The sequence below is a fragment of the Candidatus Vicinibacter proximus genome, from assembly GCA_016713905.1.
Classification (GTDB): Bacteria; Bacteroidota; Bacteroidia; order Chitinophagales; family Saprospiraceae; genus Vicinibacter; species Vicinibacter proximus.
The window spans coordinates 860,344-975,686 of the sequence record JADJOE010000001.1; the positions used below are offsets into that span (position 1 = coordinate 860,344).

The following is a 115,343-nucleotide window of genomic DNA, read 5'->3' on the forward strand; positions in this document are numbered from 1 at the left end:
TAAAGGTATGGATTATTTGGAAAAGTGCATTTTTGATTTGTATAAAAGGAGATGAGTTATCTGATGGGATAGAGGTCAAATTGGATTGCCAGCTACTTGAAGTCTGTGTACGAGCGGAGCGAGATCGCTTGTAATATTTTTTTATGTTCTGTACCTCAGGCATGATAATAGAACTATATTTATTCTGGCTTAGCTTTTCAAACGACCAAAATGAAAGACCGGATTGAATCCATTGACGTACTCAGGGGACTTGCCATGGCCATCATGGCACTGGATCATGTGCGAGACTATTTTCACCTTACTGCCAACACGGATGATCCCCTGAATCTGAATACGACGACGGTGGCACTTTTTTTCACCCGATGGATCACCCATTTTTGTGCACCGGTATTTGTATTTCTCTCCGGAACTTCCATTTATTTACAATCACTCCGGAAGACGAAAAAGGAATTGAGTTTGTTTCTTATTAAAAGAGGTTTGTGGTTGATTTTTCTGGAGGTTGTGGTCGTCAGTTTTGGTTGGTCATTTAACCCCGCCTATCATGGTATATTTTTGCAGGTAATCTGGGCAATTGGAATCAGTATGGTTGTGCTGGGTCTGCTGATTAATTTACCATTTAATGCAATTTTTGTCTTAGGAGCATTGATTGTGCTTGGACACAATGGATTGGATTATTTAGAGTCCGCAGAAGGCTTTCAGGCCGGATTTTTTTGGAACCTATTTCATCACGGATTTTTTACCCCCTATTTTCTTGATGGAGATCATTATGTTTTAATCATCTATGCTTTTGTTCCCTGGACAGGATTGATGATGCTGGGCTATTGTTTTGGGAAATATTTCAGTTCCTTTTCGGAACCATCCATCCGGCGGAAGAAAATATTTGGTCTGGGTATTTTGTTGATTGGATTATTTGTATTGCTTCGTGGGATCAATCAATATGGAGATCCTCATCCATGGTCCTACCAGGATGATGAAGTTAAAAGTTTTTTGTCTTTTATCAATGTCAACAAATATCCTGCATCTCTGATGTTCATGAGTCTGATGATCGGATTGGGGATGATGGTACTGGCCTGGGTGGAGTCGGTAAAAAATATATTTACCGATTTTCTCAAGACAATTGGGCGTGTATCATTATTCTATTATTTGGTGCACATTTATCTCATTCACCTATTATCCACGATTAGTTTTTTTATGCGCGGCCATACGTTTGCGGAAGGCTATAATAAAGAATCTCACTTTCCATTTTATTTTTTGGTGCAGGGCGAAGGATATGGTTTGCCGGTGGTATATGGAGTGTGGATATTGGTATTGATCCTACTTTATCCGTTGTGCAAATGGTACGATCGGTATAAGACCGCACACAAAGAAAAATGGTGGTTGAGTTATTTGTAGTGACTTTTATCTGCAGTAATATCAAGTTGATTTCCGATTTGAATTTGAATTAAATTTTGAGGATGAATGTACAATCAAATTTTTTAGGCTTATTTTTTCTTCTGCTTATAGCGCAATTTGTGAATGCACAGAACTGGAGCACCTATGGAGGAGGCAGCAACAGAAATGCGCTCAGCAGCATGACAGGTCCCAGTGAGATAGGTACAACATTATGGAATGTGGCCAGTGGAAATCAAACCACTCTTGCGCAAGCCATTTATTCATTTGGCGATCGGTTTGTTACCAGCCGCATTAAATTCAGTCCGTATTCCGGACTCATCGAATGCAGAAGAATTTCAAATGGGGTGTTGTTGTGGACATCTCCTAATATTAGAAGTACTTCTATCCTTTATGCCATAGGTTTCACAGAAGATGCGGTATATGCTCATGACTACAACAACGACAGTCTTTATGCACTCAGTCCGGAAAATGGATTGATTAAATGGAGAGGAAAGGTGAAGTCACAAACCTTTGGTGCGTATCCGGGTGTAGTGTATAGTTGTGATGGAGATTTAATACTGAATGCACCGGTTGCTTCAGGTAATTTTACCATGAGGGTGGATAAGCATAATGGTCAAGTAAAATGGTTTAACAAAGAATTGATTGCCATTGGACCTGCAGTTGGATTGGCTGCTTCCAGAACAACGGTGTATAGGATCACAGGAGGAATTACCATTCCCATACGACTCACTGCCATAGATATTGAAACCGGTAAAACAAAGTATTCATCCGCGCCTATACCCGGCGACGGAGATCAGGAAAATCCTATCATGATCGGAAGTGATGGTACGATTTATTTTTGGCGCGATGGCGGATCATTTTATGCTTATGAAGATACCGGAAGTGATTTTGTAAAGAAGTGGGAGTACATGCCACAGGTCACTACCGGTGTAGCACTTAGCGGAAATATGGCAGAGGCCATGGATGGAAATATTTATATTTTTGACAATGGTTATTTAAAAAAAATCAGTCATTCATCCGGAGAAGTTTTGGAGGTCAGTGTGGTGGATCTTCCAAAAGGAAGCATTTGTGTAGGGGTGGATTCAAGCGTTTATGTAAATGATCAGGAAGGAAAATATTATGCGCTCACCGAAGATCTACAAATCGTTAAATGGAATTTAAATTTATCGGGGAATCATTATTGTGCACCTGCCATATTGCAGGAGGGAGTGATGGTTTTAGCAGGTGGTGGATTTAATATCCGTGCCTATCAGACGGCAAAAGCGCTCAGTCCTGTGGCAGATTTTCGCGCCTCTGTCAGAAGAATCAGGGCGGGAGAATCCATTGACTTTTATGATCAATCATCGTATGTACCTGAAAAATGGAATTGGGAATTTGAAGGTGCGGAAATTGTGTTTTCAGATTTGCAAAATCCAGATGGAATTCGTTATCTCAAACCAGGAATATATAAAGTAAGTCTGCAAACAGAAAACAGTTTAGGAAGTCACATGATTGCAAAAGATTGTTACGTAGAAGTTTTGCCAGCAACAACTGTAGCTGATGTTGACAAGAAAATGACCATTCGTTTATTTCCAAATCCAAGTCATGATGTCATTTACTTTGACCCACCTATCCAAGATGAAAGTTGCCGGATATTTTCGATGGATGGAAGAATAATCAATGAGATGCGCATTCAACAAAACTACATGAATGTATCCATGCTTGATGCCGGCATTTATTACCTTGACTTAAAAGATTCAAGAAGTAGAATCCGATTCGTTAAATTCTGATGTTAAAAATGAGGTATGTATATTCAGGACACATCTCAAATATTTGAGACAAGGAAACTCATAATTGAATAACTAAAACAATATGTTGGGGAGTATCCTTACTCCCCAACATTTTAAACGATCAAAGAATGAAAGTAATATTTATAATTTTAAGTTTGACCATTGCATCTTGTACGAGCTCAGCTCAAGATCGATCATTCTTTAATCTGACCCCAGACATTGGAGCAGTCCAAGGGCAGTGTGTATTTGGCTCCATAGAATGCGATTCTCAATATATTTATATAGTAGGTGATCAAGTCGTCAGTCAGGATACGACAGGAGGTTATAAGAAAGTCAAGCCAAATCTCACAAAATTTGATTACCAGGGTAATCTTATTCATTCTAAGCTAATAACGGAAGATGATTTCACAAAACCCTATGTTCGGCAAAATTACCCACTCTTCAAAAGAAATGATTCTATTTATTATTATAACATGTACAACTGGGATGATACAACACTTCAGTATCTAAAAAACTATATAGTTGCCATCAATATGAGGTCAGGAAAGATTGTGAAGAAAGTTAAAGTGGAGCAACCAGTCAGTGGTGATATTATTTTTAGTACTCATTCTGAAATGGATTACCGTTCAAATGAGTTAATTTATGTATTCAGACATATATATCCCAGACAATATACTACAGACCAATATATTTATACTTACAATGACAGCCTGGAACAATTATCCAGAATGAAAGTAAAGAATATTCAAAGACGAATAACGATAAGATACATCTCATTCGAAGCAGGATTCTATCATCTCATTGGAGATGAATTTGAAGTTAAAAATAATGAATTGACACACAAAGGATGGCTCATCTACCTTAAAGTGGATACATTAGGTAATGTAATAAGAGAGAATAAACTTATTACTCCCGGTAATATTTATACAAATGGAGGGTTTGCTTATACAATAATTAAAGACGAAAAAGACAGCGGCTATTATATCGGCACCAACGATAATATTGATGTTGTAAATGACAAGTTAATACCTTATATTTTTCATGTCTCTTCGGAACTTGATACCGTCTATTGGAGGACAAGATTCCAACACCCAATGTACCTAAAAGAAGGGAATGCTTCATTTATCTATAGAATGGCTATGCTTAATGATGAATCTGGTATGGTCATTTGTGGATCCGTTTTCACTCAAGAAGTAAATGAACCAGACTATGGTATTATATTTAAGAGTAACTTAAATGGAGATAGTCTGTGGACTCGAGATATTCAACCCTTGGGCTGGGACAGTACCAGGGCCTGGTGGATGAAAATGGAGAGTATCAGAACAACACCTTATAATACACTTATAATATGCGGAAGAGTGTCGGATGGGAGGGAAGAAGTGATTAAGGGATGGCTGCTACATCTTGACTCAGAAGGCTGTCTTGTTCCGGGTTGTGATAAAGTTGTGAATAATACAGACATTCAATCTGGCAAAGAAAAAGCTTTTGCCATATACCCTAATCCATCAGTATCAAACCATTTGTATTTACTCTCAAGAATTGGAGATCACTCAATAGTCACTCTAGAATTAATTGACCTTTCTGGTAAAGTATTACATACCTCTCATTTTAATCCACAACAGGGGATCCAATATTTTATGGAAATACCAACCGACCTTCCTAATGGTGAATATATATTTAAAATTCAAGGGAAAGAGTTTCAACAAGCCGAGAAAATTGTCATTATAAGGTAAGGTGTTTAAATGATCTTTAGGCCAATTAGCAATAACTGGATAAACACTTAGAAGAAGAAATAGAAAGAAACTGGAATTAACACAGTATTGACGATCATGCCACCAAAAAACTTACTTTTCATGATTGGCATAACGGTATAAAGTTTTCACACTTGGCTTCATCATGATGGTGGCACGTCGTCAATACTCAACCGTTACGTAGAAGTTTTGCAAACAACAAGTGTAACTGATTTTGAAATGAAAATGAACATTCGTTTATTTCCAAATCCAAGTCATGATTTCATTTACTTCGACCCACCTATCCAAAATGAAAGTTGCCAGATTTTTTCGATGGATAGAAAAATGATCAGTGAGATGCGTATTCAACAAAACTACCTGAATGTATACATGCTTGATGTAGGTATTTATTACCTTGACTTAAAATATTCAGTAATAGAATCCGATTCGTTAAATTCTGATGTTAAAAATGAGGTATGTATATTCAGGCTATTTTTGCTATTGAAAATCAGCCTGTAAGATTTCGAGTGTAAGCCAATGAAAATCGCCTTCCTTTAATTTCCAGTTGATGTGACAGAGTGAGGGTATTCTGAAGGTGCCAAAATGTTTTTGTTCGATCACCTTCACTTCCCATTTTTCTTTTTGTGCTTCCTTTCCACCGCCATAAAATCTGTCTGCGGTAAATGAATTCAAATCACCCTTCAAATCAAATACAAAAATCCCTTCCACCTGGCCATTCGGAAATTCCAGGATGGCTTTAGCAGAATTTGAATCCATGGCAGTCCAATGAATATTTTTATTGAGTGCAGCAGGAGGGAACCAACAAATTTCGGCCAAATATCTGATGGCAGATCCGGTATTTATTTTTGGATTGTCTTTATCATCCACGACGTTTAGGAGTCCAAGTATTTGAATCTTCATTTCACCTTTACCATCCATGAGTTTATCTCGGCCATTCATAAACAAAAAAGACATCCAGTCCACTTTTACTTTCCATATAAAGGACGGCGAGGTCAGGGATGAAAATTGTTCCGACTCGAAATTCATCCATTTTCCGTTTGGAGCACTTCTCATTTGTCCTTTTTGGAGCGCATGAAAAATAAGATGAGCCTCGTTACCGGTAACGCCAGACCGGATCAACCATTTCTGAACTACGGGAGGCAAATCTGAAATAGACTGATGGTTGACAAGGGATGAGTTAGTCTCTTTGAAATTTTGAATTTCTATTTCCGTATTCTTTAAGAAGGATTGATATCGATAGGCCGGCAACGCACAGATCAAAATGATGACGTTGACAACGGTTCCGAAACGTGCATCGGTCCAACTTGTGAAAATCAAAAATTGAGAAAGGAGAATACCCAAAAGTGCAACACCTGTCCACACGGGTTTATTGAGCATAAAAAGTATCGCTGCCAGTAGTAATAATATGGAAGTCAACAACCAAATCCATCCCAGGGGTTTGGAAATTTCTTTGGTCAGTTGTGGAACTGCGGATGGATAAATGGATTTGACGAAACCCAAAAGATGAATTAGACCGTGAAACAGGATTAGGAAAAAGAAAATATATTTCATTGGTAGTAAAATTGAATTATGATCATTTGGGCCTTGTGTTATGATAAAGGACCCAAGAATAAACCATGATTTTAATTCCAAACAGCAGGAAAATCAACTGGATCAAAGAGTGATATCCCACCATCCAAATCTGCACCACCATCCAGATAAATAAAATCAGGCCTTGTGCAGCTACCAGAATGGGTGAGATGTTAGAAGTTAAAATGATGGTTATAAAAATACAGGATGAAAAAAGCCCGATGCATACAAACAGGATCAATCCCGGATAAAAAAAATCAACAAACGGGGCGTCTTTCAAAAGACTGATGGGCATTTCCAAAATGGATCCATCGGGGGCTATCATCAAAGACAATCCACCGGCAATGGCTCCCAAAGCAAGGACCAGTGCGCTGAGCATAATTAACCGCAATAATAATTTTGTTTCCAACATTTTTCATTTGATTGATTGTAAAATTAATAAATTAAATATTGCAAAGTTGTGAGCATGATCATTGAATGACCTGATTTTGGTCTAAAATACGCTCAGTATATGGCAATTTTATAAATAAAAGTAGATTGCCATATTTGTGGTTAAAAATCAATCTTTTACGATTAATCCACCAGATATGGCGACTGAATAGAAAGGTGGTGCCATCCTGGAAATTTTAAAAGGTGAACTCGAATATTTGAATTTTAGCAGACTTAAAATCATGGCCCTGATGATAGAGACCATTATTAAAAGACAAACGATATGTTTAGGACGATTATGTGAAGTTATTCAGATTGAAGCCCATGTTCTGAACGATAATAGGAGATTGCAACGGTTTATCTCAGTGGTAGTTTTTGATATTTCAGTACTGTATATTTCTATCACTTAGATGTCTACTATTTTTTCCTGGGATACTTAAATTGTTAACTACCCTGCCTTATCTGATTATTACAATCTTCTCTGTTTTCACCGCTACTCCTCTCTCATAAAGTACCACCGAGTAAAGTCCTGCCGGTAACTGCTCCGTATCGATCACATTACTACCTTGATATACGCGCTCGCTGAGGACGGTCTGTCCTTGTGAATTGATTAGATGTATGTACATACTTTCGGGCAGATAGTCATGAATATTTAGCACAAAGTGATCAGATGCAGGATTAGGAAAAATGTCAGTTTTAATCACAATTTTTCCCTTGTCATTAGTTGCTAAAGTTCCAACATTCAGCGTCCTACATAAAGTATCTGCCCCGTACTTATTCTTAACAATCAGGCAGACTTCATATATGCCATCCTTCTCAAAACAGTGAATTGGAGAAGTATCTCGACTTTGTCTACCATCACCAAAATCCCAATACCACTCAGGTTCAGATTCATCCGGAGTATATGCACTTAAATCCACAAACTCAAAGCATCGGTATCTCGTGGTATCCTGATCATAGCGCCACCAAGCCCATGGGATGTTGTCTATACCGAGCGTATCGCAATCACTACCATCGATGGGGCCGAGACGGTAATTGGGGAAGTTAGGCATGTTATATTTAATAGCTGGAAGACGGATACTATGTTGTGCAAAATCACAATTCTTACCCATTTTGTTTGGATAATTAATTACATGCAGTTCTCTTGTATCAAAATATGAACTATTTCCATAAATTCTACCATCAGGAGCCAATTGTAATTCAGATATAAAAGTTGGTCTTGTGATGTTATTAAATAAATGGGATCTAAAGCCATCGTAAACATCTATGAGCAATTTTTCACTTATAGTGCCAGCTTCAGAGATAGAATATTGCATTATCGAGTCGTTTTCACATACATACAGCACTTTATTATCTGGCGAGAAAGCGCCACTGCTAATAACAATTGGTTCGTTTCCAGAATTTGGAATATATCCTCGATCAGCAAATATTTTACGCTGGTGATTGGATAATAATCCTGTGCAACGATCAAAATGGTAAAAGTCCAAAAAAGAAATAGGATAATCTCCATCTCGATTTGTATAGACATTACAGTAATACTCTCCATTTGGTGAAAAAAAAGCAATTCCTAAACCATAAATTCTATCTAATTGGTTTGTAATTTGTTCACCGTAAGAAATGATTTCATTGGGAGTCAAAAGTAATTTATAATATGAGTTAATAAAGGGCATTGGAATTATTATCCACCAGTCTCTTCCATTGGCATGTTTGCATCCAATTATTTTTTGAGCTTCAAAAGTATCTTTTTTAATTACTTGAGCAAATCTGTCCACGATAATATGATCGGTATTTTGAACCAATATTTTTGAGTAGCTGATATTTCCACCAACCAATTCAGGAATGGAATTGTAGACTATGTCGTAATCGTGTATATTAATGATATAAAATTCATTGAGACTACCCGGTGCTGGTATTATCAAACTTTGCTGCAGAAAAGCATAACAATCACCAAGCCAATAGCATATACTGTCTGAAATAGGTACTTTTTTTCCTTTTGTGTCTTGTAGTTCAAAACCATTAAATGAAAAAAGATAATTGCCTTGAAAGTCTGAGATGCAAGGAGTGTTTCCAGTCAGCAGATCAATATTCTTTGATTTATCAAATCTAATTTCCGGATTTCCAGATTGAGTATTAAAAGTCATCATAGAATGTCCAAAAACAGAATCCCTTTTTGGTCCATCAAGATATCCAAATAACCAATTAAAATCATGTTTTTGAGCAGATATTGATGTAATTATTGAGATATAGATTATAGATATTTTATAAAATGAATTCATAAAAATTATTTACAATATTATTCAAAGCAGCAGGGCTATGCCCTGCTGCGAGGATTAAAGTTTAACGATTAATTAAAATTCTTGATGTAAATAAATTCTTTCCCGATGTTGAGTTTTCGACAGATAATATAAAAACACCTGACATAAAATTACGAGTTGAAATTTCTTTTACACAAGTTGAAGACCATCGTTCTGCTAAAATATTTTTTCCATTCAGATCACGGATGTGTATTAATTTATCCATTCTTTGATTACACATTCTATCGGTAATGATCAAATTCTCACTAACTGGATTAGGAGTAATTTGATAGGAATATCCAATATTTTCATCACCGGTTGAATTTATGATTGGACTTGGGGGAAGGCATAATAATGAATCATTATATCCATTTAATCCAGATAAGTCTTTTAGAATTCTTGCTAAGTAGACTGCATTTCCGTATTCAAGTGGACAAAGCTCCGCAATTGCGGATAGATCTGATGACTGAGTAGAATTCAATTCAAATATACCAGCCGCCACAGATTCCATATAGATATGGTTAACTTCTTGTAGGAAGGTTTGAATATCGTCTTCTGCCTCTATTAAATCATTGGCTGTAAGAACACCCTCAAGAAAAGTATCTCTTTGCTCAATCCAGCTATCCCATAAAGTATTTAAATCTGAAGTAGCTTCATTAGCGTCACTAAATAGATCTACCAAGAATTCATGGTAATAGCTACTGTCGGTAGAGTTGGCCGCATTGTACAAAGAATCTGCATACAATTTAATTGCTGTCATCTTAGCGTTAATGAGGATGAGTTCATCTTCCATATTTTCCAGTTCGCCTTCAGAAAATGATAATGCATCGTTTAGTAAACTATCCACGTTATAGTATTCATGAAGTACTCCAGAAGTATTGGAGTTGTAAAATGAATCAACCTCTGCATCTACTCCAAGTAAATCATTATCTTGTCGTAGATCGCGGTATAAAATTCTAGATCCTTCCCAGTTGTGCATGTCTCCAAATTCTTCCGAGATAAAATTTCCAGTTGCGACATCTATAGACCAATCATCAATCTCAGGTACTACAGCAAAAAATTGGGCACATGGGCCATCGTAAATACAAGTTGAACTGGCAGTTTCAGTGGTTCTAAACCAATTGGTTGCATTGTCATCACAACTTTGCGCTGGACTAATATACGTAGGCCATTCAGGCAGGCTACACTCATATGCACGAATTTGAGATTTAAGTTTAAAAAATGTCCCATTTCTATTAATTGCATTAACTCCGTTAATATTACCCTGCTGAAAAGTAATCCATTCATTCCCCGAAGGGACTGATTGCATTTGTTGTCCAAAGTAAGCACCATTGTTCAAAAGTAATCCTCGAAAACATCTGTTGATGTAGTTATTCCGCCAGATAGAGTTAGGACTGGCATTATCAAATAGAAAACCTGTATAAACATCGGAGATTTCATTACAACAATACCTTGTTCGTTCAGATGTCCTAACAAGTATTCCAATTTGCGGTAATGCACCTGAAGAACCGATGTTATTATTGAAAACATGACTAAAACGAGTTAGTGTTAGTTGCATCCCAGCTCCATATCCTTCACCGGTGATTTCATTGCTAATAATTCCAGTTTGTTCAACGTAATTTGTTCTAATTCCTACTGCTTTGATACCCTCAATATATATTTCATTCACATTTATTTCTGGATGGAATGTGAAGGTGCCAAATGCACCAGACAAATCTATCGCAACAGAAGAATCAGTAGTTTGAGTATTATTGAGTATATTGTAATAAATAGAAGGAAAGGTACTACGTGTGGGGAAACTCACTTTTATTCCAAATCGCCTATATGAAATAGTATTGGTATGAACTCTTGTGAGATTTCGGCCGTAGGTATCTTCTATCCCTAGCTCAACTGCATCCATGTTATTATCTTCTACTTTTAATAAAGCAGAAGCATGAGATCTGATACCGATGCGACAATCGTAAAATGTATTGTCTGACACATTGACAAGGTTAGAGCCCACAGAATTTATTCCAATTCCATCTATGTATTGCAATGTAAATATACTTTGAACCCATGGTATTATGGAAGTAAATGAGTTGTTTACAGCAGTGAAAGATGCATTAGACGTTACAATTCCATTTCTTAATTTAGTGAATGTATTGGGAGCAATAATTCCAGCTGTAAATGTAGTTCCGATTGCCTCAATACCAGCATATGGAAGATAATCTGGCTCAGGGTCTTGTCCAGTAAATCCAGTGATTAAGCCAGTTTGACCATCAAAAGTATTATCATAAATATCGTTTGAAACTCTAGCCCCTGATTGTAAACCTACGCCAATATTGTTCCTTAGAAAGGAATTACCAGAGACATTATAAGCATGTCCACCCGACTCAACTAGAAGACCATAATTGGCATCTTCAATCGTGTTGCCATAAAGCAACACTGTACCACCATTTTCCACTACAATGCCTTGATACATTTGATCTCCGCATGCATACATATCACATTCAGAAGCGATTAGACCGTATCCATTTTTAACATGAATTGATGAGCCTTCAGCAATCCAAAAATCGCAATCAAAAAAATAATTAAATCTATTGATGTTTAAAATACCAAATATGCAAATAGTAATCCCGTTTGCAAATTGTGGTATGGTAGTTGAGGTAATATTTGTACTGCTATTGAGATCATTACCTACCACAATCGAACCACCAGGACATCCGCAGGTTGATGTTGTAGTTATAGGGTATTTTTGAATAAATTCATCAGGCAAGAAAAACTTAGTTGATTTTCGAACCTGATCAGCTTGTTTTGAAATAGAAAGCTGGGAATATTTTAAAAGGGTAGGAGAACTAGTCCCTGTAAGCACCCCGCTGGCCATGACAAGGGCTAGGATGAGTAAGAATCTGACCGCTTTACAGGTGCTGTAACCGGTTACAGATTTGAAATTTGAAATTTGAAGTAGCGAATTGTTCATCGGGACAGTAATTTTACTGTTTACCCGGAAGATTTCAACTCGTTTCATTATTAAGTATTTATTTGAAACACCATTGTTCCCATCCTTTTTTTTGCCAACCTCATTTTACGAATAAAATGAAATCAACTCTTTGACTCACTGAAATTGACAGCTATTTTGATATGTTCGAATGGAATTTCCAAGATTCAAATTAATCCGATCAGCTAAATCGAGTTAATTATGTTCCTGTGTCAAATATACATTCTTTAGTTTAAAGAAGTTCCAACTATTTTGAAAAAATTAAAAATTCAGGGAAAAGCCTTAGGAAATAATTTATTAAAATTCAGGGAAAACCCTGATAAATTATCTATTTATCTTAATATTTTAATAAACATATCACAGTATATGGCAATTTTCTTTTATTTATAAAATTGTCATTTACTGAGAGCCACAATAATAATTTTATTTCCAACATTTACCAAGGATTCGTTAACAAAAGTAGGAAATGGGATACTATTCATTGGTGAGAAAAATCAATTGTTTAATTGATCTTAAACCAAACAGGTAACAAAAGCTGAATTCAATTCATTAATGCAACGGTTTATCTCAGTGGTAGTTTTTGATATTTCAGTACTGTATATTTCTATCGCTTAGATGTCTACTATTTTTTCATGGGATACTTAAATTGTTAACTAAACTGCCTTATCTGATTATTACAATCTTCTCCGTTTTCATTACCACTCCTCTTTCATAAAGTACCACCGAGTAAAGTCCTGCCGGTAACTGCTCCGTATCGATCACATTACTACCTTGATATACGCGCTCGCTGAGGACGGTCTGTCCTTGTGAATTGATTAGATGTATGTACATACTTTCGGGCAGATAGTCATGAATATTTAGCACAAAGTGATCAGATGCAGGATTAGGAAAAATGTCAGTTTTAATCACAATTTTTCCCTTGTCATTAGTCGCTAAAGTTCCAACATTCAGCGTCCTACATAAAGTATCTGCCCCATACTTATTCTTAATAATTAAACAGACCTCATAGATTCCATCTTTCTCAAAACAGTGAATCGGAGAAGTATCTCGACTTTGTGTACCATCACCAAGATCCCAATACCACTCAGGTTCAGATTCATCCGGAATATATGCACTTAAATCCACAAACTCAAAACATCTGTATCTCGTGGTATCCTGATCATAGCGCCACCAGGCCCATGGGATGTTGTCTATACCGAGCGTGTCACAATCGCTACCATCGATAGGGCCGAGACGGTAATTAGGGAAATTGGGTATTTGAAATTTTCTTGAAGGGAGTTTTATGTGGTGTTGTTTAAAATTACAATCTTTTCCTGATCTGTTGGGAGAGTTTATTACATGAAGCTCTCTTGTAGGTAAGTAGTTAGTTGTACCATAAATCCTTCCATCTGGCGCAAGTTGTAATTGATTGAAATAAGTAGGATATGAACTAGTTGTTGATATCCTTGACCTATAATTATCATATACATCAATAAGTATTTTTTCACCTAAAATCCCATTTTTAGAAACAGAATATTGCATGATGGAATCGTTTTCACAAACATACAGGACTTTATTATCAGGTGAAAAAGCACCACTACTATAAACAAAAGGTTCGTTTTCCGAATTTGGAATGTAACCTCGGTCTGAAAAAATCTTTCGTTGGTGATTGGATAATATTCCTGTGCAACGGTTAAAAAGGTAAAAGTCTAAAAATGAAATAGGATAATCTCCATCTCTGTTTGTATATACATTGCAATAATATTCTCCATTTGGTGAAAAAAAGGCAATTCCTAAACCATAAATTCTATCTAATTGGTTTGTTATTTGTTCACCGTAAGAAATGATTCCATTGGGAGTCAAAAGTAATTTATAATATGAGTTAATAAAGGGCATTGGAATTAATATCCACCAATCTCTTCCATTGGCATGTTTGCATCCAATTATTTTTTGAGCTTCAAAAGTATCTTTTTTAATTACTTGAGCAAATCTGTCCACGATAATATGATCGGGATTTTGAATCAATATTTTTGAGTAGCTGATATTTCCTCCAACCAATTCAGGAATGGAATTGTAGACTATGTCGTAATCGTGTATATTAATAATATAAAATTCATTGTGTCTGCCCGGTGTTGGTAATATCAAACTTTGCTGCAGAAAAGCATAACAATCACCGAGCAAATAACAAATGCTGTCAGATAAGGGTACTTTTTGTCCATTTGCATCCTCTATTTCAAAACCATTGAATGAAAATTGAAATACACCATTTTGGCTAGAAATACAAACTGAGTTTCCACTTACTAAATTAATATTTTTTAATTTATCAAATCTAAATTCTGGATTTCCAGAGGCAGAATTAAATTGGGTGATACTATGTCCTATCACAGAATCTCTTTTAGGTAATATTAAGTACCCGGATATCCAATTAAAATCATATTGCTGGCAGATACTTGAAAATGTAAATGAGAAGTAAGTTACTATTATTAAAATAATTTTGTTATTAGACATTGCTTTTACTAAATTTAAGATTATTCAGCAGGGCCATGCCCTGCTGAATAAGATAAAAATTAACGATTAATTAAAATTCTTGACGAAAACAATTTATTACCCGATTTAGAATTATCAACAGACAAAATATATAATCCCGTAATTATATTATGAGTTGAAATTAGTTTAATACAAGAAGCATCTGTAGACCATCGTTCTGCCAAAATAATTTTTCCATTCAAATCCCGAATATGTATTAATTTATCTATTTTTTGATTACACATTCTATCGGTAATGATCAAATTCTCACTAACTGGATTAGGAGTAATTTGATAGGAATATCCAATATTTTCATCACCGGTTGAATTTATGATTGGACTTGGGGGAAGGCAAAATAATGAATCATTATATCCATTTAAACCAGATAAGTCTTTTAGAATTCTTGCTAAGTAGACTGCATTTCCGTATTCAAGTGGACAAAGCTCCGCAATTGCGGATAGATCTGATGACTGAGTAGAATTCAATTCAAATGTACCAGCCGCCACAGATTCCATATAAACATGGTTAACTTCTTGTAGGAATGTTTGAATATCATCTTCTGGATCTATTAAATCATTGGCAGCAAGAACATCCTCAAGAAAAGTATCTCTCTGCTCAAGCCAGTTATCCCATAAAGTATTTAAATCCGAAGTAGCTTCATTAGCGTCAATAAATAGATCTACCAAGAATTCATGGTAATAGCTGCTGTCGGTAGAGTTGGCCGCATTGTACAAAGAATCTGCATACAATTTAATTGCTGTCATCTTAGCGTTAATGAGGATGAGTTCATCTTCCATATCTTCAAGTTCAGCTTCAGTAAATGATTGTCCATTATTTAAAAGACTATCTACAATATAGAATTCATGGAGCACACCAGTAATATTTGAGTTGTAAAATGAGTCTACCTGTGAATCAATTCCCAATAAATCACTATCACGTCGTAGATCGCGGTATAAAATTCGAGTACCTTCCCAGTGGTGCATGTCTCCAAATTCTTCAGGGATAAAATTTCCAGTTGCGACATCTATAGACCAATCATTAATCTCAGGTACTACAGCAAAAAATTGGGCACAAGGCCCATCATAAAGACAAGATGAACTTACTTCTTCTGGTTCTGAAATAAACCAGTTTGCTGCATTGTCATCACAACTTTGAGCTGGACTAATATACGTAGGCCATTCTGGTAGGCTACACTCATATGCACGAATTTGAGATTTAAGTTTAAAAAATGTCCCATTTCTATTAATTGCATTAACTCCGTTAATATTACCCTGCTGAAAAGTAATCCATTCATTCCCCGAAGGGACTGATTGCATTTGTTGTCCAAAGTAAGCACCATTGTTCAAAAGTATTCCTCGAAAACATCTGTTGATGTAGTTATTCCGCCAGATAGAGTTAGGACTGGCATTATCAAATAGAAAACCTGTATAGACATCGGAGATTTCATTACAACAATACCTTGTCCGTTCAGAAGTCCTAACGAGTATTCCAATTTGCGGTAATGCACCTGAAGAACTGATGTTATTGTTGAACACATGACTGAAACGAGTTAGTGTTAGTTGTATCCCAGCTCCATATCCTTCACCGGTGATTTCATTGCTAATAATACCAGTTTGTTCAACGTAATTTGTTCTAATTCCTAATGCTTTAATACCCTCAATATATATTTCATTCACATTTATTTCTGGATGGAATGTGAAGGTGCCAAATGCACCAGACAAATCTATCGCAACTGAAGAATCGGTAGTTTGAGTATTATTGAGTATATTGTAATAAATAGAAGGAAAGGTACTACGTGTGGGGAAACTCACTTTTATTCCAAATCGCCTGTATGAAATAGTATTGCTATGAACTCTTGTGAGATTTCGGCCGTAGGTATCTTCTATCCCTAGCTCAACTGCATCCATGTTATTATCTTCTACTTTTAATAGAGCTGAAGCATGAGATCTTATACCTATACGACAATCGTAAAATGTATTGTCTGACACATTGACAAGGTTAGAGCCCACAGAATTTATTCCAATTCCATCTATGTATTGCAATGTAAATATACTTTGAACCCATGGTATTATGGAAGTAAATGAGTTGTTTACAGCAGTGAAAGATGTATTAGACGTTACAATTCCATTTCTTAATTTAGTGAATGTATTGGGAGCAATAATTCCAGCTGTAAATGTAGTTCCGATTGCCTCAATGCCTGCATATGGAAGATAATCTGGCTCAGGGTTTTGTCCAGTAAATCCAGTGATTAAGCCAGTTTGACCATCAAATGTATTATCATAAAGATCGTTTGAAACACTAGCCCCTGATTGTAAACCTACGCCAATATTGTTCCTTAGAAAGGAATTACCAGAGACATTATAAGCATGTCCACCTGACTCAACTAGAAGACCATAATTGGCATCTTCAATCGTGTTGCCATAAAGCAACACTGTACCACCATTTTCCACTACAATGCCTTGATACATTTGATCTGTACATGGCATCAAATCACATTCAGAAATAATTAGGCCATATCCGTTTTTGACATGAATAGATGATCCTTCTGCAATGTAAAAATCACAATCAAAAAAATAATTAAATCTATTGATGTTTAAAATACCAAATATGCAAATAGTAATCCCGTTTGCAAATTGTGGTATGGTAGTTGAGGTAATATTTGTACTGCTATTGAGATCATTACCTACCACAACCGAACCACCAGGACATCCGCAGGTTGATGTCGTAGCTACAGGGTATGTTTGAATAAATTCATCAGGCAAGAAAAACTTAGTTGATTTTCGAACCTGATCAGCTTGTTTTAAAATAGAAAGCTGGGAATATTTTAAAAGGGCAGGAGAACCAGTCCCTGTAAGCACCCCGCTGGCCATGACAAGGGCTAGGATGAGTAAGAATCTGACCGCTTTACAGGTGCTGTAACCGGTTACAGATTTGAAATTTGAAGTTTGAAGTAGCGAATTGTTCATCGGGACAGTAATTTTACTGTTTACCCGGAAGATTTCAACTCGTTTCATTATTAAGTATTTATTTGAAACACCATTGTTTCCATCCTTTTTTTGCCAACCTCATTTTACGAATAAAATGAAATCAACTCTTTGACTCACTGAAATTGACAGCTATTTTGATATGTTCGAATGGAATTTCCGAGATTCAAATTAATCCGATCAGCTAAATCGAGTTAATTATGTTCCTGTGTCAAATATACATTCTTTAGTTTAAAGAAGTTCCAACTATTTTGAAAAAAATTAAAAATTCAGGGAAAAGCCTTAGGAAATAATTTATTAAAATTCAGGGAAAACCCTGATAAATTATCTATTTATCTTAATATTTTAATAAATATATCACAGTATATGGCAATTTTCTTTTATTTATAAAATTGTCATTTACTGAGAGCCACAATAATAATTTTGTTTCCAACATTTACCAAGGATTCAATAACAAAAGTAGGAGATGGGATACTATTCATTGGTGAGAAAAATCAATTGTTTAATTGATCTTATCCAAACAGGTAACAAAAGCTGGATTCAATTCATTAATGCAACGGTTTATCTCAGTGGTAGTTTTTGATATTTCAGTACTGTATATTTCTATCACTTAGATGTCTACTATTTTTTCCTGGGATACTTAAATTGTTAACTACCCTGCCTTATCTGATTATTACAATCTTCTCCGTTTTCATTACCACTCCTCTTTCATAAAGTACCACCGAGTAAAGTCCTGCCGGCAACTGCTCCGTATCGATCACATTACTACCTTGATATACGCGCTCGCTGAGGACGGTCTGTCCTTGTGAATTGATTAGATGTATGTACATACTTTCTGGCAGATAGTCATGAATATTTAGCACAAAGTGATCAGATGCAGGATTAGGAAAAATGTCAGTTTTAATCACAATTTTTCCCTTGTCATTAGTCGCTAAAGTTCCAACATTCAGCGTCCTACATAAAGTATCTGCCCCGTACTTATTCTTAACAATCAGGCAGACTTCATATATGCCATCCTTCTCAAAACAGTGAATTGGAGAAGTATCTCTACTTTGTGTACCATCACCAAAATCCCAATACCACTCAGGTTCAGATTCATCCGGAGTATATGCACTTAAATCCACAAACTCAAAGCATCGGTATCTTGCAGTATCCTGGTCATATCGCCACCAGGCCCAGGGGACGTTGTCGATGCCGAGCGTATCGCAATCACTACCATCGATGGAACCCAAGCGGTAGTTTGGGAACACCGGCATGGCAGCTTTTATTGCTGGAAGCCGCAAACTGTGTTGTCTGAAATCACAATTTTTTGAATATTGATTTGGCCTGTGCATTATGTGCAGTTCTCTTGTCTGTGTATAATAAGGGTCACCATAAATTCTACCATCAGGACCAAGTTGGAGCAATGATATATAAGTAGGACGTGTTATATTACCAAATAGATGAGATTTAAATCCATCATAAATATCAATCAATAATTTTTCACCAATTGTACCATCCAAGAAAATGGGAAACTGAAAGATAGAATCGTTTTCACAGGTATACAAGTACCGGCTATTGTGTGAAAAAGCGCCACTACTTAAAACGAAAGGTTTGTTCTCAGGATCAGGTTCATATCCACGATTTGCGAATAATATTTGTTTATGATTAGAAAATTTTCCATTGCATCGATCAAATTCCAGATAATCTAAAAATGATTTTGGATAGTATCCATTTCTATAACTATAAACTGATAAATAGTACTTACCATTAGGGGAAAACTGACTAATTCCAGGACCATAGTGTTTATAAGTAGACTCAAAAGTCTGTTCTCCATAATCAAATATATTGGATGGTGTTAATAGAAAAATGCGAAAGGAAATTTCAAATGGTTTTGGAATAATTACCCACCAATCTCTTCCATTGGCATGTTTGCAAGCTGTTAATTTTTCAATTTCAAAGGTATCTTGTGCTATTATTTTTGAAAAATTAATTAGAGCTGGAGTGTTATTTTGGTTCACAGTAATTATGGAAATGCTAATTATGCCTCCAACTAATTCGGGCATAGAATTATAAATTATATTTTTGTCATGGACTGAAATTAAATAGAATTGATTTTTAAAAGATGTTGATGGAAGAATTAATGTCTGTTGGAGATTTGCCCAACAATCGCCTAGATTGTAACAAATACTGTCTGAGTTTTTGACTTTGTTTCCTTTAGAATCTTCAATATAGAAACCATTGAAAGAAAACAAAAAATTACCTTCTTCGTCTGAAATGCAAGGTGTATTTCCAACTAAGAGATTAATGTTTTTAGTTTTATCAAAATAGACTTCTGGATTTCCAGATTGAGTATTAAAAGTCATCATAGAGTGTCCAAAAACAGAATCTCTTTTTGGTCCATCAAGATATCCAAATAACCAATTAAAATCATACTTTTGCGCAGATATTGATGTTATTATTGAGAAAAATATGAAAGAAAATTTAAAAAGTGAATTCATAAAAAATATTTGCAATTATATTAAAAAGCAGCAGGGATATGCCCTGCTGCGCAGATAAAATTTAACGATTGATTAGAATTCTGGAAGAAAATAGATTCTTACCTGATTTCTGACTGTCGATAGATATAATATATATACCCTGCACTATATTATGAGTTGAAATTACTTTCAAGCAAGAAGATGCAGAAGGCCATTGTTCTCTTAAAAGTGTTTTGCCATTTAAATCCCGAATGTGTATTAATTTATCCATTCTTTGATTACACATTCTATCGGTAATGATCAAATTCTCACTAACTGGATTAGGAGTAATTTGATAGGAATATCCAATATTTTCATCACCGGTTGAATTTATGATTGGACTTGGTGGAAGGCACAATAATGAATCATTATATCCATTTAAAACAGACATGTCTTTTAGAATTCTAGCTAGGTTGACTGCATTTCCGTATTCAAGTGGACAAAGCTCCGCAATTGCGGATAGATCTGATGACTGAGTAGAATTCAATTCAAATATACCAGCCGCCACAGATTCCATATAAATATGGTTAACTTCTTGTAGGAAGGTTTGAATATCGTCTTCTGCCTCTATTAAATCATTGGCAGCAAGAACATCCTCAAGAAAAGTATCTCTCTGCTCAAGCCAACTATCCCATAAAGTATTTAAATCTGAAGTAGCTTCATTAGCGTCACTAAATAGATCTACCAAGAATTCATGGTAATAGCTACTGTCGGTAGAGTTGGCCGCATTGTACAAAGAATCTGCATACAATTTAATTGCTGTCATCTTAGCGTTAATGAGGATGAGTTCATCTTCCATATCTTCAAGTTCTGATAAATTATCTATTTATCTTAATATTTTAATAAATATATCTCAGTAAATGGTAATATACTTAGAACTGTATTAATAATTTTGTTTCCAACATTTTTGTGATGACTGATAATGAAATTAAATATTTAAGTACTGTAGGATTGTGAGTATGATCATGGGCGGCTTTGATTTTGATACAATATACTAACAAAAGTTATATTCTTGATATTTTTTAATGAATCAAATTTGCTTTATATTATCTTTTTAAAAAAAAACTTAGGAAAAAATTAGTGAGTGTTAGCTCGAATAGTTATTTTCACAAGGCTTTAAGCCCAGGGTATTTCGAAGCACCAGGGCTATCAAAAAGTATTTGACCCGGCGCTCGGTCACAAGACGATTGCATTTTCATTTATTTGCGTGGTGGTAGACTCAATGCATGGTTGTTGAGTGGTCATTTGTTTGTTAAAAAATTAGTTATGACAGATCCAGAGAATCCAAAATCGTTATTTAGAATAATTATAGAAAAATGCAATAAAGTTTATTACTCTATTACAGAGAACTTTATTTATCTCATCATGGCCTTTGCGGCTCCTTTGTTTCTGTATTATATAAGTCAGGGCAAGGAAGTGGTGTTGTACTTGTTGGATCCGCATGAATGGATGAATATTGCCATGATACTGGTCAGCTTTATTGTATTGTTTTATGTTATTTGGGTAATTCCTGTGTGGAGCATTGAGCTCTTAAAAATATTATCCGACAGAAATATGATGACCCGGAAAATGGAAGATAAGGAGGGAGGAGTTTCGCCACCACAATTGTTTTGCATTTTGGCGAACCGGTATAACAGTGAATTCAATCACAAAAGGGTTTATCCAATTCGAATTTTTGCTAATATTCCTATCTTGGTTTTTGTATTCACCATTGCTGGAACACAGTGGGATGAATTATTTAGTCCGTTTATTTTTTTAACATTCCTTTTGATTTCATTGGTCATCAAGGATATGGTAAAAGAGTTTGTGGTAGAGAAAATTATGAAGAATAATTTTTTTTTAACGCGACCTTTTCTGGGTTATTTTGGCCATACAGCAATCATTATAATGGCTTCGCTTTTATGGGCTTGTGGATGTTATCTCTGCGGTGCGTTTGTGATTTGGCTATTGTATTTTTATAATGACTGGTTCCATTATTTTATAGAAAAGATTTCCGAATATTGGAAGCAAGATCCAACAGGCAAGCCATGTCCACCCGGTGATCTGCAGGAGTGTCTTTACAAAAAATCAAAAAAAGTCTTTTCTGTTTATGTGATAATCATTCTGCTTTTTATAATCATGTTTTGGGTTGGGGAAAGATATGAGTTCATGCATAAAATATCGCCTGTGCTGATCATGAACATTTGTTTTTCATTTATTATTTGTTTGATAGATACCGCCTTTAAGACACCTAAGGATGCGCTTGAAGTTTTGGTCGTCATGGATCAAGTCCCTGATGATCACAGTAATTGTTTAAAAGAAATTCCGAAATCGGACTGTTTGCTTGAAAAATCAACTGATAGGGAAGTGAAGGAAGATCCGTCGCCTCAGGGTAATATTGAGAAGGGACTTTACCTGTTTTTTAGTTTTGCGAATATTGTATTCCTGCTGGTTAGTTTGAATTTAATTTTTATCAAATCAATCAATGGTCACAGAATCCGAAAAGAGAGGATTGGCAAAGAGTTGTACGATCAATTGGGTAACAGGCATAGCCTATTAAATTATTATAAAGTCTGGAGAGAAAAGAATGATAATCCAAAGACAGTCGTTCTTATTGCCGGCTCAGGAGGAGGTTCCCGCGCAGGATACTGGACAGGAATAAACCTTGATCACATTTATGCTACTCTTGGAGACACTGCCAAAATATTTGCTATTTCTACTATTTCGGGCAGTACTTCCGGAGCGAATATGTTTTTAACCCGACTGGCAGCTGATCCGAAAAGTTTATCGGTGCAAGAGAGAAAATCATTTTGGGATACCATTTATTCACGCAACTATTTAAGTGGTGGAATCTGGGGCGTATTGCTTGGAGATGGAATAGGAGGCTTTTCCAAGGGCAAGACAGATTATGACAAGGACAGAAATTATTATCACGAGCAGGGGGAGCTCAGCGCAATACAGTCTTACTTTCCACTCAATGATCGGGATCAGATAAGAAATCTGATGTTGGGCGATTATATGTCCAAATGGACTGATACCACCATGAAATTTAGAATTCCTTTGCATTTTGTCAACTCTGCAACTACCCAGGCAGGCAAGAGAGTGCTTGTTTCTCCTGTGGTAGTGGACAGCACCCTGCATCCGGATGTAGTAGATCTGTACAAGGAATTCAGGATGAACACCCAGAATAGTTGCAATCAATTTTCTTTACCTATGTCCACTGCTGTTAAGATCAGTCAGTCCTTTCCGGTGGTGAGTTCTTACTATTATTTGAAGGGAGTTGGAAATCTTATAGATGGTGGATTGTATGAGAGTTCGGGATGCAATACGCTATACGAAGTATATACAAAATTGCGAGAGACTGAGGAAGACACCAGTGTGCATTTTAAGATCATAGTTATTTTAAACGGGGATAGTGATAATTGCAACACAGAACCAGTCAACAGTTTGTTTTTAAATACACTTGGATCTGCAAGCGCTACTCCTTTTTCAGGTCATGCGGTCTACTGGCAGGAAAGAATAAGATGCTTGAGAAGCGACAGTACCAGGACAGCTGTAGAGTTTGTAGAGTTGAAGGACAGTTTGGGTAATTGGAAGGAATTTCCGTTGGGTGTAATGTACAGTCAACAATCCTTGAACCAAATATGGGAACATTATAAAGGTAAATGATATGAAAAAGAAATTATTTGTGATTGCACTCTTATTATTTCTTGGATCGAAGAATTACATGGATCGTAATTTTGCTCTGGAGAATCTTGGATTTTCAGAAGAAAATTTCAGTAAAATAAGAAAGGATTCTTCCGGTCTGGCTGCGTTTTACTCAGATACCCTGCGATATAAATGTGAAGTATTGAATTGCACAACCTCGCGAACCTATACTATTCAAAAATTTAAGGAAAGCATGCTTCGATACTACAGGGCGGATTACGTATTTGCATTTTCTTACACGGCCATGTTTATCCTTATTTCACTTAGTTTGTCTTATCACAGGAGATGGAACAAGAGCACATTATATTTTTTTGTTGGGAGTGCCATTTTATTGTTTATCGCGGATGTATCGGAGAATATGATGATGATTGAATTCATTAATTCTAACTATGCAACATACCATCATCTTATTCCATGGGTTAATGGATTGAAGACTGTTCTTTTTGTTGTTTTGTGCTTGTGCCTGTTCTTCTTAAGGATACCTTTTTTAGTAGGCAGGTTAAGATCCTGGATGCAGGAAGATAAATAATTGATTTAAAATGTACACATGAAAAAGATCTTTATTTTATTATCACTTTGGTTTTTAAGTATTGTCTTACACGCACAGGGATTTAGTTTTGATTTTTTAAATCCGGTGGAATTTAGGTCTCAGGAAAGTATTATTTTTAAATTAACTGGATGGTTTTGATATCATTTGAATTGTAAGTAATAAAGGATGCAAATAATATCTGTGCTGATAACCCTAAGTAGGTAAAAATATAAAAGAATTTTAGGGAAATTTATTGACGATGAAAAATTGAAAGAAGTATGTTAGAAGATTTGAAAAAATTTACGGAGATATTCTCGTGGGAAGTTGTGGTGCTAATTCTTGCAGTAAGCTTTAGGAAGCAATTTGCAGGGGTCATTGAAATTTTAAAGACCAGGATGAGCACAGCAGATAACATTGAAATCACAAAAGATGGAATCAAGATCAAGCAAAAATTGCAACAACTGGAAGATGCGGTGGCAGGGGCCATCAATTCAGGGCAATTGGGTTTGCCTTCCAGGGAGACTCGTCAAAGCCTTGTGGAGCAAATTCACTCAGATGCAGATTTGGATCCTTTGAAGAGCAGTTGGCAAGGAAGTTTAAAAGATAGAAACAGGAGTATTTTTGCACAGGTTCATCCGCTGGAAGGAACCAACTATTACCAATTGAGAATAGTAGTCCATAGTACGGATCCGATCAGAGAACCACTAAAAGGTAGCGTGCAGTTTCATCTTCATCCCAGCTTTCCGAATCCAAATCCCATCATTGAAGTTAAGAATGGTGAAGCAATTTTAAACCTGTTGTCTTATGGATCATTTACGCTGGGCGCGGAAACCGAAGATGGGGCTAAATTAAAAATTGACCTGGCACAAGATGTGCCCGGTGTTTCAGAACAATTTAAAAACTCATAGTTATGGATTTGAATATGGTCATTTGTCCGACGACACTTTTTTGGTATGTATTTTTTTCAATTTTGTCTACCTTGATTGGAGCCTGGGGAGCACTCTATATAAAAATTTCAACTGAAACTAATGAAGTAGCATGTCAAAAACTCAATGATCATTTAATGAGTGAATGGCGCAAAAGATTTGTTTTAGCATTAATAGCATCTCTGGCAACCCCTTTGTTTTTGTTTATATCTGAAGAGAAGGATGTTCTGGATAGTTTATCCACATTGAAGATTGGGATGTTGGTTTATTTTGGTTATTCTTTATTGCTGGCCACCTTTGCGGAGCAGATACTTCAGCTGCTTTTTGAGATAATTAAGAAGACGGGTACTGCGGTCGAGAGTCTGATGGGAAAACCTAACTAAAGTTATAAGGTGGGTTTGGAAAAGATGAATGAATTTTGTTAAAAAAATATTATGAAGTATTATTTTATTTTATTGATTTTATTGTTCGAAGTAATCAGTGGATTTTCTCAAAGCACCTATTCTTTGAATGCCATAAATATCGGAATGATCAGGAATTCAGACAGCGGTGATATCAGAACTGATGGACAAGTATATTTTAGATTAAAGCGAGGAACCAATTACAAGTATTTTGTGGAAGGAGTGGATTTCACAAAATATTCTTTGATAGTGAATAATAAAGATACAGTACTGCTGGGAAAAAATTCAAATAATTTTACTTTTCCTGCTTTGCCAGGATTTACTGCACAGGATCTTGCGACTTTGATTAAGGAATTTGGCTTGAAAATTGTTAGTCCTGTGGATAATAGAGAATCATCAACAAGGGAATCCCTAGCTCTAATTGAAAAAGAGGTACCTAATCCCTGTAAACCCAGTAAATGTGATGATAAAGTTGGGAGGAAGATAGATACATTTTTAAGTCTTTATGGAAGAGTCAGAGGTAGTACATTAGAAGACTTGGCAGAATTAAATATGAAAATGATCAGTTGGATGGAGCAGGTTACGAAGGCTAAATATTTGTTAAATTCAAGTAGTGAGCTGAGTTCCAGAGTAGATAGTATTTTCTATAATTTTATAACTAAAGTACGACAAAGAAGGCTGGATTTATATGGTCTATTAGATTCGGTAAATTTATACAAATGTCAACCTTGTATTGTGTCGGAATGTGTTAAGGGTAAGGACACACTCTTGAGATCCAATATAAATGTACTCGCGAAGCAATTGGACGAATTGGGTAAATTTGTGAATTTAGATAGTTTGGCCAAGTATATGGACATGGAACAATTGGCCAGAAATAGCCGACCGGAATCTTATTACAGCCTACCTCAATATTTTAATGGAGAAGCTAAAGAGATTCATATTGACTTGGTGCCGAGAGAACCCTTCTATGGTCCAAAATATTCTACGTTGATTAGGATTGAAGAAAAGGGTAAACCCTATTTTGGCTACAGTTCGGGGTTATTTAAGTCACTTTTGGAGAATCATAATTTCACTTCTATTCAAGACACGATACAAAAGATGACCTACTTAACCCAGGAAGGAAATTCATCTTTATTCGGTATTAATGCATTGGTTCATATCGGGTGGTATATTAACCAATCGGATGTAAGTTTTCATTTGGGTTTGGGTCCTACACTCAGCTTGGCCAAACCCATTAATCCCGGACTTTTTATTGGTGGAGGTTTGGGTATTGGTCGCAAAGATAAATTAATGATTAATTTAGGTTTACATACCTCCATTATTCGACAAAAATCCAATATATTTGAATTTGATCCTGTTATAAACAAATATAAATTTGACGGGATTACAGAGGAGGTATATGTTAGTAAGGTTCGGACGAATCTAGCTTTTAGTATAGGGTATTTATTTTATTAATCTAATTTTAAATATTTAAAAATCAAACGAATGGAACAATTTCAATTTTATGGCAAACCAGCTTTAGAGATAAGGTACTTTGATCTTTATCCAAGTGATTGTACCCAATATCAGACTGGGACATATGATCCAGCACATTTTATGGAGATGCAAAGTCAAGGTGCAGTGTCCACTAAAAGTGTGTTGGCTAAATATAAACAAAATGGAATATGTACACATATTTATATTGGTGTGGACCAATCTGGTGCTGATATGACAAACTCTACCAATAAAGTTGCAGCACCTTGTCCGCCCTACTGCCCTCCTGGTGAAGTTATCGAAACGACTAATTAGTTTTCTTAAAAGTATGGAAAAATGATTGCAATTAGTATTAATGAACTCAAAAGTGAATTACCATATTTTGAAATTGATTCTAGCAACTTTCCTTCGTATCAGAATGGTAATGTTTACTTTAATGTGCTAAGATTTATAGAAGAAAATGAATATCTATTTCTAGAAGATGGAAAACTTAACTATAACTATTTCATTTTTCTTTCCTTGATGTTCGGTCTATTGGAAAATTTTGAGGCAGCAAAAATATTTTTAAGGATTGCAAAAAAGGGAATTAGCGCTTCAGAATTTATTCATCCTTTCAATTATTTTATGGAAGAGTTAAGTTATTATCAAGATTTAACAAGGGAGAATTATTTGATTGGCAGTAAAAGAAATTGTAGAGTATTTTATTATTCTGCTTCAGATCTTCAAGTAGACAAGTTATGGTTATATACCAATTATATTAATTATTCTAATGAAAAAGTGAGTATTAATTTTGAATTTATTTCAGCAATTGGAGTTTTTAAAAATATACCTATTTCTCGTTTCAGTGAAGTATTTGTTATCTTATATGCGCATTCAGCTTCTAAAGTGGATGGTGAATTGTTATACTTAAAAGTTAATGGAAAGAATATCCCAATTGATGAGGTGGTATCTGAGTTAACTGTAAACGTAAATGGAAAATACAAATGTGTTATGCTTTACAATTGTGGATCGAATGAAAGTAAGATCTATAATTTATTTAAAAATCATTTTGAATATGTAGTTACTTCAGCAGATCTATTTGAAGTTGAAAATCTAATGCTTTATAATTATTTGTTTTTTTCCTATTATCGATTGAATGGATGTGTAAAAAAATCTAATGAGATAGCTATGTTCTATACTAATTCACTCTTTTCAGTAAAGTCGATTTTTGACATGAAGATCTCATATAAAAATGGGATTGTTTCAACTAGTGAGAACAAAGGACTTTTGAGATTAATTTTAAAATGATTTTATCTTATGTTGTAGTTTGAAGTTCATTTAATAAGTTAATGAGATCTATTCCAATTTTATTAATGGTATTGAGCTTTAATGTGATAATATTTTGTCAAATCCCTGTGCAGTCTACAAATTTATTCATTTATAAATGCGAGAGTAGTAGGATATTCGTTTCTTCATTGAATGGAATATTTATTAAGCTTGGAAATTTAGATTTGACTTCTGATCATAAAATTTTAATCTTCTAGGATCGAATATACAATCTACATTTTTTCCGGATGAATTGCATCGCGTCTGGTTCTCGACCTATCAGGCCCTGCATGTGTACATTCCGGAGCTTGATGATTTTGAATATGAGCAGGTGACATCATGGAACGGAGATACCATTAAAAGTGATTACAAAGTAATTGCACTGGAGGGAGTGGATTTATATTTCAAAGCAGGTGATGAATTTTTCTTGTACGATGTTTGTTTGAGGCAGGTGATTAGGAGGTGGTCAGCTTCTGTAAGGGATGGTCATGATGCCATTTTGCAAAATGTAGAGCAGGGTAAACGATTGTATTATTCTATTGCTGACACCTTGTATTGGATGGATTTAAATTCGGGTGATGGTCAAATTAAGTATGCACCCCTTGAAAGCAGGGTTGGATTTATTTTAGGAAGTAGTGATTCGACGGTTTATTTGGGGATGAATGATGGAAAACTTATTCAGTGGAATACAACATTGAATCGAAAGGTGGCGGAACGAAAAATAACCGATCAGAATATAGGAGGGATGTGTAAGTGGGGAGATCACCAGATCATTATTTCAGACAGAGTTCAATTGATTTATTATGATGTTTTATTGGACAGCATCATGAACAAGCATTATGTGTATGGTTCATTGAACAAGGAGAAGGCTTTGGAAAATTTGCTCTTACCTTATGTTGACCCAGATTCCATTCTTTGGATTGGTTCCGATGGGTATGGGGTGATTTCTCATAGTCTTAAACCACCGAAGTTTAAATGGATCAATCGGGGAAATGAACGATTTAATGTAGTTGGAATTTTTGATCATGGTAGGGATGAAATTTTATCTGTAAGCAGAAATGCAGAGGTAGGCATTTATTCTCTTCAAACTGAATCATGGAAATCTTATTATAAACCAAAGGATCCTGCGTTGACATCCAGCTTTATTAAAGCTTCGCTGGCCTTATCAAAAGATCGGATACTTATGGCCGATTGGGATTATTTAATTTCGTTTGATGTTGAGACAAAAAAATATCTTAGACTGACCTGTTCTTCCGATCAAAGCTTGAATGGATTTATTGTATTAAAATACGGTCCTGACCATAGAATATTTACCCTTGCATCCAATGTTGGTTTAGTCGAATTATTTATTAATGGCTCCAAATATTCCTGGAAGCCTGTGGATGGTATAACAATGGGTTCTAAGCCATTTACCTATTTTGATCTAGACAGTTTCGGAAATATTTATCTGGGCCATAACGATGAATCCATTTTATTTTATAAATACAACGGAGGGGGTAAGTACCACTTGCAGCATGAGTTTCCCATTCCCGGAGGGGTTAAAGATGTAGTAGAATCTACTCAGAACGGACACATTTGGCTTGTGAATGACCAGGGACTTTATGATTTGGATGTCAGAAATAATTTATTTGCGGCCATGCAAGATCAAAGTAAATCCTTGCATCAGGTACTTTATTGTGTGATGCCGGATACTGCAGGTTATCTGTGGATGAGCAGCAATTCCGGAATTTTAAGATTTTCACTTTTGGATAGCAGTTTGCATTATTTTAAAGAAAAGGATGGGATCCAAAATTTTGAATACAATTCTTTCTCTTATCTGAAATCCGGTTCCGGTAAATATTTTATGGGTGGCATTAGTGGAATAAATTTTTTTGATCCATATGCAGTTAGGCTTTCTACAAAAAAGGCAGTTGTTGATATTTACAGTTTTAAGATTAATGACGAGGAAACAAAGAAGTACGGAGCTTCCAATGTATTGCAGAAGCTGAAATTGCCGTATTCAGAGAATACGATTTCCTTTGAGTTTTTGGCCATTGATTACGATGATCCTCAAGCCACTCGTGTCAAGTACAAAATGGATGGTGTGGACGATGATTTTATTTTGGCAACCGACGTGAAGGGTTTTGCCAGGTATGCGAATTTGAAGCCGGGACCATACAAGTTTCAAATTATAGGCAGTAATGCAGATCAGGTTTGGAATAACGAAGCCAGGGTGATAGAACTTGAAATAGTTCCTCCTTTTTGGATGACCTGGTGGTTTAGGTATGGAATGATTTTTAGTATTTTGGGGATCAGCTTTTTGTTGATCCGGTTTTACTATCAAAGGCAAATTGAGAAGAGAGATCAGATATTACGCGAGCAAAGACTGATTATAGAAAAGCAGGAGGCTGTCGAAAATGAGCGCAACCGAATTGCCTCCGAGATGCATGATGATTTGGGATCAGGGTTGACGACCATCAGGTATCTTTCTGACCGTGCTTTGCGCAATGTGTCCAATGTAGATGAGCGTTCACACATCAAAAAAATTGCCGACCAAAGCAATTCCCTGGTTCGCAACATGAGTGAAATCATCTGGGCCATGAACAGTAGATTTGATACTTTAGAAAATCTCATGGCTTATATAAGAAGATATGCTTCAGAGTATCTGGAAGAATACAAAATCAAACTAGCTTGGCAGCAGGAGATGGATGAAGTCGCTGTGCGTATAAGTGGTGAAAAAAGAAGGAATGTGTTTTTGGTCATTAAGGAAGCCTTGCATAATGTTGTAAAGCATGCTTCTGCTAACCATGTGCATATTTCAATAACTGCCTACACAGATAAGGTGGAGATAGTCATCCAGGATGATGGCATTGGATTTAATACTGGATTAGTGAATGATCATGGAAATGGTCTGCACAACATGCAAAAGAGAATGAAGCAGATTGGTGGAGATTGCAGGTTCTTAAAGGAAGAAAAAGGAACAGGTATTGTTTTTACTTTTTATCCTGACCAGGGCATATCGTAAGCATCCGTTTTTAGCTAACAAAGGTTATATAATTTTAGTCTCGGAAATGGAGGACTTTTGTGGTCATCAATAAATTAGGTCACATGAAATTTACAACCATTTATCTTGACGGAAATTGTATAGAAGTTTACAATACACTCTTGGGGAAAGAGATCATAAAAGTAAATCAAAAGGTAGTAAGTGCCAGGTATAGTATCTTTGGTGGCTTACATAAATTTGAAGTGGATGGAGTTTCCTATGAAATGAGTTTTCATTTTACCGTTCATGGAATTGCTTTTGATTTGATAAGGAACGGTAAAGCGATTGTAGAATCAAATAAAGGAGGTTGTTTTGTAATTATAGGTTTGATTGTAATCAGTGTGCTGGTATTTAAACTTATCTTTGGTTAGAAAAAGTGCAGTTAATAATACCATGACAAAATGAAGATAGCCATTTTAGAAGATTTGCGGGAAGTAGCAGAAATGTTGAAAGAGGTATTTTCTGAGCAGGAAGATATGTCTTGCAAGCAGGTCTATTTTAATGCCGAAGATGCCATGCAGTTTTTGACAAAGAATCCGGTAGACATCCTAATCGTGGATATTGGATTGCCGAAGGCCAGTGGAATTGACGCCATCAATTATTTAAGTCAGTATTGTCCCGGGATGCAGTTTTGCATGTTTACCGTTTATGAAGATGACGAGAAAATATTTCGTTCCCTTCAGGCAGGGGCGAAGGGTTACATTTTGAAGGGTTCAGCTCCGGAGAAAATAATAGATGCCGTGAGGGAATTATACAAAGGTGGTTCTCCCATGAGTCCGAGTATCGCGAGGAGAATTCTGGATGTATTTCAGAAGCTGCCCATTACTCCAGTCCCTCAGAATTTACCGATCACAACCCGTGAAAAAGAATTGTTAGAGCATCTGGCCAAGGGATTGTTGTATAAGGAGATTGCCGATATTATGGGTATTACCACCGGCACAGTCAAGCAGCATATTCACAAGATCTATGAAAAGTTGCAGGTAAGCAACCGGACAGAGGCCATAAATAAATTGAATCAGCGATAATATTTATTTTATGAAATATATGATTAGAAAGTTCATTAGTGTTGTAAGCATTGGGTTTATTTTTTTGTTTTCCCATTCCATCCAGAGTCAGGAAATATTTTGGCAGAAAAGATACGGTGGCTCGGGCTTAGATAATGTAAATAAAATTATTCCAACAAAGGACAAAGGATATCTGGTCTTATCTTATTCTAATTCTGGAATATCCGGCGATAAGACTGAACCTTGTTTTGGAGATTATGACATTTGGTTGTTAAAATTTAATCAGCAAGATACACTGGAGTGGCAGAAGACAATTGGCGGGAACAAATCTGATAGTCCCGTTGGCGCATTTCAAATGGCGGATGAAGGATATTTGATATTGGCAAATTCTTCCTCCGGAATTTCCGGAAATAAGACAGTTGCAAGTAAAGGGGGAGATGATTTTTGGTTGATCAGAATAGACCGGACCGGAAATATAAGCTGGCAAAAATCAATTGGTGCAGACAGCACGGACAGTCCTAATATTTTTGTACGAACTAAAGATGGAAATTTTATTGCTTGTGGTACAAGTGCTTCCGGAATCTCGGGAGACAAAACAGAAAAATCAAGAGGAAGGTATGATTATTGGGTGGTAAAAATAGATCAGAACGCCAAAATTATATGGGAGAAGACTTTGGGAGGGAATCATGATGATACGGTAGATGGCGCGCTGGCATTATCTGATGGGTCATTCACCATTTCCGGAACTTCACTGTCACAAGTCAATGGTGATAAGACTGTACCACTCATTGGTAATGATGACATCTGGGTTTTGAATATAAGTTCTGGGGGCAAAATAAATTATCAGTTGGCCCTGGGGACTTCTATTGCGGACAGAGCCTCACGCGCTATGTTTGAAATTGGCGATGAACATTGGGTCTCCGGAAATATTGGCGTGAATTCAGGATCCAAACCTCAATTTGATGCATCAATTTACTTAGTGGATCAGAAAGGTAAGGGAAAAGATACGATCATTTTTCGAGCAAACAGGGACGATGCAATATCGTGGATGTCTTCCACTTATAATGGTGGAACAATGTCCGCAATTGTGAGTCTCTCCGATAAAGGTGGAATGAAAACAGACACCTCAAGAGGAGGTCGAGATATTTGGTTAGTGCGATTAGATAAAAATGGGAAGTTGGTTTGGGATAAAACATTTGGAGGAAATTTAGATGAATCTGCTGCATCATTTATTGAATATGAACCTGGACATTATTTAATAGCCTGCACCAGTTCTTCGCGCATTTCCGGAGATATTACGGTTGCCGGAAAAGGAGCAAATGATGTATTGATTATTAAAATCAAGGATCACACCGTTCCCAAATGTTGCTTATTAAGATGGTGGAACAAGATCTTTAATGGTTAAAATATTTTAGAGAACATTTTTATAGAAGCCCAGGAGGCCGGTATATCCGGCCTTTTTTATTTTATCTGGTTTATTGTTATGTTCAAGACTAACTAAAGTTATATTTTTTTGGTAATGATGGTGGATAATTTTGTGTGGTTATCAGTTATTAACCGTTAAAAAATTTATTCATGAAACATTTTTTACTTTTCGTTTTATTTTTATTAAATAGTTTAATTACTTCCTTTTTAGTTGCACAGGTAAGTCCTGAAGTGAATTGGGTGAAAGCTCTATATGGTTCAAAACGAGATAATGTATTTCAAGTTTTGCCGGCAACTGATGGAGGGAGTTACATATTAGGAAATTCAGATTCCTATGATGGAGATTTTAATTTTTGTACAAGTTGTAAAAAGGATGTACAAGGAATTGTAATAAAATTGGATGAAGAAGGAAAAATAAAATGGTCAAAATCTCCCATTATTTCTGATCTCTATGATGGATTTTGGTCTGCCGCAGTGGAGGTTAATGATGGACTTATAATAGCTGGATACAGTCGTGAACATTTTCCAGGAGTGGGTTCAACTGATTATTCGGTAGTTAAGTTAAACAAATTTGATGGTTCTTTGATTTGGCGAAAAAGTATTAAGGATTTTCCAAGTGACAATTTAAATGGAGCTGCTATTGTTAATACATCAGAGGGTTTTATACTTTTAGGATACAAATGGAGTGAATTGTTTCTCATCAGGTTGAGTCAGCAAGGTGATGAAATTGCACGCAGGGTTATTTCAAATTCTTATATGAATGATAACTTCACCGGGCGGCCTAATGTGCATAATTTTATACAGAAGACAAGTGATAATAATTTCCTCATACTGGGTTGCACACCCATGGACGAAAAGGGTTGCTTTTGGGGTGAAGGAACAGACAAGTTCAATGTTAAGTTGACAAAAATTGGTCTGAATCTGAACACCATTTGGGAAAAAAATTATGGAGGCCCCACATCTGATTCTCCAAGAGATATGGTTTTAACTCCAAATGGGGAAATTATTATTTTAGGTTCATCCTGTGGTGAGGATGGAGAGCAAAAAGGTCCCTTTGGAGTAAATCATTATAAATGGTTACTCAAATTGAATTCCAGTGGAAATTTTATTGCAGTTGAAAAAATAGATAAATATTCATTTACAGGAGCCACCACCACTTTTGGAATTGGATTGAGTTGTGATAATAAGCTGCTATTATCTGGAAATGCCTGGTCGTCTATTGTCTTTTATCCATTTGTAGAGAAAAGAGAGCTGGACATGAAAAGTTTTCTTTGGTTTAGTACTGTTGATCTTGATTTTAGTGATTTTCCAATGAATGATGTGACCAGTGATTTTGCCGGAAATACGATTGCGTGGGGAAGTGGTTCAAGTCTTTATGAAGAGGATAACGATATTCATGTTGTCAAGTTAAAAAGTGAATGTGGATCCAGCGGTAGATGTCAAAATGCCATTCCTATCCAATGTGGTCAAACATTGTCCGGAACAACAGTAGGCGTGGCTTCTACTTTCAGTAAAACTGATTATACTTCTTGTCATAATACTAATTCTCCATTCGATGGAGGAGATGTCGTGTATGAATTTGAAATGAATAATGGAACGGGAAATCTGGATATCAGTTTGATCAGCAACACTGACCTTGATGTGTTTCTATATAACCGATGTGATGCCACAGGATTGAATTGCATTGCCAAGAGTATTTATCCAACCAGACCTTCAGGTGGAAATGCAGAATTAATCAGGTATTATGATTTACCCAATGGCACTTACTACATAGTCGTGGATGGAGCCAGAACAAGTAATAATGGAATTTTTGAAATTACACTGACCTGTGGCGTATTAAATTGCCTGAATGCTAAAGCATTGACTTGTAATCAAGCGCTGAATGAAAGTAATTCTGATGGAATTAATAATGCAAGCTCTTACTGTGGTATAAAAAATACTGCGGGATCTTTGAATGGTTTTGCAGGAAGAGGAAAAGAAAAAGTTTATCAATTCACCATCAATCAGGCACAAACTGTAAAGGTAGATTTGACCGGAATGTCCTCCGGTTCTGATTTTGATTTGTATGTACTTTCAGATTGCGATCCGGATAAATGTGTGGCCTCCAGTTTCAATTCAGGTACCCAAAATGAAACAGTCAGTCCTATGCTGGGTCCGGGAGTATATTATGCAGTGGTTGAATCGTATTATGATAAAGTAGGTAGTTATACCATCAAGGCCAGTTGCACGACGGGTGGTGGTACCATTCCGCGTCCGCGAATTGTTTTACCAATGGGTTTGGTGGGAGAGACTGGTCAGGAATTAAAATATCCGATTACTGCAAGTAATTTTAGAAATATGGCGGCAATGGAATTTTCAGTATTGGTGGACGACCCCAGTATTTTAAATATAATTGGTGTCGAAGGCAAGGCCATTACACCGGCTTATAATTTAGTATCCAGTTCAAACATTGGTTTAAGTTGGTTTTCTTCCAATATGCCCACTGTCACTGTGCCGGATGGAGAAGTATTATTTAATTTAATTTTAAAAATCAAAGCTACTTCCGGCAGCACTGTGATTTCCATTACCGATAAGCCAACGGTCCCATATGGGCTGGCGAATAATAATGGGGTCTTACAAACGGTTAGCCTGGAAATAGGAGATGGACTTGTGACAGTGAATGAAAGCTTGGTACAATTATGCGGAGAGGTAACCAAAGAAGATGGCAGTGCAATTACCGGTGTTACTCTGGACTTGTCAGGATCAAAAATTGAAAGTGGGGTAAATCAAGTTTCCGGAAATTATTGTTTTGCCAGTTTGCCAAAAGGAGGTTCGTTTTCTATCAAACCTAAGAAGAATACCAATTATAGAAATGGATTGAATGGCAGGGATCTTTACTTAATGCAGAGACATATTTTGGGTGAAAAAATAATTTCTCCTTATCGTATTATCGCAGGAGATTATAACGGTGACAATCTGATCAATGGTCGTGATTTGTATCTGACGCAAAGATTAATATTAGGTGATTCCACCACTTTGCCAATCGGTTCCTGGAGATTTATTCCGAAGTCCTATAAATTTACGGATTACACCAATCCATTTCTTGGAAATCTGAGTGAAAAGATTGATTTAAACAACCTTGGGCAATCGGCCATAGGGCAAGACTTTATTGGGGTTAAAGTAGGTGATGTGGACAATACATCTACGTTCAGTCAAGATGAATTAAACAGTCGCAGTGGAGCTCCTTTAAAATTAAGTCTTTCAAAGCACAAGGCCCAGCCAAATTCGTTGGTCACTTTAAGTCTGAGCGCATCCGGCTTTCAAAATATTACATCCATGGATTATTCCTTGCAATGGGATACCACTGTAATCAAGTTTCTTAATTTTGAAGCTCCGGCCAATAATCCTTTGGGATTGAGTGCAGGAAATTTTGAAGCGACTACCAGTCCCGGAAAATTGATTTCTACGTGGTTTGATCTGGGTACCGGAAAGAGCGTTAATGATGGGACAGTCATTGCAAAATTTGTATTTCAAGTGAAGGGAAATATCGGACGGAGTACACCCATTCAATTTGTAAATTCTCCGGTACCATTGTTGGTTTATGACCGGTCAGGTAAAATACAGGTTGATACAGCTACAGGTAGAGTAGAAATTGCAAATGTAAATTCCACTGATTCAAAAGTTGCAGATCAGGTAAACATTTACCCAAATCCTGTACAAGATGAAATTATAATAGATTTTATAGACGGTTATGTTCATACCCAAGCAGTTAAGATGTATGATTTGAATGGAAGGGAGGTCAACGTTCATGTTAAAAAGGAAGGAAGAAAAATAGTTGTGGATGTCCGAGATATTTGCAATGGAATGTATCTTCTTAGATTAGAACAAAATGGCAGGAACATTCTGAAGAAAGTATTTATTCAGCATTAAAATTGTTTTGATATAGATTTTTAATCAGGTAGTGTATGAACCATGCTGCCTGAATTTTTATTTGTTCAATTGGGAAAATAAAATTTTACCGGTACTATTTTTAAGAATATTTGTACAGTGATTTAAAATTTATTTGTTTATATATTTTAAATACATAATTGGATAATGGAAGTTGGTGTGTATTTGAGAATTGAATTCATTGCTGAATTTGACTTCAATAATTTTTTTAATTTAAAGATAAAAGGTAAGGAACGGAATTTCGTTAGATAAAAATTTTTCATGTCTGAAATAAATATTGGATAGATTTCCTCTGAATTATAAATTAAATTTCCTATTTTTCAAATTACACAACTGGAAGACAGGTCCTTAACCAAAGTTATATTTACATTGATTTAGATTGATTTCATATTTGTGTAAAAATCAACTTATGAAAAATCTTTACTTTTATTTTATTCTTTTATTTTGTTTTCATTTTTTTGCAGCCGGACAAACAACTATTTTGCATCCGGTCAGTGGATCAGTTTCTTTAACTTTGAATCCAGGCACTTATCTTTATTATGATAATGGAGGATCGGGAGGAAATTATGCAAATAATATAAACAATTCAGAAATTTTATTGAATCCCAGGGCAGGATCAAGAATATTTTATTCATTTGAAGATTACAAAGTGGAGGCAGATGGCAATCCATGTTTTGATTATTTAACTATTTCTTACATCCCGTGTGGAGGGTTTTCATTTACCGAAGATTTGTGTAGTCCAAATTTGGGTTGGGCCGGAACACTTTGCTCAGGGGAATCTTTAAGATTTAGATTTTTTTCAGATCCCAGTATTGTTGAAAGAGGTTGGCGCGTAAGAATAACTGTAGAAGAAAAGACACCTGCAAGAGTTATTTGTGATCAAGGAGGAGAAGTAGGAGGTCCTTGCAGCAGAGATGCAAGTTCGACATTTGATTGTAATTTACAAAATTCACAATTTGTCAATTTCGCTTGTCCTGGGCCATGTTCAGCCGGCACTATTGATATTTATCCTGGATGTTCAGGAACCGTATTTTCAGGAACTGAATTGATTTGGGAAGTAGAGGTAAATGATGAAAGTGATTTAACATTTAATACACCATGTGCAGATCATATGTTTTTAATTGCTCCAGGATGTGGATGTCTTTCCAAAGCCACTAAACTGGGAAATGATTTTAAATTTACAAGGGTTCAACCAGGTGTTTATTATGTGGTTGTGGAATATGATTGCTTGAAGTCCTGTGCATCTTTGGTTCAATTAAAATGTAAAAAGTATTGTCCGGTAGTTTATGAAGATTGTGATATAGCTGGTCCGATAAGTTTTGATTATACTGGAAATGGTATATCACTCACTTATAGGTTTACCACTACATATACTATTGCGCCCGGGGAACAATGGATGGTGAGAGATTTAACAGGCAGAGTAATCACCAATACAGGTGGGTCAAGTTCGCAGTTTAACTATACCTTTCCTGGGGCCGGAGATTATGAAGTATGTTTTCCATATTTGGATGGAAATGGATGTGTGGTTTTTTGTTGTTTCAGAATTTGTGTAGTCATGCCATTTTTCTGTACTTATATTCAACCAAGATATGATCCTGCCGGAAATTATTTCTCTTTTACGCTGCCGGAAGATGTAGGAGGTTCCAATATTGAAGAGTGGAGAATTGGAGACAATCTAAGCAATACCAAAGTATTTGACAAAAAGAAGTATCCTTTGCCACCAAATTGGAATTGCAGAGACCAGGTTATCTGCTGTAAATTTTATGACCCACACCGGAGATGCTGGGTATTCTGTTGCAGGAAATTGTGGTTTTGCAATCCATTTCTGTGCGGTGATATTATTTACAGGTATGATCCGATCCAACGAAAATTTGATTTTTCATTAAAGGATGCGCAGGCAAAGAATTACAGTTCTTTTGAATGGGTGATAGATTCTACACAAGAACTTTCATTGGGAAAAACTTCTTCGGTACAATGGTATCCACCTCTGGGATTTGACTGTAGGTATTATACCATTTCAGTAAGGTATTTTGATCCAGCTTGTGGATGTTGGCGAATTTGTTGTCGGCGCGTTTATTTATGTGACCCCTTTCAATGCAATGGTATAATTGTTGGGCTTATGCCTAGTTCTGATAAATTCAAATTTGATTTTGTTGGAAATATGGATGCTTCAATTCCTGTGCAATGGAGTATAGATGAAACCGGTGAGGAGATTGGTACCACTAAAAGTATTGTTTATGCTCCGCCGGTAAATATTTTTTGCAGGGTATATACCATTAGTTTTAGATATTGGGATGGCTTTGGTTGGAGATTGTGCTGCACGCGGGTTTATTTGTGTGATCATCGAAGGTGTGCGAATTTAATCAATACCAGCTACAGCGGAAACAAACTTACTTTGAGTACGGATGTGAATTTTCAACAAGTAAGCTGGTATTTTAATAAAAGTAATACCCCAACTCCGGCTGTTCTGCAAGTTAGCCCGGGGACTTACACTTTTGATTTGTTGTATTTTGATCCATCTGATATTGCATGGCATCGTTGCAGGAAAGATAATTCCCCGGTCGCTGTAGCAGATCAATATAAATCTAATTATTTGGTTTATCCTAACCCTGCAAAAGATGAATTAATCGTAAGTTTTCCGGAAGGAATTAAAGATTTGATGAATGTACAAATTCTTGATCTGGGTGGAAAAGAGCATATTGTGAAGAAGACAAGGAATGAGGATAAGTTTGTTTTGGATGTTAAGGATATTCCTAATGGTATATATTTAGTAAAGATTGTTAGTGGAGGCAGCTCGAAAGTATTCAAGCAAATGATCCAACATGAATAAATAATTTGTTTGAATAAAATTTTCTTCTCAAGGCAATGAATTTAATTCATTGCCTTATTTTATTATATAAAATTTATCCTATGCAATTTTACAGATGTAATCAGTTTAAATAGGGTTAAGTCTTAATTTGAGAATTATTGCAAGGTCTTGTATGGTTTGTTTAGGTATATAATAATTTGGTTCAAAATTATTTGGAACATTTAGGAGTACATGAAGGCGAAAAATAAATTGATCGATACAGCATGTTTTATTCACTTCTTAAAGAGAACTTAAAATTTTTAATTGGTTAGACTTTTATAACTATACAATCCATCGGCAGTTATTCCGGACCCAATCATTTAATTCGTACAGTTCATCAGCTAATTGCGTGTATTCGTAAAAAATATGTAGCTACCCTGTCATGGCCAAATACCTTTGATCCCGGTTAAGGACTATTTCTATTTTAATAATCAAATTCAATTAAATTCTCATGAAAAGAAATTTACTCAAATTTTTTATTCTGATCCCATTGCTCGCATGTTTCAAGCTGATGGGACAAGGATGTGTTGCCATCCGCAGTACGGGTTCTAGTTGTGGATTGCAATCAAACAGTACGCAACCTAATGATGGATGGCAGTTTAATGCCTCCTATAGGAATTTCAAATCTTTCCGTCATTTCAGAGGAAAAGAGGAAGAGGAAGAAAGGGTTGCCAATGGTTCAGATGTAAGAAATTACACCAACAATTTTGATCTCTCTTTAACTAAGTTTTTAGGAGATCGATGGTCGATAAGTATGTTTTTGCCATTTCAGTCCACTTCCAGATCATCACTTTATGAGCATGATGGGAAGACCAGACATTTTACTTCTGCAACCGGAATGGGAGATGTAAGATTTACAGTGGGCGCATGGTTATTTAAGCCATCCAGCAAAGGCAATCTCCAGGTAGGTCTCGGTTTAAAATTACCTACCGGTGATTACAATTATCAGGACTATTTCTACAAGAATGACACTACCTATTCTTTTGGACCGGTAGATCAATCTATCCAGTTGGGTGATGGAGGAACAGGAGTTTCATTTGAGCTCAATGGATTTTTTAACATTGTCAGATCACTTGGGGTGTATGGTAATTTTTATTACTTGTCTAATCCACGTGAACAAAACGGCGTATCTACAACAAGAGGAGGAACAGCAAGTGCCACTGCCATTAAATACAAAACTAATACGATGAGTGTTGCAGATCAATATTTGATCCGTGGTGGAGTGAATTACAACCTTAAGAATTTTGCAATTACAGCAGGCGTAAGAATGGAATGTGTTCCAAGTGAAGACCTGATTGGTGGAAGCAATGGTTTCAGAAGACCCGGATATGTCATCGCTGCAGAACCTACGATATCTTATCAGATCAAATCATTGAATATTTTTGCTGCAGTGCCATTTGCTTTAGAGCGCAACAGAGTACAAAGTTATTCCGACAAATTAAGATCGGCTGACACCGGAACAAAAGTGGTTGGAGACGCAGCATTTGCAGATTATTCTGTGAGTGTAGGAATATCTTACCGATTCGGTAATAAAATGCACGTTAGCATGTAATCATAATTTAAGATACGTTTTGCATTTTAAGGATTTTAAAAATGGGTTAATACCAGACTTACTTACTAAATGCCAGCCTTAGTCCCTCATCCGGGCTAAGGCTTTTTTTATTTAATCATAAAATTGTCATTAGAATTCTATTTCAAGCCAAAATAGCTTTAAATGCAAGCCTCTTCTCGAAATTCGTGCTCAATGAAATATGACTTCAACTCCGCGCGAATTTCTTGCGAGGAGTCTTGCCTTTGTTGCTCTTTTGACTCTCACTACGAACTCTAATGACAAATTTGGGTTAATTTCATCTCGATAAAAGTTTTCTACATGATGAAATTTGCATTCTAAATTTTATAAATTTGGTATTCAACTTTATTTCTTAAAATAACAAATTTATCAGTTCCATTGCATGTGAAATGGACAATCAACCCATTTGCACATTCCAGAATGCTCTAAGCTAATTGCTTATAAGCTTAAACTTAATTTCCTGGCAATTTTATATCTCGGTGTGTATGGGTATATTGTTCTGTAAATTTTCTTCAAATGCGTAGAATTTGTTTGGTACTGCTTTTAATCACCGTAATGTTATGAGCTGAGAAGCATGACCGAACGATCTCTGCTTCAGCTGAGTATCGTGCGACAGCACGATAAGTAAGGGAACCGCGAAAGCGGTTGTACGTAGACTTTGATTGGTACTACTATTAATCATAGTAATGTTATGAGCTATGAAGTATCAAACAACCTTGTCCATTAATTTTAATAAAATAATATTATTAACTATAAACAAAAATAATTAGCTTTGAATTAAGTTGAAACACCATATAGTGAAATGTTCAAATAGCTTTGCCGACATATACATATTGTTTTTGAGAGCGGTTATCGATGAAAAGGCACAAGTAACTAAAATTATTAAAATTCATTAGTAATGAAAAGAGTGTATATATTATTAACCATTATTTCGATTTTATCTTGCGAAAAAAACAGCATTTTTGATAACGATGGCTTCTATGGAGAGGGAAAGGCAAGGCTTGATGAGGTAGAATGGAAAGGCAGTACCGGTATTTTTAAAGCAAAAAAATATTGCTTTCCAGATACCTGTGTGGCTATCTTAGTCGAGGGTTACAATAAAGCTAGATCAGTGCGCAGCAAAATTTTAATTGATCAAGTTTTCTTGAAAACTGGGAAATTCTATTTTAATCCTATTTATCCAACATACCTCGATACTTTGTACAATTTTTCATATCAAGAATTCAAAGGTGATGCTGTTTTAGAGAATTATAGTATTATTGAGGCTGATTCGAACAATTATGTTGAAATCAAAGAACTTAATATGAAAACCGGCGATGTCAGGGGAAGTTTTCAAGCCAGAGTGATTTCAAATTCAGGGTGGCCTTCAAATGGATCTATTCCTGATACCATTGACATTACAAACGGAAGTTTTTATGGAAAAATTAATTGGAAGTAATTGTTTTTACATTAATTGATGATAACTAAGAATCTACGGAGATAGATGCCATCTAAATGTTCTTAACTATGGATTCTTACCAAAGGTAATTTTTAAGATCTGATCTTTTGGTTTGTTCAATTGCAGTTGCTTCGCAGATACTATTTCGTTTCCGGTAAAGGTAAATTCAGACTATTTTAATGAATATAAATTCTATTAAAAGAAAGATCTAAGGAATTTCATAAGTGATAGAGGTAACAATTTATGGAAAAGAGAATTCTCTAAATACACCAAATATGATTAACTCCTTCCCTATTGGTCAGCCATCATAAAGCTTAATTGTTATGAGCGATTAACTGGCAATAGAGTGAAACTATTTTCTAACACAATTTAAATAAAACTTAAATTAATTGTAGTTTTCAAAGGAACCCAAGGAGAATTATTTATTTAAGGCATTGCTTGCAAGGAAAGTACTTGAGCCAATTAGAAATATAATATAAAAGTTGAATTTGGAAGTTATGTAAACATGGTAAATCTAACTTGAAAGGTAAAGGTTAATCGACAAATTTCAAGATAGAAACACCAAAAGTATACATAGACTTTGTTTGTTACTTCTTTTAATCAACGTAATGTTTGAAGCTGGGATGCATGACTGAACGATCTGTGCTTAGGCAGGGTATCGTACGACAGCACGATAAGTGAGGGACTTGTTCGCCTTCAGGAGGAACCTTTCCTGACTGCGTCGGCAGGCAGGCGCGAAAGCGACTAAAGGATTTATTAGACAATGAGAAATGACTATTGGATACAAAGTAAGGACCTGAGTTAATACTTGCGTTTTAATAGGTACTGCTTTTAATCACCGTACGGGCTAAGGCTTTTTCATTTAATTTCATCTTGATAAAAATTTTTTACATGATGATATTTGTGTTCCAATTTTTATAAAATTGGTATTCTATTTTATTTCTTAACATAACAAATTTATCAGTTCCATTGCATGTGAAATGGACAATCATCCCATTTGGCCATTCCAGAATGCTCTAAGCTAATTGCTTATAAGTTTAAACTTAATTTCCTGGCAATTTTATACCTTAGCGCCGATGTGAATATTGTTCCATAAATTAGATCTACATTTTAAAGAAATATAATCGTGCACGCAGGAAATTCATATAAATTTAAAGAATTTATTCTTTGGACCCGAAGGAACATTTACAGTTTGTTGGTGATCGGTATCATTCCAACATTTTTGTATCAGTACATGGGTTTTAAGTGGGTAGCCATTCCATGGACGGTGGTGGCTTTGTTGGGAACAGCCACTGCATTTATTGTGGGGTTTAAGAATACACAGACTTACAGCAGGACCTGGGAGGCAAGACAGATATGGGGTTCGATTTTAAATTCCAGCAGATCCTGGGGCCTTTGGTGCAGGGATTTTATTGAAGACGATAAGACCAGCAGCAAATTGTTGATTTATCGTCATTTTGCCTGGTTGACGGCTTTGCGTTATCAGATGAGGGACAGCAGGATTTGGGAAACTACAACCAAACCATACAATGCGGAATTTATGAATTTTTATTCCATTCCGGAAAGAACCATTCCATTGGAAGATGAATTAAAAAAATATTTAGATGAGCATGAATTAAAATATATTCTCAACACCAAAAATAGGGCTGTGCAAATTATTGGTTTGCAGTCTGCAACGCTGAAAGAATTATATGAATTGAAGAAGATTGACCAATTACAATTTGTAGAAATGGAAAAATTGCTCAAGGAATTTTATGATCATCAGGGACGGAGTGAGAGAATAAAGAATTTTCCCTATCCAAGACAATTTGCTACCATCAATGCATTCTTTGTTAAATTATTTTGCTTGTTGTTGCCTTTTGGAATGCTCATTGAGTTTGATAAATTAAATCTTGCCATGGAGGGCATGATGAAAGGTCATATGGTTTGGTTGGTTATTCCGTTCAGTGTTTTGATTTCCTGGGTGTACACCTCGCTTGAACAGGTAGGAGAGAGTACAGAGAATCCATTTGAAGGCAGTGCAAACGATGTCCCCATTTCACAAATGAGTCGTACTATTGAAATAGATTTAAGAGAAATGCTGGGAGAAACTGATTTGCCTCCGGCAATGACTGCAACCAATAATATTATTTTATAATTTAAGTACATGAAGAAACGAGAGAAATTAGCCATCATTCGTAAGATTTACCCTCACGCCATGACCACCATTGACAGCGTGAATATGCTCATTGATTTTGTTGAAAATGAATTGGATCTGGAGCCCAGACAAATCATGATTGCAGACAGCATTTGCAGCGATGATGTCAACAGCATACAATATCCGGCAAGGACGCAAGAATTTTTAGGACCGTTTAAAATGGGAGGCCTCGATGGATTTCCATTTACTGGACTTACCGGGATGGCAGCATTTGCCGGTCATGTACCGGACGAGGGCGGTGTTTTTATTTATTATGGACCGCATATAGGTATCACCAAAAGTGGAGCGATCGGTGAGATTCACCGCTTTGGCCAGACAAATAATACCGGCTGTTGTGGTGCTGCAAAAGGGGCTTTGAGAAAATTGATGAATCAAGAAATTACGCCTGATAAAGTTACAGAAATGGATTATCAAATGAATACCATTGAACAAATTTTATTTCAGAAAAAGGAGAGGATTTTAACCTCAGAGATTCCATTGTACGAAGCCACGGAAGTTATATATGAAGCCATTGATCAACGTATCAACGAGTTGGTTGCTGCCACCAAATACAATTGTAAATACGTTATTTTGATGGGTGCTATTCTGATTAACAGCGACAGCGACATGGGATCTTTTACTACAGCCAAGAGATTTGATGTAATCAATTTGGATACAGGAGAAAGAAAGAATTTATTGGATCATTTTTTAATTCAGTAAATTTTAAAGAAAATTAAAATTCAGATCCAATCTATTCCTGATTGATTAAATTATTTTATTTCATCTGTGCTGCATTTTTCCATGAGCGAGTTGAATTCCGGTAACTCATGTATGCTTTTAAAATCTTCATCTTCCGAAATGGAATTCATGTCTTCGAATTTCTTTTTGCAGGCTAGCTGAAGTTGTTGAATAGCGTCTTGGTTGTGACCTGTCAATGCATAGATTCTGGCTATTTCAAAGTGTGGATCAGGATATTCCGGGTCTAATTTAATCACTTGTTTGAAACAATAGATCGCCTGTGCATCTAGGCCTTCCACCATGGAGTACAGAAAACCAAGGTCTTCCCAGGTAAAGTCATCTTCCGGATCTAGTCTGAGGATATTAAGATAGTATTCTTCTGCTTTTGGATAATTATCGATTTCAAAATAAATGGATGCCAGTTCGTACATGGCATCTGTATGATCGGGATCTTTCAGGATTACCTCCTCTAAAACTTTAATGGCCTCTTTGGTATACCCTTGTTGGTGTAATGCGAGTCCATAGCCGAATGCTGCGTCCAGGTCTTGCTGAGAATATTTTTCAAATTGTTTGGTTGCCTGTTCTAAATTACCGGATTTCAATTCCACAAAAGCTTCTGCTACTTCATTATTTTCTATTTTTTCTGTCATGTCCCTGGACCCCAATCCCATCCTTTTGTCCTTAGGTCTGGTAGTGGTTTTCTGCATGGAATTGATTTTTGGTTTGAGCGGTTTAGAACTGCTTTGCGCGTTCAGTGCAGAGGTGAAAAATAGGAAGGTCAGAAAAAGCGAAAAAAATATTTTCATTTTTGGTAATTGAATTTTGAAAAATTTGTTTTCAAATTTTGATTTAATTATTAAGTGTGCGAATATAAGATTTTATATTTGGGTGAGATGGGTTATCCGGCAATGTAGGTAAAGATTTTATTATTTTTTGTCGGAAATCTGTATTCAGATATTTTTTGAAATCGACAGTAAGTACATTAATAAATTCTTCCAAATCATTTTTTTTAACTGCATCAAATAAATCCTCCATACTTAAATCAAAATTTTCCTCAGCACTTTCCTGATCATAACCAAGTTCGTCCATCCATTTTAAATAAATATTTAGAGTCCTATCTTCTTCTTCATTGGATATGTTTTCATCGTCTATCCATGCAGTGTATAACATCAGGATGGGTAATTCTTCTAATGCCAATTCAACACCTTCGTCAATGTCGTATTGCGTTTCCCAAGTCGAATTGTATTCATTGGTTGCGATATCATCCACAGGGACTTGTTCATAATTGCTGCCACCCACATCCGGAACGCTGATGTTTAGTTTGGCATAGGTGCATTCATTCTGATATTTACCACTTCCTTCTGAATACATTTTCTCTGAATTTTTTACAATCAGGAATTGAGGCTTTTGATCAGATTTTTTTTCCTTCACCTCATTGCTGGCTTTTCTTAATATACTGGCCCAGGAGGTAGGCTGGTTAGAATTTCTAAATCCAAAATTCATCACATCAATCAATTCATTGATGTAGTAACTGCCTTCTTCGTCATTGGTATAGGCGAATTGGCCGGGCAATGAAGCTGAGGTCAGAATATGTCCCCTAAACTTAGTCAATAATTCAAGATTTCTAAGATCATTATGATCCGGAGTGGATTGTTCTTTTTTATCTAATCCTTCGTGTTTGTTTTTTGATTCTTGTTGCCCAAATTCCGTATTGCAGCTGTTGCCGATGGTAATGGACATCCTGGGATTTATGGCGATGAGGGCATGATGAATCCAGTCGAGTGGCACACCACAAGTTGCAAGTGCTGAGCCGGACCCTGAAAGATCTGCATGGCAATAATATAGGAAGGGCCACAATACATTGTCGTCTTCCTTGCGGAATCCGTGTCCGGAATAAATAAATACGACGGCATCGTCTGATCCGCAGCTGAATTGTTGGAAAAATGAAAAAACGGAGTTTTTGTCAAAATTCAACTGGTGAAGTTGGAATTCCATGCCTGCATATTCGGCAATATCCTTAAAAAATTCAGTGGTATGATCATAATCTTTTTGACAGCCCGGAAGTATATCCTGGTTTATATTGTCGAAACTCTGTATGAGGTGGAGGTTTTTTTGGCTAAAAATGTGGGTGGGAAATACATTAACGATCAGTGCAACAAGTATAGGAAAAAACAATCTTGACATAAACGGTCTTTGAGGTAAAGTTAAATGATTATTCCGGTTCACAATCTCAGCAATAGTTATTTCGAGCCTCCCGTCTTGAAATTTATAGATTGTTTAACAAGTACCAGTTTTGAACCACTTTTAGGACTGTCCTAATGCAGGGCGTTTTTTGAATGATTGAAATATCAGGCCAAATTAAAAATGCTATGATCTTATGCCATCGCAGTTTAAAACTGCGGCGAACAATGGGGACAACCCTGCTTATTACGAGCTTCTTAACTTGAAATTTACGCAGACTTTTTTTGGTACTGCTTTTAATCACCGTAATGTTTGACGCTGGGAAGCATGACTGAACGATCTCTGCTTCAGCAGAGTATCGTGCGACAGCACGATAAGAGAAGGAACCGCGAAAGCGGCTAACGTACACTATATTAGATTCTGCTTTTAATCACCGTAATGTTTGACGCTGGGAAGCATGACTGAACGATCTCTGCTTCAGCAGAGTATCGTGCGACAGCACGATAAGAGAAGGAACCGCGAAAGCGGCTAACGTACACTATATTAGATTCTGGTTTTAATCACCGTAATGTTTGACGCTGGGAAGTATGACTGAACGATCTCTGCTTCAGCAGAGTATCGTGCGACAGCACGATAAGAGAAGGAACCGCGAAAGCGGCTAACGTAGACGAACAATTGGGAACAATTTTCAAATTTTCAAATTTTCAAATTTTCAAATTCTCTAATTTCCCCTAGCATTGTTTAGAACTGCGACGAACAATAGGGGACGATTGTTATTCCGGAAAATACTTTTTATACAATTCCTTATAGCGTGTTGTATTTAAAAGTTCACCGAGTTTATCTTCTGATCGGATCATATCCATCAGGTATGGTGATTTGGATAGTTTTATTTTTTTAAAACAGAGCGTAAAATGCTCCAGGGCCTTTGGTTTATTTCCTATCATGTGGTAGTATAACCCAAAAAGATATTGCGCATCGGCACTGGTCGGATATAAATTGAAGTAAGTCTGAAATAATTGCAGAACTTGTTGGTGCTCATTCTCCTCTAGAAGTTCTAATCCGCGGTTGCGGACTAGTTCCGTTTTTATCTTCTGGGGTAAGGGTGATCGTTTAAGAAGAGTTGAAATTTTTTTCCATTGCTGCTGATAAAGAAAAATCAATCCCGCATAGGCACTTTGATTTAATGAATCAGCCCTTATGGCATATTTCATATTTTCTTCTGCACCGATAAGATTTCCACGACTGTAATAGTGAATACCCAGATTTGTATAAGCTGCGGAATAATCAATTTTGAATTTGATCGCTTGTTTGTAATTTAACTCAGCGGAATCCGGTTCTTGGATAAGATCGTAGAGGTTGGCTAATTCAAAATATGCTTCCGGATATCCGGCATCTATTTTCAAAGATTGCCGATATTGATTTTCGGCTTCTCTAAATCTGCTGGTGTCTGTTTCAGTAAGCAATAATCCAAGATAAAGATGGTAGTCCTTATAATTTGTGTTCAGTTCCAAAGCTCTGCGATAAGAAAATTCAGCAGAGTCGATTTGATTTAATTCTTTGTAGAGATTGCCAAGATTCATATAGGCTGAGGAGAAATCAGGTTTATAGTGGATGGCCATTTGATATAATCTCACAGCTGTTGTAAGGCTATCTTCATTAGCATAAATTTCTCTTGTTGCAGATGCCAGATTATTGTATGGTATAGCCCATGTGGGGGACCATTCGATCGCCTTTTTTAAATGTGTCAAAGCTTTTTGGTAATCTTGTAATTCCAAAGACAGAAGACCTAATTCATTATGAATGTATGCGGCTTTATCTTCCAACGCCAATGCAGAGTCTTGTTTGCTTCTTGATTTTTCCAATAGTTTTTTGGAATTTACTTGTTGGCCTTTCATTCTGAGCACCAATCCATCAAAATACAATTGTTTGGCTTTAGTTTGCCTGTAACGAGAATCTCCCGGCCCCATTATCTCCATTGCCTTACTTAGATATTCCGCAAGATGCACATATTTGTCATCGGCATTTTCTCTAAGTTCTAATTCTTTGGGATCGGTATTCAGATAGGATACAATGGCTTGCTGAACAGGATCTGTTAAAGCAACGATCATCTTTTCATTTAAGATTCCACGAACTCCATAGAATGCACTATCTGAATAAATAGACTTATACCATTTTAAGGCACAATTGTCTACCGGTTTGATAAGATGGGAATTCTCAATGGATTCTATAAATTTTTGATAATTGTTGCGCCCCTCTGAGGTAGCAAGATGTACAAGCACGGAATTGATGATGCCTTTATTTAATTCTTCAAATACCTCTGGATTTTTTCCGGTAGTATTTATTACTGCAGCCGGGAAAAGAGATTCTTGTTTTTTTCCACCGAAAATATCCGGGTGTTGCGCCTTTCCTGAAGCCAGATGCACTTTTTCCTGGAGGTAGCTTTCCAGTTCGTAGAGATCCACTTCTCTGATGGTATCCTTATTCGCCTCACCCTCCAGGCCTTTGAGCAGGTAATACGAAAAGAGACCTCTTCCATTTCCCCATCGTTGATGTTCCAATGAACTTTCATATGGTTGGCAGGACATAATTTTTACCTCACTGGAGAATCTTTTCATCAGTTCCATGGCTGTAGCTTCTTTGCCACCGATACGATCACCGGCAAGCGCACCCGAATGGCAGGCATCCAGGATAACAACCACCTTAACCTGGGATCGGGTCAATCGACCTATAATGGAATCGTTCAGATAGTCAATGTCCAGTCCATTCAGGGTATAATTATTTTTTGGGGTGTCGTGTGCGAGCAAGTAACCTTTTTCACGATTGCTTTTTGTCTCTACATCTCCATGACCGGAAAAGTAAATAATGGCCTTGTCATCCTTTTGACAGCTTGTGATGAGCCAGTTCAGAATGGACTGAATGCCTGCAAGGGTGGCATTAGAATCGACAATGACTTTAAGTTGGTCATTACCCAGTCCGCCCCCCCGAGGATCTTGCAGGAACTCGGCAAAAATATTAGCATCTCTGTGTGCATACCTAAGGTCCAGAATTCCCGGGTCCATGTAGTTAGAGACGCCAACTATTGCTGCATAGGTCTTTCCTGATGGGGAATTTTTCAATTCTTCCTCCACGGGTACGGCGCCCTTGGTCATGGGGGCTTGAATCTGTGCCGACAAGTTCAGACCATTGCAGAGCAATAACAGGGACAGATAAAGTCGCCAGTGCAATGGAATAGTTAGAAAATATGAAAAATACAAGATTGTTGATTACCCAGGATATGACCTGATGAGTTTGGGACAAAAATAAGGCCAATTGTTTTAACAGCTTACATACATCCACGAGTAAAGGATTAAGTTTGCTGCAGAATCAAAGTTGTGATTTTGATACAGATTTAAAAATTCGGTTATTAGCAAAGAATGAAAGCCCAATTAACAAATTTAATATTTCAGATTAAGCGGTTCGATTTACTACATAAACGATAGATTTTTTATAACTTACCTCCCGGGGTCTGCAGCTTTTTGAGTAAATTTAATGTAAAACCAAGAGTCATGAAAAACAACAGAATAGCGGGTATTAAAAGTTTGGTTGGCAATACACCACTTTTGACCATCCGCTTAAACTTTAAAGGGGAGGAAAGGATTGTATATGCCAAAGCTGAGAGTCTTAACATGACAGGTAGTGTAAAGGACAGGATGGCTTTTCACATTCTGGGAAAAGCTTATGAAAAAGGCACCCTCGTTCCCGGTATGCAAATTTATGAAGCTACCAGTGGCAATACCGGAATTTCCGTTGCAGCCATCGGCAGGGCATTGGGTCATCAGGTCAATATATTTATGCCCGACTGGATGAGTATGGAGCGAATCAACCTGATCAAAAGCATGGGGGCCCGAATTAACTTGGTGAGTAAAGAGGAAGGTGGATTTTTGGGGAGCATAGAAATGGCAAAAAATGCAGCTGCCAGTTCACATGGTTTCGTTTCCAGTCAGTTTTCCAATGAGGATAATGCAGAAGCACATTATCTTACTACAGGACCGGAGATTTGGTGGCAGCTTAAGGCAATGGACCTAAGTCCTGATGCATTTGTCGCTGGTGTAGGATCCGGCGGCACTGTCATGGGTGTAGGAAAATTCCTTCGGGAGCAAAATTCAGCCATCAAAGTTTACCCACTCGAACCGGCAAATTCTCCCACCCTCAGCACCGGATACAAAGTAGGAAAACATAGAATACAGGGAATCTCAGATGAGTTCATTCCCGCCATTCTTCATTTGGAAGATTTGGATGAAGTAATTGCTGTGGATGATGGAGATGCCATCATCATGGCACAAAAATTAGCTGCAGAACTGGGTTTGGCCGTAGGTATTTCTTCAGGTGCTAATCTCCTTGGTGCTTTGATGGTCCAAGATAGGATTGGTAAGGATAAAATAGTGGTGACTATACTTTGCGACAGCAACAAAAAATATCTGAGTACAGATTTGTTGAAAGAGGAACCAGTTAAGCCGGGGTTCATCTCAACGGATGTAGAGTTGTTGAGTTTTAGTGCCCAGAAGAGAGTATGCAGGGTTTGTTTTGATCCGGAAGAAGCACGGTTGGAATATTTGAAAACTGTTTAGTTTTGCATGGTACTCTGAACAGTTTGATTCTATTTATAAAGGATTTAAAAAGCTTTTGAGCACCACAATTGCCATATAGAATGATGCATTTAAGATTAAGGATGAAATTTCAAGTTTGCAAACCATACTGCGTTGCGGTATTTCTAATGTTTTATTTATTTCATCCACATTCCGACTAACAACAAAATGGTAAGATGGTATTCAGCAGTTTGTTGTTTTTAACTGTATTTTTTCCCTTGTTTGTGGTGGGATATTTTCTTGTACCGAAGAAAATAAATCTCAAGCATTTGTATATTTTAGTAGCCAGCTTTATTTTTTATGCCTGGGGTGAGCCAAAATTTGTGTGGATCATTTTCTTTACCACTTTAGTCGATTATTTTTTGGTGAAGAAAATGAATTCCTATGATGATCCATTCAAGCGAAAATTATTTTTGGTATTTCCAATTCTACTGAATGTGGGCTTGCTGGGGTATTTTAAGTATTTTAATTTTTTTATGGATTCTTTCCATCAGATTGGGGCAGCCTTTAATCTTCCACTGATTCAGATAAGTCAAATTATTTTACCCATTGGAATCTCATTTTTTACATTTGAAAGCATCACTTATTCTGTGGATGTTTACAGAAGGGTTCACAAGCCTTTGGATAAATTTTGGGAATATCAGATGTACATTATTTTTTTTCCAAAGTTGATTGCCGGGCCAATTGTACGATACCATGAAATCTCAGACCAGATAAACGATCATATTCACCACGATCATTTTCATAACCGGATGAATGGATTTGTCCGATTTGCCATTGGTCTGGGAAAGAAAGTTTTAATTGCAAATGTAGTGGGCCGACAAGCAGATGTGATATTTGATTTAGGTGTGGAGCAATTGACCACACCACTTGCATGGTTGGGGGCATTGGCCTATACGATGCAGATTTATTTTGATTTTTCGGGATATTCCGATATGGCCATTGGGATATCCCGCATGCTGGGGTTTAAACTACCGGAGAATTTTAATCATCCTTATGTTTCCAGAAGTGTGACTGAATTTTGGAAGCGCTGGCATATAACCTTAGGAAACTGGATGAGAAATTATTTGTACATCCCATTAGGTGGTAACCGTGCTACCCAGGGAAGAGTGTTGTTTAATTTATTTCTCGTTTTTGTTCTATCCGGTCTCTGGCATGGCGCAGGTTGGAATTTTATCGTATGGGGAATTTATTATGGAATTTTTCTTGTAGGAGAAAGGTTGCTGCTTAAAAAAAGAAACATAGAGGTCGAAGGGTGCAGGAGCTATTTTGGAATGATGTACACTTTTTTGGTTGTGGTGATTGGTTGGGTTTTTTTTAGATTGGAAGATCTTACCCTGGCTTTGGATTATGTGCATAAAATGTTTTCTCTGGACTTTAGTCATAACTATGTATTTGTTTTCCAGGAAGATTTCTTTTTTATTTTGATCACAGGTTTGTTATTTTCTTTTTGTGTATTGATACCATGGATGAATTCATTTCAGTTAAAATTATTTGGTGAAGGTTTGTACCGCTCCCAATTATACATGTTTGTTTGTCTTGGAATTTTGACATACGGTGTTTGTTTGATATCGTTGAGTGGGGGATTATTTAATCCATTTATTTATTTTAAATTTTAGATGGTGAGAACAATACAGACCGGCAATCCATCTAATCCAGAAAAAAATACATTATTATGGCAATATAGAATGGAGGAAAAGGGTAGTATGGATAAATATTTCTGGTATCTTATCCTGATTTTTCTGTTGGGTATTTTTATAGTTATATTCAGAAATAAAAGTGGGCGTACACAGTCAGAAATAAACTTTGGGAATGTGTTTTCGGGGTTGTTTCAAATTCAGACAGAGAACAGATTATTGGAAAAACCATTTATCCTTAAGTTAAAGAAATTAAAAGATAAATGGGAATATTTCCTTTTTAAAAAAGTCAATATTGATGATTCCTTTTCCGGAAAGGAGGGTTATGTTTTTGGTGAAGACATGACCAAGTCAATTTTTGGGGATGATTATTGTGGTGAGGCGTTCATTTATGATCAGGTTTACAAAGCAGCATTTGTGCAGAAAAAATTGAAAGAATCTGGGGTTGAACTTCTTTTTCTGTTTGCACCCGGAAAAGCTTCTGTGTATCCTGAAAAGTTACCTGATTATTTAAGGAAGACAAAACATAAGAAGACCAATTATGAAACCTATATTACAGAAGGAAAAAATTTTAATTTAAATATGATTGACTTTGTTCAGTATTTCAAAACACTGAAAAGTCAGACTCCTTATCCACTTTTTCCCAAGTACGGTTCGCACTGGAGTTTTTACGCCGAGTGCATAGTAGTAGATTCGACGATCAGAAGATTGGAACAAATGACCAATGTTAATTTACCCAATTTTAATTATACGAATGTAAGGCTATTGGACACAGTGAAGTTTAGAGATGCAGATATTTTTCAAAAAATGAATCTAGAAGTGCCGAAAGGTAATTTATTGGCTTATCCGGATAAATTTACATTTGAACACGGTGAAGACGTTCATGCCCAAAAGGTGTTGGGGATAGGGGATAGTTATTATCAATGTTTTCAATATACAGGCGCCATGCATGAGGCATTTGGTGACGGCAAGCAATGGTATTATTACAACAGTATTTTGCCAAAGGATGAAAAGAATCCCGAAGTTTGGGAGTTGGATCTGAAGAGTGAGCTGCTTGGTCATAAAGCAATACTGGTGCTTTGTAATGAATTGAATCTAACCTTATTTGGCAGTGGTTTTATCAATGAGGCGTATGAATTGTTCAGCAATCCCGAACAATATTATGATTACAAAAAAGACAGAGATAGGGTAAATTATTTTAGAAAGGAAATACATCGCAATAAAGATTCTTTGGATCTGGTGGCTTCAGAATCACAACGAAGGCGGATCTCGGTGGATTCATTAATTACAGAAATTAGTTTAAAGAAGCTTGCACAGGAGAAATTAAAAAAAATTGAATCGGTAGATTAGCTTTAATGGGGATCGATAAAATATAAAATGTAAAGAAAATATTTTTTACAAATATTAAATGGATGATTATGAAAAGCATGGGCATATATCAATTATTAGCTTCTGTTTTTTTTGGAGGAATGATCCTTCATTTTGCAGGACCATTTTTAATTCCATTGGCTTATGCATTTTTAATTGCAGTCGTACTTTTTCCGATTTGTGCTTATTTTGAATCCAGGGGATTTGGGAAAGTTCTATCCATTGTGTTGCCGTTAATCATATTGTTTATTTTCTTTTCCGTTTTGGTACTTTTTCTGAGTTATGAATTAGTCATTCTCAGTGAGAAATGGCCAATGATACAAGCAAAGCTAGATCCAATGCTAAATCAAATTCAGCAGCAACTTGAGATTGAATTTGGCTGGACTGCAGAAAAGCAATTAAACTGGATCAAAGGATATTTAGTTCAGATAAGTCAAAATACCGGAGCCTATTTGAAAGAAACTGCGAATGCCATTTTCTCAGCTTTATTTAATCTGATCATCATTCCCATTTATGTTTCCCTGATTTTGGTATACAGGAGAAGCCTGGTGAGATTTGTCATTGACATTTCAGCGGAACATTATCGTGTAAAGATGAAAGAAGTTATAATGGAAACTGTAAAAGTGTTTTCAGGTTTTATCCGTGGGATGGTAACAGTTTATATTGTGGTTGGTATATTGAATTCTTTTGGTTTGTGGGTCATTGGTGTGGAAAACCCCATTTTATATGGAATGGTTACTGCCATCATGACCATTATTCCAGTCTTTGGGATACTTATCAGTGCACTCTTGCCGATCACCATCGCGTGGTTGGAAACAGGAGCTTTGTGGCAACCAATAGGTATTGCAGCAGTTTTTACCATTGTGCAATACCTGGAGGCAAATTTAATCTTTCCTTATGTGGTCGGACGATTTGTTAATCTAAACACTCTGGTAGCCATTGTTTCTATTTTTCTTGGCGGACTTTTTTGGGGATTCTCAGGTATGATATTGTTTCTTCCATTTGTAGCAGTATTTCGCTTGTTTGCCGATCATTTTCCGGAATTGAAGCCCTGGAGTAAATTGTTGAGCAGGTAAATATTTAATTCTTTCTCTATCCGTGGGATGCTACAAATTTTCTTTTTTTTTAGCCACCCAGATTAATGAATTAAGTACTTTTCAAGAAATTGGTCCAGGAGGATAAAAAATAATGCTAAAAAAAATCTTCGAAAGGATAAATAATTTTATATTTGAACCGCGAGCGTAGGAGAATATGTGCAGACTGATGTATTTGTTTTGAAATGTATTTAGTTTTTGTGCAGATGGTTTCCCAAAACCAATCATCCTGATTTCCGGTACTACCTTAAGTAATCAATCTATTTATTGACTTTAAATTCTTTCCGTTATGATGAAAGTATTGAAATGGATATTTATCCTTGTTTTGGGGGTAGTAGTGCTGACCCTGCTTGCCTCCTGGATTCTCGCAAAAAAATTCAACAGCGAGTTTGAAAAAACTTATTCTTTAACTCCTGCTCAAATTACTATTCCGTCTGATTCAGCTTCCATTGAACGAGGAAGATTGCTATCAGTCGGATGTCGTACTTGTCATGATGTCGATTTGGCGGGCAAAGTTTTTTTTGATGATCCAAATATTGGTTCATTGCCTTCTTCCAATCTAACCCGTGCGAAAGGGTCAGAGACAGAGGGATATACTAATGAAGACTTTGTAAGAGCCCTCAGGCATGGTTTAAATAAGTCAGGTCACGCGCTCATGGTAATGCCCTCGAAAAGTATAGGAAAATTAAGTGATCAGGATTTGGGATGTTTGGTCGCTTTCTTAAACTCGCTGCAACCCATAGAACGAACTTTTGCCAAACGTCAGTTTACTTATATGTCTCAGGCAATGGCCGGCGCAGGGATGTTTGGGAATTTGTTTGATTACAAAGTGATCGATCACGATAAAGTAAAAAATGTAAATGCACCGCCTATAAGTAACAGTAAAGAATATGGTGCTTATGTGGTAGGTTATGAAGGATGTATGGAATGTCACGGAAATAATTTTGGCGGGGGTGTTTCACCGGATCCAGTTTCCCCTCCTGTTCCGGATATTTCAAAAAGTGGCAAGGCAGGTAAATGGACTTTGCAACAGTTTACACAAACATTCAGAAGCGGAACAACCCCAGAGGGAAAATCTTTGGATGGGCAATTTATGCCATTTGCCGGACTGGGTGCTTTGAGCGATATGGAAATCGAAGCTGTGTACAATTACATCCAGTCCTTTCCGCCAGCCAATAAATGAAATAGATTTTCGCTAAAAATTATTGCAATCATCCCATAACTGCAAAAGAGTCAAATAATTTATTTTAACCAACTAAACATTTAATTATGGAAAAGAAAATCATTTTTGGGGCTTTGGGTGGAACTGTGGCGGGGATGATTGTGGCGAGTGCAATTTTTATGGGATTGCTTGGTGGGATGGCTGAACAATGGATGAAAGACAATCAGGCATGTCTGGTTGAGATGAACCCAATGTTTTGGATTATTGCCAGTGTAGTGCAATCTGTTTTTATTACCATTCTCTTCGTAAAATTAAATATTGATAATTTCAGAAGTGGTGCAATTGCAGGAGCCTGGATGACTTTTTTTATGATTTTGTGGTATGGCTTGTTTAACGTATCCACTTTTAAAGCATATACCTGGGGGTGGTTGCCTTATGATCTTGTAGGGAATACCATCACCGGAGCAATTGCTGGCGGAGTAATCGGATTAATACTTGGAAAAATGAAATGATATTTTTCGAAAAAATTTAGTTATTAAAAGAGTGTTAAAAACAGTCAGCGAGGATTTCCTCGCTGACTGTTTTATTTTTAAAGTCTGTGGCGTTTGAAAAACTTAAAAATGTCATCATTGATTCTCTCTTTATAACCTGGAATTGGAGCGATCTGATCATAGATGGTGTGACCTATTCCTTCCAGTTCGTAATGTAGTGTTTCTTTTTTACATTTCTTACAGGTGACCGGAAGGACCGGCGTAACAGGTGGACTGCACCAGCTTGTCTTGTTGATCACGTATGTATCGATGAGGAAGGATGTTCCGATGCCTGTTGCTGTACAAAGATTATGTGTAGCCCAATCCTGGCATGCTTCATAGGCATCCACAAAATCTAAGCAGAATAACGTTCCGCCATGGTATGGAATGGTTCCATCCAGCGACCCATGAATCTGGAAGTAAGGCAGGACTGGAACTTCGTCTAAAGGATATACTTCCCACGGATATGCTGCCAGCGTCGTAATGGCTGCAAGCCAATTGACTTGTGTGGATAGATCTAATGTTAGTCCACCGCCGTTACTGGTCCCCATCGCATAAATTCTGGAAGCGTCAATGTGATAAAAGCTTTCCATGTTGGTTTTAATGTTTTCTACATAACAGATGTCGTCAATTTCCTCCAGACATGCACCATGCACATACCAAAAGGAATCCAGATAGGCTCTTCCATACACGCCAATAAATTTATTTTCATCTACCCATTCTCCGATTCGTTCCTTCCATGCACAGGCTTTATTTTTATGGCCGGAACCCTTTCCATGAAATGCAAATACTAAAGGATATGTTGAATCCGGATGAAACCCTACAGGTAACTGAATATAGAATTTTCTTTCCACACCACAAGCAGTGATTGTTTTTTCTATCAGCCCGTCTGTTGCACAGTTGTCGGCTGCTGTAGCCAAAGCGCTAATTGGTTTGTCTTGATTAAATATATCGTTAGAAATATTTTCTTTGTTACAAGCAGTAAAAAGTAACAGATTGAGCGAGAACATGTAAGCAAGTAATTTTTTCATTTTGTTTGTTTTATTTTGAATTTAATTTTGTATTTCAAAAACGAAAGAGAATAATTTCATTTTTGTAATCATGAAAATTCAAAAAAATTTCAGAATGTAAATTTTAATTCTGTTGATCAGTACAAAAAGTAAATTCAATACTTCTTTATAGTTGAGTCATTTGATTTTGTCCATGTGGTAAAATATTTTATTCATCCCGTAGCGCTCTTTTCAATTTAAAATGAATTTTAGAATCTCCGGGGTATTTCCCAGTGAGGAATTAATTTCTTAACACGTATTTAATGTAATCGTAATATGTAAATTTGTGTGAGGTAATCTCTTGAATTTAATTTTGCAGCAGGATGCACATACCATCTATTAAGCAAATTTACCAATGAGAAAGCTGCATTTTGTAATACTTGTTATCTTCTTTATTCCTTTATTTTTAATTGCCGGTCAAAGAAAAGTTTTGCTTATAGGTGTGGATGGTATTCGATCTGATGTAATTAAATATTGCAGAACTCCCAATATTGATTTTATTTCAAAAAATGGATTTGGAAGTTTTCAATCCATGCATCAGGATATTACCATGTCCGGTCCTTCCTGGTCCAGTATATTGTGTGGTGTATATCATCAAAAGCATGGTGTAGAAAACAATACTTTTAAAAATAGTCGTTACGATCAATTCCCAATGTTATGCAGTCCTGCGAAGAACATCAACCCGCAACTCAAATTTGGTGCATACATTGAATGGAGTTCACTATATAATGTTTGTGTTCCGATGAAATGGGACACCCTCATCAAAGGAAATATGGGGCATACCAGAGAGACAAAAACCAAAACGAGTTCATGGATAGGAAATTCAGATTTGGATTTTTACTTTGTTTATTTTGGTGAAGCAGATCATATGGGGCATCATTTTGGTTTCAGTCGATTTAATCCATTTTACAAACGTGCCCTGGGACGTATTGATGAATCCATCGGTGCGCTGATAAATGCAATACGGTCCAGAGACAGTTACCTCGATGAAGACTGGCTTATTTTGTTGACTACCGATCATGGGGGCAAAGGATTTGGTCATGGCGGATATTCACCTGAAGAAAGGCAGATCATGTGGTGGGCGTACAACGAGGGGATTGTAGCAAGGAATTTTGATGCTACGGAACATGGCAACCTGAATATGGATTGTTTTCCCTATTGCAATGTGGAAGAACGATCGGCACCTGTTCAGGCCGATATTGCAATTACTGCACTGCATCACTTATTATACAAGGATTGCCCTACTTTTGAGCAGGACTGTGAGATTGGATTTGACGGTAGATCGTGGCTGGCAGAAATGGGGCTCACGCAATCTCGATCCCAGCAGGTTACACTGCGATGAAAATTTAAACAGTTTTTGTTTTAAGCTTTTCAAAGTAATTGACTCCTACATGCAATACGATATTATTGCATGAAATAAACTCGCTGCTATAACTTTATTTTATCTCCTTTTTGAAGTCGCCATTTTTTAAATCGCTCAAATCATTTTTCCGGAAAAATTTGTTTTTTTATTTTTCAACAAAATGGAAGTTTCGGAAAATTAATTCTATTGCATCATGGCATCCACAATGGCAGTTCTAAAATCAAAAAATACCTGTTGTAATTTACTTTCCGCATCTGTACCATAATTGATCATGAAAGAAAGTGTCATGTCCTGATTTGGAAAATAAAAAACATCCGCTGTGTAGCCAAGATCTCTGCCGGAATGGCCATAAGCAAATTGATCGGGAGCTCGTTCGGTAAAACTTTTCATTACGCCCAATCCCAGAAGTCTGTCTTTGTTTTCCTCTTTGTGTCCGAAGGTGAGCATCGCATTCAAAGATTGCGTTTTTAAAATTACTTTATCTCTGAAAAGGAGTTCAACAAAATGCAACAAATCAATGGAGGTGCTGTAAAGCCCACCATAACCATTACCACTGCCGGTATTGTAATTGGTCAGGTTAACAATTGTGCCATTGTTGTAGAGATCAAAATAACCTTGTGCAACGGTATGAGATGGAGGTATGTCATGCCAGTAGTAATACGTATCCTCCAGATGATTTGGTTTAATGAGTCTTTCTTTAATAAGTTCAGCATGTTGTTTTCCGGTAGCTGCTTCAATGACCATGCCTACCAGCAAAGTATTGGTATTGGAATATTTGACAGAATCTCCGGGTGAAAAAACCTCTTCATCCCCTCTTACAAAATCCAGAAGTTCTTCTTCTTCCCAAAATTTGTCGGGTTGGTTTAGGACAGCCAGATAAAATGCCTGATCTTTTATCACATCTGCGATTCCGGTGGTATGACCAAGGCAAGTTCTGATGGTAGCTTCTTTTGCATTTTTTATATCTTTCAGTTGTTTGTCGGTGAGCCATTTGCTAATGGGGTCATCCAAATTCAACACACCATCTTCGACAAGCAAGTGCGTTAAAGTTCCTACAAACATTTTTGTAATGCTCGCAGCTTTTGAAATGTGACAAGGCTCAAGAAGTATGCTTTTATTAATATCCGCCATTCCTGACCCTCCCAGCCAAAGACCATTTTTATCTCTTATCGCCACAGAAATTCCGGGCATACCCTTTTTGACGTATTCGTCCATTACAGACTGGTACACATTTGCCTTAGGATGGATGGATGAACTATCCCCTGAAGGAAGATTACAATTGGCAGTGTAAGGAATTTTATCCTCCTTTTGGCAGGCCGTCCATAGGCTTGCACAAAACAGGCACATCAAAATGTAAGATATGTTGGTACGCATAGATTATTTTTTGAAATAAGTCAGGAAATTCGAAGCTACCCCTAGGTGGAACAAATTATATGGTAGAATGGTGACATAGTTCTTCACAAAGGGTGTCTGAACCATAAACTGGTATTCGACAAAAATCCTCAGCGGATGTTCACCAAATGGGCTGAAAGTATAAGAAGGACTGATGCTTAAAGCCAACATGGCCTGTGGTCTTCCGATACCTTTGCAGTCCTTATAATTTCCATTGTCGTTTATTTTAAAAACCTGCAGGTCCGGAATGGAATGGAGGTAACCAACAGCCAGTCTGGATTCAACGCCAAGATGTTTTGCGGCCATCCATCGTCTGTAACCGAGTTCGCCGAACAACTGAATTGCATATTGGGAATTGCGGTGATAGAAATAGCCTAGCTTGGCATTGTACAAAAGCTGGTTATTTCCTTTGTTTTTCCAGAGGAATTCTGCCCCAAGATTAAATCCGGGATGGAGTATTGAGGATGTAAGAAATAAATCTCCTCCCCCTGGAAGCATGGTGTTGGCATTCAGTACTGAAAAAACTATGGTGGGTAGACGGTTAGAAGATTGTGCTTTAGTACTTATAAAAATGCAAATACATAAAATCGTGCAAATAATTCTACCTACCGTTTTATTTAATTTTTCATTGGGACAACTTTATTCCCAAATGTATTTTAAAATTGGCATTTTTTCTAGGAAATATTTAACATGTATTATTAAATAGATGGAAACCATTTTCTATTTTAGGTCACTAAAGTGCAGTGGAATTTTTGAAAGTTAGTAACTGTTCATACTCGATGACGCATTTAAATATAAAATCTGTCTTCAAATCTAATCATTTGGATGATTTAGTAATAAAAATCCCTGTCAATCAAATCTTACATATAAAATGCAAAAATAATGACAGGGATTTTTACCACATTTTATGATTTAATTCCAACCGCCACCAAGAGCTTTATACATATTTATTTTTGCCATCAATTGTTTCAATTTTATCTCAGTAAGATCAATGGTTGATTCCAGAGCTTCGCGTTGAGTAAGCAATACTTCAATATAATCTGCTCTTGCAGAGCGGAACAAACTGTTGGAAATGCCAACAGAATTATTTAGAATATCCACTTCCTTTAATTTTGTTTCATAGCTTTTGGTAAAATTTTCTATTGCGTTTAACTGATTCACTACTTCAATAAAAGCATTTAATACAGATCGTTCATAATTGTATACAGCCTGTACCTTTTGGGCATTGGCATTCAGGTAATTTGCCTTGATGGCATTTTTGTTGATCAGCGGAGCCATCAAATCTCCTCCAAGGTTATAAAGAAAGGATTCCGGATGGATGAGATGTGTAGGATTAAAAGCTTGCAAACCTAAACCTGCGGTTATTTTAAACGAAGGATAAAAATTGGTTTTAGCGGATAGTACGTCCAATTTAGCAGCGGCCAATTGCTGTTCCGCTTTTTTGATATCCGGTCTGTTGGCCAGCAATTGGGAAGGAATGCCTTCGTTTACTTCCTCAAAACTTGTTTTTAAAAATAAGCCAGAATTTCTATTAATCCTTTGAGGAAAACGTCCTGCAAGAAAATTGATTTTGTTTTCAGTTTCTACAATCCGCTGGCGTATACTGTACTGCAAATTTTTTGTGTACAATAATTGAGCCTCAAATCGGTTGACAGCCAACTGTGTTACTTTTGCCGCATCTTTTTCAAGTTTAATTACTTCCAGCGCGTTCGTTTGAAGATCAATGTTCTTTTCAACAATATCCAATAAATTATCCAATGCTATTAACTCATAATATGAACTGGCCATTTCTGATATCATGTTCGTAATGAGAAAATTTTTTCCTTCTACAGTGGATAGATATTTCAATACTGCGGATTTCCTTGCATTCCTCAGTTTTTTCCAAACATCAAGTTCCCAGGAAAAGTAAGTACCAATCAAGAAGTCGCCAATGTATTTGGGTCCTCTGTCTGGATCTTGTTTCAAGTCTTCTTCGGAAAACCCATTCCATGTATACTTGCCTGCCCTGTCTGCAACAGCTCCTGATCGAAGGTTCACAAAAGGTAGGTATTCACCTTTTCTTATGCTTATCTCATTTTTGCTGATTTCGATTTCCTGCAATACCATATTCAATTCCTGGTTATTCTTTAATGCTGTATCAATCAGCGCAATCAAGATGGGGTCATTAAAATAATTTCTCCATTGAATGGATGCACTGTTGAGTGTATCCTGCGCGTTGCTGTACCTGGAAGGAACTGATTTATTTTCCTCCCGGCTTACATAGGAGGGTACTTTGCAGGCACCTAAATACAGAGCTACCAATATGAGTAAAGAATAATTAGTTTTCATTTTTGTCATCATTTTCAACTTTATTTCCGAATCGTTTAATAAATTTTTGGAAACGTTTACTAAAAGCTCTTTCATTACTGCTTTCAACAAAATGTTCAGTTAACGGATTTTCATCTTCATCTCTGATGAGGTGTTTTCCTTCTTGCATTTTTCCGAAGATGTAATAAAGTCCGGGTACTAATACAACACCGAAGACGGTACCAAACAACATGCCTCCCAATGCAGATGCACCAATCGTATGGTTACCCACAGCACCTGCTCCTTTTGCTATGACCAGTGGTATTAATCCTGCAATAAATGCAAAGGATGTCATCAAGATGGGGCGGAAACGCGCTTTGGAGCCTTCCACGGCGGCTTGCAGGACACTCATTCCCTGATTGTGTTTTTTGTACTGCAAATTCAACAATCAATACTGCATTTTTTCCAAGCAATCCAACCAACATAATTAATCCTACCTGCGCATATACATCATTAGAAAGTCCCATGGCTTTTAACATGAAATAAGTACCAAAGATGCCAGGAGGAATGGACAGTAAAACTGCAAAAGGCAAAAGAAAACTTTCATACTGTGCCGCCAGAATCAGATAAACAAAAAATAGGACAACCAGTAAAATATAAATGGCTTCGTTACCTCTTCTGGCTTCATCATACGAAAGTCCTTCCCAAGCAATATCATAGCCTCGAGGCAAAGATTGTGCCGCCACTTCTTTAATCGCATTAATTGCATCACCGGATGAATATCCTTTAGATGGTGAACCATTAATGAGTGATGATATATACAGATTGTAACGAGCTATTTCATTAGGTCCCTGCGTTTTAGTGATTTTCATAAAAGCAGAATATGGCACCATTTCATCATGATCGTTTTTTATGTACATATTGAGAAGGTCTGATGGTTGTTTTCGAAACTCAGGTCCTGCCTGTGTATACACTTTGTAATAATTGTTGAAGCGAATAAAGCCTTGCTCATAGGTACTGCCAATCATAATGTTTAGATTTTCCATAGCCGCACCAATCGAAACACCTTTTTGCATAGCCAATGCATTGTCCACGGTTATTTCATATTGCGGATACTTGGCAGAGTAAAAAGCAAACAAACCAGTTAACTCTTTTCTTTTTTCAATGCTTCTAAAAATTCTGCATTCACTTTGTCAAATTCCTGATAATCCACATCACTGTGCTTGTCTAACAAACGCAGAGAGAAACCATCTGAAGTTCCATATCCGGGCACTGCGGGTGGTTCGAAGTATTCAATATTTGCAGGCAGGTCTCTTGATTTTTCTTCCAGCTCTTCAATAATTTCCTTAACCGTTTGATCCCGTTCAGACCAATCTTTTAAATTAATTAAACATGTACCTGCATTTGAGCCCCTTCCTTCAGTGAGTATTTCAAAACCCGCCAATGAAGTAACGGAGGCTACTCCTTCAACCTCTCTGCACAGGTGCTGGAGTTTTCTTGATATTTCATTTGTGCGTTCCAGCGTGGTGCCCGGTGGTGTTTGAATGATTGCATAGATCTGTCCCTGATCTTCACTCGGAATAAATCCGGCCGGGAGAACTTTGTTTACACCAAAAATTCCAAATGCAAACAGGAGCAACATGCCATAAGTAATAATTTTTCGATCCACAATCAGGGTTAAGAATTTAGTGTATTTACCTGTTAGCTTTTCAAAGGTGTTGTTAAACCAATCCAAAAAAATACTGACAGGGGATTTTGATTTCGGCTTATCGTGTGTATTCTTTAATAGTATGGCACATAATACAGGAGTGAGCGTAAGTGCCACAAAACCTGAAATAACAATTGCAAACGCCATAGTGAGTGAAAATTGACGATACAGCACACCAACGGGTCCTGTCATAAATGCAATGGGTACAAAAACAGAGGTCATGACCAGTGTAATGGCAATAATGGCGCCGCTGATTTCTCCAATTACCTTTTTAACAGCTGCAAAAGGAGAAATATTTTCTTCCGCCATCTTAACGTGAACAGCTTCCACTACTACAATAGCATTGTCTACCACAATACCTATTGCCAGTACTAATGCAAATAAAGTAATGAGGTTGATGCTCAAGCCAAATGCCTGCATGAATACAAATGAACCAATCAAGGATACAGGTACTGCGAGAATAGGAATTATAGTAGAGCGAAAATCACCAAGGAATAGATAAACCACAAAAGCAACCAGCAAAAATGCTTCTAAAAGTGTGTGCATTACTTTGTCAATTGACGCATCCACAAATTTTGAAACATCATAATTGATTTCGTAGTCAACACCAGGTGGAAAATCCTTTTTCATTTCCTGCAGTTTGGCTTTCACCTCATCAATTACCGTACTTGCGTTACTGCCCGGGTTTTGTTTTAAAACCAGTGATGCAGAAGGGTTGCCATCTTTATTAGAATAGATATCCACAAACTCACTTCCTACTTCTACCTCAGCAATGTCTTTTAATTTAATGTTTTCCCCATCGGGATTTGCTTTCACGATAATATTCTGATATTGCTCGGGTGTATTGTACCAACCTTTATAAGTAAAAACATACTCCTGAGATTGTGCTTTTTTGCCTGAGCTTAGACCCACTCTTCCCGGTCGCGCCAATACACTTTGTTCATCAATGGATTTTAAAACTTCCTCAGCAGAAATTTTGTAAGCCCTCATTCTGTCCGGGTTCAACCAAACCCTTATGGCAAATGAACGACTGCCTATGGCTTGTGCAAAACCCATCCCTTTAATACGTTGCAGCTCTGGCAGTATATAGGTATTGGCATAATTAAACAGAAACTTTTCATCCACTTTGTTATCCTTGCTGTACAAGTTTAGATACATGAGCATACTCGGCTGTAACGGAGTTATAATTACCCCTTCCCGTTGAACAAGTGGTGGTAAATTGGTCATTACCTGATCTACTCTGGATTTAACCCTTACCGCTGCAAGTGTGGGGTCTGTGCCCGGTTCAAATACAACATCAATAGTGGCTTCACCTGCACTGGTTGCATCGGATAAAATATATTGCATGCCTTGCACACCATTTATGGCACGCTCCAAAATGGTCACCGTTGATTTGATCAATACATCCGCATTGGAGCCTGGAAATTCAATAAAAATGGATACTCTCGGCGGAGCAATATCAGGAAACTGCGCTACCGGTGAAGTTTTAATTGCCAATAAACCCAAAAAAACAAGGGCTACGGATAAAGCAATTGCAAGAACCGGCCTTTTTATAAACTTATTAAACATGGTTCAATTTTTGTTTGGTTTATGCTTTATTCCGCATGTAAATTATTTAGCTCAGCAAGTTCTTTTTCAAACGAAACAATTTTGTATTGAATCTTTTCGTCGTTCTTGACTTTGCCTAATCCTTCGGCAAGTATTTTATCTTTAGTGGTTAAACCCGAGGCCACAACATAAACATGCGGCATTTCTTGTCCAATGATGATTTGTGTGGCTTTGAGCGAATTGTCCTCTCCAACAATATAAACATATTTTTTATCCAGTACATCAAATGTGGCTTTTTGCGGAATGATAATCGCATCTTTAAGTGAAACTGGCATCAGGATATTTCCGGTTTCGCCATGGCGTAGAATTCCCTTTGGGTTAGGAAATGTTGCTCTAAATGCAATGTTTCCGGTTTCATTATTAAAATCGGCTTCAATGGTCTCTACTTTTCCGGAATAGTCAAAGAGATCATTGTTTGCCATTTTTAATTTTACCTTAAGCGTACTGTCTGATTTTACTTTTTTCACGTAGTCCAGATATTCTGATTCTGGTACATTGAAATATACCCACATTTTGCTGTTGTCTGAAAGAGTAGTAAGCAGTTCACCTTCATCCACAAGACTGCCTAGTCGCACATTAAATCTTCCCATGATGCCATCGAACGGAGCGCGGATATTTGTAAAATCCAAATGCGTTTGCGCCAATGCCAGATCCGCTTTGACTTTGTCCAGATGTGCTTTGGCCAATGCGAGTTCATTGGGTGAAACTATGTTACTGTCTGCAAGATTTTTTGTGTTTTTATATTCAATTTCTGAAAAATTATATTCTGCCTGTGCTTTTGTAATTCTGCCTGATAAAGTAAGGGCATGATTTGAAACATCAGCTGACCCTTTTTTCCAGACTGTCCCTCATCTACATAAATATTCTGGAGATAGCCCCTTTCCTGCGATCTTAATTCAATGTGATTGATGGATTGTATCTGCGCGACATATTCACGATACAAAATGGTGTCCATTTCTATTGGAGAAGTGACTAAAAAATTCGTTTCCAGTTCCTTTTCATGTTTTTCGTGACGACAACCGGAATGGATAAAAATGCTTGTGAGGTAAAGGAGAATTACTATTCTCTTCATAACTGTTTTGTTTTAAATTTATAATAAGAAAAATTTGCTCTGACGAAGGAGTGAGCGATAAAAATTCATGGGATACAAGCATCAAAGTGCTTATATCCGATAATTTTAAACAGCAGGATTTATATAAGGAAACTCTTCCAGGACTGGTAGAGAATAATTAGCGAAACCGTAGATCGGTTAACAAAGGATTGATTGAGTTGGAAAAAGTAACAGGCTAAGGAGAAATTAAATTTATTTAAGCATGTTGTGGAATCATGCCAAATAAATGGATTCCATTGGTCTTCCGAACGTTCATCTTCTTCATTCTCATTTGAGGAGTCTTCTTCATTCGGAGAATAAGAACATTGGAATGGAATGGATGAAGGGTAATGATTAGGAAGATAGTTATCCTCCGATAAGTAAGATGTTTTGTCTTTGGAGGATAAGTTTTTTTCTATTCGAATGCCAGCATATACTGAGTTTTGTCCCCAGACAAGGAAGACCCCAATCGTCAACAAAAAACAGTAATTCAGAATTGACTTCAACACTGGATTATTTTTTTAGATAGTCAATTTAAATTTATTTTTACTAAACATGCCGGGAAAACAAAATTTCAAATAAACTAATACAACTTTAAATGTAATCTGGTTTCAAATTGCGAAATTATAAAGGATACCATTAAAAAAAGTTAAAAAATGATTCATGACCATTTGACTTGTTACTTTAACAATTAATTTAGAAGCAGTTTGCAATAAATTGAAGGCTGATCAAATTTGGTTATGATCTTAGAGGTAAAGTGGATAAATGACATTCAAAAAAAAATAGGAACCAACAAGGTAATTACATCAAGAGCATTCACTTGGATATTACTCCGATCAGATTATATTCTTGTAGGTAAGATTTTATTTTCCTGAAAGACGATCATAAAAAATAAGAGCGAAGTTCAAGATACTTATCTAAAAATAGAATTCATTCAGGATAATCTATCCATGAACTACTTTGAGTACCAATTTTTTATGCATCATGTATCTTAGGATCATGGTAAAAATAATTACAAAGAGAATCCCAACAACGGCTTCAATAATGAGCATGTATTTGCTGTTAAATTTATCATGCGCCCATCCGTTTATTGCCGTCATGTAGACAACAGGTAAATTCCCTAGAGACGCAAGCAATGAAAATTTTGTGGCAATGTGTTTTTACCTATGGCATACAGGATCACATAAGTAAAAGCTGCATAAATCATTCCCATGGTAAATGCATAAATCAGGACACCACCGACATAAACCGCAGGCACCATAGGGAGTACGGCCATAATAAAAGTTGTAATAGCGCATAATGCTCCACTCCCCAGGTAGGACATCCATACACCCCATTTGTCTGCGATAATTCCACCCACCACACAGCCCAATGCACTCACCAAACCACTTAAAATACCCGTTACCAGCACTACAGTATCTGCATCCGTTTTCCAGTCTTCAGCAATAGCTGACCATAGGTTAGCCGCTGCTCCTGTACCAATTGGCATTAAGATTAAAATAATTACAAAAAGTGCTATGGGTATTTTGATCATCTCGAGAATACCTTTACCCATTTCTTTGATTTCGTGTACAATGGATTTTTCCTTATTGTGCGGAATGTCCTTAATTTTTAAGATGATCATCCCAAATAAAAGACAAGTTACGCTCAATACTATTCCCGATATCCCTACATTAAAATGTGTAGCAAGCCACAAACCGAGTCCGCCACCAAATCCGGTTCCTGCTAAACTTCCTGCCTGATACCATCCTGAGGCCTTGCCTTTATCTTTTTCTTCAATGGACTTTGCCATGAAACCATTTATAGGTAACAGAATCAGTGTTGCCGCCACTTGTGAAATAAATACAATAAGGGTAAGTAATGGTGCGCCCTTTGTGGTAAACGGGGTAAAACAAAGCAATAGCAGGGTGGTGACGGTAAAGAACAGTCCAATGTAAAACCATTTTCTCAAACTAAAGGAAATGTCCACCACCGGACCCCATAAAAATCTCCAGAGATTTGCTGAAGTGCCTATGGCCACAATACCTGCAGTTAGTGCAACGGGGAAGTCATTTTTAGTCAATAGGAACGGAAGTACCACTGTTACAAATCCGCTACTGATGCCGGATGGAAGCATCAGAAAAAATATGTAAATAGGTTTTATATAAGACTGGGTTTGTATTTCCATTTTTATTGATTACACGATGATTGTTTTTTATTTTTCATTCCTATTAAGTGGGCATTCCAATTTATAGTATTCCTTAGAGTCATCTCAAAAAAAATTAACTGCATGAAAAATAATATCCTTTTTTAGCACAGGAGAAAATACAATTCCTTATTCAATGGGAATACATTAATCCATGGGTAGACTGTCTGTTATTTCCAATACCACATTGCCTGTTTTTTGTCCGCTTTCCACATATTTATAGGCATCTACTATCTGTTCTAATTTATAGTGTCTGTCTATTACAGGTTTGAATTCATTATTTTCCACAAGTTCTTTTAGAAATATTACATCATTTTTGGTGATGGTGGGGATTGGAAACAGGACTTTTTTACCCCCTGATAGTGGTGTAGTGAGTGCAAGAAAAACGTTTTCTGCATTTTTTCCTAATTCCGTGGAAATGTAAATTCCTTTATCTGTGAGCAGGGGTTTGCATTGTCCAAAGGATGATTTACCAACTGCATCAAAGATGAAATGAAATTTTTGTTCTGTTTTGGTGAAATCCTGTGTTTGATAATCTATCACTTCATCAGCGCCAAGTGACTTCACCAAGGCTACATTTTTTGTGTTGCATACAGCAGTTACCCTTGTGCCAAAGTGTTTAAGGAGTTGAACAGCCGCGGAACCTATGGCACCTGTTGCACCATAAACTAAAGCGTTTTGTCCTTTTACAATTTTAGATGCACGGATATTGTTCAATGCATAATGAGCTCCTTCTGTGATGGGCGCTCCTTCCGCAAAACTCAAATTCCCGGGCAAAAATGTGATGGCATCATTTTCTCCAATCGTCAAAAATTCTCCGTGTCCTCCCCAGGTTTTGTCATTGTAACCAAAAACTTTATCGCCTTTTTTGAACATCGTTACATTTTTTCCAACTTCCTCAACCACACCTGCAAATTCACAGCCTAAAATTGGTTGATTTGGCCGAAAGAGTCCACTCCAAAAACGCGAAATAAAATATTCTGCACTGCGAAAACCGGCATCTGTCCGAGTGACTGTGGAGGCAAATACTTTAACCAAAACTTCCTGGTCATTTGGCAATGGTTTAGAAACTTCCCTTATGCTTACTACTTCAGGGGGACCGTAAACGGTATGAACTGCTGCTTTCATAAAGAAATTATTTTAAGATTCATGGATGGTAACAAGATTAGAACGATAATTTGCTGACTTCCTCATAAAAGTGGACAGAAAGTTAAGTTAAAAACCAGAATCCAAAGAAATTAATTAGGTATTCATTGGACACAATGAACATGCAATATACAGAGGATTAAATTGCGAAGTATTCTTTAGAGGAAAAGACATAAAATAGATGAAAAATAATGGTTAAAATATTTTTAATTTTGAATGGGATTGCCATATATGGTTCAGTTATTTTGGTAATTCTTAATAAATTTACTACCTTATCAAAGTAACATCCCCCTTAATTAAAAATCTTTGCCCTGCCGCATTTTCCCAATTAATTAAATAAATATATACATTAGGTAGACATGGATGGTTATTGACCATCCCATCCCACCATTACAATTGGATCCCATACCATTAGGATGTGATTTACAGGAGTAGACTTGTTGACCCCATCTCTCGAACAATTGTATAGAAATTATTTTACTTCTGGAATCTGAGAATGTTATATTCCAAGTGTCATTTTTGGAATCTGCATTCGGTGAGAAAATATTTGGAATATATATTTCGGAAGTTTGATTCTTGACACGAATAAATATAGAATCTATTGCTGTACACCCATTACCATCACTTACTTCAAGATAGTAGGTTCCATCATGAATAGCCGTTATTTCTGGATTTTGACATTCAGTGCAAGATAAATATTCTGATGGGAACCATCTGAATCTATTCACATTCATAGCATGTAAACCACTTAATGTATGAGTGCCTCCATAAATTAGTTCTAATGTATCATCAAGGTCTACATAAATATCTTCGTATGGAATGACTTTATAATGGATTAATGAATCGCATGAATGTATATTCGATTTATGAACAGTGAATTCGCTTGCTGTATTATACCATAATTGCTCAATCTGGACCGAGTCTCCAATACAGTAATAGAATGTAATCGTTGTGGGTTCAGGAATAGGATAGAGGTGTATTTCTGTCATATGGAATGAATCACAACCATATTGATTATTGAAATGAGTTATTATGATGGTTGAGTCATGATACCAAATATTATCAATCTGCATAGAATCCCCATTACAGATGTTATGTATAGTACGTGAAGCTGGAGAGATAGGATAATTAATGATGTTAATACTTACAATAGAATCGCAACCATTTTGACCTAACCGCTTAAATTGTAAAATAGTATCTTTTTTATACCAAATACCATTTACATAAATTGAATCTCCATAACAAATTGAAATTTCTTGTTTTGTCTCCTTAATAGGTAAAACCTTAATAGAAACTTGAATAGAGGTATCACAATTCTCAGGTCCAAAAAAATTCATTTTTAAAATAGTATCCCTTATAACAGCTGATAAAAGTATTGTGGAATCATTTGCACCTGAACTAGAAATCCAACTACCAGAATCATATATTAAAGTAGCTGACTCCCCCTGACAAACTAAAGTATCAATTTGAAGCCATCGGAAATCCGAAGGACAATGACATCTCCCAACATTAACGTGCATTGTATCGGATTTGTATCCGCAAGGTATTTCATAGGAAACAATAATTCGATAGATTCCCTCATGTTCAAAATTAGCCTTAAGTGTATCTCCATTTTCTAAAATGTTTCCACCATCAGGTAATGTCCACACAAGTTTTTCATGAGGACAAGGATCTGTCAAGTACCATTTTGATGTATCAGAGCGGCAAATCGAATTAGGTCCTCGCATATATGCTTTATAAGGCCACATTAACCCTGAAGGGTATTGAGGAGCTGCTAAGCCTGTTTGACTTCCCACATTAATATATCGAGGAATGAAACCACAATCAGGGTAAGGTTTATTAGGCTCTGGTATCAAATGAATATAATTTTGCCAAAAGCTAGTCATATACATCCTACCATCAGGTCCTAATACTGGGCTTCCTCGATTACCTAATTTAAAGGAGGAAAAATCAAATACCTTAAGGCTATTCATCATCGACACAGAATCTATCACGCTCAAATCAAATTGCCATAGAGAATTTGTTTTAACATATAAATACCGGTTATCAGGACTATACTCGCATGAATACACTGTATTTGTTAGCATACCACCAGGTAAAACAATAGTTATTTGGGTCAGAAAACTCACCTGCCCTGTAGCCGGATCAAAATTGTGAATTTCAATAAATTGAGGTTGGTCAGGATGACTAGATGTAATTTCAGTTAAAAGCCTCCCATCATGGCTAGGTTTTAGATAGCCAGCATTTGCCCAATAAGGAATACTTGCAGAATTAAAAAGATGTTCGAATCCTGATTTGCTAATCACAGGTGAGGGAGCAAGACCTAAATCGGTTAATAGCCAGGCATAGAAGGCATTTCCAGTTCCTTTCATGCCGATCACCCACCAGTCCTTTCCATTGCAATGCCTAATTGCAGTGATCTTTTCGGATGTGGTATCTAATAGAGTTACTCTTTGAACCAAACTCTTTGTTTTAATATTGTAAACTGAGTAATATAGATTTTCTGGGTCATTAAAAGATTTCAGAGCAGCATCCATATGAAAAACATAATACAAGCTGTCCTGCCCAGGCTTTGCCAATATCAGACTCATCGTTGTGGAAGTGTTACTTAACAATTCGGCAGCAGTAAACCTGATAGAATTACCTTGTCCATTATACACATGATGCCCTTCAGTATAAATTGCTAAGCTACCGTCAGGTTTACAATAGCTCGTATGTCCTTCATAAATATCCGCATTAAGACCGCCAATAATATTGGGTGTCCCATTAGACCAATCAATTCCATGTTTATCTCCTATTAGCCAGATATTCATTTCCTTACCTGTAGGGCAAGTATCAGAGCTGATAATTATTTGATTGTTGAAAACTAATGGTGTGGGTGTTAATTCATATTTAAATCCATATACCTTAAATGGAAAAATTAGCAAAATGATTAGCGTGGCTAAGTTTTGTAATGCTAAAAAGCTCAATTTCATAAAGTAGACTTCCTCATAAAAGTGGACAGAAAGTTAAGTTAAAAACCAGAATCCAAAGAAATTAATTAGGTATTCATTGGACACAATGAACATGCAATATACAGAGGATTAAATTGCGAAGTATTCTTTAGAGGAAAAGACATAAAATAGATGAAAAATAATGGTTAAAATAATTTTAATTTTGAATGGGATTACCATATATGGTTCAGTTATTTTGGTAATTCTTAATAAATTTACTACCTTATCAAAGTAACATCCCCCTTAATTAAAAATCTTTGCCCTGCCGCATTTTCCCAATTAATTAAATAAATATATACATTAGGTAGACATGGATGGTTATTGACCATCCCATCCCACCCATTACAATTGGATCCCATACCATTAGGATGTGATTTACAGGAGTAGACTTGTTGACCCCATCTCTCGAACAATTGTATAGAAATTATTTTACTTCTGGAATCTGAGAATGTTATATTCCAAGTGTCATTTTTGGAATCTGCATTCGGTGAGAAAATATTTGGAATATATATTTCGGAAGTTTGATTCTTGACACGAATAAATATAGAATCTATTGCTGTACACCCATTACCATCACTTACTTCAAGAGAGTATGTTCCATCATGAATAGCCGTTATTTCTGGATTTTGACATTCAGTGCAAGATAAATATTCTGATGGGAACCATCTGAATCTATTCACATTCATAGCATGTAAACCACTTAATGTATGAGTGCCTCCATAAATTAGTTCTAATGTATCATCAAGGTCTACATAAATATCTTCGTATGGAATGACTTTATAATGGATTAATGAATCGCATGAATGTATATTCGATTTATGAACAGTGAATTCGCTTGCTGTAGTATACCATAATTGCTCAATCTGGACCGAGTCTCCAATACAGTAATAGAATGTAATCGTTGTGGGTTCAGGAATAGGATAGAGGTGTATTTCTGTCATATGGAATGAATCACAACCATATTGATTATTGAAATGAGTTATTATGATGGTTGAGTCATGATACCAAATATTATCAATCTGAATAGAATCCCCATTACAGATGTTATGTATAGTACGTGAAGCTGGAGAGATAGGATAATTAATGATGTTAATACTTACAATAGAATCACAACCATATTGACTCGAATATTTGCTCAGAAATGAAGTATCATGCAAATAATAAGTTCCTTGGTAGAATACCGAATCCTTGATACACTTGTTTAAGTTTAAGGTCTCATGAAATGATGGAAATACGGCTACATTATAAACATAAATAGAATCACATCCTTCTTGGTTATTCCAAATAATAGTATCACTTTCATTTGAAGTTATCCATTTTCCTCCATTTGGATTGAATATCCATACTGAATCTCCTTCACAGATCTTAAGGTTTGTTGTAAATGATTCAGACTGTTTAGTTTTTAATGAAATTAATACAACAGAATCACATCCTAGTTTATTAGATAATAATATTCTTAGTTCATCATCTTGGTGGTACCATTGGTTCTGGATGTATACAGAGTCACCTTGGCAGAATTCCAGTACTGTGTGACTACTGTCGATAGGAATCACACGAATTTTGACATTGATTAAAGTATCACAAGCGTCTGGATAAGTCAGATAGATCTTTAACAATGTATCTTTCTGAAGGTCAGGTATCGTTACTAATGGATTAGGCAGAAGAATACCATTTATAAGATAGGAACTTGCATTCGTCTTAAATGATATCGTGGATGTATTACCCACACACACCAGTGTATCAGCTTGTGTCAGACTAAATTGGTGGGCGCAATGACAGCGATTAACCTGTACTCTATGGGTATCAGATTTAAAACCACAACGAATCGGATATGCTGCTATGACTCTATACATGCCAGTGTCAAGAAACATCACAGCTAGGCTATCTCCTGACTTGTTTACAATATTTCCACCATCAGGCAGCATCCATTCTGTCACATGAGGACAAGCCTCTTTCACAAGGAAATGAGCCAGACTATCCTTACATATTATTTTCTTTCCTTGAACTACAGCCCTATAAGGTCTTTCTAAACCTACTGCAAAATTTGGTGCACTTAGACCTGACTTACCTCCCAGATAGAAGTCATTAAGCTTAAGTTCACAAGCCTGACCATACTCATTGGGCTGATGTATGACATGTAGTGTCTTAAAAAACTTCATGAATGTGGTAATATAGATTCTATCATCTCTGCCTAGAACGGGTCCTCCCACACCAAAACCCAATTGGTGAATTATTCTGTTAATTCGTTTTCTCACAACAGATGAATCAGGATCCAGAAGGTCCACTTGAAATATTACATCAAATGTATCTGCACTAGTAAGATAAACTTTGGAGTCATCGGCTGAAAATGCAGCACCTGTAAGTTCTTTTCTATTTTTAGCTGTTGTAATTGTATCAAATAAATCATACCCGTTTGAGATTATGCCTGTACTTGGATCGAATTGATGCAATTCTACCTGACTTGGATGTCCCAAAGTACATTCAATAAGGTATTCACCAGAATTGGATATGGCTAATTCACCTGTTTTGTACTGTTCATTTGATATATTATGTATATTCCCAGATATAGATGTTACTATTTGATTGAATTGAATACCGCTGGTGTCTAATAGGAATGAATAAAAGACCTCTGTTACTGCATTCTGACATATAATCCACCAATCACGTCCATTACAATGTTTAACTGCCAGCACTTGTTCGGAACTGGAATCTATGAGTACCTGTTCTGGAGTCACTACTGCGCCAAGTCCACTATCCTGACTCATATCTATCTGGACATATCTCAATTTATAAGGTGGTGCACCAAGGGTGGGATAATTATCTGGTGAGAAGAAATAATATAAGGAATCACTACCGGGCTGAGGCACGATAGCGCACATGACTGAAGATGGATTAGAGAATCGAGGACACCCCGCCATGATCTGATGATTCCGATTATAGATGTAATCATTATCTGAATAGAAGAGTAGATTGCCCTGTTTATCACAGATGCTCGAATGCCCTTCTCCAATACCTAAGGCACTGTAGAAGAATGAATCTGGCTGAGGTGTTCCAGAACGCCAATCTATCCCATGAGTACCCATATACCAGATCGACGTCTCTAATCCAGTAGGACAAGTATCAGAGCTGATAATTATTTGATTGTTGAAAACTAATGGTGTGGGTGTTAATTCATATTTAAATCCATATACCTTAAATGGAAAAATTAGCAAAATGATTAGCGTGGCTAAGTTTTGTAATGCTAAAAAGCTCAATTTCATAAAGTAGACTTCCTCATAAAAGTGGACAGAAAGTTAAGTTAAAAACCAGAATCCAAAGAAATTAATTAGGTATTCATTGGACACAATGAACATGCAATATACAGAGGAATAAATTGCGAAGTATTCTTTAGAGGAAAAGATATAAAATAGATGAAAAATAATGGTTAAAATATTTTTATTTTGAATGGGATTACCATATATGGTTCAGTTAGTTTGGTAATTCTTAATAAATTTACTACCTTATCAAAGTAACATCCCCCTTAATTAAAAATCTTTGCCCTGCCGCATTTTCCCAATGAATTAAATAAATATATACATTAGGTAGACATGGATGGTTATTGACCATCCCATCCCAACCATTACAATTGGATCCCATACCATTAGGATATGATTTACAGGAGTAGACTTGTTGACCCCATCTCTCGAACAATTGTATAGAAATTATTTTACTTCTGGAATCTGAGAATGTTATATTCCAAGTGTCATTTTTGGAATCTGCATTCGGTGAGAAAATATTTGGAATATATATTTCGGAAGTTTGATTCTTGACACGAATAAATATAGAATCTATTGCTGTACACCCATTACCATCACTTACTTCAAGATAGTAGGTTCCATCATGAATAGCCGATATTTCTGGATTTTGACATTCAGTGCAAGATAAATATTCTGATGGGAACCATCTGAATCTATTCACATTCATAGCATGTAAACCACTTAATGTATGAGTGCCTCCATAAATTAGTTCTAATGTATCATCAAGGTCTACATAAATATCTTCGTATGGAATGACTTTATAATGGATTAATGAATCGCATGAATGTATATTCGATTTATGAACAGTGAATTCGCTTGCTGTATTATACCATAATTGCTCAATCTGGACCGAGTCTCCAATACAGTAATAGAATGTAATCGTTGTGGGTTCAGGAATAGGATAGAGGTGTATTTCTGTCATATGGAATGAATCACAACCATATTGATTATTGAAATGAGTTATTATGATGGTTGAGTCATGATACCAAATATTATCAATCTGAATAGAATCCCCATTACAGATGTTATGTATAGTACGTGAAGCTGGAGAGATAGGATAATTAATGATGTTAATACTTACAATAGAATCACAACCATATTGACTCGAATATTTGCTCAGAAATGAAGTATCATGCAAATAATAAGTTCCTTGGTAGAATACCGAATCCTTGATACACTTGTTTAAGTTTAAGGTCTCATGAAATGATGGAAATACGGCTACATTATAAACATAAATAGAATCACATCCTTCTTGGTTATTCCAAATAATAGTATCACTTTCATTTGAAGTTATCCATTTTTCTCCATTTGGAGTGAATATCCATACTGAATCTCCTTCACAGATCTTAAGGTTTGTTGTAAATGATTCAGACCGTTTAGTTTTTAATGAAATTAATGCAACAGAATCACATCCTAGTTGATTAGATGATAATATTCTTAGTTCATCATCTTGGTGGTACCATTGGTTCTGGATGTATACAGAGTCACCTTGGCAGAATTCCAGTACTGTGTAACTACTGTCGATAGGAATCACACGAATTTTGACATTGATTAAAGTATCACAAGCGTCTGGATAAGTCAGATAGATCTTTAACAATGTATCTTTCTTAAGGTCTGTTATCGTTACTAATGGATTAGGAAGTACAATACCATCTATAAGATAGGAACTTGCATTCGTGTTAAATGATATCGTGGATGTACTCCCCACACACACCAAAGTATCAGCTTGTGTAAGACTAAATTGGTGGGCGCAATGACATCGATTAACCTGAACCCTATGGGTATCAGACTTAAATCCACAACGAATCGGATATGCTGCTATGACTCTATACATGCCAGTGTCAAGAAACATCACAGCTAGGCTATCTCCTGACTTGTTTACAATATTTCCACCATCAGGCAGCATCCATTCTGTCACATGAGGACAAGCCTCTTTCACAAGGAAATGAGCCAGACTATCCTTACATATTATTTTCTTTCCTTGAACTACAGCCCTATAAGGTCTTTCTAAACCTACTGCAAAATTTGGTGCACTTAGACCTGACTTACCTCCCAGATAGAAGTCATTAAGCTTAAGTTCACAGGCCTGACCATACTCATTGGGCTGATGGATTACATGCAGTGTCTTAAAAAATTTCATGAATGTGGTTATATAGATTCTATCATCTCTGCCTAGAACGGGTCCTCCCACACCAAAACCCAATTGGTGAATTATTCTGTTAATTCGTTTTCTCACAACAGATGAATCAGGATCCAGAAGGTCCACTTGAAATATTACATCAAATGTATCTGCACTAGTAAGATAAACTTTGGAGTCATCGGCTGAAAAGGCAGCACCTGTAAGTTCTTTTCTATTTTTAGCTGTTGTAATCGTATCAAACAGGTCATACCCATTTGAAATAATTCCTGTACTAGGATCAAACTGATGTAATTCTACTTGGCTAGGAAGAACTGAACCTAATGTACATTCTATAATATATTCACTGGAATTAGAAACACTTAATTGTCCACTTTTTGTCAAATTATGATCAATGTTGTGTATCTTCCCTGAGATAGATGTAACTTTTTGATTGAGTTGAATACCACTGGTGTCTAATAAGAATGAATAAAAGACTTCTGATGCTGCATTCTGACATATAATCCACCAATCACGTCCATTACAATGTTTAACTACCAGCACTTGTTCTGAACTGGAATCTATGAGTACCTGTTCAGGGGTCACTACTTCGCCAAATCCATTATCCTGACTCATATCTATCTGGACATATCTTAATTTATAAGGAGGGGCACTTGTAGTTGGGTCTTGATCTGGGGTGAGAAGAAATAATATAAGGAATCACTACCGGGCTGAGGGACAATAGCGCACATGACTGAAGATGGATTTGAGAATCTGGGACACCCCGCCATGATCTGATGATTCCGATTATAGATGTAATCATTATCTGAATAGAAGAGTAGATTGCCCTGCTTATCACAAATGCTGGAATGCCCTTCTCCTATACCTAACGCACTATAGAAAAATGAATCCGGCTGAGGTGTTCCAGAACGCCAATCTATCCCATGAGTACCCATATACCAGATCGAAGTCTCTAATCCAGTAGGACAAGTATCAGAGCTGATAATTATTTGATTGTTGAAAACTAATGGTGTGGGTGTTAATTCATATTTAAATCCATATACCTTAAATGGAAAAATTAGCAAAATGATTAGCGTGGCTAAGTTTTGTAATGCTAAAAAGCTCAATTTCATAAAGTAGACTTCCTCATAAAAGTGGACAGAAAGTTAAGTTAAAAACCAGAATCCAAAGAAATTAATTAGGTATTCATTGGACACAATGAACATGCAATATACAGAGGAATAAATTGCGAAGTATTCTTTAGAGGAAAAGATATAAAATAGATGAAAAATAATGGTTAAAATATTTTGTCAATTCAAAATAGATCCCGTTTAACCAAATCAATCCATAGGTAAGGCTTAGAGATATTTTAAGCCACATAAACGATCATCCCATTAATCGTACCTCGGAATTGCTACCTCAAAATTGAAAGCCGGAAATCACATAGGTGTTTATGGGGCGGATACAAAGGATTTACATTCCATTTGTAAGAGGAATGCAAAAGGCATATTTACTAAGCTGTGCAGATTATTTAGACTTATGGTTTATGCTTGATAAATTTTCTGACAAAATGATTGTCATTAATCCAAACATCTGCGACATACACACCATCAGGAAATGCCGCCAGCGATGGAATTGGAAGACTGTGCGTTCCTACGGCTAGATTTTCGATATCTAGTACAGATCCAAAATGTTGGCCATGAACATTTGTTAACGATACAGTTACTTTAGAATTTTCCGTCAGCGTAAAAACAATATTTGCGTTTTCACTAAATGGATTTGGATAAAGGTAAAAACCTGCAGAAGATAAAACTGGTTCATGGTTACCTGTTGTAACAGCTGAAAACTTCAAAATTCTTGAAGAAAATTTATGTTCACCTATCCAGAGTTGATTGTTCTGATAGAGTAATGAACCGGGCATAAACAAACGGTTCGTACCTATTGCAGGCTTGTTGTTAGATGAATTAGAAGTTTGTCCTAAAATGATCATTTTTGATGTAATGGGCGCTTGGTTGATGTCATCCCAGATCAGTACATCATTAAAACTTTGATTTGCAATAGCTAAAGTTCCATGGTAAGTGATGGCCTCGGACGGCAGATTGAGTAAGCCTTGTTGGATGATTGTTTTCCAGGGAGAAAGGTTCCCATTTTCCAAATCCGATTTTTTGTAAATGAAAATTGTTGCAGGTGATTGTTGGGTGACACAGAAGTAAGTTCCGTCTGAGGATAAACGGTTGAGCTGAACATTTCCAAAGTTTAAAGTGTACACCGGGTTTGTAGAATTATTATCGGGAATTCCTTTCCAGATATAAACCATTCCAGCTTTATCCGCCAAATAAAAAAATTTATCATCCAGGGCGACTCCTTTTAAATCGTTAAAAGATGCGCTGCCTATTTTTCCATTGTACATGGTGGATGGATTGAGATCCAGTTTATTTGCATCATTCCAGATACAAACTGTATTTCTGCCTGCTGCAACAAATGTATTGTTGTGTAATGCGTTGTCCCAGGCAGCAAGATTATACTTTGCTGTAGAAATGATCTGATCTGCTTTTTCTCCGGATATTTTTGGGAATTTATTAAAAATGTAAATCCGTTTGTAGTAGTCTGATGTAATGATGAGTCGGGTTCCATCGCTTGACATGGCAGGATTCTGGATGTATCCGATGGAATCCAGGGTGTTGTTGTGGTAATCATGTACACCTACAGCGAACAATGGGTTGGTGTGGATCTGATCTGGTGGTGAATCATAAACCAAAATGTTGTTGCCATTGTAATTACAAATATAAATATTCCCATTAGCTTCCACCACATCTACGCCATCACCATTATCATAAAAAGTTGGCGAAGCAATTAAATCCGGATTTTGTGATGCGCTGGTGGGTATGCTGTTCCAGGTATAAATTCTGCTCAATCCGGAAGCGATTAATTTTCCATCCGATAGTTTAGTTCCTTTGATCCATTCGTCTCTGTAGAAATCATATTTTTGATTGGACGAAATTGGGTATGAGTTCCAAAAGAAAGTTCCCGGATTTCCATGGACTCTGGCATTGTGGTCTCCAACAAAGAAATATTGAGCGCCATCTGTGGATATATTTCTGGGCGTACCAAAATCAGGGTTGGTAATGGTGTAATCTGGTTTTTGGTTATCTGTGATGGGGAAAGTATTCCAAAACAAAATGGTTGCTCCCTGAGTGGCCACAGCAGCGAGGCGGATGCCATCTGTCCAGATCCCCCAGGGCCATTCCCATTTTTGTGGGGTGTTACCAGGCCATATGGAAGGTAGGTGGATGGAGATATCGGCAGGTTGACCATTTTGAATGGGAAAATTATTCCACAACAGAAGACTGTCATTGTTTGAATCGGCGATCGCTAATTTGCCGGATGGAGATACCGATACATTTCCGGGCCAATTTAAACTGCTCTTTGTGATGCCGGGATTATTGTCTGTAAAATTTTGTTGCCCAAGGACCAGATCAGGTGGCGCATCCCATGAAGTAGGGGCCTTGAGCCAAATGAGAATGCGGTTGTTAAAGCGATCACACATCAATAAATTACTTCCGTTACTGGCCAGGCCATTGGGATGATTGAAGGAAAAAGCACCGCCGGTATGGTTAAAGTCTATTCCGGAAATCATGAGGTCTGCATTCTGGTCTGTCGTAAATCCAGATTGTGTCAGGCCGAGAGTCCAATGCATTACGCAAAGAATTGCTGTAAAAAATGATTTGGCCATGTTTTTAAAATACATAAATCAATTATATCTGAAATTTGCAATGAGTTTATTTAAGAATTCTATATAAAATTAATCGTTTAGTTCCTTGATGAATTTATCCATGGATTGCAGCCCAACATATTTTTACATTTAGAGATAAAAGTATTTATTTTAGATCTTGTACTTGATTTGTAGGTATAAAATTAAGTTCTGGAGAGAAATATTAAAATGTGATGTTACAGTAAGTAACCCAAAACACTTCTACAGTGGAAGAAATGTTTTTCCCACAACAATTATAAAACTTCAATCATCCAGTGGAGAAAGTCAAGCTCACAAAAATTTAAGCCATAGTTTTGGGCATGGCCCCTATTACCCATGTGCCGCCCACGTAAGCCAGGCATAAAAATTTAAGCTTAATCAAATTTTCATTTGAACTTTAGATTGCATTATAATAAAGGGTAAACAGCTAACCTTGGAATAATAAATTAGTGCCATTTGTTTATGCAAGAGACTCAAATTGATTTCTTCAATTTTACTTACTTCAATTTCCGTTTCAAGAGTATTCCAAGTCCTAAATTAAACAAATAAGTTAGTTGTCCAAGAACAAATATCCATGTTAAGATTTGTATAAGGACACCTATGGATTCATGCCTTTCGTTGCTGAAGGTGGAAGGATGGATGCCTATGTATAAAATGGGCAATATCAGCAAAATGGTGATCACGGTTGTGATAACGTGTATCCGCGTATAGGTGATTGAGTATAGGAAATTCCTTGATGCTAGATACAAGAGCCATGAAAAGATCAGAAAAAATGGAAGGGCCCAGATCATATTTTCCAAAGGCCGGCCAAACATTTGCATATCCTGAAAATTCATATTAGATAAGGGTTTTATTGCAAATGTCAGCAATAGAATAATTGTAGTAAACAACAATAGATGGAATGGATTTTCTTTAAAATTAAGAGAGATATTCATAACTTAAATTTTTAGATTTTGGTAAAGATTAATTTTACCGGTTTGACCCTCTCAGGTAATTTGAACGGCATAGGACTTATTCATTAAAGTAAACCGAAGGAATTTGATTAGCGTGCTAAAATATGAAATATTTTATAAAACGCTTCTAACATTGATTTTATTTTAAATCTCTAAGGATGTTGATGGGGTTATACCACTGTTCATTGTATCTAATGGCCAATGGCATATTTGGATTATAAATAATCATCATCTGAGAATTATATTTTCTTTATCCATCGGGTTTGAACATTTAAATTAGGACCACAAATTATTATGGAAAGTATGTCTTTTAAAAGAGAATAATTTCTAAAACTTGAGTTTTGCAAGGTGTAAACCTTTACCTGAGTAAGCACAAGTAATTCCTTTCTTTTCAGAAGGAAATAAGCCAAATAATAAATTTATATTTTCTTGTGGATTTATTTTTTACAGGACAATTATAAATTCCTTTGAGTCGATTTAAAAGGTTAAACCTTTTTTGTATTCCTGCTTGCACTACAGCTGCAAAGCAAGTCCCACCTTTATAAATATTTCTTGTTTCAACCAGGAAGCTGGTGAGTGATTTATTAGTAATTATTGGTGAAAATAAAATTACTATTTGAAATCATCCGCATTGAATTAATTTTCTTATAATATGAATTTATTTTCCAATTCCACAATTCAAGGGATGTTGTTCAATTATTAAATTTTTTGGGTTTATCTATTTTTTATATTTTAGCGTTGCCAATTATTTCCTTAATAAAAAATTGCATTGGCCAATTAAATGAATATTCAAAGCCAGAAAAAATTTAACCATGCCTAAAAAGACTTTGTCGGCTAAGGAATCTCAAGATTTATTTGCCACCCTCAAGTCCCGATTTGAAAAAAATAGTTCACGACATAAGGGACTAATCTGGTCAGAGGTCCAGACCAGACTGGAAGCAGCTGGACAAAAATTATGGTCACTCAACGAGATGGAGAGAACAGGTGGCGAACCTGATGTAGTTGGTCAGGATAAAAAGACCGGTGAATTCATTTTTTACGATTGTTCCCCGGAGAGTCCAAAGGGCAGAAGAAGTTTGTGTTATGATACAGAAGCCTTGTTGGCCAGAAAAGAATTTCCTCCGGAAAACAGTGCCCTCGGTATGGCAGAGGAAATGGGTATAGAAATACTGACAGAAGAACAATACCGAAATTTACAAAAGCTGGGTCATTTTGATGCAAAGACCTCGTCCTGGTTGCTTACCCCTGCGGACATTAGAAAGCATGGTGGAGCGATATTTGGCGATTACCGCTATGGGAATGTATTTGTGTACCACAACGGAGTTCAATCTTACTATGCAGCAAGAGGGTTTAGAGGTGTCATTAAAATTTGAGGCTTGGAAGGATATTTATTATTTTAACTTAAATATTATTGATATAAAATTAGAAGCAAACTATTGACGTATGAAAAGTAAAATTTTAAACCTGTTGTTGATCCTGACCTCATTTGTAGGATATTTGGAATGGGGTGGACACAATCAAATTTTATTGTTTCAGGCAGAAGGGGAGATTATATCCAAACTTTTTAGTGATCCTGCCTCCGTTATGCATCCGTTCACATTATTGCCCATGATCGGGCAGATCATTTTATTGGTCACCCTTTTTCAAGATAAACCTAATAAAATCATGACCTATATCGGCATATCTTGTCTGGGATTATTATTGGGTTTTATGTTGGTGATCGGCTTGATGAGCTTTAATTATAAAATTATTTTATCCACACTTCCTTTTCTTATTGTGGCCATGATTACCATATTGCATTACAAAAATTTAAAAAATCAGAGCAAGCTGTTATAAAGCTAATTTAAATTTTAGCAAGCTAATTTTTTTTTATTAATTAAATTGAACTTTTTGCATTTATGAATTTATGTCCATTTTAATTTCTCATTTGACCATTTAGAAATGATCAAATTTTTAAAAATGTCCTCTGGTTTGAATACACAATCAACGGCTAACCATACCAATTAATATGATTCACAATAATCCGGCTTTTGATTACGATAGTTTTGGACATCATTATTCCGGACATCGACGGACAGACCCAAGAATTGCCGCTTATGTAGATAAAGCGCTTGAGGATGTGGATACTGTTTTGAATGTTGGCGCAGGTGCAGGATCTTATGAACCTGAGGATAAATATGTAGTAGCCGTAGAGCCTTCGGAGGTCATGCGAGCCCAAAGGAATCTAAATGGAAAGGTCCCTGCGATAAATGCCAAGGCAGACCATTTGCCATTTGATGATCATTCATTTGATGCTGTAATGGCCATGGTTACCGTGCACCACTGGCCGGATGTGCAAAAGGGCTTAAGAGAATTACGCAGGGTTTCCAAAAAAAAGTAGTCATCATGACTTTTGACCCGGATGAATTGGACCAATTTTGGAACGCACATTATTTTCCGGAACTTATAGCGGTGGAAAAAGCACGCTATCCGGCGATTGATTTTATTCAGAACTCCTTAGGAGGAAGAGTTGAAGTAATTCCAATTCCTATACCGTTGGATTGCGAAGATGGATTTCAGGAAGCATTTTATGGACGACCTGAGGCGTTTTTGGATAAGGAGGTTAGATTGTCACAATCTGCCTGGGGATTCTTGCCCCAGGGACTGGAAGAGAAATTAGTAGCGCGGTTAAAAAGTGATTTGGATTCAGGGGAATGGGACAGGAAATTTGGCTCTTTTCGCAGCCAGTCAACATTTACCTGCGCCTTGCGTTTAATGGTTTTCTACCAACAGTTTTGAATAAAATGACTTTTAAAGTAAGCATAAAAACCACTTATAATTGTTCTCTGGAGAGGGCATTTAAAACCCCGATGTTATGTGATGTTTCTAAAGTGCACACGGGTTATGGATTCATGCCTAAGGTTACCCATTGTACTGAGGATGACAGTTGGGGAAAACCAGGTGGCAATAAAAAAGTATTTGCCGCTAAATCACTCGGCTTCAAGGGAGGAGAGGCCTCCATGGACAGGGTGCTGGAAAGAATAGAGAATCAATACTGGAAAATTGAGGTAAGCAACTTTAAATCATGGATGCTGGGCTTTTATAAGTTTGAAGGAGAATGGAAGACAACGCCCATATCTGAAGCAGAAATTCTGGTGGAATATACCTACACTTTATTTGCCGATCAGGTATTTTTGTATCCATTCAACTGGTTGTTTGCACAACTTTTTTGGCGCACCTACATGAAAAGAGTGTTGGAGAATGTACGTAAGATGATTGATAACAATGAGCCCTATTTATATCAATAGATAGCTCATTGGTTTTTTACAATCATGACGCTGGTGCTATACTTGCAGGATAAGAGTTAGGAAGATGATTTAGCACAAAATTAATGCATCTATAAGATTATTTCTGCTCATGAATTAATTAAAACTATTTTATCAAGTGAAAAAGGAATATCATTTTATAATATTAAATTTGCCATATGAGTAAAATTGGAAACATAACTAATGATCAAAGGAACTTGATTTTAGAGCTAATTAAAACACATGTTAAGCAAGAAAAAACTGCAGAGTTGGATGGGCCGTAAAAGAAATAATTGGAGAGGATGTGGAATATCATTTATTAGACAAGTTATCTTCAGATTTAATTGAAAGCACACGTTATACAAGAGACAAAGCAAATCCAAATTTTGAATATGATTGGAATATAAGAAAAAACCCAGACTTTTATTTATCAAGAATAAATTTAATTGCGTCAGTAATAAGTGTATTAGCAGCCATCGTTTCAGCTTACTATGCCTATAAAAATTAATTATAAAATAATTTATAAGCAAAATAGCATTTGTAATTCCAAAATAAATAAAATCTCAACACTCCCATAAATCCCAGAAATCCCAGTTCAGACGAGATCAATCAGCAAGTCGCAGACTTGCGCCAGCAAGGGGTTTTATTAATGATCGGGGGTTTCCAATAAAAGGGTCTTATTAATAATCGTGGCACAAGTCGGAGACTTGCGCCAACAAGAGGAATATCATTTTATAATATTAAATTTGCCATATGAGTAAAATTGGAAACATAACTAATGATCAAAGGAACTTGATTTTAGAGCTAATTAAAACACATGTTAAGCAAGAAAAAAACTGCAGAGTTGGATGGGCCGTAAAAGAAATAATTGGAGAGGATGTGGAATATCATTTATTAGACAAGTTATCTTCAGATTTAATTGAAAGCACACGTTATACAAGAGACAAAGCAAATCCAAATTTTGAATATGATTGGAATATAAGAAAAAACCCAGACTTTTATTTATCAAGAATAAATTTAATTGCGTCAGTAATAAGTGTATTAGCAGCCATCGTTTCAGCTTACTATGCCTATAAAAATTAATTATAAAATAATTTATAAGCAAAATAGCATTTGTAATTCCAAAATAAATAAAATCTCAACACTCCCATAAATCCCAGAAATCCCAGTTCAGACGAGATCAATCATGGCACAAGTCGCAGACTTGCGCCAGCAAGGGGTTTTATTAATGATCGGGGGTTTCCAATAAAAGGGTCTTATTAATAATCGTGGCACAAGTCGGAGACTTGCGCCAACAAGAGGTTCGTTAGATAAAATTTTGTCGATATGATTTTCATCAAAATGTAAAACTACCGAACCATTCACACCAGTAGTTGCCTGTAACAATAATTTAGTATTATCCGCACAAGTAAATAAAATTAATTCATCTGTCTGTCTTAAATATTCAAGCTCTTTACATTTATGGGATTTTACAAATTTTCTAACGATATCAAAACTATTTAAATCATCAAATATATCAGATGACACATCACAAAATATATCGATTTTAACTATTTTATTTTCCCATATGTGCATACCGCTGCCATCACTAAAATCATTTTTACATTCTGTAATTTTCAAAATAGGGATTTCACTTTCGATAGCATCTAATTCATTTTTTGAAATAAAATCAACACCTCCTATTTGTTCCTTTGGGTTCTGATTGATCAATGTTAAATTGCCTGGAAAGTATACCTCAAAACTTGAAATGGAACGGTCAAATGAAATGTATTGTGATTGATCGAGATATAATCTACTATAACTTGAATTAATCATTTGTTGCAATATAGAAATCGCCTCATTAGAAATTAAATGTTTAGTTGATATTACTTTCATTGCAATCGAACTTTAAATTTATGACCTCCTGGTAAAACAATTAAGATTGCTGGACCGTTAAATGAAGCATCTATATAGTGTGAAATCGCAACTCCATTACCCATATCTATACATAAAGCTGGCGGACATGGCATCCATGTCTTACCAAGTTTCAATGCCAAAAGATCAAAAAATTCATCTACTGATTTACCGCCTAAAAATACAGCAAACTGGCCAATATTACTGCTTCCCTTTTTTTTCCATTCCAAAACATCTGTCAAATTAAGCTCATCAATAGTTTCAAAAATAGTGCTAAATATGGTATTATGTAATATTCCCCATTGGCTTTACAAAAAGTTCATAAAGTTAATAATCCCTATTGAATTAAGTCCTAAGGAGTGTTAGCGCTTTTTATGACTTGATTGTACAGAATTAAAAAAATTCAAGAATTTGTACAAGCTTCCTTAGTTAATAATAATCACACTCTACTTCGCCCTCACAGAGCACTTTATATGTTTCAATTAAGTTTTCCTTAAAATAGATTACCAATATATCCAGATCTATATGGAATCCTGGTCTATTTCCTAAAATATAAGTCCAAATATCCTTACTTGCTCTGGTATCAGGTTCTCCCAAAATTTTCAATGTTTCCTCTTTGCTCAATCGATTTAATTTCTTTGTATATATTAGTGAATGAGTTTGTTTAAATCTAATATATGGTTCTGTTCTCCATCTTGTCATATCAAAACCTTTGTTTGGATACCAACTTATAATCAGAATCCATATGAAAAATGAAATTTTCTTAAGAAATTGGAACATCATGATAGATATAAAAAGGCTATAAAATGAGCATTTATCTTTGTTCTGAATGCTTTCCATAATTTAAAGATAATAAAATAAGAATTTAATGTAAGAACAATTAGGCTGAATGTAAATATTGGTTCTGAATACATAATTTATGCTATTTACAAATACATCCTGTACTAAATATTAAATGCTCTGATGGCAAATGAGGGTCCGCCATAATTTTAAAATCTCCTGAGTTTATGTAATTGCATAGCAAATTTGCTAATTCCGCTTCACTTAAACCTGGATTGTTTTCTGCAATTGAAATACCTAAATCGTTATTGAATAAATCCATAATTTTATCATTGGCACCATCTGGCAAATCACATTCATGTGCAACCCCAAATGCTCTTGCAACTGTTCCACCACAAACTGTGACCCTAGATATTTATGCCATCCAATAGGCATGCCTAAATGCATCACTGGAATCTTTAACAGAACTTTGGCCCCATTTATAAATTGTCATAATTGTAGCTTTCTCTATAGCTTTGTAAACCTCAATTGCACATTCCGGAAAATTGATTAATAAATCTAGCTCACAAATATTTAACCTATATATTGGATTTTTGTCTATATTAAATCCATTTTCAAGTATCTCCTTGAATTCCTCCCATTCCTCCTCCGTTAATCGATACATTTTTCTAATTGCATCTTCAAAGCAATTGTTAAAATCCTTAATTCCCGTATCAAAATAATCTTCACACACCTGTCTTAAACACCCCTCATCCACATACCAGGACACATGATTGTTCGGGATCTGAAGATCAGGGTAGTTTGTATTAAAATAACTTACAAAGGCTTCTTCAATTTCTTCACGTTTAAATATGCACTTGGTGTCAGCGCTTCCATTTGTATTTCCTCCTCCATAGGAAGGATTGTTGGGAGGGGGACCTCCTTTTCCTCCCCAATTAAATGTACCTCGATCACTCCAAATAGTTATTACAATCGTACCACTGCTCGATCCTCCACCGCCGGTACCGCCACCTCCGGAATTCCCGTCGTCATCTCTTTTCGCACAATTGATGCGGGGATGCCGACATGGGGTACAATTATTAGGACAAGGTTCTTCTCTACATATTGGGGTAGTGAGAGGAACAATCTTAATACATCCCGAGGATTCAAAATTACTTGAAGAGCCTCCGCCACTTCCATCAAAATCATCATCCTCTTCTGTTTCTATGCTCAGCACTTCAGGAAAATCCTGGTTCTCATCAATTTCATCTGCAATGTTTGACTCCGTGCCAATTAGAAAATACCCAAACTCATCTCCGTACCTGATTGCCTGAAAATAGTGTAATACCTGACCATCATTCCTGGCTATCGGAATTTTTATACAGATAACATGGTCGTTTTCATTTTTTAAAACACTTATGTAATGGATTAGAGGAAATCCATATTGATTGTAAAAAATAGTTTAAGTCGCCTTGTTGATTTTGACTGTTTACCTTTCTTATGTGATATAAACAAGTTTGAACAAATTCACTTATCTCAGTTTGACCAGTTGATGCTAATCCCTCTAACATCTGATTAGCATGATCAATTGTTTGTTCCTTTTGACAACTATAGAAAGAAACGTTTAAAAAGAAAAATAATAATAATACCCTGAATAGAGTGTCTGATTTTTTCATAATGTTAGGTGTTTACAATTAACTAAAAAAAACAGATTGCACAGTTGTGTTCCTTCACGTGCAACCTGATTACAAAAATACCTATCCTCTTTGTTTATACAATACCATAAAATTGGTATTTTACCTATTACAAAAATATACATACTTTATTTTGTAGAAATAAATCAAGACATGTCTTGAAATACAAATAATGATAGGGTAAATTTTTCAGACTTCTTAGAAGAATGAATCTTGAAATAATAGTCTCAGAATTATAGGACTTAAAGGAATTAGTCAGGATATTTATAGAAATATTTAAAAAGTAAATTATATCTCAACACTCCCATAAATCCCAGAAATCCCAGTTCAGACGAGATCAATCATGGCACAAGTCGCAGACTTGCGCCAGCAAGGGTATATCCTTTTTCTTTTTATGATTTTTGATTAGACAAAACCCATTTAAGCGTTTATCACAATAATTAAGGAAAATGGTTTGTTTTTTATGAATATTTGTATATTTGCTTTATGGATGATATAAATAAATATATTCAGATTGACGGCTTAATTCGCTTTGGAAAACCTTGTATCATCGGTACAAGGATTTCAATTGATGATATCCTAAAGTGGTTGTCCTCAGGTATGAGTTATGAAGAAATTGAAAGAGATTTCCCACAACTTAAAAGAGAGCATATTTTAGCAGCTTTAAGCTTTGCTGCAAACCGAGAAGCATCTCTCTGCTTGATGCATATATGAAAATATTATTGGATGCAAATATATCTTGGAGGATCAAAGAAAATTTGAAGGAATGGTTTGAGGATTGCATACATGTAGATAATTGTGGACTCAATGCTCCGGTTACAGATCAACAGATTTAGAATTTTGCTAAAGCAAATCAATTGGTTATTTTTATCAACGATTTAGATTTTATTAACTTAGGAAATTTATATGGCTTTCCTCCAAAATGTGTAATCCTTAGAACCGGTAACCAATCAACTTTATTTTTAGAAAGAGTAATTATATCGAAATTAAAAGAGATTAATGATTTTTATTCAAACGAAAGTGAAGGAGCATTAGAAATATATTAAATTCCTATAAAATTAAATCTCCCTGTTTTACAAATGTGTATTTTAATAGTCTGCGGCAATGTGTACCTATGATTCAATTATTGTCATTTACTTAGGTTATTAAAACTACTAGGCACAAGTCGGAGACTTTTGTCAACAAGGTTTTTTTTTAATAATCCTGATGCAAGGTGTAGATTTGCGCCAACAGGGCTATTCTCCTGATGCTTCATCCATACTGATCCGCCAATAATGCCTACCAGAATAAATATCTTTTTAAAATTCATCCAGTTGTAATACCCTCTGTCGGACCAATTTTCTATTTGATAAAAATATATAAAAACATATACCAGCAGAACAAAACTAAAAATACCAATGAATAACCAACAAAGCTTTGACATCAGTTAAGATAAGCCTGAAGACATTTTATGATTTTTTATTCAATAGACAAAGGGTTATTTCGGCTCTTAAAATTAAGAATCGATTAATAAAGTTTAGGATTTAATTACTTTTGGAGATTTGTTTTTTTAAACCTTGTTTGCAAATATAAATTAATTTTACTACTTGAATCTAAGTTACGAATACATACTTATTAAGTTTTTGTAATGACCAAAGAACAAATAATCCACTGGCTGCTTGAAGGCGATGTATCGATCCAATATCAGACCTATAGAGATCTTTTAGATCAGGACAAACCCAGGCTAAGAAATAAAATCAATTCTGAAGGATGGGGATTGAAATTTCTTTCCAAACGACACGAAAATGCATACTGGGGACAAAGTTTCTACCAACCCAAATGGATAAGCACACATTATACCTTATTGGATTTAAAAAATCTAAATATCTCCTCAACCAACAAGTTGATAAAAGAATCTGTTCAAAAAATATTTAATACAGAAAAAGGACCTGATGGAGGAATACGCCCTATCGGACAAAATCAAAAGTGCGATGTTTGCATCAATGGCATGGTATTGAATTATTCCACCTATTTTGGAATTAAAGAAGAACTTCTTTGTTCGGTGATAGATTTTCTATTAAATGAAAAAATGAAGGATGGTGGATTCAACTGTCGTTCCAATTCCACCGGTGCAATCCACAGCTCGTTGCATACTACGCTGTCCGTTCTGGAAGGCATTTTTGAATACCACAAGAATGGTTATACCTATAGACTTAATGAACTTTTAGAAGTGCAGCAGGAAGCGCACGAATTCATACTGATGCATAAATTATTCCGCTCAGACAAATCCGGAGAAATCATCAACCCCAACTTCCTGAAATTATATTACCCTAGTCGTTGGTATTATGACGTATTAAAGGCTTTGGATTACTTTCAGTATGCAAAAATTAAATACGACCACCGTATGGACGATGCCATTGAGTTTTTACAAAACAAAAAAACCAAAGAAGGTGTATGGAAACTTCCTTCAAAGCATCCGGGTCAGACTCATTTTGAAATGGAACAGGCCGGCAAGCCAAGCCGATGGAATACTTTAAGGGCATTGAGGGTATTGAAACATTTCAACATCCCAGATGTCTAAAATTTAATCTACACGCCATGCACAAATTCGGAATTCCGTTGGTAACACAATTTTGAATTTTAATTGAACCCTTACCAAAATTCTTCACAGATATTATTTCATTTCTGATGGTATTTTCCGCAGTCGCTGCAACTTAAAAGACTTCACTTTGCCAATCAAAATTAGGAAGCCTGAATTTTCGGATAAAACTTAACTTTGAAAAATATTTTCTCACGAACTTTCTCTTGACATGGAACAGAATGTGTATAAAAATTGCCAAAGTTGTGGCATGCCGCTTAAAAAATCACCTAATGGAGGTGGGACCAATTCAGATGGCTCCATCAGCCAAATGTATTGTGCCTATTGCTATGAAAACGGTCAGTTTAAACAACCGGACTGGACTGCAGCACAAATGCAGGAATTTTCCAAAGGAAAATTAAAAGAAATGGGCTTTCCGGGATTCCTTGCCGGATTCTTCACCATGGGAATTCCGAAATTGGCTCGTTGGAAAAAATAATGTCTTGAATGACCCTAGTTGATTTATTTCAGGACAAAGACAAGAAGACTAAAGAGAAGACGGAGACCATCAGCAAATGGTTATTGGATGGATCTTTAGCGACAGATGAGCTTTGCGTTTTTGCAGAAAATTCGAAGGATTCAGTAAAGGCTACTTGCATTGAAGCATTAGAATACGCCACTAAAATCAATCCCAATATCGCAGACGAAAATGTATTTTCTTTTGTTTCCAAAACCCTGACAGACACGGCACCCAGAGTGAAATGGGAAAGTGCGAAGGTCATTGGAAATACAGCGCACTTATTTCCTAAAAATTTAGCTATTGCCATTAAGAATCTTTTGATCAACTCCGGACACGATGGCACAGTTGTGCGATGGAGCGCGGCATTTGCCATTGGTGAAATATTAAAACTAAAAACAAAACATCAGTTGATGCTTCTTAAGGAAGTTGAAAAAATGGTCCACGAGGAGGAAAAGAACAGCATCCGTACGGTATACCTGGAGGCTATGAAAAAATGAACAAGTAAAAAATTCAGGGATAAGATTTTATATCCCATTTTATTACATTCTAATCTAATGAAAGGGTTTAACCCATCGAAAAAAAAGGTGGTCCTAAAAAGAACCACCTTTGTAATTTATAAAATCTTCTGAGGATCGTAAGAAACTAAGCCAGATCAAATCGATCAAGATTCATCACCTTATTCCATGCAGCAACAAAATCTTTCACGAATTTTTCCTGTCCATCCGCACATCCATACACCTCTGCAAGCGCTCTTAATTCTGAATTAGAACCGAAGATGAGGTCAACACGTGTTCCGGTCCATTTTACTTCACCGGTTGAGCGATCGCGTCCTTCAAAAACATCATGAGTTCCGGCTGCAGCCTTCCAGGAAGTATTAAAATCCAGTAGATTTACAAAGAAGTCATTCGTAAGTGTCTCCGGACGTTTGGTGAATACCCCATGTTTGGAATTATCGAAGTTGGTGTTCAACATACGCATCCCACCGACCAACACAGTCATCTCCGGTGCTGTAAGGTTAAGTAGTTGTGCTTTATCCACCAACATTTCTTCAGCGGAAACCGGATATCGATTCTTCATGTAATTTCGGAATCCGTCGGCTTTAGGTTCAAGAACGGCAAAGGACTCAATATCGGTTTGTTCCTGGGTAGCATCTGTTCTTCCTGGAGTAAAAGGCACTTGGACTTCATGTCCTGCTGTTTTTGCAGCTTTCTCCACGCCCGCACATCCTGCCAAAACAATTAAATCTGCCAGAGATATCATTTTATCGGATTGGGCACTGTTGAATTCTTTTTTGGATTCCTTCCAATGTCTCCAGAACTTTAGAAAGTTGAGTTGGATTGTTGACTGCCCAGTATTTCTGAGGAGCCAGTCTGATGCGCGCACCGTTTGCACCACCTCGTTTATCCGAACCACGGAATGTGGATGCAGATGCCCAGGCGGTAGAAACCAGTTGGGAAACACTCAAGCCTGAAGCCAACACTTTGCTTTTTAATAAAGCGATGTCTTGGGCCTCGATTAATTTATGGTTTACTGCAGGAACAGGATCCTGCCATATCAAAACCTCTTTAGGCACCTCCGGTCCAAGATATCTGGAAACAGGCCCCATGTCGCGGTGCGTCAGTTTATACCATGCACGTGCGAAAGCATCGGCAAACTGATCCGGATGCTCATGGAATCGTCTCGATATTTTCTCATAAGCCGGATCAAATCTCAGGGCAAGATCTGTGGTAAGCATTACCGGTGTATGACGTTTGGAAGGGTCATGTGCATCCGGAACTGTTCCGGCACCCATACCATGCTTAGGTATCCACTGATGCGCTCCTGCAGGGCTTTTGGTCAATTCCCATTCGTAGCCAAAAAGATTCCAGAAAAAGTTGTTGCTCCATTTGGTTGGTGTGGTGGTCCAGGCGCCTTCAAGTCCGCTGGTAATGGTGTTTACGCCATTTCCACTGCCAAAACTGTTTTTCCAGCCAAGGCCTTGCTCTTCAATACCCGCCGCGGAAGGCTCAGGCCCTACATACTTTGATGGGTCAGCAGCACCGTGGGTTTTTCCAAAAGTGTGCCCGCCTGCAATCAATGCTACAGTCTCTTCATCATTCATCGCCATTCTGCCAAAGGTCTCGCGGATGTCGCGGGCCGCGGCTATAGGATCAGGGTTACCGTTAGGTCCTTCCGGATTTACATAAATCAGACCCATCTGAACAGCAGCAAGTGGATTCTCCAACTCACGGTCACCGGTATATCGTTTATCTTCAAGCCATTTGCCTTCAGAACCCCAATAAATATCTTCCTCCGGTTCCCAAACATCTTCACGTCCACCTGCAAAACCAAAAGTTTTGAAGTTCATGGATTCCAGAGCGCAGTTGCCTGCAAGGATCATGAGGTCAGCCCATGAAATTTTCTTTCCGTATTTCTGTTTGATTGGCCAAAGCAACAAACGCGCTTTATCCAGGTTGGCGTTATCCGGCCAGCTGTTGAGTGGTGCAAAGCGCTGGGTGCCAGAACCGCCGCCGCCACGACCATCGGAAATCCTGTACGTACCGGCGCTGTGCCAGGCCATACGGATGAAGAAAGGACCATAATGACCATAGTCTGCAGGCCACCAGTCCTGGGAGGTTGTCATCAATTCAAAAATGTCTTTTTTAACCGCCTCAAGGTCAAGAGATTTAAATTCTTCTGCATAGTTGAAATTTTCACCCATCGGATTAGAAAGAGGAGAATGTTGCCGAAGAATATTTAATTTCAAAAGATTAGGCCACCAGTCTCTGTTTCTTGTACCCCCGCCTGCACTTTGGTTGAGTGCTCCTCCGGAGAAGGGACATTTGCTTTCACTGTTTACACTGTAAGATGGCGTACTTGATGGTACTTGATTTTCCATTTTTTATCAATTGTTTTATAGTTTGTAAGAATAAATAAAGTCGAATAAGCTTTGCTCATCGCTCCTATATGGGTACTTACATTCTTACAGAAGCAGGACCAATTCTATCGTCCAAAAGACCCCTGTTCCAATCCCGAGAGGATCAACAAGCCAATATTTAAACACCCGGATTGAGATAGAGTTTAACTGATTTGTTACTCTTTTTTAGGCTTTGATTAAATCCCTACGTTTCAGGTTAAAAATGGCTTGGTTTGTTCAGAAATTTTATCTACGAATATGGGTGAAGTAAATGATAAATGTACTACCTTACTTAAATTATAGCGCCGCATTTCTGCGCATAGGAAAAAAAGCAAAATGAACTTCCTTATGGATATAAACAGAATTTAAAAAATACTGGATGCTGGGGATAAGAATTTAGTACTCAAAAAAAATAAGCTATATGACAAAAAAATGGCTTTTGCTGTGCATGTTGATAATACCTATGGTAATCGTTGCACAGCAAATTGCGGATACTGCCTATCACCCACCCTTACCTCATCCGGAATATGCGCCTGGCCTTGGGTCTGTGGTGTTTATTGATGAAGCGCATCATAATTTTCATACCAAAGAGGGAAGGTTTAAGCCATTTGCTAATTTGTTGGCTAGAGACGGTTATCGGGTGCAATCCTACAAAGACCCTTTTAAAACCAAGGAATTAGAGAAAGGCAAAATTCTGGTCATTTCCAATGCCTTGCATGAAAGCAATGTAAGCCGTTGGATAGTGCCTAATCCTTCCGCTTTTACAAAGGAAGAGATAATTGAATTGGAACAATGGGTAAGCAATGGTGGAAGTTTATTTTTAATCGCAGACCACATGCCACTGTCCGGAGCGGCAAAAGATCTTGCTGCAGCTTTTGGCTTTGAATTTACCAATGGCTTTGCTCTGGATTCCAATTCAAAAGGAAATACCTATTTCAATCTAAATGAAAAAACCTTGGTGGAAAGCCAACTCACTCATGGAAGAGATTCTACAGAAAGCATACATCAGGTAGCCACATTTACCGGGCAGGCATTTAAAATTCCGGGTGACGCCACTCCGGTATTAATTTTTGATAAAAATTATGTGAATTTTCTACCCGATACCGCCTGGGTATTCCATGACCAGACTGCCAAATACAATGTAGCCGGTTGGTCACAGGGCGCATTTAAAAAACACGGTCAAGGCAAATTGGTAGTTTTTGGTGAAGCAGCCATGTTTACCGCACAACTGGCAGGTCCAAACAAAAAACAAATCGGCATGAACAGTCCGGATGCTCCAGAAAATCATCAGTTACTGTTGAACATTATACACTGGCTGGATGGCAGGCTGGAGTAGAGTGTTCTATGAGATTTGTTGATGGCGGAGTGGGTTATGTTTTACTAGTTTGCCGATCCTTATGCACATATATGAACATGATTTATTAATTTTGACTATGTACAGTATCTGTTGAGCAGATCTCCTTACTGTTTGTCAGCTTTGTGCCATTATGTGGCTGGGATATTTGCGTTAGTGGCAACTAATAAATGACATTTCAATAAGAATAAGAATCTCTTCGTATCAAGAATATTTACACAATCATTTTGATAGCTTTGACGAAATGAATATTGAACAATCAAAATATACTTACTTAATCAACGAAATTGGTGGACTTCTTCAAAAAGGAAGAAAACAAGTTGCTAAATCTGTAAATATTATTTTAGTTCAGACTTATTGATTAATTGGCAGACACATCGTTGAATTTGAGCAAGGCGGAAAAGAAAAGGCAGAGTTAGGGTCTTTTCTCTTTGAGCAGCTATCCAAAGATCTGACTCGACTTTATGGAAAGGGATTCAGTAGAGCTAATTTGTTGTATATGAGAAAGCTGTATCCGAACTTTCCAAAAAGTGAGACACTGTCTAACGTATTGAGTTAGAGCCATTATTTTGAGATATTACGGTCTGATAACGAACTTGAAATCAGTTTCTACACAAAACAATCTGAGAAAGAAAACTGTAGTGTAAGTGAACTTAAACGCCAAATGAAAAGTATGCTGTTTCATCGTTTGGCAATGAGCAAGATCAACTCATTCTAACCAGAATTTCTTTTTGTAACTTTGAGGCTTAGTGAATTAAGAAATGGCAGGAAGCAGAAAGCTAAACGTAAACGAATCTGCGATAACGGTAATCAGTCAAAATGAAACTGACTATATAAGTTTAACCGATATGACAGCTTCTTTTCGTGAAGGCAGCGGGTTAGTCGGCAAGTGGGGTACGAACAAAAACACATTGGAGTATATTGGTGTCTGGGAAAAAATCAACAACCCGAATTTTAATTACCCCGAATTCGGGGTAATTACCCAAGAAGCAGGAGTGAGTAGGTTCATAATGTCTGTGGGACAATGGATTGAACGAACAAACGCTGTTGGTGTGCTAGTAAAAGCAGGGCGTTACGGCGGAACTTATGCACATAAAGAAATAGCATTCCACTTTGCAATGTGGTTAAGTCCAGAGTTTCAAATATATCTGGTTAATGAATTTCAACGCCTGAAGGAGGATGAAAATAATCGACTGAAGTTGGAATGGAATTTACAAAGGACCATAGCCAAGGTAAATTACCATATTCACACAGATACTATTAAAGAAAACCTGATTCCTCAAGAAATTACCAAACAACGATCAAGTTTTGTTTATGCTAATGAATCCGACCTATTGAATGTAGCTCTTTTCGGAATTACAGCAAAGGAATGGAGAGAAAATAATCCCGTGCTAAAAAGGAAATTTAAGAGATTACGCGAAATTGGAACAATTAGTTGTATTGAGCAATATGGAAAGCATTAACGCCTTACTTATCCGGCAAGGACGCACACAAAAGGAACGTCTTATCGAACTTAACAAAGTAGTGATAAGTCAGATGAAATCCTTAGTTGAAAATAAAGCAATGAAGAAACTTAAATAAACGGACGAAATAAAAAGCGAAACGCCAACAGCGTTTATGAGAAATAACAAGGGCAGTACTAACTGGGAGGTCAGTATATTTGAAGAAGTAGATGGTGTACAGGAAGACAAATGCTTTTAAATTCGCTACTTCTCATACACGTAAAACGTTTTAGGCCAATTAAAAGAAAGTCGTGTATTGGGTATTATGCATAAATTCGAATAGAGATCATTAATAATTCAAAAAAATCAATAAATGAAAACTGAGAATCCATTACAAAAGTTTAAAGATGAAAGTCCTGAAGTACAAAGAGCCTATGATGGACTAATTCAATCGTTAATTGAAGACAAAGGATTGGATAATAAAACTAAACAATTGATATATATAGCAATGAAGATGATAGCTGACGATGAAAGAGCTGTGAAAATGCACGTTCTAATGGCTAAAAATATCGGTGCAACAAGGGAAGAAATTAAGACAACTATTTTGTTAGGCCTTACTGTAATTGGATTAAAGGCTGTTTCGAAATTTTTACCACTTGCTTTAGAAAGTTATGACAGTATCTAATTAAATTATACAACATCAAACTAAGATTTAAAATGAAAGAATATGTATTGATCTTCCGAATGGACATAACAAATGAAGATGCACAACCTTCCAAAGAACAAATGAAAATTTATATGCAACAATGGATGGAATGGATAAACGAAATCGCAGACAACAAACAACTTGCAGATGGGGGAAATCACTTTTCCCGAGAAGGAAGGGTGCTGAAACCTAATGGGGAGATTGTGGAAACACCGTATATTGCTGACAATAATTCCATTGCAGGTTACATCCTTGTTTTGGCCGAAAATCTGGATCAAGCCACAATGATTGCAAAGAAATGCCCAATCTTAAACGGACAAAACACTAGTGTTGAAATACGAGAAACAGGAACACCGGGATGATGGGTTAAAAGCTGGAAACAACGATCATAATTGACAACCACTTACTACATTTAATAACTGAAAATGAATTACGCATTTTTAAAACTATAAAATCAACAAAATGGCACAAATTAATCCACACATTAACTTCAACGGAAATGCAGAAGAAGCATTTACATTTTATAAATCTGTCTTTGGCGGAGAATTCGCAAAAATTGTGCGTTTCAAAGACATGGCAAGTGCTGAATTTCCGGTTCCAGAAAATGAAGCAAATAAAATAATGCACATCGCTTTGCCGATCGGAAATAATATTTTAATGGCTAATGATGTACCGGAAAGTATGGGACGGACAAACGAAAACGAAAACAGGTCAAAAATATCCATCAGTGCAGAAAGCAAAGAAGAAGCCGACAAATTATTCAATGGGCTATCAGCAGGTGGACAAATCGAATTTCCCATATCAGACAGTCCTTGGGGATCATATTTTGGAATGTTTAGAGACAAATATGGCATTGAGTGGATGGTAGATTTTGACCCAAATTATAAAGGACAAATTTGAGTGTAAAAATAATAACTGTTGGCAGGACTTAAATGAAATTTTTGGTATAGCGCTAAAATGAACCTGTATTCATTTTGACCATTTTATTGTTGGTAGAAAGTTTTGTCCTTGCCGACCTTACGTCAACACAAGCTTAAAACAGCAACTTCTTGAGCCTGCAAACCGTCTGATAGTACACAAGAGATTTCGCATAATTTATTAGACTCTTTGCTATTTTAATATTGATTAGTATTTTTTACAAATCTTGTAAAATATGCATTTGTGTTGCAAAGGAAAATGATAACAATGGAAGAATTCATGCATCATAAAAATTCAGATAGATTTATTCCTGTTCGATTGTAAGAATGGAAGCATTTTTAACCCCTATTGATCTATTAAAATGTGACTTTTAATTTCATAAAAATTGAAGGTAAGGGGAACCAATTTTCACTTATCTTAATTATCGGTTACAGGAATTTAAACAGATTACATTTATTGTAATTATAATTAAAAATGTAGTATTTTCACATTCTGTCCTGAAGGACACATATAACGATACGATAAGCAAGTATGAATATGAAATTATTATTTTTAATGATTTTATTTAGTGTCTTGTCCTGTCAAAGTATTCGTATATCTGACAAAATAATTAAGGTAACCAATGGCAATTATTTCACAGGCAAAGTAGAATATCAGTATTTTTACGAAAGTGAATTATTGAATGTCGATTCGCTAAAGTCGATTAAACCATTTAAAAGTTTTTTTAGATACGATACCATGGATTACCAAAGTCAGTTTATTGGCAAGGACACTTTGACATATTATTATTCCGGCAAACTAAATAGATGTCTGTCAAGAATAAACACTATGATTGAATATGAGTGTGAAGATTATGGGGTGTTTACAGACTCAATAATTAATTTTAGGGTTTATAACACAGACGAGAAGGTTATGGGTCAAAATTGTAAAATTGTTGAATATCAGACAAGATATTATTGGACCAAGTATTATGTAAGTCAAGATATAATACTTGCTCCAGGTACTTATCGGAGGCACTTGGCTTATAATTGGAGTTTCTATGGAAAAATTGCGGATGGTGGATTAATTCTTAAATTGGAACACAGATTTAAGAATTATACCATGAAAGGAATTGCTACCCATATAAGTATGTTTGAGAAATCATTTAAAGCTAATGAAATAGACCTTAGTTCTATAATGAAGGCGTGTAATTATGAGAAGCCATAGTTATTGAATTATTAATTTTAAGACTTTGTATTTGCGACCAATGAATCGCAGATCTATTTTAAAATCCGTTTTTCTTTTTAAATAGAGTCATAAGTTGTATTTTTTTAACATTGTAGTAGTATTTTGATGACACACAGTGGGAAATTCAGGCAGTAACAATTTGAATGGATATATGCACGAACCCATTACATTTGCATGAAAGAAATAGAGGGAAATAAACTAATGGAATTTAAAATACAACTTGTATTATTTGGAGTAAGAGTATATTCTAAGCTTTCATATCAATTACTACTTTAAGCTCTTGAACCTTGATGACAAGCCTAAACGAATTAATCAAATAACAATGAAATTTTATTTTTTTCTTTTTTTTAGCATACTGGTCCTGTTTACTTCTTATAAAGGACAAATCTTTCCAAAAACCAGTAATGTAGGTCTACCAAATATGTTTTTATCACAAGGGGATACCGTTCAAAAACTGGGGAACAACATCATGGTTATTTATCAAGACTCGAAAGCCAACTACTGGTTTGGTAGCTGGCATGATGGTATTTATAAGTATGATGGAAAATCAATCATACATTTTACTACTAAGGACGGTTTGGCAAGCAACAGGGTGGAAGAAATTAAAGAAGATAAAAAGGGAAATATTTATTTTAATACGCGTAAAGGTTTGTGCCAATTTAATGGAGTTCGCTTTTCAACATGGACAGAGGCATTGAGTATTGGTACGGAGTGGACTTTAAATCCTGATGACCTCTGGTTTAAATGTTTAACGCATCCTAATAGTGTATATCGGTTTGATGGATATAATCTGTACAGATTACAAATACCGAGAACGAAACTTGGAGAAGACTATATTCAAAAGCATCACAATTACCCTGATCCTTATGCAGTGTACTGTATTTACAAAGACAGTAAGGAGAATATTTGGTTTGGTACAGCAACATTGGGTGTATTTCGTTTTAATGGAAAATCATTTGAATGGATTTCGGAAGATGATCTTACAGAATTCCATGATGGACCGGCCAATGGCGTACGCTCCATTGCAGAAGATGAGCAAGGGTATTTTTGGTTCAATACGGAGTATAAGTACGGCATTTACAATAACAAGGCTATAATTAAAAAGGACAGTTAAAACCGAATATTTTACGACCGAATAGAAAATATTGGCAGTTTAGATGGAATAAGGAACGGAAATCTAAGTGAATATTTATCCATTACAAAGGACAACAACCATGAATTGTGGATTGCCACCTATAATAATGGAGTATATCATTATGACGGAAAAAACATTGCGCGCTATACTGTAAAAGAAGACAATAATGAAATCACTTTATTTTCCATTTACAAAGACAAGGCTGGACAGCTGTGGCTTGGATCTCACGAAGCAGGTGCATATAAATTTAATGGAAAGACTTTTGAACGATTTAATATAGGACCACAAAATGAATAACCATTTTTTATCGCAAATAGACAACAGACGACGGTTTGAGCTCATTGATCAAAAAGTTAGGTATGGTTATAAATAGCTCAGAACTAAAAATATAGGTTCAAACCATTGGACCTGCACATCGATATCCGGAAAGTCATTCTCAATTTTGACATAATACATTATTAATAGAAAATATTTAACTTTGTAACTTGATACCGAAAAAAATTCAAACATGAGAAAAATTTTGCTATTCTTTATTTCTGCTTTTATGATATCCTTTTTTTCTTGTACCAAAGAAAATTCCGGCAATCCTCAATCTCCTAAATATGCGATTGGGAAGAATCGCTTTATCGTAAATGTGAATGGCGATGATAGAGAATATTTTGTACATGTTCCGGCAGGATACAAGGGTTCGGCTCAAACACCTGTTGTTTTTATGCTGCATGGAACAAATGGCAATGGAGAAGATTTTTATACCGATTCTGGCTGGAAAGAAGTAGGCGAAGCAGAAAATATAATAACTGTATTTCCTTCCTCATGGAAATACTGCATTGTGGAGGACGGTCAACAAAAACCAAATACGGAGAAATGGAATGCACAACCCGCAGGTTGGACACCTTGTGCTGGAGAAACCCTTAGAGATGATATAAAATTTTTTAAATCTATTATCACGGAACTGGATTCAAAATTTAAGATTGACCATAAAAGAATTTATTTAGTAGGTTTTTCTAACGGAGGTGCCATGGCAAGTAAATGCACCTATGAAATGAGTGATATTTTTGCGGCTATAGTAGAAAGTGCTGCTTCATTATTTGGACAGCAGCCTACTCCTCTGCGAAAGCTACCTGTTTTTTTTCAAAGGGGTAATGAAGATTATGGTCCTGGTGGTACTGGTCCAACTGCTCCAATGTCATCCCTTTCTTTTATGCTTACAGATTCCAATACAACCCTCTTGCAAGGGCATCTGTATAAATTTTCGCATACGAATATTTACTATTTTGGACTGAATCCAAATTTCACCATTGCCGGGGATGAAAATTCAATTGTAACTGCTACTTATACTTCCAATAATCCAAATGAACCACTAAATGTTTATACTGTGGCTTTGATAAAAGGATTAAAGCATGCTTATCCCGATGGTGCAGCAGCTAAGAATTGGGCATGGTTAAAACAGTATAGCTTGCCATAAATTGTTTGTGAACCATGGGGTTGATTTTTAAAAAAAGAAAGCTTGAATCACCGGCTTAGAATTATTTCGTATAGTCCTATTAAATCCGGTGAAAAGATTAAACCCAATTTATCTGTTGAAACTCCCATTCGAACAGAGCGTACGGCTTTATTGGTTATAGCCGAACCTTGCTAAATCCTAATCTTTTTATTGGATAGACGGATCTTTGCTTCACCTCTCAGGATGCTAGTAAACTGCATCCCGAGGTGTAAAAGCAAATTTTTTAAGGGAGTCAAATCATTCGTTTGCCGGTAAGCTGATATCTTCTAAAGTATAAAATTTCTCTTTCGGTTACCTTTTTATAACCAATTTGTGGATGCTGACATCCCCTTTCTTATTCCGTAAATTAATTAAATACAATCCGTCTTTTAATTGGAGCTGTTCCAGGTCAAGACTGAAATGTGTATGTTGTATAATTTCTTGGTGCCTTACTGTTCCATCGATAGTAATGAGATCCAACTTTATAGGAAGATCCACATCACGTAAATCAATTTTTAATTCATTTTGTGCCGGATTAGGATACATTTTGGCAAAACTATAATTCGTGGAAGAATACACTTGCGTCAAAAAAGCCCAGAAGAGGGTATGATGGGTTTCGTTGGTTATGATAGGTTGATTTTTATCAAAATAAATTTCTGCCTGATTCTTTACCACAGCACCAACATTTAAGTCGGATTTTAAATTAATTCTAAAACTTACATATCCGTTGGATCCTCTTTCATTTATTCCGGCATATGGTAAATTAATGTTGTCAAAAACAAATTCTATCACCCCATCCCGGATAGAATAATTCATCGGATGAGAGCTTCCAATGAGTTCAAACGAATTAACATCCAGTCCCTGGTCAAGCCTGTCAACCACCCTAACCCGTTCCGCATAATCATTACCTGTGTTCTGAAACCTAATGGTATATTCAATGGGTTGATTGTTGATAAAATGTTGAGCTCCAAAACCCTTTGGCTCTGAAAGTTTATCATTAGGGTCATAAGATCCCCTTAATATTTTGCAATCCACGGATTTAAATTTATCGTCTTCATCATTTGCAAAAGAAGTTGCGAATCCCTTGCTGGTCTCACCGTTTGGATTAACGCCACATCCTTCCACAAATATGGTAGGTCGGGAATTGCCTGGATGATTCAATGGTTGCTGAAGTAACATTCTATAGGTTCGGCCATTAGCCGGATAATCAAAAACTTTTTCCTCATTCATTTTCAACTTAACAGAACCTCTTAGCAATGGCATGATTTCATCTTCGATGATGGCAAATTCAGAAGCCAATGCCATGTCCGCTCCACCCACATTGGTAATTGAAAATTTTACCAGATTGTTGGTTTTGTCGCAGGTACCTTTGAGTTTTAGACTACTGTTATCCCAGCTTTCAGGTTTAGGACAGGGATTATCAGGGTATATATGTGACTCCACACAATAGGTATTTCCAAGATATTCCGGTTCGCAAGGTGTCTTCAATATAATTTTAAAACTCCCTTTGGTCATCCCCTTTAAATTCCCTAAATCAAATCGAATAAGCGGTAAATTAATATTGCTTGGGGTCAGGGTTGAAGTTACAAAAGTAAGAATTTCAGGAATCGTAACTTCAATATAAGAATCATCAATATCCTCTACACTTATGTTTGAATAATAAACTGTATATTCAACATTGTTGCAAAATCTTAATCTGTCCGTTATCACTTCTGTTTGAAGTTGTTCACAATTTCCATTCTTCTGAATGCCTATATTAAGATCCGGAATGGCCTGCTTAAAGTCAACATTAACGATGTATTCTAGCTCACAACTGGCAATAGCAGATGAGATTTCCTTTATATAGAATTTATGGGTTCCTGAATCTCTTTCATAAAGAGGGATTTTACCAATATTAGATGGATATAAATACTTCTTGCCTTTAAACTCATGAACAATGGTCAGAACATCCACTTTGGTTTCTGTATTTTGAAAAATACAATCAGCATTTGCATCAATAAATACCGTTGCATTTAAATAATCTTTGGGCTCATCCGTTTTTATAATAAAGTCGCACACATCACCTGAGCAACCATCCACAAACAAGTAATATAATTTAAATGGATCAAGGACTGCACTGAAAGATTTTTTTCCGGGTCCATTACAACTTGGATCACAAACTACATTTTCGCTAAAACTACAATCGGTATAAATTCCAAATTGTACACCGGTACCATTACCCGTACAATTGTCAAACTCGATTTCAAAACGATGCAAACCTCCGGGCGTATAAAAACTCCACCAACCCAGATTATGCGCAGCACCTCCTGATGGGCATAAGGGAGAAGGTCCGTCGTTTGCATTCGAAAAGTTCGGATTTCTTCCTCGCCATCCATTAATTTCACTAATGGAAAAAACCGGGGCATTGATGCATTGCAATCCAAAAGTATCTATCTGGGCTATGGATTCTGAAACATTGAAGAGTACTTGCAACAAAATAAAACAAGAAATTATAACTCTGTTCATAAGGATAAATTTTAGTCCTGTTTAAATAACGTAACAAAATTAGATGTGTCCCCTGATAAAGATATACCATTATTTCTTATTTTGTAGCTTAAAAAATTAAATAAAATTATTTAAATACTTGTAAATCAAATATATAAAATCAATTAATGTACCACAACAAGCTTAAAAATATTCAAATTTTAGAGCTATTGCAGCAACTAACGGAAAGAGAAATATCTAATTTTGTTAAATTCCTTCGTTCCAGGGGGGCGAATGATGCACTTTTAGTCTGTCTATCGCATCTTATAAAGTCAAAGATTAAGGATCCTGAAGATCTAAAAATGAAGATCCATCAAGATCTTTATCCCAACCAAGCCTACAAAGATGTCCGGGTAAGACTACTTTTCTCTGATCTGTTGAAAGAATTAAAACAGTTTATCCATCAAAAAATAGTTTTTTCAGATTGGGATGCTGAACTGGACTTATTACAATTTTACCGAAAAAGGAGAGTGGAACGTTTATTTGAAAATCAAGTTGAACAACTGAAAGAAAGACTTTTATCACATTCCTCATGGGATGAAAATAAATATTATTATAATTATAGACTAGAGCTTGAAAAACTGAAATACGAGTCCGCCAAAAGCAGATATAACCCAACTAACTTTTCTGATGTTTTATCAAACTTTGAAATACACGTATTTATACAAAGACTAAGATTATATCTGGTACACCTATCCTTTAGACAATTTGGTTCTGAGCTCAATACTTTTCCTGAATTAGAGTTAAGCATTCAGGACGGTATGAAGTCTGACTGGTCTGCAATTCCTGAGGTTAACTTATATCTTGTTGCAGTTAAACTGTTTACGAATCCTGAAGATACCGACCACTACGAAAATTTTATTGCACAACTCAAACCTATTTCCATTAATCTGGATCTGGAAACAAAAAGAGAACTTTATTCTCATGCTTTGAATTATTGTATCAGAAAAATTAACCGGAACGATGAACTGTTCTTTATGAAGACCTTGGACTTGTATGATCATGGAGTAAAGGACAATTGGTTATTGGATAATGGTGTGATGAATCAGGTAACCTATAAGAATATTATAACACTCTGTATTCGGCTTAGCAACTTCCAACTGGCTGAAGAAAAACTAATTCAGTACAAAGAATTTGTTAATAAAAAGGACAGAGAAAGTATCTTCCAATTCAATCACGCAAGAATACTCAAAGAAAGAGGTCAAACAAGAGATGCACTAGTATTGCTATACTCTAATCGTTATAAGGATTCGCTCATCGAAATTCATGCACGTATAGAAATGATAAAAATTTATTATGAACTTAAGGAAGATGATCTGCTTATAAATCAAATACAATCTACAGAAAAATTCATTAATAAATTGGATAAACTAGGCTATCATAAAAAATACTATAACAATTTCTGCAAATATGCCACTCAACTCCACAAACTGAGAAGTACTTTAAAAAAAACTTTTATGGGCAAAGAGTTAATTAAAAAACTCAACAATGAAACCGAAGTAATAGAAATAAATTGGTTGCAAAAGGAAGTTTATAAAGAACTTTCTAATCTTTAAATTATGCCGACGTATATACCACCAATATATCTCAACGGTAGAAATAATTTTAATCTTATAGCCGTTTACAAACTATAGTTATGAAAGTGATTTAAGCCTTTGGTTTGTTTAATTCACATTTATCAATTTTCGGCATTAGGATTTCTATTCCAATGAAATATATTCAAGTGCCGACGATACTCTTTTCCAAGGACAGGATTTGATAAATAAAGTTCTGTCTATGGGCAGAGAACTCATTCAATTTATTGAATTCAATTTAGCGCTTTGGTGGTAATCAAAGATCGGGCAATATTAGGACGCTTGTCTTTTGTGCAGTGCGATGAATTAAAACTGATCAATAATAATATGTCTTATGAACAAGTTAAAAAATTGCCATTTATATTTTGGAGAAGATTACTGCGTCAGGTTCTTGCACAGAATACTTTACCTCTCTGCAGTTATTTCCGAAAATTACATTCAGGGTTTAGAATGATTATCTTAGGGTAGATTTTCTAAAAAATGAATTATTAAAAAAAATTAGGGCATTTAAAGAAAGCTTCTTAAATTTGTTAATTGAGTATGTTAAAACGGGTTCCAAAAAATTTGTATAAACCTCAATGGTATACTTTTTTCAAATTTTATAATTCCTGACAGGTATGTTGCTCTTAAGAATGGAAGAGGTTTTATAACCACTCAATTAATTTGGCCAGACATAAGAATTTCTGTGTTTATATTTATAATTTTAGAATAAGCTGCTATCTTTTAGTTAACATATAAATTAGAAGATTATTAAGATGAGAAAAATTTCTGTAGTGGTATTTTTTACAAGCCTCTGGTCAATGTCATATGGACAGTTTCCAGGATCAGTAGATAGTTTATACACTTTTATCAAGTCAAATTCGATTTTACGAACCACAGTGGAGTGGACACAAATCGATGAGGCATTCCAAGAGCAAATCCATACTGCTAAATCTCTTAAGGACACCATGAATTGCTTTGTTTTTGTATTGAAGCAACTGAATGATTATCATACACAGATTTTTCTCAACAATGAGTACTATGGTTACTATCCAAGTTTTGAAGATTCAGTTTTGATTAGACTTAAAACTTTAAGTGACAGGGCAAGTTCTTCGATCAATCAAATACATTCTGAAATAATATCGAAAGAAATAGGTTATATAAGAGTTCCTACCATGCAAGTTTACAATCAATTGCAGATAAATAATTATGCACAATCAATGGCTGACAAGATTACCGAATTGTCCAAGAATTGCAAAAATGGATTTATCATTGATTTGCGCTTGAACGGAGGAGGGAATGTCTACCCTATGTTATCTGGACTTAGCCTTTTTATGGGAAACAAAACCATTGGATATGAAACAGATGTGGATGAGCAAGTCGTACGAAGTTGGGTATTGGAAAATGGAAATTTTGTAATAGGCGGATATCCATCAACCAACATAAAAGTTGAACGTTTTTTAAACCTTGATTCTATTCCTATTGTGGTAATCATAGGTCCGGTTACAAGAAGTTCTGGAAGTATGACTGCTATAGCTTTTAAAGGAAGACCTAACACTATTTTTATAGGAGAGCCAACTGCTAACGGATACACTACATCAAACGGATACTTTCAATTTGCCTCAAACCTGACTCTGAATTTTGCAACTAACTATGTTGCGGATAGAAATAAGAATATATATAAAACGACCGTAAATCCAGACATAATAATTTCGCATGGAGATAATTTTGACCATCTAATGGAAGATAAGAAAATTCAGTTTGCAATAAATTGGTTGAATGGCAAATAAGAATTATGAGATACAATTTACTTGTTTTGATAATATTCTTGGGCAGGACTTTAGCTCTTGCACAGGAAATTAAACCTAAAGAGATAGATGCTATTGAATCTATTGCTAAGAAATATATCCGGGAGTATGCAGTAACCGCTCTTTCAATTGGCATTGTTAAAAATTCAGAACCCTATACTTTCCATTATGGATACACAGATGTAAATGGAAGGGTTCCCATATCCGACAGCACTATGTTTCATCTAGCATCTGTAACAAAACTTTTTACAGCAACTGCCATAATGCAACTTATTGAAAGTGGCCACTTAGGTTTGGAGGAAAAACTAGTCGATATTCTTCCGGCTTTTAAGATGAGAGATAAGCGTGCTAAAAAAATTACTGTTTGGCATCTGTTGACACATACTTCAGGATTGATGTGGGATAATATATTAGAAAATTCACCAAATGATACAAGTTCTGCTCGTTTATTCCTGCAAAAACTGAGTAAGAGAGAGTTGAATTTTAGACCTGGTGAAAAATTATCTTACAAAACTTATAGTAACACGGCTTATGACCTTTTGGGTATGGTAGTTGAAAAGAAATCAGGGAAAATATTTAGTGATTATGTGACCGAAAATATTTTAAATCCCTTGCAAATGAAAAGAAGTACCTACGACTATAAGGATATTGACTCAACATATCTTGCATTACCAGTTCTCCTTTCTGGAAAATCAAAAAAAATTGCCCGATTAAATTTAATTGGTTTAGACACCAATGATTCGACTTGGGTTTCGAGTAATGGGTTAGGGTTAATTAATCATAATGTTTATGGTGAAGATTATGAACACAATCCAAGTGGTAATCTTATATCATCAGCCCTAGAGCTCAATAGATGGATGCAAGGCATGATGGAGATATATTCAAATTCAAAATCTAATAGTGTACTTAGTAGAAATTCATTATCGCAAATGTGGTCAATACAAAGACATATTGACAATAGTAAGACCTCCATTGGCTTAGGATGGTGGGTTTACCAAGATGACAAATTGGGTACTTCAGTTTTTCATGTAGGTAATAATCCTGGTTTTTGCAGTATACTGATGATATTTCCGGATCAAAAGCTGGGAATTTGTATATTAAGTAATGCATCCTATGCGCAAAAAGCTATTTGGAACAAAATGACTACCGAATTAGCTCAGCTTTTGATTAAAAAATGATGTCAGTATATTCCTGCTTGCAATTTATCTTTTTTTTGGGAATTTCTTAGTCCACATTTTACTTCTTTTCCTGTTCATAAGTACAAAAATATTTTCGTAATCATGGCTGATTTTCAAGATGGTGATTCAATAGTTAAAATAAAATTTATTAATCGTGAATTTTAAATATTTTTTTGATTTCAATTAAGTCGGAATCAGATTCACTATATGAAGTGTCCATTGAAATAAGTTCTTCTTCATGAA

Annotated in this window: 81 protein-coding genes and 7 pseudogenes (1 of these 88 running past the window's edge); 52 read left to right on the forward strand and 36 right to left on the reverse strand. The window is 36.2% G+C overall.

From position 1 onward, the window contains the following. The first annotated feature begins 210 nt into the window (after positions 1-210). From IPJ83_03435 to IPJ83_03450, 4 genes are all read left to right on the forward strand, one after another. Positions 211-1,392, forward strand: a complete 1,182-nt coding sequence (locus tag IPJ83_03435; GenBank protein ID MBK7879601.1) for a DUF1624 domain-containing protein — start codon at positions 211-213, stop codon at positions 1,390-1,392. 62 nt (positions 1,393-1,454) lie between these two features. After that, positions 1,455-3,161 (forward strand): PQQ-binding-like beta-propeller repeat protein, encoded by a 1,707-nt coding sequence (locus tag IPJ83_03440; protein ID MBK7879602.1) that lies wholly within the window; start codon positions 1,455-1,457, stop codon positions 3,159-3,161. Positions 3,162-3,289: 128 nt separating this feature from the next. After that, entirely contained in the window at positions 3,290-4,894 is a 1,605-nt protein-coding gene (locus tag IPJ83_03445; protein ID MBK7879603.1) for a T9SS type A sorting domain-containing protein, read from the forward strand. Positions 4,895-5,131: 237 nt separating this feature from the next. Next, positions 5,132-5,410, forward strand: a complete 279-nt coding sequence (locus IPJ83_03450; GenBank protein MBK7879604.1) for a hypothetical protein — start codon at positions 5,132-5,134, stop codon at positions 5,408-5,410. On the opposite strand, the gene IPJ83_03455 is transcribed toward IPJ83_03450, so the two are convergent. The 8 genes from IPJ83_03455 to IPJ83_03490 form a co-directional block, all read right to left on the reverse strand. Then, positions 5,390-6,463, reverse strand: a complete 1,074-nt coding sequence (locus tag IPJ83_03455) for a hypothetical protein (protein ID MBK7879605.1) — start codon at positions 6,461-6,463, stop codon at positions 5,390-5,392. The two genes, IPJ83_03450 and IPJ83_03455, sit on opposite strands and share 21 nt — an antisense overlap. 22 nt (positions 6,464-6,485) lie before the next feature. Continuing rightward, positions 6,486-6,893, reverse strand: a complete 408-nt coding sequence (locus IPJ83_03460; protein ID MBK7879606.1) for a hypothetical protein — start codon at positions 6,891-6,893, stop codon at positions 6,486-6,488. 475 nt (positions 6,894-7,368) lie between these two features. Beyond that, a complete protein-coding gene (locus IPJ83_03465) occupies positions 7,369-9,186 on the reverse strand; it encodes a T9SS type A sorting domain-containing protein (protein ID MBK7879607.1) in 1,818 nt (605 codons plus the stop codon). Between the two features lie 61 nt (positions 9,187-9,247). Further along, positions 9,248-12,211: a hypothetical protein gene (locus IPJ83_03470; protein ID MBK7879608.1), complete on the reverse strand. Its 2,964-nt coding sequence runs from the start codon at positions 12,209-12,211 to the stop codon at positions 9,248-9,250. Positions 12,212-12,844: 633 nt separating this feature from the next. Then, a complete protein-coding gene (locus IPJ83_03475) occupies positions 12,845-14,668 on the reverse strand; it encodes a T9SS type A sorting domain-containing protein (protein ID MBK7879609.1) in 1,824 nt (607 codons plus the stop codon). A gap of 59 nt (positions 14,669-14,727) precedes the next feature. Beyond that, positions 14,728-17,700: a T9SS type A sorting domain-containing protein gene (locus IPJ83_03480; protein ID MBK7879610.1), complete on the reverse strand. Its 2,973-nt coding sequence runs from the start codon at positions 17,698-17,700 to the stop codon at positions 14,728-14,730. A gap of 632 nt (positions 17,701-18,332) precedes the next feature. Continuing rightward, the gene (locus tag IPJ83_03485; protein ID MBK7879611.1) at positions 18,333-20,150 is read right to left on the reverse strand and encodes a T9SS type A sorting domain-containing protein; all 1,818 of its coding nucleotides are present in this window, start codon (positions 20,148-20,150) and stop codon (positions 18,333-18,335) included. A 61-nt stretch (positions 20,151-20,211) separates the two neighbouring features. After that, a complete protein-coding gene (locus tag IPJ83_03490; GenBank protein ID MBK7879612.1) occupies positions 20,212-20,967 on the reverse strand; it encodes a T9SS type A sorting domain-containing protein in 756 nt (251 codons plus the stop codon). 467 nt (positions 20,968-21,434) lie between these two features. Between IPJ83_03490 and IPJ83_03495 the strand changes: the two genes are divergently transcribed. From IPJ83_03495 to IPJ83_03575, 17 genes are all read left to right on the forward strand, one after another. Then, positions 21,435-23,816 (forward strand): hypothetical protein, encoded by a 2,382-nt coding sequence (locus IPJ83_03495; GenBank protein MBK7879613.1) that lies wholly within the window; start codon positions 21,435-21,437, stop codon positions 23,814-23,816. A 1-nt stretch (position 23,817) separates the two neighbouring features. Beyond that, on the forward strand, positions 23,818-24,384 hold the full coding sequence (locus IPJ83_03500) for a hypothetical protein (protein ID MBK7879614.1): 567 nt from the start codon (positions 23,818-23,820) through the stop codon (positions 24,382-24,384). A 278-nt stretch (positions 24,385-24,662) separates the two neighbouring features. Continuing rightward, positions 24,663-25,292, forward strand: a complete 630-nt coding sequence (locus IPJ83_03505) for a hypothetical protein (GenBank protein ID MBK7879615.1) — start codon at positions 24,663-24,665, stop codon at positions 25,290-25,292. Between the two features lie 2 nt (positions 25,293-25,294). After that, a complete protein-coding gene (locus tag IPJ83_03510; protein MBK7879616.1) occupies positions 25,295-25,693 on the forward strand; it encodes a hypothetical protein in 399 nt (132 codons plus the stop codon). A gap of 51 nt (positions 25,694-25,744) precedes the next feature. Further along, complete coding sequence (locus IPJ83_03515) at positions 25,745-27,166, forward strand: hypothetical protein (protein MBK7879617.1); 1,422 nt, start codon at positions 25,745-25,747, stop codon at positions 27,164-27,166. 30 nt (positions 27,167-27,196) lie between these two features. Next, positions 27,197-27,499 (forward strand): hypothetical protein, encoded by a 303-nt coding sequence (locus IPJ83_03520; GenBank protein ID MBK7879618.1) that lies wholly within the window; start codon positions 27,197-27,199, stop codon positions 27,497-27,499. 21 nt (positions 27,500-27,520) lie between these two features. After that, entirely contained in the window at positions 27,521-28,471 is a 951-nt protein-coding gene (locus IPJ83_03525; GenBank protein MBK7879619.1) for a hypothetical protein, read from the forward strand. Between the two features lie 271 nt (positions 28,472-28,742). Further along, positions 28,743-31,493 carry an ATP-binding protein gene (locus IPJ83_03530; protein MBK7879620.1) on the forward strand — a complete coding sequence of 917 codons (2,751 nt, stop codon included), beginning with the start codon at positions 28,743-28,745 and terminating at the stop codon, positions 31,491-31,493. 83 nt (positions 31,494-31,576) lie between these two features. Beyond that, positions 31,577-31,882, forward strand: coding sequence for a hypothetical protein (locus tag IPJ83_03535; protein MBK7879621.1), 306 nt, complete (start codon positions 31,577-31,579; stop codon positions 31,880-31,882). 30 nt (positions 31,883-31,912) lie between these two features. Continuing rightward, positions 31,913-32,536, forward strand: a complete 624-nt coding sequence (locus IPJ83_03540) for a response regulator transcription factor (GenBank protein ID MBK7879622.1) — start codon at positions 31,913-31,915, stop codon at positions 32,534-32,536. Positions 32,537-32,546: 10 nt separating this feature from the next. After that, positions 32,547-33,920: a hypothetical protein gene (locus IPJ83_03545; GenBank protein ID MBK7879623.1), complete on the forward strand. Its 1,374-nt coding sequence runs from the start codon at positions 32,547-32,549 to the stop codon at positions 33,918-33,920. Between the two features lie 170 nt (positions 33,921-34,090). Continuing rightward, positions 34,091-37,849, forward strand: a complete 3,759-nt coding sequence (locus tag IPJ83_03550; GenBank protein MBK7879624.1) for a pre-peptidase C-terminal domain-containing protein — start codon at positions 34,091-34,093, stop codon at positions 37,847-37,849. A gap of 427 nt (positions 37,850-38,276) precedes the next feature. Then, a complete protein-coding gene (locus IPJ83_03555; GenBank protein ID MBK7879625.1) occupies positions 38,277-40,697 on the forward strand; it encodes a T9SS type A sorting domain-containing protein in 2,421 nt (806 codons plus the stop codon). 469 nt (positions 40,698-41,166) lie between these two features. Then, positions 41,167-42,267 (forward strand): hypothetical protein, encoded by a 1,101-nt coding sequence (locus IPJ83_03560; protein ID MBK7879626.1) that lies wholly within the window; start codon positions 41,167-41,169, stop codon positions 42,265-42,267. 916 nt (positions 42,268-43,183) lie between these two features. Continuing rightward, on the forward strand, positions 43,184-43,723 hold the full coding sequence (locus IPJ83_03565; GenBank protein MBK7879627.1) for a hypothetical protein: 540 nt from the start codon (positions 43,184-43,186) through the stop codon (positions 43,721-43,723). A 1,126-nt stretch (positions 43,724-44,849) separates the two neighbouring features. After that, the gene (locus tag IPJ83_03570; GenBank protein ID MBK7879628.1) at positions 44,850-45,860 is read left to right on the forward strand and encodes a multidrug transporter; all 1,011 of its coding nucleotides are present in this window, start codon (positions 44,850-44,852) and stop codon (positions 45,858-45,860) included. Positions 45,861-45,869: 9 nt separating this feature from the next. Continuing rightward, positions 45,870-46,619 (forward strand): hypothetical protein, encoded by a 750-nt coding sequence (locus IPJ83_03575; GenBank protein MBK7879629.1) that lies wholly within the window; start codon positions 45,870-45,872, stop codon positions 46,617-46,619. 50 nt (positions 46,620-46,669) lie between these two features. Here IPJ83_03575 and IPJ83_03580 read toward each other — a convergent pair whose 3' ends face one another. The 3 genes from IPJ83_03580 to IPJ83_03590 form a co-directional block, all read right to left on the reverse strand. Next, positions 46,670-47,443, reverse strand: a complete 774-nt coding sequence (locus tag IPJ83_03580) for a tetratricopeptide repeat protein (protein MBK7879630.1) — start codon at positions 47,441-47,443, stop codon at positions 46,670-46,672. A gap of 43 nt (positions 47,444-47,486) precedes the next feature. Continuing rightward, positions 47,487-48,821, reverse strand: coding sequence for a caspase family protein (locus IPJ83_03585; protein MBK7879631.1), 1,335 nt, complete (start codon positions 48,819-48,821; stop codon positions 47,487-47,489). A 770-nt stretch (positions 48,822-49,591) separates the two neighbouring features. Then, on the reverse strand, positions 49,592-51,967 hold the full coding sequence (locus IPJ83_03590; GenBank protein MBK7879632.1) for a tetratricopeptide repeat protein: 2,376 nt from the start codon (positions 51,965-51,967) through the stop codon (positions 49,592-49,594). Positions 51,968-52,363: 396 nt separating this feature from the next. On the opposite strand from IPJ83_03590, the gene IPJ83_03595 reads away from it, so the two are divergent. The 6 genes from IPJ83_03595 (at position 52,364) to IPJ83_03620 (ending at position 59,216) form a co-directional block, all read left to right on the forward strand. Then, entirely contained in the window at positions 52,364-53,425 is a 1,062-nt protein-coding gene (locus IPJ83_03595; GenBank protein ID MBK7879633.1) for a PLP-dependent cysteine synthase family protein, read from the forward strand. Positions 53,426-53,619: 194 nt separating this feature from the next. Then, entirely contained in the window at positions 53,620-55,062 is a 1,443-nt protein-coding gene (locus tag IPJ83_03600) for an MBOAT family protein (protein MBK7879634.1), read from the forward strand. 3 nt (positions 55,063-55,065) lie between these two features. Then, positions 55,066-56,430 carry a hypothetical protein gene (locus IPJ83_03605; GenBank protein ID MBK7879635.1) on the forward strand — a complete coding sequence of 455 codons (1,365 nt, stop codon included), beginning with the start codon at positions 55,066-55,068 and terminating at the stop codon, positions 56,428-56,430. A 68-nt stretch (positions 56,431-56,498) separates the two neighbouring features. After that, positions 56,499-57,524 carry an AI-2E family transporter gene (locus IPJ83_03610; protein MBK7879636.1) on the forward strand — a complete coding sequence of 342 codons (1,026 nt, stop codon included), beginning with the start codon at positions 56,499-56,501 and terminating at the stop codon, positions 57,522-57,524. Positions 57,525-57,831: 307 nt separating this feature from the next. Then, complete coding sequence (locus IPJ83_03615) at positions 57,832-58,725, forward strand: hypothetical protein (GenBank protein MBK7879637.1); 894 nt, start codon at positions 57,832-57,834, stop codon at positions 58,723-58,725. An 86-nt stretch (positions 58,726-58,811) separates the two neighbouring features. Then, positions 58,812-59,216 carry a hypothetical protein gene (locus IPJ83_03620; protein ID MBK7879638.1) on the forward strand — a complete coding sequence of 135 codons (405 nt, stop codon included), beginning with the start codon at positions 58,812-58,814 and terminating at the stop codon, positions 59,214-59,216. A 77-nt stretch (positions 59,217-59,293) separates the two neighbouring features. Here the strand turns inward: IPJ83_03620 and IPJ83_03625 are convergent, their stop codons facing one another. Then, complete coding sequence (locus IPJ83_03625) at positions 59,294-60,265, reverse strand: hypothetical protein (GenBank protein ID MBK7879639.1); 972 nt, start codon at positions 60,263-60,265, stop codon at positions 59,294-59,296. 373 nt (positions 60,266-60,638) lie between these two features. Between IPJ83_03625 and IPJ83_03630 the strand changes: the two genes are divergently transcribed. After that, positions 60,639-61,625 (forward strand): alkaline phosphatase family protein, encoded by a 987-nt coding sequence (locus IPJ83_03630; GenBank protein ID MBK7879640.1) that lies wholly within the window; start codon positions 60,639-60,641, stop codon positions 61,623-61,625. Between the two features lie 204 nt (positions 61,626-61,829). Here IPJ83_03630 and IPJ83_03635 read toward each other — a convergent pair whose 3' ends face one another. From IPJ83_03635 to IPJ83_03700, 14 genes and pseudogenes are all read right to left on the reverse strand, one after another. Next, positions 61,830-63,020: a beta-lactamase family protein gene (locus tag IPJ83_03635; protein ID MBK7879641.1), complete on the reverse strand. Its 1,191-nt coding sequence runs from the start codon at positions 63,018-63,020 to the stop codon at positions 61,830-61,832. Between the two features lie 3 nt (positions 63,021-63,023). Further along, positions 63,024-63,536, reverse strand: a complete 513-nt coding sequence (locus tag IPJ83_03640; protein MBK7879642.1) for a hypothetical protein — start codon at positions 63,534-63,536, stop codon at positions 63,024-63,026. A gap of 414 nt (positions 63,537-63,950) precedes the next feature. Beyond that, complete coding sequence (locus IPJ83_03645) at positions 63,951-65,366, reverse strand: efflux transporter outer membrane subunit (protein ID MBK7879643.1); 1,416 nt, start codon at positions 65,364-65,366, stop codon at positions 63,951-63,953. Further along, positions 65,356-68,601, reverse strand: a pseudogene (locus tag IPJ83_03650) (efflux RND transporter permease subunit). The gene IPJ83_03645 and the pseudogene IPJ83_03650 overlap by 11 nt, the downstream one beginning before the upstream one ends. Positions 68,602-68,627: 26 nt before the next feature. Then, positions 68,628-69,712 (reverse strand): annotated as a pseudogene (locus IPJ83_03655) (efflux RND transporter periplasmic adaptor subunit). Positions 69,713-69,831: 119 nt separating this feature from the next. Further along, positions 69,832-70,239, reverse strand: coding sequence for a hypothetical protein (locus tag IPJ83_03660; protein MBK7879644.1), 408 nt, complete (start codon positions 70,237-70,239; stop codon positions 69,832-69,834). A 435-nt stretch (positions 70,240-70,674) separates the two neighbouring features. Then, entirely contained in the window at positions 70,675-70,830 is a 156-nt protein-coding gene (locus IPJ83_03665; GenBank protein ID MBK7879645.1) for a hypothetical protein, read from the reverse strand. A 20-nt stretch (positions 70,831-70,850) separates the two neighbouring features. After that, the gene (locus IPJ83_03670) at positions 70,851-71,897 is read right to left on the reverse strand and encodes an MFS transporter (protein ID MBK7879646.1); all 1,047 of its coding nucleotides are present in this window, start codon (positions 71,895-71,897) and stop codon (positions 70,851-70,853) included. A 165-nt stretch (positions 71,898-72,062) separates the two neighbouring features. Continuing rightward, positions 72,063-73,043: an NAD(P)-dependent alcohol dehydrogenase gene (locus IPJ83_03675; protein MBK7879647.1), complete on the reverse strand. Its 981-nt coding sequence runs from the start codon at positions 73,041-73,043 to the stop codon at positions 72,063-72,065. A gap of 350 nt (positions 73,044-73,393) precedes the next feature. Beyond that, positions 73,394-76,036: a gliding motility-associated C-terminal domain-containing protein gene (locus tag IPJ83_03680; protein ID MBK7879648.1), complete on the reverse strand. Its 2,643-nt coding sequence runs from the start codon at positions 76,034-76,036 to the stop codon at positions 73,394-73,396. 236 nt (positions 76,037-76,272) lie between these two features. Next, entirely contained in the window at positions 76,273-79,314 is a 3,042-nt protein-coding gene (locus tag IPJ83_03685) for a gliding motility-associated C-terminal domain-containing protein (GenBank protein MBK7879649.1), read from the reverse strand. A 235-nt stretch (positions 79,315-79,549) separates the two neighbouring features. Next, positions 79,550-82,102 carry a gliding motility-associated C-terminal domain-containing protein gene (locus IPJ83_03690; protein ID MBK7879650.1) on the reverse strand — a complete coding sequence of 851 codons (2,553 nt, stop codon included), beginning with the start codon at positions 82,100-82,102 and terminating at the stop codon, positions 79,550-79,552. 17 nt (positions 82,103-82,119) lie between these two features. After that, entirely contained in the window at positions 82,120-82,599 is a 480-nt protein-coding gene (locus IPJ83_03695; protein MBK7879651.1) for a hypothetical protein, read from the reverse strand. A 404-nt stretch (positions 82,600-83,003) separates the two neighbouring features. After that, positions 83,004-85,199: a T9SS type A sorting domain-containing protein gene (locus tag IPJ83_03700; protein ID MBK7879652.1), complete on the reverse strand. Its 2,196-nt coding sequence runs from the start codon at positions 85,197-85,199 to the stop codon at positions 83,004-83,006. 1,783 nt (positions 85,200-86,982) lie between these two features. On the opposite strand from IPJ83_03700, the gene IPJ83_03705 reads away from it, so the two are divergent. From IPJ83_03705 to IPJ83_03730, 6 genes and pseudogenes are all read left to right on the forward strand, one after another. Then, on the forward strand, positions 86,983-87,543 hold the full coding sequence (locus tag IPJ83_03705) for a DUF4256 domain-containing protein (GenBank protein ID MBK7879653.1): 561 nt from the start codon (positions 86,983-86,985) through the stop codon (positions 87,541-87,543). Positions 87,544-87,613: 70 nt separating this feature from the next. Further along, complete coding sequence (locus IPJ83_03710) at positions 87,614-88,006, forward strand: hypothetical protein (protein MBK7879654.1); 393 nt, start codon at positions 87,614-87,616, stop codon at positions 88,004-88,006. A 172-nt stretch (positions 88,007-88,178) separates the two neighbouring features. Beyond that, positions 88,179-88,948 (forward strand): annotated as a pseudogene (locus tag IPJ83_03715) (class I SAM-dependent methyltransferase). A 5-nt stretch (positions 88,949-88,953) separates the two neighbouring features. Further along, positions 88,954-89,457, forward strand: coding sequence for a hypothetical protein (locus IPJ83_03720; protein MBK7879655.1), 504 nt, complete (start codon positions 88,954-88,956; stop codon positions 89,455-89,457). 301 nt (positions 89,458-89,758) lie between these two features. Continuing rightward, positions 89,759-89,962: a hypothetical protein gene (locus IPJ83_03725; protein MBK7879656.1), complete on the forward strand. Its 204-nt coding sequence runs from the start codon at positions 89,759-89,761 to the stop codon at positions 89,960-89,962. A 245-nt stretch (positions 89,963-90,207) separates the two neighbouring features. Beyond that, positions 90,208-90,537, forward strand: coding sequence for a hypothetical protein (locus tag IPJ83_03730; GenBank protein MBK7879657.1), 330 nt, complete (start codon positions 90,208-90,210; stop codon positions 90,535-90,537). 87 nt (positions 90,538-90,624) lie between these two features. Here the strand turns inward: IPJ83_03730 and IPJ83_03735 are convergent, their stop codons facing one another. The 6 genes from IPJ83_03735 to IPJ83_03760 form a co-directional block, all read right to left on the reverse strand. Further along, positions 90,625-91,329: a hypothetical protein gene (locus tag IPJ83_03735; protein ID MBK7879658.1), complete on the reverse strand. Its 705-nt coding sequence runs from the start codon at positions 91,327-91,329 to the stop codon at positions 90,625-90,627. After that, complete coding sequence (locus IPJ83_03740) at positions 91,326-91,577, reverse strand: hypothetical protein (protein MBK7879659.1); 252 nt, start codon at positions 91,575-91,577, stop codon at positions 91,326-91,328. The genes IPJ83_03735 and IPJ83_03740 overlap by 4 nt, the downstream gene beginning before the upstream one ends. Before the next feature lie 199 nt (positions 91,578-91,776). Further along, positions 91,777-92,049: a hypothetical protein gene (locus tag IPJ83_03745; protein MBK7879660.1), complete on the reverse strand. Its 273-nt coding sequence runs from the start codon at positions 92,047-92,049 to the stop codon at positions 91,777-91,779. A 220-nt stretch (positions 92,050-92,269) separates the two neighbouring features. Next, positions 92,270-92,449, reverse strand: coding sequence for a hypothetical protein (locus IPJ83_03750; GenBank protein ID MBK7879661.1), 180 nt, complete (start codon positions 92,447-92,449; stop codon positions 92,270-92,272). 93 nt (positions 92,450-92,542) lie between these two features. Then, positions 92,543-93,343, reverse strand: a complete 801-nt coding sequence (locus tag IPJ83_03755) for a hypothetical protein (protein ID MBK7879662.1) — start codon at positions 93,341-93,343, stop codon at positions 92,543-92,545. Positions 93,344-93,506: 163 nt separating this feature from the next. Continuing rightward, positions 93,507-93,782 carry a hypothetical protein gene (locus IPJ83_03760; GenBank protein ID MBK7879663.1) on the reverse strand — a complete coding sequence of 92 codons (276 nt, stop codon included), beginning with the start codon at positions 93,780-93,782 and terminating at the stop codon, positions 93,507-93,509. 504 nt (positions 93,783-94,286) lie between these two features. On the opposite strand from IPJ83_03760, the gene IPJ83_03765 reads away from it, so the two are divergent. After that, positions 94,287-94,514, forward strand: coding sequence for a DUF433 domain-containing protein (locus IPJ83_03765; GenBank protein MBK7879664.1), 228 nt, complete (start codon positions 94,287-94,289; stop codon positions 94,512-94,514). Next, positions 94,511-94,846 (forward strand): annotated as a pseudogene (locus tag IPJ83_03770) (DUF5615 family PIN-like protein). The gene IPJ83_03765 and the pseudogene IPJ83_03770 overlap by 4 nt, the downstream one beginning before the upstream one ends. A gap of 83 nt (positions 94,847-94,929) precedes the next feature. On the opposite strand, the gene IPJ83_03775 reads toward IPJ83_03770, so the two are convergent. Beyond that, positions 94,930-95,223, reverse strand: a complete 294-nt coding sequence (locus tag IPJ83_03775; protein MBK7879665.1) for a hypothetical protein — start codon at positions 95,221-95,223, stop codon at positions 94,930-94,932. Between the two features lie 204 nt (positions 95,224-95,427). Here IPJ83_03775 and IPJ83_03780 point away from each other — a divergent pair, with 204 nt between their 5' ends. From IPJ83_03780 to IPJ83_03790, 3 genes are all read left to right on the forward strand, one after another. Further along, positions 95,428-96,360, forward strand: a complete 933-nt coding sequence (locus IPJ83_03780) for a hypothetical protein (GenBank protein ID MBK7879666.1) — start codon at positions 95,428-95,430, stop codon at positions 96,358-96,360. A 229-nt stretch (positions 96,361-96,589) separates the two neighbouring features. Then, positions 96,590-96,856 (forward strand): zinc ribbon domain-containing protein, encoded by a 267-nt coding sequence (locus IPJ83_03785; GenBank protein MBK7879667.1) that lies wholly within the window; start codon positions 96,590-96,592, stop codon positions 96,854-96,856. Positions 96,857-96,864: 8 nt separating this feature from the next. After that, positions 96,865-97,374: a hypothetical protein gene (locus IPJ83_03790; GenBank protein MBK7879668.1), complete on the forward strand. Its 510-nt coding sequence runs from the start codon at positions 96,865-96,867 to the stop codon at positions 97,372-97,374. A 145-nt stretch (positions 97,375-97,519) separates the two neighbouring features. Here the strand turns inward: IPJ83_03790 and katG are convergent. After that, positions 97,520-99,755 (reverse strand): annotated as a pseudogene (gene katG, locus IPJ83_03795) (catalase/peroxidase HPI). Positions 99,756-100,194: 439 nt separating this feature from the next. On the opposite strand from katG, the gene IPJ83_03800 reads away from it, so the two are divergent. The 10 genes and pseudogenes from IPJ83_03800 (at position 100,195) to IPJ83_03845 (ending at position 108,020) form a co-directional block, all read left to right on the forward strand. Beyond that, the gene (locus IPJ83_03800; protein ID MBK7879669.1) at positions 100,195-101,109 is read left to right on the forward strand and encodes a DUF4350 domain-containing protein; all 915 of its coding nucleotides are present in this window, start codon (positions 100,195-100,197) and stop codon (positions 101,107-101,109) included. A 382-nt stretch (positions 101,110-101,491) separates the two neighbouring features. Further along, positions 101,492-101,845, forward strand: a pseudogene (locus tag IPJ83_03805) (hypothetical protein). A gap of 43 nt (positions 101,846-101,888) precedes the next feature. Further along, a pseudogene (locus tag IPJ83_03810) lies at positions 101,889-102,708 on the forward strand (KilA-N domain-containing protein). Positions 102,709-102,942: 234 nt separating this feature from the next. Next, positions 102,943-103,254, forward strand: a complete 312-nt coding sequence (locus IPJ83_03815; GenBank protein MBK7879670.1) for a carboxymuconolactone decarboxylase family protein — start codon at positions 102,943-102,945, stop codon at positions 103,252-103,254. A 32-nt stretch (positions 103,255-103,286) separates the two neighbouring features. Continuing rightward, complete coding sequence (locus tag IPJ83_03820; protein ID MBK7879671.1) at positions 103,287-103,637, forward strand: transcription initiation protein; 351 nt, start codon at positions 103,287-103,289, stop codon at positions 103,635-103,637. Between the two features lie 100 nt (positions 103,638-103,737). Further along, positions 103,738-104,175 carry a VOC family protein gene (locus tag IPJ83_03825; protein ID MBK7879672.1) on the forward strand — a complete coding sequence of 146 codons (438 nt, stop codon included), beginning with the start codon at positions 103,738-103,740 and terminating at the stop codon, positions 104,173-104,175. Between the two features lie 555 nt (positions 104,176-104,730). Then, positions 104,731-105,399, forward strand: coding sequence for a hypothetical protein (locus tag IPJ83_03830; GenBank protein MBK7879673.1), 669 nt, complete (start codon positions 104,731-104,733; stop codon positions 105,397-105,399). Positions 105,400-105,742: 343 nt separating this feature from the next. Continuing rightward, a complete protein-coding gene (locus IPJ83_03835; protein MBK7879674.1) occupies positions 105,743-106,534 on the forward strand; it encodes a hypothetical protein in 792 nt (263 codons plus the stop codon). Positions 106,535-106,639: 105 nt separating this feature from the next. Next, positions 106,640-106,852, forward strand: coding sequence for a hypothetical protein (locus IPJ83_03840; protein ID MBK7879675.1), 213 nt, complete (start codon positions 106,640-106,642; stop codon positions 106,850-106,852). A gap of 211 nt (positions 106,853-107,063) precedes the next feature. Next, complete coding sequence (locus IPJ83_03845) at positions 107,064-108,020, forward strand: hypothetical protein (GenBank protein MBK7879676.1); 957 nt, start codon at positions 107,064-107,066, stop codon at positions 108,018-108,020. 330 nt (positions 108,021-108,350) lie between these two features. Here IPJ83_03845 and IPJ83_03850 read toward each other — a convergent pair whose 3' ends face one another. After that, entirely contained in the window at positions 108,351-110,543 is a 2,193-nt protein-coding gene (locus IPJ83_03850; GenBank protein ID MBK7879677.1) for a T9SS type A sorting domain-containing protein, read from the reverse strand. A gap of 320 nt (positions 110,544-110,863) precedes the next feature. On the opposite strand from IPJ83_03850, the gene IPJ83_03855 reads away from it, so the two are divergent. From IPJ83_03855 to IPJ83_03865, 3 genes are all read left to right on the forward strand, one after another. After that, positions 110,864-112,117, forward strand: coding sequence for a hypothetical protein (locus tag IPJ83_03855; GenBank protein ID MBK7879678.1), 1,254 nt, complete (start codon positions 110,864-110,866; stop codon positions 112,115-112,117). Positions 112,118-112,890: 773 nt separating this feature from the next. Continuing rightward, positions 112,891-113,904 (forward strand): S41 family peptidase, encoded by a 1,014-nt coding sequence (locus IPJ83_03860; GenBank protein ID MBK7879679.1) that lies wholly within the window; start codon positions 112,891-112,893, stop codon positions 113,902-113,904. A gap of 5 nt (positions 113,905-113,909) precedes the next feature. Further along, positions 113,910-115,100 (forward strand): beta-lactamase family protein, encoded by a 1,191-nt coding sequence (locus IPJ83_03865; GenBank protein MBK7879680.1) that lies wholly within the window; start codon positions 113,910-113,912, stop codon positions 115,098-115,100. Between the two features lie 148 nt (positions 115,101-115,248). Here the strand turns inward: IPJ83_03865 and IPJ83_03870 are convergent, their stop codons facing one another. Next, a protein-coding gene (locus tag IPJ83_03870; GenBank protein MBK7879681.1) for a hypothetical protein crosses the window boundary here: on the reverse strand, positions 115,249-115,343 show its end. Its footprint extends 466 nt past the window's final position; only the last 95 of its 561 coding nucleotides appear in the window; the start codon falls outside the window, past its right edge; it ends in the stop codon at positions 115,249-115,251.

Coding starts and splice junctions, on each gene's coding strand:
- IPJ83_03700 (MBK7879652.1), bottom strand. CDS start 85,199: ATGGCCAAATCATTTTTTACAGCAATTCTTTGCGTAATGCATTGGACT.
- IPJ83_03775 (MBK7879665.1), bottom strand. CDS start 95,223: ATGTCAAAGCTTTGTTGGTTATTCATTGGTATTTTTAGTTTTGTTCTG.
- IPJ83_03500 (MBK7879614.1), top strand. CDS start 23,818: ATGAAAAAGAAATTATTTGTGATTGCACTCTTATTATTTCTTGGATCG.
- IPJ83_03865 (MBK7879680.1), top strand. CDS start 113,910: ATGAGATACAATTTACTTGTTTTGATAATATTCTTGGGCAGGACTTTA.
- IPJ83_03525 (MBK7879619.1), top strand. CDS start 27,521: ATGATTGCAATTAGTATTAATGAACTCAAAAGTGAATTACCATATTTT.
- IPJ83_03490 (MBK7879612.1), bottom strand. CDS start 20,967: ATGGAAGATGAACTCATCCTCATTAACGCTAAGATGACAGCAATTAAA.
- IPJ83_03760 (MBK7879663.1), bottom strand. CDS start 93,782: ATGAAAAAATCAGACACTCTATTCAGGGTATTATTATTATTTTTCTTT.
- IPJ83_03780 (MBK7879666.1), top strand. CDS start 95,428: ATGACCAAAGAACAAATAATCCACTGGCTGCTTGAAGGCGATGTATCG.
- IPJ83_03665 (MBK7879645.1), bottom strand. CDS start 70,830: ATGACGGCAATAAACGGATGGGCGCATGATAAATTTAACAGCAAATAC.
- IPJ83_03830 (MBK7879673.1), top strand. CDS start 104,731: ATGAAATTATTATTTTTAATGATTTTATTTAGTGTCTTGTCCTGTCAA.
- IPJ83_03575 (MBK7879629.1), top strand. CDS start 45,870: ATGAAGAAACGAGAGAAATTAGCCATCATTCGTAAGATTTACCCTCAC.
- IPJ83_03670 (MBK7879646.1), bottom strand. CDS start 71,897: ATGGAAATACAAACCCAGTCTTATATAAAACCTATTTACATATTTTTT.
- IPJ83_03590 (MBK7879632.1), bottom strand. CDS start 51,967: ATGACCAAGGGCGCCGTACCCGTGGAGGAAGAATTGAAAAATTCCCCA.
- IPJ83_03835 (MBK7879674.1), top strand. CDS start 105,743: ATGAAATTTTATTTTTTTCTTTTTTTTAGCATACTGGTCCTGTTTACT.
- IPJ83_03585 (MBK7879631.1), bottom strand. CDS start 48,821: ATGTCAAGATTGTTTTTTCCTATACTTGTTGCACTGATCGTTAATGTA.
- IPJ83_03680 (MBK7879648.1), bottom strand. CDS start 76,036: ATGAAATTGAGCTTTTTAGCATTACAAAACTTAGCCACGCTAATCATT.
- IPJ83_03845 (MBK7879676.1), top strand. CDS start 107,064: ATGAGAAAAATTTTGCTATTCTTTATTTCTGCTTTTATGATATCCTTT.
- IPJ83_03630 (MBK7879640.1), top strand. CDS start 60,639: ATGAGAAAGCTGCATTTTGTAATACTTGTTATCTTCTTTATTCCTTTA.
- IPJ83_03735 (MBK7879658.1), bottom strand. CDS start 91,329: ATGAAAGTAATATCAACTAAACATTTAATTTCTAATGAGGCGATTTCT.
- IPJ83_03595 (MBK7879633.1), top strand. CDS start 52,364: ATGAAAAACAACAGAATAGCGGGTATTAAAAGTTTGGTTGGCAATACA.
- IPJ83_03625 (MBK7879639.1), bottom strand. CDS start 60,265: ATGAAAAAATTACTTGCTTACATGTTCTCGCTCAATCTGTTACTTTTT.
- IPJ83_03440 (MBK7879602.1), top strand. CDS start 1,455: ATGAATGTACAATCAAATTTTTTAGGCTTATTTTTTCTTCTGCTTATA.
- IPJ83_03785 (MBK7879667.1), top strand. CDS start 96,590: ATGGAACAGAATGTGTATAAAAATTGCCAAAGTTGTGGCATGCCGCTT.
- IPJ83_03750 (MBK7879661.1), bottom strand. CDS start 92,449: ATGGATTTATTCAATAACGATTTAGGTATTTCAATTGCAGAAAACAAT.
- IPJ83_03485 (MBK7879611.1), bottom strand. CDS start 20,150: ATGAATTCACTTTTTAAATTTTCTTTCATATTTTTCTCAATAATAACA.
- IPJ83_03550 (MBK7879624.1), top strand. CDS start 34,091: ATGAAACATTTTTTACTTTTCGTTTTATTTTTATTAAATAGTTTAATT.
- IPJ83_03505 (MBK7879615.1), top strand. CDS start 24,663: ATGTTAGAAGATTTGAAAAAATTTACGGAGATATTCTCGTGGGAAGTT.
- IPJ83_03495 (MBK7879613.1), top strand. CDS start 21,435: ATGACAGATCCAGAGAATCCAAAATCGTTATTTAGAATAATTATAGAA.
- IPJ83_03450 (MBK7879604.1), top strand. CDS start 5,132: ATGAAAATGAACATTCGTTTATTTCCAAATCCAAGTCATGATTTCATT.
- IPJ83_03765 (MBK7879664.1), top strand. CDS start 94,287: ATGGATGATATAAATAAATATATTCAGATTGACGGCTTAATTCGCTTT.
- IPJ83_03855 (MBK7879678.1), top strand. CDS start 110,864: ATGAAGATCCATCAAGATCTTTATCCCAACCAAGCCTACAAAGATGTC.
- IPJ83_03800 (MBK7879669.1), top strand. CDS start 100,195: ATGACAAAAAAATGGCTTTTGCTGTGCATGTTGATAATACCTATGGTA.
- IPJ83_03580 (MBK7879630.1), bottom strand. CDS start 47,443: ATGAAAATATTTTTTTCGCTTTTTCTGACCTTCCTATTTTTCACCTCT.
- IPJ83_03860 (MBK7879679.1), top strand. CDS start 112,891: ATGAGAAAAATTTCTGTAGTGGTATTTTTTACAAGCCTCTGGTCAATG.
- IPJ83_03815 (MBK7879670.1), top strand. CDS start 102,943: ATGAAAACTGAGAATCCATTACAAAAGTTTAAAGATGAAAGTCCTGAA.
- IPJ83_03710 (MBK7879654.1), top strand. CDS start 87,614: ATGAAAAGTAAAATTTTAAACCTGTTGTTGATCCTGACCTCATTTGTA.
- IPJ83_03560 (MBK7879626.1), top strand. CDS start 41,167: ATGAAAAGAAATTTACTCAAATTTTTTATTCTGATCCCATTGCTCGCA.
- IPJ83_03695 (MBK7879651.1), bottom strand. CDS start 82,599: ATGAAATTGAGCTTTTTAGCATTACAAAACTTAGCCACGCTAATCATT.
- IPJ83_03640 (MBK7879642.1), bottom strand. CDS start 63,536: ATGCTTCCAGGGGGAGGAGATTTATTTCTTACATCCTCAATACTCCAT.
- IPJ83_03720 (MBK7879655.1), top strand. CDS start 88,954: ATGACTTTTAAAGTAAGCATAAAAACCACTTATAATTGTTCTCTGGAG.
- IPJ83_03615 (MBK7879637.1), top strand. CDS start 57,832: ATGATGAAAGTATTGAAATGGATATTTATCCTTGTTTTGGGGGTAGTA.
- IPJ83_03820 (MBK7879671.1), top strand. CDS start 103,287: ATGAAAGAATATGTATTGATCTTCCGAATGGACATAACAAATGAAGAT.
- IPJ83_03555 (MBK7879625.1), top strand. CDS start 38,277: ATGAAAAATCTTTACTTTTATTTTATTCTTTTATTTTGTTTTCATTTT.
- IPJ83_03565 (MBK7879627.1), top strand. CDS start 43,184: ATGAAAAGAGTGTATATATTATTAACCATTATTTCGATTTTATCTTGC.
- IPJ83_03480 (MBK7879610.1), bottom strand. CDS start 17,700: ATGAAACGAGTTGAAATCTTCCGGGTAAACAGTAAAATTACTGTCCCG.
- IPJ83_03600 (MBK7879634.1), top strand. CDS start 53,620: ATGGTATTCAGCAGTTTGTTGTTTTTAACTGTATTTTTTCCCTTGTTT.
- IPJ83_03475 (MBK7879609.1), bottom strand. CDS start 14,668: ATGTCTAATAACAAAATTATTTTAATAATAGTAACTTACTTCTCATTT.
- IPJ83_03675 (MBK7879647.1), bottom strand. CDS start 73,043: ATGAAAGCAGCAGTTCATACCGTTTACGGTCCCCCTGAAGTAGTAAGC.
- IPJ83_03545 (MBK7879623.1), top strand. CDS start 32,547: ATGAAATATATGATTAGAAAGTTCATTAGTGTTGTAAGCATTGGGTTT.
- IPJ83_03645 (MBK7879643.1), bottom strand. CDS start 65,366: ATGAAAACTAATTATTCTTTACTCATATTGGTAGCTCTGTATTTAGGT.
- IPJ83_03540 (MBK7879622.1), top strand. CDS start 31,913: ATGAAGATAGCCATTTTAGAAGATTTGCGGGAAGTAGCAGAAATGTTG.
- IPJ83_03515 (MBK7879617.1), top strand. CDS start 25,745: ATGAAGTATTATTTTATTTTATTGATTTTATTGTTCGAAGTAATCAGT.
- IPJ83_03460 (MBK7879606.1), bottom strand. CDS start 6,893: ATGTTGGAAACAAAATTATTATTGCGGTTAATTATGCTCAGCGCACTG.
- IPJ83_03825 (MBK7879672.1), top strand. CDS start 103,738: ATGGCACAAATTAATCCACACATTAACTTCAACGGAAATGCAGAAGAA.
- IPJ83_03470 (MBK7879608.1), bottom strand. CDS start 12,211: ATGAAACGAGTTGAAATCTTCCGGGTAAACAGTAAAATTACTGTCCCG.
- IPJ83_03520 (MBK7879618.1), top strand. CDS start 27,197: ATGGAACAATTTCAATTTTATGGCAAACCAGCTTTAGAGATAAGGTAC.
- IPJ83_03690 (MBK7879650.1), bottom strand. CDS start 82,102: ATGAGTCAGGATAATGGATTTGGCGAAGTAGTGACCCCTGAACAGGTA.
- IPJ83_03685 (MBK7879649.1), bottom strand. CDS start 79,314: ATGAAATTGAGCTTTTTAGCATTACAAAACTTAGCCACGCTAATCATT.
- IPJ83_03620 (MBK7879638.1), top strand. CDS start 58,812: ATGGAAAAGAAAATCATTTTTGGGGCTTTGGGTGGAACTGTGGCGGGG.
- IPJ83_03790 (MBK7879668.1), top strand. CDS start 96,865: ATGACCCTAGTTGATTTATTTCAGGACAAAGACAAGAAGACTAAAGAG.
- IPJ83_03455 (MBK7879605.1), bottom strand. CDS start 6,463: ATGAAATATATTTTCTTTTTCCTAATCCTGTTTCACGGTCTAATTCAT.
- IPJ83_03635 (MBK7879641.1), bottom strand. CDS start 63,020: ATGCGTACCAACATATCTTACATTTTGATGTGCCTGTTTTGTGCAAGC.
- IPJ83_03535 (MBK7879621.1), top strand. CDS start 31,577: ATGAAATTTACAACCATTTATCTTGACGGAAATTGTATAGAAGTTTAC.
- IPJ83_03730 (MBK7879657.1), top strand. CDS start 90,208: ATGAGTAAAATTGGAAACATAACTAATGATCAAAGGAACTTGATTTTA.
- IPJ83_03435 (MBK7879601.1), top strand. CDS start 211: ATGAAAGACCGGATTGAATCCATTGACGTACTCAGGGGACTTGCCATG.
- IPJ83_03445 (MBK7879603.1), top strand. CDS start 3,290: ATGAAAGTAATATTTATAATTTTAAGTTTGACCATTGCATCTTGTACG.
- IPJ83_03745 (MBK7879660.1), bottom strand. CDS start 92,049: ATGACAAGATGGAGAACAGAACCATATATTAGATTTAAACAAACTCAT.
- IPJ83_03610 (MBK7879636.1), top strand. CDS start 56,499: ATGAAAAGCATGGGCATATATCAATTATTAGCTTCTGTTTTTTTTGGA.
- IPJ83_03510 (MBK7879616.1), top strand. CDS start 25,295: ATGGATTTGAATATGGTCATTTGTCCGACGACACTTTTTTGGTATGTA.
- IPJ83_03705 (MBK7879653.1), top strand. CDS start 86,983: ATGCCTAAAAAGACTTTGTCGGCTAAGGAATCTCAAGATTTATTTGCC.
- IPJ83_03465 (MBK7879607.1), bottom strand. CDS start 9,186: ATGAATTCATTTTATAAAATATCTATAATCTATATCTCAATAATTACA.
- IPJ83_03850 (MBK7879677.1), bottom strand. CDS start 110,543: ATGAACAGAGTTATAATTTCTTGTTTTATTTTGTTGCAAGTACTCTTC.